Genomic DNA, 111,890 nt, shown 5'->3' with positions numbered 1-111,890 from the left:
CCACGTCCCACGGGCCCCGTACCGGAGACGTGCTCGACCGCTGGCGCCCGAGGGCCGCCGCGGCCTCCGTCTGGTACCTGCGGCTCATCGCGCTGCTGAACGTGGCGACGGTGCTGCTGGTTCCCTTCCGCGACCAGGTCTACGAGCACAACGAGGGTGAGTACTTCACCCCGTACCTGATGACCGCCGGCCTGGGCAGCGCGGTGCTGTCGGTGTTCCTCGCGATCGCGATGCGGCGGCGCAAGCGCGCCGCGTGGATCTTCAACACGGCGCTCGGCGGGATGTTCGCGCTGCTGTACCTGGCGGCCATGCTGGTGCCGTCCGAGCGCTTCGACACCCACCCGCTCAACTACATCTCCACCGTCCTGACCTGCCTGTTCGTGCTGGCGCTGCTGATCGGGCGCAGGGAGTTCACCTCCAAGGGGGACAGCTCCAACCCGAAGACGGCGGCGGCCACCTTCATCGGCGGCCTGGCGTTCGGCGGCGGTGTGGGCGCGCTGCTGGTCTGGCTGACCAACGAGCTCTCCGGCGCCGGCTTCTGGGACCTGTTCCGGTACTCGGTCGGCCGGATGATCACGATCACCCCGTCCGAGCACCTGCGCTCGGTGATCGCCGCACCGACCTGGGTGAACGCCGCGATCAACGCCATGGGCGCGGTGCTCTTCCTGCTGGTGCTGTACGTGGCCTTCCGCAGCCCGCGCGGCAAGGAGCTGCTCACCGCCGAGGACGAGGCCAGGCTGCGCGGCCTGCTGGACAAGCAGGGCGAGCGGGACTCGCTCGGCTACTTCGCGCTGCGCCGGGACAAGGCGGTGATCTTCTCCCCCAGTGGCAAGGCGGCCGTCACCTACCGGGTGATCGGCGGCGTCTCGCTCGCCTCGGGCGACCCGATCGGCGACCCGGAGGCCTGGCCGGGCGCGATCGACGCCTGGCTGTCCGAGGCCCGCGAGCACGCCTGGGCGCCGGCCGTGATGGGCGCCTCCGAGGAGGCCGGGGTGATCTACGCCCGGCACGGGCTGGACGCGCTGGAGCTGGGTGACGAGGCGATCGTCGAGCTGGACGAGTTCTCGCTGGACGGCCGCGCGATGCGGGTGGTCCGGCAGGCCTACAACCGGGTCAAGCGGGCCGGGTACACGGTGCGCATCCGCCGCCACGAGTCCATCTCCGATGCGGAGATGGCCGAGCTGGTGGCGAAGGCAGACGAGTGGCGCGACGGGGCGACCGAACGCGGCTTCTCGATGGCGCTCGGCCGGCTCGGCGACCCGGGCGACGGCCGCTGCGTGATGCTGGAGTGCCACGACGGGGACGGCGAGCTCAAGGCGCTGCTGAGCTTCGTGCCGTGGGGCCCGGACGGGCTCTCGCTGGACCTGATGCGCCGGGCCCGGGACACCGAGAACGGCCTGATGGAGTTCATGGTCATCGAGCTGCTGCAGCGGGCCGACGAGGTCGGGCTGAAGCGGGTGTCGTTGAACTTCGCGATGTTCCGCTCCGTTTTCGAGCGCGGTTCCCGCCTCGGCGCCGGTCCGGTGCTGCGGCTGTGGCGTTCGACCCTGGGATTCTTCTCGCGCTGGTGGCAGATCGAGTCGCTGTACCGCGCCAATGCCAAGTACCGGCCGATCTGGGAACCGCGCTACCTGCTCTTCGAGAAGAGCAGCGAAATTCCCCGGATCGGCATCGCGAGCGCGCGCGCCGAGGGATTCATCGTCGCGCCGAGCCTGCCCGCCCTGTTCCGCCGCCGGCACGCCCGGGCCGCCGTGGTGGCGCCCCGGGTCCCGGTGACGGCCCGGGACGGGAAGGGGTAGCCCTCCGTCGGGGGGCGGAGGGAACCGGTCGGTCGAAATGGGGGGCCGATGGGGGTATTGCCTCCCCCCAGAGGATGACGCGGCTCCCCATCCGTGCCGATGTGGCTTTGTCAGCGGGCTTCTAATGTTGGAGTAGTCGAGAGTCCGGGGATTCGGAGAAACGGTTGTGATTCACAGGACCCACGCGGGGGGCGTGCGAAAGGGGCCGCTGGCAATCGTCAGATCGGCCGCTGTCGCCGAGTGGGGAACGTTGTTCGTGACGGTCAGGGACGCGGTGGTGCGAAGGAAGTTCGCCGCCGCCCCGCTGGCCACGGTGGCGACGTTTCTGATCCTGCTGTTCAGCATCGTCCAGCACCTGCCGGGCGGCGAGCGTTTCGTCAACAACATCGGGGTGGTGCGGGCGGCGCTGCCGCTGGAGGTCTCGCTGCTGCGGACCCCGCTCTCCCTGTACGTGCCGGCGCTGGACCTTCCGGTCTGGGGGGCGCTGGCCCAGGTGTTCGTGGTCTTCGCGATCGCCGAGATCGTGCTCGGCCGGCGGATGACGCTGGTGGTCGCCTACACCTGCACCCTGGCGGGCACGCTGTTCGCCCGGGTCGGCGTGGCGATCGGCCCGCACCACCTGTTCGGCTTCCCGAAGTGGGTCGCCTACGTGCGGGACACCGGGCCCTCGGCCGCGGTGGTGGCACTGGCGATCTGCGTCGCGTTCCGCAGCCGGGCCTGGTGCACCGCCGGCCTGGTGGTCGCGGTGATGATCGGCGAGGCCGTCGTGCTGCCCAACCTGGCGGGGCTGGAGCACGTGGTCGCGGTGATCACCGCGCTGCTGATCGCCGTCTCGGTCGAGGTCTTCGGGGACTTCTGGCCGAGGGTGCTGGCCGGGGTCGGCGCCGCCACCTCGGTGGCCGCGGCCGCCTCCCGGGAGGTCGCGGTGGAGGCCCGGCGGCGCCGCTCGGCGGGGGCCGTCATCCCCTGACGGGCGTTGATCGCGCTTCGCCGGCCGCGTACGGGTCCCGTACGCGGCCGTTCGGCGTTCCGGACGGGCCCCGCCGCTCCTAGGCGTGGGGGAGCGGTAGTTCGAACCAGACGACCTTGCCCACCGCCTTGCGGGCGGTGCCCCAGCGTTCGGCGAGCTTGGTGACCAGGGTGAGGCCGCGGCCGGTCTCGCCGAGCTGCTCGGCCGGTTCCAGGGAGGGCAGGTTGTGGTTGTCGTCGCTGACCTCGACCAGCAGCTTGTCCACCCGGATCAGCTGGAGCTTCACGGTGTCCCGGGCGACCCGTACGGCGTTCGTCACCAGCTCGCTGACCAGCAGTTCGGTGGTGTCGCTGAGTGCCTCCAGGTGCCAGCCGGCCAGCTGTTCGCGGACCAGCGAGCGGGCCCGGCCGACCTCGCGGTGGTCCACGGTGAGGTCCCAGGTGGCCACCTCGGACGGGGCGACCCCGTCGAAGCGGGCCACCAGCAGGGCGACGTCGTCCTTGCGGTCGTCCGAGTGCAGCCGTCGCAGCACCTCGTCGCAGGCCTGCTCGGGGCTCTGCTGCGGGTCGATCAGGTTGCCGCAGAGCGCGGCCAGGCCGGCTCCTATGTCCCCGCCCCGCACCTCGACCAGGCCGTCGGTGCAGAGCACCAGCATCGAGCCGTCCGAGACGTCGATGGTCTTGGCGACGAACGGCACCCCGCCGACGCCGATCGGCGCGCCGGCCGGGATCTCCAGTAGCTCGCCGGTGCCGTCCGGGTGCACCAGGACGGGTGGGACGTGGCCTGCGCTGGCCAGTTCGCAGGTCCGGTTGATGGGGTCGTAGACCGCGTACAGGCAGGTCGCGAGGTGGTCGTCGCCGAGCTTGTGGGCCAGGTTGTCCAGGTGGCGCAGCAGCTGGCCGGGTGGGAGGTCCAGGGCGGCGAGGGTCTGCATGGCGGTGCGGAAGCGGCCCATCGCGGCCGCCGAGTGCAGGCCGTGGCCCATCACGTCGCCGACCACCAGGGCGACCCGGCTGCCGGGCAGCTGGATCGCGTCGAACCAGTCGCCGCCGACCTCGGCTTTCGGATCGCCGGGCAGGTAGCGGTGGGCGACCTGCACGCCGGGGATCTGCGGCGGGCGGGTCGGGATCATGGAGCGCTGCAGGGTGGTGGCGACCCGGGCCTCGGCGCGGTGCAGCCGGGCGTTGTCCAGTGACAGCGCGGCGCGGACGGCCAGTTCCTTGAGGGTCGCGGCGTCGCTCTCGTCGAAGGGGGCGCGGTCCGGCAGCCGGAGCAGCTTGAGGATGCCCAGCACGGTGCCGCGGGCGGAGAGCGGGACGACCAGCATCGACCGGCCGGTCACCACCGGCGCCAGCCGGGCGCCGCCGAGGGCGATCGCGTAGTCGACCGCGACGTCCGGGCTGACCACAGGGACCAGCACCGGCTGGTTCAGCTGCAGGGCCATCCCGGGCGGGGTGCGGCGGGGCATGCTGACCAGCGAGCCCTCGGAGAGCACGTGGTCCCAGGCGCCGCCGGTCTCGTTGTAGACCAGGGCGACCCGGCGCAGCATGGTGTCGTCGTCCGGGCGGGCGGCCGGCAGTTCGGAGTCCGAGATCAGCCCGTCCACCAGGTCCACGCAGGCGAAGTCGGCGACCCGGGGGACCAGCACCTGGCACAGCTCGTGGGCGGTGAAGCCGAGGTCCAGGGTGGTGCCGACCTTGCCACCGACCTCGTTCAGCAGGGCCAGCTGCTCGCCGGCCTGCCCGTTGGTGAGGAAGGGGCCGAGCCGGCCGCCGGGCGGGCCCTCGCCGGTGGCGGGGGCGGGGACCGGGACGGTGGCGGGCGGGCGGCCGTCGGTGGTGGACGGCTCGACGGCGGTGTACTCGATGGCGACGGCTCCTGCGGTGGGCGGTGGCACCTCCCGGCCGGTGGCGGGGGGAGGGACGGTCGGGCCGCCGCCCGCCGCGCCGGCGACGGCGGGCACCGGCCGGACGGCGGACTGGGCGGCGGGGCGTTCGGCGGCCTCGCGCTGGACGGGCAGCGGGCCGGTCGGCCGGCGGCCGGGGGCGCCCTGCTCGGGCTGCGGCGGCGGTCCGACCCGGGCGGCGCGCTGCTGCGGCGTCGGGTAGCGGCGACCGAGACCGGCGGCCGCGTGCGCCGTACCGGTCTGCGCGTCGGCGGGCAGCACCGGCAGCACGGTGGCCGGGTCCAGCCGCAGGGCGGGCAGCCCGCCCCGCTCCAGCGCGGTCAGCAGCGCCGTGCGGTGGGCGGCGGGCAGCAGCCGGGCCAGGTGCTCCGGCACCGGCCGGCCCGCCGGGGTGAGCGCCGCGGCCAGGGTGTGGAAGCCGCCCCGGGCGCCGGGTGCGGCGGTGAAGGGGAGCAGCCGCTCGCCGAGCGCCAGCCGTGGCCCGGTGGAGCGCAGCGGGCGGGCGTCGGCGGCCAGCGCCAGCAGTCCGCCGGCCGGGCCGGGCAGCGGGTAGGCCCACCAGAGCACGTCGCGCTGGTGTTCCTCGCGGTCGGTGACGGTCAGCCGGCCGGTCCAGGGGCGGCCGTCGGCGGTCCGTTCGGCGAGGGTGGCGAAGGTGTCGCAGTGGCGGCGTACGGAGCAGCGTTCGCGCACCCGGGACTCCAGGGCGGGCAGCAGGCCGCAGGCCGGGCGGTCGTGGGCGACGTCGGCACGATGGCCGAACAGCTCCTCGGCGGCCCTCCCCCACTGGGTGATCCGGCCGGACCGGTCGACCAGGACGGGGGCCAGCCTGACCAGGGCGGCCACACCCGTCGGGTGGTCGCCCGGCGCGGTTCCGTCGCCCGCCGGCCGCGGTGTGGAGTTGGACTCGGCCACCATGGATTCGCTCTGCTCCCGCCTGGCCGCCGCGCCCGGGGGCGGCCGTATCTCCGGAGGAAGGCACGCTGTGCGGATACCAGCGAAGCACGGACCGGGCCGGGCTCGACACCGAAACGGGGAGATTCCTCAGGATCGGTTGCGTGTCGCGTGCCGCGCGCCGGTCCGCGCCTCCGGTTCATCCGGACGAGGCCCGCGAACACGGCGGTAGGGTGGCAGGCCGGACCGCCCGTACGAGTGGTCCGCAGGACGCATCCGCCCGGACGAGACAGAGGCGAGAAGTGAGCGCGCAGAGCCCCGCCCGCTGGACGGACCCGGAGCAGCAGGCACTCGAGGAGCGGGTCGCCGCCGCCGAGCTGGCCTGGCTCAGCATGGACGTGGACGTGCAGACGCTGCGGGTCGAGATCGACAACTTCGCGCTGATCCACCACCAGCTGCTCGGCCCGCTCTATGCCCGGCTGGACGAGCTGGACGCGCTGGTCGCCGAGGCCGTGGCGGCCCGCACCGGCCGGCCGGAGGACCTGCGCCGGGCCGCCGAGGCGCGTCGGCAGGTCGAGGAACTGCCCGACCTGGACGCGCTGTTCGACTCGGTGCGGGAGCAGTCGGGCCAGGAGGGCGAGGCGGCCCCGCCGCCCGCCGCGCCCGAGCGGGTGCGGCCCGGCAAGGAGGCCCAGCGGATCTACCGTGAGCTGGTCCGCCGCGCCCACCCCGACCTGACCACCGACCCGGACGAGCAGCAGCGCCGGGCCGCCTTCCTGGCCCGGGTCAACGAGGCCTACGCGTACGGGGACGCGACCGCGCTGGGCGCCCTGGCCGCCGAGTGGTCCACCGCGCCGGAGGCCGCGCCCGCCGTCGACGCCCCCGACCGCGCGGACTGGCTGCGCCGCCGGCTGGACTGGCTGACGGCCAAGATCGCCGAGACCGCCGCCGAGCAGGTCCGGCTGGAGCAGACCCCGATGGGCGAACTGCTCGCCCTCGCCCCGCAGGACCCGGACCGGCTGCTGGAGCAGCTCGCCGAGGAGCTGCTGGCCAAGGCCGCCGAACGGCAGGCCGAGCTGGAACGGCTGCTCGGCGGCCCGGCCTCCGGCGGCCACGGTGCGGCGCCGGTGGGCGACAATGGCACGCACCCCGCCGAACCCCAGGAGAGCCACACGATGTTCCCGCAGATCCCCTCCTCCGACGCCGCCTCCGTGCCCGCCGACGCCGCCCTGCTGGACGTGCGCGAGCAGGACGAGTGGGACGCCGGCCACGTGGACGGCGCGCTGCACATCCCGATCGGCGAGGTGATCGCCCGCCTCGGCGAGCTGCCGGACGAGAAGCTCTACGTGCTCTGCCGGGTCGGCGGCCGCTCCGCGCAGGTCGTCCAGTACCTGGTGCAGCAGGGCCGGGACGCGGTGAACGTGGACGGCGGGATGTACGCCTGGCAGAGCGCGGGCCGTCCCATGGTGAGCAGCACCGGCCAGGAGGCCTTCGTCCTCTGACGGCTCCCCGGCGGCCCGGCGCCCGCCGCCCGCGCCGTGCGGCAGGATGGGCGCGCGAGCGCGCCGGCACCGGGCCGGCGGCGCCCGCCGACCGGGCGGGGAGGCCATGACCGAGACGACGGGCCGGCCGGCTGCCGGGCGGGCCTGGTCCGGGCCCGCGCAGCTGGTCCTCGGCTTCGCCGGGGTGGTGCTGGCCGGCGGCACCGGGCTGTTCCTCGCCGCGGTGTTCCTGCACGTCGCGCCCGCCAACTCGGTGTCCCGGCAGTACCGGGACGAGGTCGACGGCGTGGTGTACCCGGAGTTCGAGCAGAACTGGAAGCTGTTCGCGCCCAACCCCCTCCAGCAGAACGTGGCCGTGGACGCCCGGGTCCGTACCGTCGGGCCCGACGGGGCCACCCGTACCGGGGACTGGATCGGGCTGACCGCGCAGGACGTCGCCGCGATACGGGGCAACCCGGCGCCCAGCCACGTCGAGCAGAACCTGCTGCGCCGGGCCTGGGACTTCTACGACGGCACCCACAACCCGCAGGACGAGACCCCGGCCTCCCCGCGCGGCCGGCTCGCCGAGCAGTACCTCAAACGGATCGCCCTGCAGCGGATCGGCCGGGAGACGGACGGCGGGCGGATCGTGGAGATCCGGTTCCGGTCGACCGCGGCCACCGTCCCGCCGCCGTCCTGGAGCGGCGAGCCCGCGCCGCCGGCGCCCCGGGTGCGGGAGCTGCCGTGGTGGTCGGTGTCGGACGAGGACTACCGGGGGCTGCTCGGATGAACGAGGCGACGGTGCGGGCCGACCGGGCGGACGGGGCCGTGGCGTCCGGCGGGGCGGGGCCGGCCGCCGGTGTGCCGCGGCAGGCCGGGGCGGTGCCGGAGGCGCGCGGGCCGCGGGCGCCGCTGGGGCGGGCGATGGCGGCCTTCACCGGGCGGCCGCTCGGCCGGCACCAGGCCGCGGTGGTGCGGATCGGCTTCGGGCTGGTCTGGCTGGCCCACCTGCTGCGCGAGTGGCCCCACCGCCGGGTGCTGTACGGCGACCGCTCCCCCTGGTCGATGGAGCTGGCCGAGCGGCTGCTGACCGACAACGGGGCGTTCACCGTGCTGCCCTGGTTCGGCGGACGGCTCTGGTTCGAGCTGGTCTACCACCTGGCGGTGCTGGCGGCGCTGGCCGTGCTGCTGGGCTGGCGGACCAGGGCGAGCACGGTGCTGTTCCTGGTCACCGTGCTGTCCCTGCAGAACCGGGACGTCTTCCTCGGCGACGGCGGCGACAACGTCGTCCACCTGATGGCGGTCTACCTGGTCTTCACCCGCTGCGCCGAGGTCTGGTCGCTGGACGCCCGCGGGACCGGGCCCGGGCGGACCGGGGTGGTGCTCTGGGCGGTGCTCGGGGCCGCCCTGGCGGCCTGTCAGTTCGGCGGCTTCGCGGGCGACAGCCTGACCTGGACCGACCGGGCCTTCCCGTACCTCGGCTGGTCGCCGCTGTTCTGGGGGCTCTGGGCGGTGGCCGGGCTGTGGTGGACGCTCGGCCGGCTGCGGCCGGACGGCGAACCGCGGGCGGTGCTCGACGCGCTGGCGAACATGGTGCACAACTGCGCGATGCTGGTGATCGCCGTCGAGGTGGTGCTGATCTACGCCACGGCCGGCTGGTACAAGGTGCAGGGCTCGCGCTGGCAGGACGGCACCGCGCTGTACTACCCGCTGCACCTGGACTACTTCACCCCCTGGCCGGGGCTGTCCGCGCTGGTCGGCTCGGCGCTCCTGCCGGTCTTCCTGATCTCCTACGGCACCGTGATCCTCCAGGTGGCGTTCCCGTTCACGCTGGTCAACCGGCGGGTCAAGAACGTCCTGCTGGCCGTCATGATGCTGGAGCACGCGGGGATCGCGGTGGTGCTCGGGCTGCCGGTCTTCTCGCTCGCGATGATCGCGGCGGACGCGGTGTTCCTGCCGACCGGGGCGCTGCTGTGGGCGGCGGCGCGGCTGAGTCGGATCCGGCGGAGGTCTCCCGCCTAGGATGTCGCTATGTCCTGGTTCGCCGCACTTCGTGACACCGCGCGGACCGGGCTCACCCTGGACCGGGCGCTGACCGACCCCAAGCGGGCGCTGCGCGGGGCGGTCGCGGTGGCACTGGTGCTCTTCCCGACCCTCGCGCTCGGTGGGGTCGCGCTCGCCACCTCGGCCGCGATGGGCGCGTTCATCGCCGGCTCGGCCACCTTCCAGCGCAGCTTCCGGCCCCGGGCCAGCCTCGCCGTCGCGGCCGGGGCCGGACTCGGCATCAGCACCTTCCTCGGCTACCTGGCCGCCGGCGTCCCCGGGCTGTTCCCGGTGCTGCTCGCCGTGTGGGCCTTCGGCGCCGGGCTGGCCTGGGCGATCGGGCCCACCGCCGGGGTGGTCGCCACCAACACCGTCTCCGTGATGCTGATCGTCGTGCAACTCCCGGTCAGCGTGGGGACCGCGCTCGGCCACGGGCTGGTCGCCGCCCTCGGCGGGGTCGTCCAGGCCACCGTCATCACCGTCTGGCCGATCGGCAGCTGGACCGCCCAGCGCGAGGCCCTCGCCGACACCTACGCCGAACTCGCCGACTACGCGAGGAGGTTGCGGCAGGACCCGACCGCGCACGTGGACCCGGAGCCGTTCATGACGGCCCGCCACGCGGCCGCCCTCACCCCCTGGCAGGACCGCCACCGGCCGCCCGAGCTGCGCGGCCTGCGCGGCATCGCCGAGCGCATCCGGCCCACGCTCGCCGCCCTCGCCGACCCCAAGGTGGGAGCCCCCGAGGAGGGGCCGGGGCGGGACCGGGCCCGGGAGGTACTGGCGGCCGCCGCCGAGGTCATGGACGCCCTCGCCCGGGCGATCCGCACCGGCGACCCGGTCCGGCTGCCCCGCTCCGCGCCCTCGCTCACCCTGGTCGACCCGGACGACGAGGGACCGCGGCTCCAGGGGGCACCCCGGCGCTCCGCCCGACGGCTCGGCGGGCTGCTGCGCAAGGCCGCGGACACCCTGGACCGCAACGACGAGGACACCGTCACCACCCCCGTGGTCGGGGCGGGGGGAGCTCTGCACAGGCCGACCATCGCCCGGATGCTGCCGGTCGCGGCGCGGGCCGTACGGCGGCAGCTGCACCCGCGTTCGGCGATCTTCCAGCACGCCGTCCGGCTCGCCGGGGTCGTCACCGTCGCCTACCTGTTGGCCCGGCTCATCGGGTTCCACCACGGGTACTGGGCGCCGATGACCGCCGCGATGGTGATGCGGCCGGACTTCGCCCAGACCTACAGCCGGGGTGTCGCCCGGCTGGCCGGGACGGTGGTCGGGGTCGCCGTCTCGACGCTGGTCGTGCAACTCACCCACCCCGGGGAGTGGGTGCTGGCCGCGCTGGCGGTGGTCTGCATCGGCGGGTCGTACCTGGCGTTCCGGACCGGGTACGCGCTCACCACCGTCGGCATCTCCACGTACGTGGTGTTCCTGCTCGGGCTGCAGGAGGGCAACCCGCTGGTGACGGCGGTCGAACGGGTCGGGCTCACCCTTCTCGGCGGATCGATCGCGCTCGTCACGTACGCGCTGTTCCCGACCTGGCAGACCGCCCGGCTGGGCGAACGGCTCGCCGAGTGGCTGGCGGCGGCCGGACGGTACGCGGGGGCGGTGATCGCCTGCTACGAGAAGCCGGCGGCGCCGCGCGGGCGGGTGGTGCGGAGCGCGCTGCTGGACTCGCGGGAGGCGCGCTCGGAGCTGTACCAGGCGATGCAGCGGGCCGACGCCGAGCCGGGGCGGCACGAGTCCGGACTGGAGGGGGTGAGCCGGCGCCAGATCGACCGGGCCCGGGCGGCGGTGGGGGCCCTCGGGCGGGCGGCGGTGCTGCTGGAGGCCCACCTGCCGGCGGCGGACGCGGAGCCCGTCCCGGGGACGGCGGCGTACGCGGAGGAGCTGCGGCTGGCGACGGCGCTCGCGGCGGCGGCGATGCTGACGGGGCAGCCGGTGGAGTTCCGGGCGGTGCGGGATGCGCAGGTGTGGCTGGAGGAGGGGTTGGCGGTGGCTCCGGCGGGGGTGCAGCGGGATGTGGTGAGGGCGGGGACTCGGTTGGTGGGGCAGGCGCTTCGGGATCTGGAGCGGGCTCTGCGGGGGTCGGCTGGGGAGGGGGGCTTTCGGGAGGGTGGGGGGCCGGGGGCGGCTCCGGGGGTGGGCGCTCCGGGGGCTGGATGATTTTCAGACTGCCAACCCTGGCGGTGGGGTGTTGAGACCGTTGGCAGTCTGAAAATCACCCGCCACGCCCCTCTCCGCACCCACCCCCTCCGCCGCCCCCTCCCGCAGCGCGTCCCTCTCGCTGGGGTGGGGTGGTGGGTGGTTGCTGTGGGTGGGTGGTGTCGTCGACCTCGGGTTGGACGGGTTGGCCCGCGATGTGGGCGGGCCGTTGGGGCGGCCCGGGGAGCAGGTGGGAGAGTGAACGGCATGGACGAGCTGGTGCGTGGGTGGCGGGCGGCCGAGCGGGAGCCGGGGGCGGTGCTGCTGGACGGGTTCCACGCGCTGAAGCACGCGCTGCGGTTCGGCGGCGAGGTGCGGTGGGTGCTGACCGTCGACCAAAAGGCCTTGGCGGCGTTGGCGGGTGAGTTGGCGCCGGATGTCGCTCCGGCGTTGGAGGGGCTCGCGGTGGAGGTGCCGGAGCCGGTGCTGCGGGGGCTGGTGCCGCGGTTGCATCCGACGGGGGTGGCGGCGCTGGCGGTGCGGCCCGGTGCGGAGGCGAACCGGGAGGTGCTGGGGCGGCGGCCGCGGAAGGCGCCGGTGGTGCTGCTGGAGAACCCGCGCAACCTGGGGAACGTCGGGGCGGTGATCCGGCTGGCGGCCGGGTTCGGCGCCACCGGGGTGGTGACCACGGGGGACCTGGATCCGTGGCATCCGAGCGTGCTGCGCGGGAGTGCGGGGCTGCACTTCGCGACCGCGGTCGAGCGGTTGAGCCTGCCGGAGCTTCCGGACGGGCCGTTGTTCGTGCTGGATCCGGAGGGCGAGGACATCCGGGACCTGCCCTTCCCGGACGACGCGCTGCTGGCCTTCGGTACGGAGCGGCACGGTGTGTCGGACGAACTCAAGGCGCGCGCCGACCGGTTGGTGGCGGTGCCGATGCAGCCGGGGGTGTCCAGCTTCAACCTGGCGACCAGTGTCGCGATGGGCCTCTTCCACTGGATGTCGGGGAAGCGCTGAGGCGCGGCGCCCGGGTGGGCACCGCGCCTCGGCGGGGTGTCAGGAGAAGAGCCGGCGCCAGGTGTCGGGGCCCGGGTAGCCGTCGGCCTCGCTGCCGCGCCAGCCCTGGGCCTGCTGGAAGGCCTGGACGGCCCGGCGGTCGCTGTCCGTCCACCGCGGGCCGGGGCCGACGCTGTACGAGCCGCCGAAGCCCTTGCGGACGAGTTGTTCGCCGAGGCGCCGGACGTGGTCGTTGATCTGGCCGGGGCCGAAGTACTGGGCGCCGGGGAAGCCCTCGGCGGTGGGCGGCGGGGGCGGCAGTGGGGTGCCGCCGTTGATGTCGCGGCCCTTGCCGTTGACCAGGTAGTCCCAGGTGTCCTTGCCGGGGATGCCGTCGGCCTCGCCGCCGCGCCAGCCCTGGACCTGCTGGAAGGCCTGGACGGCCCGGCGGTCGCTGTCCGTCCAGCGGGGGCCGGGGCCCGTGGAGTAGAACGCGGCGCCGCCGCGCTGCACCAGCATCTGGCCGAGCCTGGTGACGTACGTGTTGTCGGCGCCGGGGCCGAACCTGTCCGTGCCGGGGAAGGCGGTGGAGGAGGTGCCGCCGCCGTTGCCGTTGCCGCCGGCGGACAGGCCGGTGTAGCGGTACGGGACGTACGCGCCGGAGTTGTTCCAGTACCCGTACGGGGTGGAGCGCTTCTTGGTGGAGGGCCCGGTCTGCTCGTAGGCGACGTACTTGGTGCGGGAGGAGTCGGTCCAGCCGCCGAAGATCGTCACGTGCGAGCCGGCCTGGGGGCTGGCCGGGTTGTTGTAGAGGAGGATGTCGCCGGGCTGGAGGTCGTTCTTGCCGATCCGCTCGGCGAAGCCGGGCAGCGTCCAGGTGGTCTGGCTGCTGTTCAGGCCCCAGGCCATCGAGACGAAGCCGGAGCAGTCCTGGCGGTAGCCGTCCGACCAGTAGCGGCTCATGCTGTACGGCACGCCCTGGTCGACCCAGCTCTGGGCGCGCTGGATGATCTGGGCCCGGGTGAGCGGCGTCGCGGCGGCGCGCGGGGCGGCGAGGGAACGGGCCCCTGGCGCCTGGCCGTAGAGGCCGCTGATCTCGCCCTGGGGGTTCTGCGAGCGGGGGGCGCTGCTGTCGCCCGGCGCGGGGGCGGGCGCCGCGGTGGCGGCGGCCGTCCCGCCGCCGATCGCGGTGCCCATGGCGGCCATCAGCACGGCGGCCCGGCGGCGGACGCTGCGGGCGGCGGCGTGTCCGTCCTCGTGGACCGGCGCGGCGTGCAGCCGGGCGCGTCTGCGGGCGTTGCAGCCCCCGCATATGCAGTCCTCCGCCGGTTCGACGTCGTCGAACTCCATGAGCGGGGACAGGTCGGTCAGGGTCATGCTCCGCCTCTTTCCTGCGGTCTGTCCGGTCACCGCCTGACGGCGGGACAGGAGTGGCCTTCCCTGGCCGATTCCGCGTGTTACCGGGACCAAAGTCCCAAAGCGGGCGGGGTACGTCACGGCGGGTTGAGCCGAACGGGTGAGACTCGTGGGACTCCCGGGCGTGGCGGGGCGTTCGGGGCGGGCCTCGCCCGTGACAAGCGGAGCCCCGCCGGATCCTGACGGTCCGACGGGGCTTCGGGACTTCGGGCTTCCGGCCCGGGAAGGACTACGCCCACTCCCAGCGGATGCCGATGTGGCCCGGCTGCTGGTCCGGGGCGAGGACGTGGGCGCTCGCCGAGGCGCCGATCCAGAGCTGCTCGCGGCGGTGGTCGACGTCGGCGCCCGGCTCGCGGTCGTAGCGCTCGCAGTGCGCCGGGACGGCGGCCGGGTCGAAGTGCACCTGGAGCACGTACTCGCGCACCGGGGTGGCGAAGCGACGGCTGTACTCCGTGGTCGGGCCGCCGGGCGGGATCTCCACCTCGTACTCGAAGACCGTGCTGTCGCCGAGGCCGAGCGGGCGGTCCAGCATCAGCTCGGCGACGATCAGCCCGGCCTCCGGGCGGCGGCGCACCCGGCCCAGCCGGCCGTGCCGCACCGAGGTGATCTCCGGGCAGCCGGCGGCCTCCTCGTCGGCCATGTGCACCACCAGGCAGCGGCCGACGCCGCCGACCGTGGCGCGCACCACCTGGCGCATCCGCAGCAGGTTGCCGCGGCGCTCGGCGTCCACGTAGTAGGAGTCGTGGATGCTCAGCCGCTCCAGCTCGCCGGCCGGCGGGGCGTTCAGCTCGGCGAAGATGTCGGCGATCTGCTGTTCGCCCGGCCAGACGTCCTCCAGTCCGAGGTGGCAGGTGTTGGCCGCGGCGGCCCAGCGGCCGCGCGGGCGCGGCGGCCCGAGCAGCGAGGAGAGCGCGCTGTGCGGCAGGCCGAGCAGCTCCTCCAGCAGGTGGACGGCGCGCAGCGAGCTGGCCCGTTCGGGCTGGCTGCGGCCGCGCCGCCAGTAGCTGAGGGTCGTGACGCTGACCCGGACGCCGCGCCCGGCGAGGGCGGCGCGGATGCGGTCCAGGCTGAGGCCGCTGGCCTCGATGGCCAGGTGCAGGGTGTCCGCGAAGCCGCCGACCGGGGTGAGCCGGCTGGGCGCAGGGACGGGGGCGGCGGCGGGGGGCGGTCCCGGATGCTCCGTATGCGATCCGACCAGCCGCAGCCGCGCGGCGTCCTGAGGTTGCTGTGCGGCCATGCGGTGACCCTCCCCACCAGGTGAGTTCGGCGGGACCGGGTCGGCGCCGGGGCGCGCCGCCAGCGGCTTCACCGAGCTTTGGGGAACCCTATGCACGGTCGAGAGGCTACGTCATCAGTCGTGCGTATGACAGTGGTCACGGCAGGTGGACCGAAGGGTTAGCGATCTTGAAACAGTCCGGAAACACGGGCCGCCGCTCCGGGCCCGCGCACCCCTGCGGCGGGCCGGGACGGACACCGCCGGGGCGGGCCATGACGGCGGCCGCCCCGGCGGGGGTTCGGTGGTGCTACCTGCCGGTGATCAGTTGACGTTCAGCGCGACGTCGTCGATCACGAAGCTGGTCTGCAGCGAGGAGTCCTCGGTGCCGGTGAACTTGACGGTCACGGTCTGGCCGGCGAAGGAGGTCAGGTCCAGGGTGCGCTGGACGTAACCGGCGGCGGCGTTCGCGTTGGAGTAGGTCGCCAGCGTGGTGCTGTTGGCCTGGACGGTCAGCTTGTCGTACGCGGTGGTGCCGGTCTCCGCGGTGTCGATGTGCAGCCAGAAGGTCAGCTTGGCGGAGGTGCAGCCGGCCGGGATCGAGACGGTCTGCGACATGGTGTCGGTGTGGGCCGAGCCGTAGCCGTTCATCCAGGCCTTCCAGCTGCCCGAGTGGGCGGCCTGGGAGGAGCTGTTGTCGACCACGCCGCTGGAGGTGGTCCACGGGGAGGCGGTGCCGGTCTCGAAGCCGCCGTTGGTGATCAGCTGGGCGGCGGTGCAGCCGCCGGACGGCGGGGTGGTCCCGCCGCCGAGCAGGGCGGTGGTCAGCGCGTCGGCGACCGGGGAGCCCCAGCCGGTGACCTGGTCGTAGCCGGCCTTCGCGGAGAAGTCCTGGTTGGCGCCGGTGGTCACGTCGTGGAAGGTGCTGCCGTAGCCGCTGCTGTTCGCGACCGAGTACAGCCGCGGGCTCGCCTCGCCGAGGACCGGCTGCCCGACGGCCTTGGCCTTCTGGTTGAACTGGGCCGCGTAGCCGGACCAGAGCGGCGCGGCCGCGCTGGTGCCGCCGTAGACCTGCCAGGCGCCGGCCGTGTAGATCGCGAAGCCGCTGGCCGGGTCGGCGTTGGAGGAGACGTCCGGGACGGTGCGCATGGTGCCGCTGACGCCGGTGCCGGTCTGCCAGCTCGGCTTGGCGAACACGGTGGAGACGCCGCCGCCGGCAGTGCTCCAGGCGCTCTCCGAGGAGTAGGCGTTGCCGCCGGACACCTTGAGGTTGGTGCCGCCGACGCCGGTCTGGTGCGGGCTGGAGGCTGGGAAGTCGACCGCCTTGACGGAGGAGCCGCTGGTGGAGCGGGTGCAGTCGCGGGAGCCGTCGTCGCCGGAGGCGGAGAAGATCGAGATGCCCTGGGCGGCGGCCTGCTTGAAGGCGTTGTCGACCGCCGTCATCGAGGAGGCGGTGGTGTCCGGCTCGCAGGAGCCCCAGGAGATCGAGATCACCGAGACCCTGTTGTCGGTCACGATCTTGTTGGCCATGTCGATCTCGCCCTGGTCGCTGTTGGGCGCCTCGTAGACCAGCTGGGTGGCCTTGGGCGCCGCGCCGCGGACGATCTCGCTGTCCAGCTCGACCTCGCCCTGGCCCTGGCCGGGGGCGGAGTCGTAGTTGGCGCCGTCCACCGAGACGGTGGAGACGGCCGGGCCGGACAGGCCGTACTGGGAGTCGTAGGTGGTCAGGTTCGAGGACTGGTAGCCGTCGAACTCCCACAGCGCGACCGTGGTGCCGGTGCCGTCCGCGCCGGTCTTGTTGAGGTTGTACGCACCGGTGTACTGGGCCGGGGCCATGCCGCTCGGGGTGGCGCTCGCGGTGTTCGGGGTGACGGCCTTCGGCGTGGCCAGGCGGTTCTTGCGCACCGCGTGGTTGTCCAGGCCGCTGACGCCCTGGACCACGGCGGCGAGGTCGGAGGGGATCGAGGCGGCGGCGTCGTTGGCGAAGAAGGCGCGCTGGAGCTGCGGGTCCAGGTACGAGCTCTCGTGGGTGCCGAAGGCCTGGGAGACCTGGGCGGCGGTGCCGTGGGCGTTGACGACCTGGCGGTTGGCGCTCACGTCGGTGACGGTCAGGCCCTGCTGGGCCAGGTACGTCCTGACCTGGTCGACGGCGGCCTGGGTCGGGCCGAACCGCGCGGTGAACTGCTCCGGCGTCAGGTAGTGGCCGTACTCCGGGGTGCCCGGGGTGGCGACGGCGGTGAGGAAGCGGTCCAGGCCGTCGGCGTCGCGCAGCTTCAGGCTGACGGACACCGCGATCTGCTGCGCGGCCGGGACGTCGCCCTTCTTCTCCGAGTGGGCCACCGCCGGGTTCACGGTGTTCGGCAGGGCGACGCGCGGGGTGGCGTTGGGAGTGGCGGCCTGCGCGGTGGAGACACCGAGCGAGACGGCGGTCAGCGGCAGCACGGCTATCGCCGCGGCGAGGGCAAGGAAGCGGGGGCGCAACGGATCCTCCTCTGGCCGGCTGTGGGGGCCGGCAAGGGACCAGGCGTTCAGGGGGTCGAGAACGCTGGCTCGAACATGACAGAACCCGTGTGCGAAGTGGCTCATGATCGAGCAATTCGTTGCTAAAAAACAGTCAACTGTGGAAGGTGGGGAACTCGGCGGTTCCATACAGTGAATGACGGTGATTCCGGAGCCGGTCCGGGCCGGTTCGGGCTGCTGGGAGCGGGCGTGGAATCGGACCGAGCCGAGGGGGAGCGCTGACTGGCGCGCGGCAGGACCCGCGGGGCCGGCGGCCGCTGACCGGCGGGAAGGCTCGGCCGACGGGCCTGCGGCGGGCCGGAGTTGGGGCGAGGCGCCTCGGCGGGCCGGAATTGCGGCGAGGGGCCCTCGGCGGGCGGGCGCGCGGTGGACCGGGCGCCCGCCCCGGGGACGGTCAGGCCGGGGTGCCGAGCCAGTCGGTGAGGGCGGTGCGCAGTTCGCCCTGGCCCGGGTCGACGGCGGCCCAGGCGACGTAGCCGTCCGGGCGGATCAGCAGGACGGTGTCGCGCAGCTTGCCGTGCGGGTCGGCGGGGGCGGCGGAGACCATCCGGTCGGCCCAGGGTTCGGCGGCGGCCAGCTCGTCATTGCTGACCAGGACGAACTTCCCGGCGCGCAGCGCCTCGTAGAGCCGGTCGGGGCCGGCCGGGGCGCCCTCGGCGGGCTTGCTCAGCGCGGTCAGCCGCAGGTCCGGGACGCGCTTGCCCACCTGCGGGTGGCTGTCCTTGGGCGCGGGGTAGGAGATGCCGATGCCGGAGACCAGCCTGGCGCCGCGCTCGGTGACCGGGTCGAGGTGGCCGCCCAGCGCGGTGAGCGCCCCGCGCAGGACGCGGGTGGGGGCGGACTCGGCGAGCGCCAGCCGGATCAGCGCGCCGGAGGTGCGCAGCACCGTCTTGCCGACCGGGTGCCGCTCGGTCTGGTAGGTGTCCAGCAGGGCGTCGGTGGCGTGGCCCCGGACCGCCGCGGCGAGCTTCCAGGAGAGGTTGGCGGCGTCCTGGAGGCCGGTGTTCATGCCCTGGCCGCCGGCCGGGGAGTGGCAGTGCGCGGCGTCGCCGGCCAGGAAGACCCGGCCGGAGCGGTAGTTGGGGGCCTGCCGTTCGTCGCTGTGGAAGGTGGAGCTCCAGCGCACCTCGTGCAGGCCGTAGTCCTCGCCGAGGATGGCCCGGACGAGGGCGGTGAGCTGCTCGGCCGAGGGGGTGGTGCCGTCCGGGTACCGCTCCTCGCGGTCCCAGGCGATGACCCGGAACCAGCCGTCGCCGAACGGGGCGATGAAGGCGAAGCCGGCCTGGTTGGCGCCGACGGTGATCGCCTGGGCGGGCTCGCGGTCCAGCCGGACGTCGGCCAGCACCACCGAGTCGACGACCGACTCCCCGGGGAACGGGATGCCCAGCAGGTCGCGGACGGTGGAGTGGACGCCGTCGGTGGCGACCGCGTAGGCGGCGCGGTGGCTCTGCCCGTCGCGGGTCTCCAGGGTCACGCCCTCGGCGTCCTGGCGCAGTCCGGTGACCTCGGCGCCGCGCAGCACGGTGGCGCCGGCCTGCTCCGCGCGTTCCAGCAGCAGCCGTTCGACGTTGTACTGCGGGGTGATCAGGACGAACGGGAAGCGGGTGGGCAGCGAACCGAGGTCGATCCCGAAGCGGTCGAACATCCGCAGCTCGGAGAGCGGCCGGCCGGTGGCGATCAGTTCCTCCGCCAGGCCCCGGGCGTCCAGCAGCTCCAGGCTGCGGGCGTGCACGGCGAAGGCCCGGGTGAGGTTGGACTCGGCGGCCCGCTTCTCCAGTACGGTGACGCCGACTCCGGCGGCGGCGAGATCGCCGGCCAGCAGCAGTCCGGTCGGTCCGGCGCCGACGATCAGGACGTCGGTTTCGCTCGTCGGCTTCACGGCCATGTATCAGCTCCCGTTGTTCGGAGGGCGGTCGTACGCCGTTCCCGGCGTTCTCCCAGCCTCCATCATCGCGGGCGCCGTCGGGGCCGTGAACCGCCGGGCCCCGGCGGTGGGTGACCGCCGGGGCCCGGGAGGTGCCGCCACGGGGCTCAGGAGTGCCGGCGGATCTCCACCGTGCGGAACCGGTTGGCGACGAACGCGCCGTCGCAGTAGGCCGAGTTGGCGGCCGGGTTGGCGCCGGTGCCGTGCAGGTCGGAGAAGGCGGCGGTCTGGTTGGGGTAGACCCCGCCGGTCAGGTTGAGCGAGAGCGAGACGCCGGAGTCCAGGGCGGCCTCGACCAGCAGCGCCTCCACCTCGGGCGAGGTGGTGTAGCCGGAGGCCGTCATGGCGCCCTTCTCGCGGACCGTGGTGCGCAGCAACTCGACCGCGGCGGGGGTGGATTCGACGGCGACGGCGAAGGAGACCGGGCCGAAGCACTCGCTGCGGAAGAGCGCGCGGTCGTCCGGCTTGTCGGCGTCCAGCCTGACCAGCGCGGGAGTGCGGACGGTCGCGCCGGGGAAGTCCGGCGAGGTCACCGCGCGGGGGGCGAGGGCGAGTTCGCCGTACTCGCCGCCTGCGGCGGCGGCCGAGCGCTGGAGCACCCCGGGGTTGACCACGGCGCCGAGGATCGCCGCGGCGCGGGTGTCGTCGGAGAGCAGGCCCTCGATGGCGCCGGCCAGGTCGTTGACCACCTGGTCGTAGGACTTGTCGCCCTGGTCGGTGGCGATGCCGCCGCGCGGGATCAGCACGTTCTGCGGGGTGGTGCACATCTGGCCGCTGTAGAGGGACAGCGCGAAGGCGAGGTTGCCCAGCATGCCCTTGTAGTCGTCGGTGGAGTCGATCACCACCGTGTTGACGCCGGCCTTCTCGGTGTACACCTGCGCCTGCTTGGCGTGCTCCTCGAGCCAGTCGCCGAAGGCGGTGGAGCCGGTGTAGTCGATCAGCTTGATCTCGGGGCGGACCGCGAGGGTCGCGGCGACGGTGCCGCCGTCGTGCTCGGCGGCCAGGCAGACCAGGTTGGGGTCGAAGCCGGCCTCGGCGAGCACCTCGCGGGCGATCCGTACCGTCAGCGCGAGCGGCAGCACGGCCCTCGGGTGCGGCTTGACCAGCACCGGGTTGCCGGTGGCCAGCGAGGCGAACAGGCCCGGGTAGCCGTTCCAGGTGGGGAAGGTGTTGCAGCCGATCAGCAGCGCGAGGCCGCGCGGGACGACGGTGAAGTCCTTGGTCATCACCAGCGGGTCGCGCTTGCCCTGCGGCTTGGTCCAGCCGGCCTGCCGGGGCAGCCGGGTCTGCTCGGCGTACGCGTAGGTGACGGCCTCCAGCCCGCGGTCCTGGGCGTGCGGGCCGCCGGCCTGGAAGGCCATGCCGTAGGCCTGGCCGGTGGTGTGCATGACGGCCTGGGCGAACTCGTGGGAGCGGGCGTTGATCCGGTGCAGGATCTCCAGGCAGACGGCGGCGCGCTCCAGCGGGGTGGCGGCGGCCCAGCCGGGGCGGGCGGCGGTGAGCGCGGCGATCAGCGCGTCCGGGCCGGCGTGCGGGTAGGTGATGCCGAGCTCGACGCCGTACGGGGAGGCCTCGCCGCCGACCTGGTCGCCGTCGGTGGGGTGGCCGTCGAGGGTGAAGGGCTTGCCGAGCAGGGCGTCGAAGGCGGCCTTGCCGTCCGCCGGCCCGCTCTCGCCGTACGCCTTCGGGAACTCGGGGTAGGGCGACCAGTAGTCGCGCTTGGCGGCGGCGGCGAGCGCGGCGTCCAGGGTGGCCTGGTGGCGCTCGACCAGCTCGCTGACGAGGGGGTGGGTGACCGCTGCGGACATCTTGTGCGCTCCTGGGAGGGCCTCGAAAAGCAGGACGGGACACGTCACAGGGTAACCGAACGATCGGTCGGCTCAAGAGGGTGTGGCGAGGGGAATCCGGGGAGACGGAACGGGGGCGCGTCCGGGTCGGACGCGCCCCCGCGGGCTCGGGTGGTCCGGGGTTACGGCACGCCCAGTTCGAAGATCACGTACCCGGCGTACCAGCCGGAGGCGATGGCGCCGGTGCCCAGGACGGTGGCCAGCACCGGCAGGCTCAGCTTGCGCATTCCCACCGCCAGCGCGATGAACAGCGGGAACGCGGGCAGCAGGTAGCGGGAGACGTTGCCGAAGATGCCGAGGCTGCCGAGCACCGAGACGATCGTCGCCACCGTGTAGGCGGTCAGCACCAGCGGCGGGCGCAGCCGGACCAGCAGCACGATCAGCATCGGCAGGCTGAGCACGATCAGGGTGGCGAACAGGTCCGGCAGCGGGAAGGCGAAGGGGTAGTCGCTGCGGCCCAGCAGGACCCCGCGGATCGCGTGCCAGGTGCCCTGTCCCCAGTCGAAGTAGTGCAGCCAGGCGTCGTGCTGGAGCCGGAAGTAGCCGTCCCACTCGCCCGTCCGCCAGCCCACCCAGCCGACGTAGCCGAGCAGGCCGAGCGGGGCCAGCAGCATCGCGGCCAGCGGGCGCAGGACACCGCTCTCCCGGCGGTACAGCTCGACCAGCGCGGCCAGGCCGACGGCGCCTATCAGCGCCGCCGAGGTCGGCCGGTTGAGCCCGGCGACCAGGGTGACCACCCCGGCCGCGATCCACTGCTTGGTCATCACGCAGTAGCAGGCCCAGGCGGCCAGCGCGACGAAGAGGGAGTCCGAGTAGACGGCCCACTCGGCGCCGGAACCCGGGGCGATCGCCCAGATGCCGGCCGCGATCACGCCCGAGCGCACGTCGCCGGTCAGCTTCTCCACCACGGCGTAGATGCCGGCCGCGGCGAACAGCGAGGCCACCACCGAGACCAGCATCCCGGCGCCGTACAGGCCGAGGCCGGTGACGTCCGAGGTCAGCCGCATCAGGCCCGGGTAGAGCGGGAAGAAGGCGGCCGAGTTCTGCTCGATGCTGAAGCCGACCGGGCCGTTCGGGATCGGGACGAGTGCCGGGTGGTAGCCGTACTGGGCCACCTGCTGGTACCACCAGCCGTCCCAGCTGGCCACCACGTCCCAGGGGTTGGCGCCGCCTCCGAACCGGGCCGGCTTCTTGGCGTACTCCCCGGCGAAGGACAGCAGCTTCATGAAGACGGTGAAGCCCACCAGCTTCAGCACGGCGTAGCACCACACGGCCGGTCCGAACCGGACCACCAGGGCGCGGCCGCGCTCCTGCCAGGTGCGTGAGGTCCCCTCCGGATCCTCGCTGCGCTGCTCTGGCACGTCGGAGGCGACTGCCGGTATTGCGTTCATCAGCCGTGGACCCCAGTGCTCTGGACGTGGACGGATCGTCCGGAGATTCTAGGGCCTGCCCCCGCCCGGCACCCCTGGTTGGTCCGGACCAGTCGGACCCGACCGCGTACCGCCGCGTACGGCCGGGGATACTCGGAGGATGGCCGATCACACCACGCGCACCGCCTACACCGTGGAGTCACTGCTCGCGGTGACCGTCGACGTCTTCAACGAGCGCGGCTACGACGGCACCTCCATGGAGGACCTGTCCCGGGCGGCCGGGATCTCCAAGTCCTCCATCTACCACCACGTGCGCGGCAAGGAGGAGTTGCTGCGGCTGGCGGTCGGGCGGGCGCTGGACGGGCTGTTCGGGATCCTGGCCGAGCCGGCCGCGGTCGAGGGCCCGGCGGTGGAGCGGCTGGAGCACGTGGTGCGGCGAACCGCCGAGGTGCTGCTGGACGAGCTGCCGTACGTGACGCTGCTGCTGCGGGTGCGCGGCAACACGGCCACCGAGCAGTGGGCGCTGGAGCGCCGGCGGGACTTCGACCACCAGGTCGCCGAGCTGCTGCGGGCGGCGGTCGCGGACGGGGCGCTGCGCGCGGACGTGGAGCCGCGGCTGGCCACCAGGCTGCTGTTCGGGATGATCAACTCGATCGTGGAGTGGTACCGGCCGGGGCTCAAGGCCGCCGACGGGGTCGCGGACGCGGTCGTCCACCTGGCCTTCGACGGGCTGCGGGCGCGCTGAGCCGGCTCTAGAGCGGCGGCACCTGGTCCGTCTCCTCGAAGACCAGCATCGTCCGGGTGCCGAGCACCTGGGGGATGGACTGGATGCTGCCCAGCACCAGCTCCCGCAGCGCCTGGTTGTCGGCGGTGTGCACCAGCAGCAGGACGTCGAAGTCCCCGCCGACCAGCGCGATGTGCGCCACCCCGGGCAGCGCCAGCAGCTGCTCGCGCACCGTCCGCCAGGAGTTCTGGACGATTTTCAGGGTGACGTACGCGGACGCGGTCTGGCCCGCCCGTTCGTGGTCCACCCTGGCAGTGAAGCCGCGGATGACACCGTCCTCGACCATCCTGGAGATCCGGGCGTACGCGTTCGCCCGGGACACGTGCACCCGCTCGGCCACCGAGCGGATGGAGGCGCGACCGTCCTGCTGCAGCAGCCGCAGGATCGACCGGTCGACCCGGTCGAGTCTGGACATCTGTTCAGCCGACATGACCCCCCACCCCCACCGATTGGACGCACTGCCACCAGTCGACCGCCGAACGGGCCGAATGTCCACCACCTTGTCACGCTTCTGGTCAAGATGAACAGACGACCGAACAATCGGTAGGGAGCCCCCGCCACCCCTGGAGGTGCCCCGAGATGACCGTTCTCGACCACAGACACCACACGGGCGTGCCCGGTTGGATGCCCGGGGCCACCGCCCCGCGCACCGACCCGGCACCCCTCCTCCCGGACCCCTCCCCGGTCCGGACGTTCGGCACCCCCGCGCTGGAGAAGTACGATCCGTCCCTGCTGCGCGAGCTGTACCGCCGCCTGGTCGTCGGCCGCCGGTACAACCAGCAGGCCACCACCCTGACCAAGCAGGGCAGACTCGCCGTCTACCCGGCGTCCACCGGCCAGGAGGCCTGCCAGGTCGCCGCCGCGCTGGTGCTCGACGAGCACGACTGGCTCTTCCCCAGCTACCGCGACACCCTCGCGGTGGTCTCCCGGGGCGTCGACCCGCTGGAGGCGCTGACCCTGCTGCGCGGCAGCGCCCACACCGGCTACGACCCGCGGGCCAGCCGCACCGCCCCGCTCTGCACCCCGCTCGCCACCCAGGCCCCGCACGCCGTCGGGCTGGCGCACGCCGCCCGGCTGCGCGGCGAGCCGGTGGTCGCGCTGGCGATGCTCGGCGACGGCGGCACCAGCGAGGGCGACTTCCACGAGGCGCTGAACTTCGCGGCCGTGCTGAGCGCCCCGGTGGTCTTCCTGGTGCAGAACAACGGCTACGCGATCTCCGTCCCGCTCAGCGCCCAGTCCGCCGCCCCGAGCCTGGCCCACAAGGCCGTCGGCTACGGCATGCCGGGCCGGCTGGTGGACGGCAACGACGCGCCCGCCGTGCACTCGGTGCTCACCGAGGCGGTCGAGCGGGCCCGGGCCGGCGAGGGCCCGACCCTGGTCGAGGCGCTGACCTACCGGATCGACGCCCACACCAACGCCGACGACGCCACCCGCTACCGCACCGAACCCGAGGTGGCCGCCTGGCGCGAGCACGACCCGATCCTGCTGATGGAGCGGGCGCTGCGCGGACTCGGCGTGCTGGACGACGGGCTGGTGCGGGACGCGGCCGAGGAGGCGGAGGCGCTGGCCGCCCGGATGCGGGCCGAGTTCCACGCCGACCCGGACCTGGACCCGATGTCGCTGTTCGCCCACGTCTTCGCCGAGCCGACCCCGCAACTGCGGGAGCAGGCCGCCCAGTTGGCCGCCGAGCTGGCCGCCGAGGCGGAGGTGGCGGACCGGTGAGCCCCGCAGTTCTGTCGAACACCGCCTCCATGGCGCAGGCGCTCAACTCCGCGCTGCGGGACGCGATGCGCGAGGACCCGTCGGTGCACGTGCTGGGCGAGGACGTCGGCGCGCTCGGCGGTGTCTTCCGGATCACCGACGGGCTCACCGCCGAGTTCGGCCCGGAGCGCTGCCTGGACACCCCGCTGGCCGAGGCGGGCATCCTCGGCACCGCGATCGGCATGGCGATGTACGGGCTGCGCCCGGTGGTCGAGATGCAGTTCGACGCCTTCGCCTACCCGGCGCTGGAGCAGCTGTTCTCGCACGTCGCCAAGATGCGCAACCGCACGGCGGGCCGGCTCCCGCTGCCGATCACCGTCCGCATCCCGTACGGCGGCGGCATCGGCGGCGTCGAGCACCACAGCGACGCCTCCGAGGCGTACTACACCAGCACCCCCGGCCTGCACGTGGTCACCCCGGGGACGGTGGCCGACGCGTACGGGCTGCTGCGCGCCTCGATCGCCTCCGACGACCCGGTGGTCTTCCTGGAGCCCAAGCGGCTCTACTGGGGCAAGGCCGACTTCGACCCGGCGGCGCCGGTCGAGCCGATCGGCCGGGCGGTGCTGCGGCGCACCGGCACCTCCGCCGTGCTGATCACCTACGGCCCGTCGCTGCCGGTCTGCCTGCAGGCGGCGGAGGCGGCGCGGGCCGAGGGCTGGGACCTCGCGGTGCTGGACCTGCGCACCCTGGTGCCGTTCGACGACGAGACGGTCTGCCGGGTGGTGCGCTCGCTCGGCCGGGCCGTGGTGGTGCACGAGGCGAGCGGTTTCGGCGGCACCGGCGCGGAGATCGCGGCCCGGGTCACCGAGCGCTGCTTCCACCACCTGGCCGCGCCCGTGCTGCGGGTCACCGGCTTCGACGTCCCGTACCCGCCGCCGATGCTGGAGCACCACCACCTGCCCGGGGTGGACCGGATCCTGGACGCGGTCGCCCGGCTCCAGTGGGAGGACCGAGGATGATGCCCGTCGTGCGGGAGTTCCGGCTGCCCGACCTCGGTGAGGGACTCACCGGGGCGGAGGTGGTGCGCTGGATGGTCGAGGTCGGCGAGGTGATCGCGGTCGACCAACCGGTGGTGGAGGTGGAGACCGCCAAGGCCGTGGTGGAGGTGCCCTGCCCGTACGGCGGGGTGGTCACCGCGCGGTACGGCGAGGAGGGCGAGGAGATCGCCGTCGGCGCTCCGCTGGTGACGGTCGCGGTGGCGCCGGCGGAGGGGAGCACCGAGCAGGCTCCGGCCGAGCCGGGCGTCGTGACCGCCGAGGTGGAGCGGCCGCTGGTCGGGTTCGGGGTCGCCGAACCGGGCCGGGGCGGGCGGCGTCGCCGGGTCGGGGTGCCGGCCTCGGCTGCGGCTGCGGAGCCGGCCTCGGCGGGGGCCGGTGCGGTTGGCGGTGCCGTGGCCGTGCAGGCTCCGACGGTGCCGGCTCCGGCGGTGGTGCCGGTGATCTCGCCGCTGGTGCGGCGGCTGGCCCGGGAGCAGGGGGTCGACCTGTCCTCGCTCACCGGGAGCGGGCCGGACGGGCTGATCATGCGCGCGGACGTCGAACGGGCGGTCGCGGCCAAGGTGGCGGCTCCGGCGCCCGCCGGGCCCGCCGGGCAGGACGGTGTCGTCCCGCTGCGCGGGCTGCGCAGGGCGGTGGCCGAGAAGCTGAGCCGCAGCCACCGGGAGATCCCGGCGGCGACCTGCTGGGTGGATGCGGACGCCACCGAACTCATGGCCCTGCGAAGGCAGTTGAACGCGACGCCGGGGCCGAAGGTGAGCGTGCTGGCGCTGCTGGCGCGGATCTGTACGGTCGCGCTGGCCCGCTTCCCCGAGCTCAACTCCTCGGTGACCGAGGACGGTTCGGGAATCGTCCGGCACGCGTCGGTGCACCTGGGCTTCGCCGCGCAGGGCGAGCGCGGGCTGGTCGTCCCGGTGGTGCGGGACGCGCAGAGCCGTAGCACCGAACAACTCGGCGAGGAGCTGGGCCGGTTGACCGAGGCGGCGCGCAGCGGTGCGCTCACTCCGGCCGAACTGACCGGCGGCACCTTCACATTGAACAACTACGGCGTGTTCGGCGTGGACGGATCCACCCCGATCCTCAACCACCCGGAGGCGGCGATGCTCGGGGTCGGCCGGATCGTCGCCAAACCCTGGGTCCACCAGGGGGAGTTGGCGGTGCGCGAGGTGACCCAGCTGTCCTTTACCTTCGACCACCGGGTCTGCGACGGCGGGACGGCCGGCGGTTTCCTGCGGTTCGTCGCGGACTGCGTGGAGCAGCCGGGGATGCTGCTGCGGCAGCTCTGAGCCCGGCCGTCGACCCGCGGGGCCATGGTCGCCCTGGGTGCGCGGAGAGGCGCCCAGGGCGACCGCGGCCGGGGAGAGTAGCGCGTTCCGGGCCCGGCTGTCAGGGCTTCGCGTGATTCGTCGGACGGGCGGTCCGGCCGTGCCACGCTGCCCTGGCGCCAACAGGGACAAGCCAGGTGGTGGCGCAGCCGGCCGGAGGCGAAACGATTCACTTGGGTACTCGAAACGTAGCGGTGAAGTCCCGCGGGACAGTCCTGGTCCGCACCGGGCACGGCTCGGCGGGGGTCACCTCCGTCCCGGGCCTGTCGACGGCCGCACCCGAGGCGGACGCGCCGACGGCGGTGCTGCCTCCGGTGGCGTCGGTGCCCCCGGTGCTCCTGGCGTCGCTGCTGGAGCCGGTCCGTCCGGTGATCCCGGCCCGGCCGACCCAGCCGCCGACCGTCCCGGTCCACTCGCCCGTCCCCGCTCCCGTTCCTCTCCCCGGCCATGCCTTCCGCCCGCCGTTCGCGGACACGCCCGGCCGCAACTGGGCCGGCCCGGGCGACCGGTGGAGCGAGGCCTGGGGCGTGCGGACCCCGGTCGGGCAGCTCCCGGCGACGCCCCCGTCCGCCGCGCTGCCGACCGCCCGGCCGGGTCGGGCCGTCGAGCAGGCGCCGCTCACCGCCCGGGAGGTCGAGCTGGTCCGGGCCGGCGTCGCCGCTCTGCAGCCGGTCGCGGACCGGGCCACCGCGCACTTCTACGCGCTGCTCTTCCTGCGCCACCCCGAGCTCCGCGCGCTCTTCCCCGCCGCCATGGACGTCCACCGCGACCGGCTGTTCCGCACCCTGCTGGCCGTCGTGCGCGAGCTGGACCGGCCGGCGGCCCTGCGCGCCACGCTGGCCGAACTCGGCCGCGGCCAACGCCGGTACGGCCCGCCGGCCGGCCACTGCGCCGCGGTGGAGGAGTGCCTGGTGCGGACGCTGGCCCGGTACGCGGCCGGCTGCTGGGACGCCGAGGCCGAGTCGGCCTGGCTCCGCGCCTGCCGGATGATCTCCTCGGTCATGATCGAGGCCGCCGAGGAGGACGCCCGCACCTCGCCGCCCTGGTGGCAGGGCGAGATCGTCCGGCACGAGCGCCGGACCCGGGACGTCGCGGCGATCACCGTCCGCCCGGACCAGGCGTACCCGTTCCGGGCCGGGCAGTACGCCGCCCTGGAGACGCCCTGGTGGCCGCGGGTCTGGCGGCACTACTCCTTCGCCGGGGCGCCCCGCCCGGACGGGCTGCTCACCTTCCACGTCAAGGCCGTCCAGGCGGGCTGGGTGAGCAACGCGCTGGTCCACCGGGCCGTGCCGGGGGACGTGCTGCGGCTGGGCCCGGCGGCCGGCTCGATGACCGTCGACCACGCCGCCGGCCCCGACCTGCTCTGCCTGGGCGGCGGTACCGGCATCGCGCCGATCCGCGCCCTGGTCGAGGAGGCCGTCGCATACGGTGCGTCCGGCCGCCGGGTCGAGGTGTTCTACGGGGCCCGCCGGGCCGAGGAGCTCTACGAGCTGGACGGGCTGCGCGAACTGGCCCTTCGGCACCCGTGGCTGACGGTCCGTCCGGTGCTGTCCGGTGTCGCCCTCGGTCCGACCGGGGGCCTGCTGACGGGTGAACTGCCCGAGGTGGTGGGCCGGTTCGGCCCGTGGGGCGGCCGCGAGGCGGTGCTCAGCGGGCCGCCCGCGATGGTGCGCCGGGGCGTGGGCGTGCTGTTGCGCGCCGGGCTGCCGGCCGGGCGGATCCGGCACGACCCGGTCGGCGAGCCGGCCGTCGGCTGATCACCCGAGGTCGGGGGCGAGGAGCGCGCGGATGCCCTCGATGTTGGCCGCCAGGTACGCCCGCAGCCGGGGCGGGACAAGGTTGACCGACGTGACCCCCTCGCGCGTGAACGGCAGCCGGACCACCTCGTACTCGCCGTTGGGGTCGGTCACCTCGGGTCCGTGCCGCCGGCTGAGGTCCATCGAGGCGAGCCGGCAGACGAAGAAGTGCTGCACCTTGACGCCGTGCGGGTGCGGCGGGGTGCCGTCGTCATGGTCGGTGTGGCTGATGGTGTCGACGAAGGCGGGCACCACGTCCACGACCTTGCCGCCGAGCTCCTCGTCCACCTCGCGGTGCAGCGCCTCGACCACCGTGCGGTCCTCGCGCTCGACGCCGCCGCCGGGGGTGATCCAGTACGGGTGCGGCGCGCCCGGCCGGACCCGCCGGATCAGCACGATCGAGGCCGGACCGTACGGATCGTCCGGATCCAGTTCCAGCAGGATCGCCCGCGCGGTGCGCTTCACGACCGGGCGCGGCGACGGGGTGTGCTTCGGCGGCGGTGTGTGCTTCTCGGGGCCCATGGCGACCTCCGGGGCTGGCGCGTTGTGCGTGAGTCTCCCGCGCCGGGGAGCGGGCGAAACCAGGGGAACGGGGCGAAACGCGCCGGGATCGGGTCGAAACGCCGATCCGGGCAGGTGCATCCGTTCGGGGGTCCGCTGTGCTGCAATGAGCAGCCATCGGGCAAATGGGAGGTTTCGTTCCGCGTGCCCGCTCTGGGCACGGACCTGCACGAGGGACTCGGGCTGCTGGGGGTCGGGTGACATGGATCGGATCGCACAACAGTTCGAGATCACGCGGGAGGCCGTGCCACAGCGGCCGGCGGCGGAGCGCGGACCCACCCTGATCGGTTCCGTCCGGCGGGCGCTGCGGCTGCTGGAGGCCGTCGGGGACTTCCGGCAGGGCGCCACCGCCAAGCAGCTGGCCCGCGCCGCCGAGCTGCCCCTCGGCACCGCCTACCACCTGCTGCGCACCCTGGCCCACGAGGGCTACTTGCGGCGCTCCGAAGGGCGCTTCTTCCACGGCGAAAAAGCGCTCGACGGCATCGCCGGCCCCCGCGCCCGGTCCGGCGATCCCGACCTCCGGGCCCGGATGCAGTGCTTACGGGACGAACTCGGCGCCGCCGTCTACTTCGCGCTCTACCGGGACGGCGAGGTCCAGGTGGTGGACGTGGCCGAGGACCCGAACCGCCCCGCCGTCGAGCCCTGGGCCGACTTCCGGGCCACCGCCCACGCCCATGCCATCGGCCAGTGCCTGCTCGGCCAGCTGCCCGAGGAGGCCCGCCGTGACCACCTCGCCCGCCACCCGCCGGCCGGGCTCACCCCGTCCACCCTCACCGGCGAGAGCGCCGTGCTGCGCCGGCTCGCCTCGCTGCGGCCGACCATGCCCGTGCTGGAGCGGCAGGAGTACGCGCTCGGCACGGTCTGCGCGGCGGTCCCGATCACCATCGGCCCGGTGGTCGCCACCATGGCCCTGTCGCTGCCGGTCGAACAGGCCGACCGATTGGGTCCGGCGGCCCGTCAACTTCGCTGCGGTGTGGGGGCGATGAGCCCGACATTCATCTTCTGACGCCACTTGGTCTGGACCTGCTGCGGCTCGTTCACCATTTGAAAAAGCACGCCTTGTCCACTACATCCCCAAACGGGGACGATGATGATCGAACGTGGATTGGTTGCATAAACCGTCACAAAAACCGTCGAAAGGATGTCCGGCCGCCATCGGACCAGGGACCGACGGCGCGGGCAGAACGAGAGGTACCGGCGCCATGCAGCACAGCACAGTCCAGGGTCACCTGGTGATGAACCTCGTGGTCTCGCACGAGCTCTCCTTCCGTCTCCCGGTGGACCTGGCGTACGAGGCCGACGACCCGTACGCCGTCCGGCTCACCTTTCACCTGCCCGGCGACGCCCCGGTCACCTGGTACTTCGCGAGGGAGCTGCTGCTCGACGGGATCAGCGGACCGGCCGGCGAGGGCGACGTGCACGTCCGCCCGGTCGGCGAGGAGCTCTCGGAGGTCTCCATCGTGCTGCGCTCCCCCGACGGCGACGCCCTTCTGCGGGCCCCGTCCGCGCCGCTGATCGCCTTCCTGGCGCGCACCGACCGGCTGGTGCCGATGGGGCAGGAGTTCTCCGGGCGGGACATCGACGCCCAGCTCGCGGACCTGCTCAGAGGGCGTGAGAACGCGGGTTGAACGCTGCGCGGGAACGTCGAAGGGGCCCGTGCCCGGTGGAACACCCGGGTGCGGGCCCCTTCCTGTCGTCCTCACGACACCGGTCAGTCGTCGTCCAGGGCCAGGTGCAGACCCCACGCGACCAGGCTGATGATCAGTGAACCCACCAGCGCGGCACCGAAGTTGACCACGTGGAAGTCCAGGTTCAGCTTCCCGGAGGCCCAGGAGGTGAGCATCAGCATCAGGGCGTTGATCACGAAAGTGATCAGGCCCAGCGTGAGGATGAACAGCGGGAACGAGAACAGCTTGACCACCGGCTTGATCAGCCAGTTCACCACGCCGAAGACGACGGCGACGCCGAGCACCGTCAGCGTCTTGTGCTGCCAGTCGGCGTCCCCCTGGGCGAGTCGGATGCCGCTGACGATCCAGGCGGCGACCCAAATGGCCGCCGCGTTGATCAGTGTCTTGATGACGAAACCCTTCATGCCGCCCAAGCCTGACAGGGACCACGGTCCCGGCGGAACCACCGGACGGCGGGGTGATGTTGAATGCCCCTGGTCCGCGAGGTGGACGGACGGCTCCGAGGACGAGGGAGGACGGCGGCGGTGAAGCTCTTCCGGCTGGACGAACTGGACGCCGAACGGGCGGCCAACGACGGTGCCTACCTGCGGTTCCTGCGCGAACCCCGGATGTCCGCCGGGCTGTACGCGCTCGCCCCCGGCGACACCGACACCCAGACCGCGCACGACCAGGACGAGATCTACCAGGTGATCAGCGGCCGGGCCGAGCTGACCGTCGGCGCCGAGACCGCGACGGTCGGGCGCGGCACCGTGGTGTACGTGCCGGCCGGCACCCCGCACCGGTTCCACCACGTCACCGAGGAACTGCGGGTCCTGGTGGTCTTCTCCCCGCCCGAGGACTGAGGACTCCGGCGCTCGCCGAGAACCCCGGCGGTTAGGGTCGCGTCATGAGCACCAAGACGCTGACCGAAGAACTCTGGGCGGCCATCGAGCCGGTGTACGCCGAGATCCTCGCCCACCCCTTCCTGGCCGGGCTCACCGACGGCACCCTGCCGCGCGAGGCCTTCCGCCACTTCGTCGTCCAGGACTCGCACTACCTGCGCGACTACGCCCGCGCCCTCGCCGTCTGCGCCGCCAAGGCACCCGGCGAGGAGGACGTCCGGGCCTTCGCCGACGACGCGGTCGGCGCGCTGGCCGCCGAGCAGGGCATGCACGCCGAGTTCCTCACCGCCTTCGGCGGCAGCGCCGAGCAGGCCGCCGCCGAGCCGGTGCTGCCCACCACCCGGGCGTACACCAGCTACCTGCTGGCCACCGTCTACGGCGGCTCCTTCGCCGAGGCGGTCGGCGCGGTGCTGCCCTGCTACTGGATCTACGCCCGGGTCGGCGAGACGCTGCTCGCCCAGGGTTCGCCCGAACCGCTGTATGCCAAGTGGATCGCCACCTACGGGGACGAGGCCTTCCAGGCGGTGGTCCGCCGGGTGCTGGCGCTCACCGACCGGCTGGGCGAGGAGCTGTCCGCGGCCGAACGCCGCAAGGTGGTCGAGCACTTCGTGACCACCTCGCGCTACGAGTGGATGTTCTGGGACGCCGCCTGGCGCGGTGAGCGCTGGCCGGTCTGAACGGCACGGGAGCCCCGTCGTCCCGGCCGTCCGGGGTGGGTCGGGCCGCGGGCCGGGCGGGTTCTCGGGGGTCACCCGGGGGTTCGGGCTCGGGGTGATCTCGGGGTTCTCTCCGGGCCGTCGGGCCTCGTTCCGGCACTCGCGCCACCGTACGATCGGAGTACGAAAGCAAGCGGGATGCGGCACCGGACGGCGGCCGACCCGAGGGGAGAAGAGGAACCGACATGGCTGAGCTCTGGAAGTCGCTGCCCTCCTGGGTGCGCAACATCGTCATCCCGGTGCTGGTCCTGGTGCTGGCCTGGAACATCGTCGCCTTCGTGTTCGGCGTCGTCGGCGCACTGCTCTCGATCGTGATCAAGCTGCTGGTGGTGGTCGGCATCGCGGCCGCCGTGGTGGTCCTGGTGAAGAAGGCCGCCAAGAGCTGACCGTTCGCCCCGTACCGCCGCCCTGAGGCCCGGCCCCCCGCGAGACGGGGGAGCCGGGCCTCGGCCGTTTCCCGCATATCGCGGGGGTCCGATCCCCCGGGGAGGCCGGCCGGCCCGGCCGTTGCGCTCTGGACCTGCGGCGATCGGCTCGCTACGGTGTTGGGCGTCGTGTGCAGGCAACACCGCCTGCGACGCGGGAGCTCGGAGCACCGGGCTGAGAGGACGCTGACCGGGACGTCGACGGACGGACCGACGGCTGCGTCGACCGCAGGAACCTGACCGGGTAATGCCGGCGTAGGGAGTAGAGGTCAGATGACCACGTTCGAAGCACAGCCGCAGTCTGCCCAGGGCGCCCCCAGCAGCGAGCGCACCGGCTACCCGACTCCGGCCTGGCGCAAGGCGTACCGCGAGGGATCGCGCCCCGACCTGCGCGTCCCGTACCGCGAGGTGCGGCTCACCAACGGCAAGTCCGTCCCGCTGTACGACACCTCCGGTCCGTACACCGACCCGTCCTACGAGCCCGACGTGCGGCGCGGCCTGCCCGCGCTGCGGGACGCCTGGATCCGCCAGCGCGGCGACGTCGAGGAGTACGACGGCCGCGAGTCGCGCCCCGAGGACGACGGGATCAAGCACACCTCGCCGCGCGGCGGGAACCTGCGCAACCTGGACGCCGTCTTCCCCGGCCGTCCGCGCCGCCCGCTGCGCGCCCGCGGTGGCGCAGCCGTCACCCAACTCGCCTACGCCAAGCGGGGCGTGGTGACGCCGGAGATGGAGTTCACGGCGCTGCGCGAGGGCCTGGCACCCGAGTTCGTGCGCGCCGAGGTGGCCCGCGGCCGGGCCGTCATCCCGGTCAACGTGAACCACCCGGAGGTGGAGCCGGCGATCATCGGCACCAACTTCCTGGTGAAGATCAACGCCAACATCGGTAACTCGGCCGTCACCTCCTCGATCGAGGAGGAGGTGGAGAAGATGACCTGGGCCACCCGCTGGGGCGCCGACACCGTCATGGACCTCTCCACCGGCCGCAACATCCACACCACCCGTGAGTGGATCCTGCGCAACTCGCCGGTGCCGATCGGCACCGTGCCGCTCTACCAGGCGCTGGAGAAGGTGGACGGCAAGGCCGAGGAGCTGAGCTGGGAGGTCTACCGGGACACCATCGTCGAGCAGTGCGAGCAGGGCGTCGACTACATGACCGTCCACGCCGGCGTGCTGCTGCGCTACGTCCCGCTCACCGCCCGCCGCAAGACCGGCATCGTCTCCCGCGGCGGCTCGATCATGGCGGCCTGGTGCCTGGCCCACCACCAGGAGAACTTCCTCTACACCAACTTCGAGGAGCTCTGCGACATCCTCGCCTCCTACGATGTCACCTTCTCCCTGGGTGACGGTCTGCGGCCCGGCTCGATCGCGGACGCCAACGACGAGGCGCAGTTCGCCGAGCTGCAGACCCTCGGCGAACTCGGCCGGATCGCCCGCGAGCGGGACGTCCAGGTGATGATCGAGGGCCCGGGGCACGTCCCGATGAACAAGATCAGGGAGAACATGGATCTCCAGAAGGAGATCTGCGACGAGGCGCCGTTCTACACCCTCGGCCCCCTCACCACGGACGTCGCGCCCGGCTACGACCACATCACCTCGGGCATCGGCGCCGCGATGATCGCCTGGTGGGGCACCGCGATGCTCTGCTACGTGACTCCCAAGGAGCACCTGGGCCTGCCCAACCGCGACGACGTCAAGACCGGCGTGATCACCTACAAGATCGCCGCCCACGCCGCCGACCTCGCCAAGGGCCACCCCGGGGCCCAGGCCTGGGACGACGCCCTCTCCGACGCCCGCTTCGAGTTCCGCTGGGAGGACCAGTTCAACCTGGCCCTCGACCCGGAGACCGCCCGCGAGTTCCACGACGAGACCCTCCCCGCCGAGCCCGCCAAGACCGCCCACTTCTGCTCGATGTGCGGTCCGAAGTTCTGCTCGATGAAGATCTCCCAGAAGATCCGCGACGAGCACGGCGCCGGATCCACCGCCGTGAACACCGAGTTCGACGCCGAGGCCCTGGCCGGCATGGCCGAGAAGTCGGCCGAGTTCGCCGCCCAGGGCAACCGGGTGTACCTCCCGCTCGCCGACTGACGCAGGACATCTGACACCGAGCGCCGCCCCGGGAGCTTCCGCTTCTCGGGGCGGCGCTTCGTTGCCGGCGCGTAGTATTACGTAGTAGGGGTAATACGGGATACCAAGAGGAGCCGGAGATGCGACTCAACAGCAAAGGTCAGGTCACGATCCCTGCAGAACTTCGACAGAAGTGCGGTCTCCGCCCCGGGGACGAGGTGGACGTGATCGAGGAGGACGGCGTTTTGCGGATAGTGCGCCGGATCGGGACGGGCACTCGGGGCCAGCGACTGGCGCGGCGGATGAGAGGAACCGCTGCGGGCGGCATGTCGACCGACGAGATCATGGGGCTGTTGCGTGGCGAGTAGCCGGTTGAGGCTTGTGGAACAGGAGCGGACTCAGCCGGTGACCCTGGTCGACTCGTGCGTGCTGCTGGACCTCATGACGAACGACCCCACCTGGGCCGACTGGTCCGAAGTCGAGCTCGCCAAGGCCCAGGACGAGGGACAGGTGGTGATCAACCCGATCGTCTACGCCGAGGTCTCAGTGGCCTACGCGGCGATCGAGGAACTCGACGCGGTCCTCCCCGCTGAGGCCTTCGCCCGAGAGCCGCTCCCGTACGAGGCCGGGTTCCTGGCCGGCAAGGCCTTCCTGCAGTACCGCAAACGTGGAGGTCAGAAAACCGCTCCGCTTCCGGACTTCTACATAGGCGCGCACGCGGCTGTCCGGAACCACCGCCTGCTCACTCGGGATGCCACGCGCTACCGCACCTACTTCCCGACCCTTCAGTTGATCTGCCCTTGACGGCTGTTCGGCTCATGGCGGTTTTGCTCAAGTCCTGCTCGATGAAGATCTCCCAGAAGATCCGCGACGAGCACGGCGCCCGATCCACCGCCATGAACACCGAGTTCGACGCCTCGGTGCATTGCCGAGTCTTTGCATCTCACTTGGGTCACGCGCGGGTTGGTATCACCGTGAATGCCGGAAACGCGCAGGTCGGGCGCCGATAGGGTGCGGCGTCCCCATCAGCTACCTTGCGCACATCAGAGGATTTCATGACCACCCCGCAGACCCCCCAGGCCCCGTCGTCCCCCGAGGCGGTTGCCGCGGCTCCGTCCCCGTACGCCGAGGCCGCGCAGGCGCCGGCGCCCGCGCCCACGAAGAGCAAGCGCAAGAAGGTGCTCTCCGTGCTCGGCACGCTCGTGGTGATCGTCATCGTGGCGATCGTCAAGGTCGCCGTCCTCGACGCGGCCGACGGGCCGGTGCGCGCCAAGGTCGGCGACTGCGTGCAGGTCACCGGGAGCGAGAACCACCCGAAGGTCGACACGGTCGGCTGCGGTGACAGCAAGGCCACCCACACGGTGTCGAAGGTCGTCGACGACACCTTCGACGTGAACGCCTGCGGCGGCGACTTCGACGCGCTCGCCCAGCAGATGGACAGCGAGAAGTTCGTGCTCTGCCTGACCCCGAAGAAGTGACCTGACGCCGAGAGGCCCGCCCGGGGTCGCCCCGGGCGGGCCTCCCGGAGCGGGTCGTCGAAAAAAGTTTCGCGGGGAGCGATGAGTTCTCGGCGCCGTCCCGGTCTACCCCTGTGCAAGCGATCACCCGACACGCAGGAGACAGCGAGATGACCGAGAACCTGGGCGAGCTGACCATCACCCGCGAGCTGCCCGGCACCCCGGCGGACGCGTTCGAGGCGTACTTCGAGCCGGAGCGGTTCGTCCGCTTCTGGGGTCCGGTCGGTACCCACGTGCCGCTGGAGAGCGTGACCGTCGAGGCCAGGGTGGGCGGTCGCTACGACAGCACCATGGTGGTCGACGAGACCGGCGAGCAGTACCCGGTGAAGGCGGAGATCGCCGAGTTCCGGGCCGGCGAGTCCTTCACGATGGTGGAGGAGGGCTCGGGCATGCGCTCCACGCTCACCTTCACCGAGCTCGCTGGGGGCCGCACCCAGGTGGTGCTGCACCAGACCGAGGTGCCGGAGATGTTCCGCGGCCCGGAGGCCGAGGCGGGGCTCAACTCCAGCTTCGACCGGCTGGTCGAGCACCTCGCCGGCCGGAACTGACCGGCGGGCAGGGCGTTTCGGTGCCGTCCCGGTCCACCCCCGTGGGTCCGGGACGGCACCCGTTCAGGCGGTGGCGTCCTGCGGGTACCAGCGGAGCTCGACCGTGTTGCCGTCTGGGTCCCGGACGTAGACGGAGGTGGCGGTGCCGCGGGCGCCGAAGCGGGGGACCGGGCCTTCGAGGACGTCGAAGGTGCCCGCGTCGATGACCTCCTGCCAGTCGAGGGGCTCGACCGTGAGGCAGATGTGGTCGACGTTGGACGCGTGCCGGGGGCCGTGGACCAGGTCGATGATCGTCTCGGGGGTGATCCGGACGGACGGGAACGACACCTGTCCGGCCCGCCACTCGTCGACCCGCACGGGGGCCAGGCCGAGGAGGCCGGAGTAGAAGGCCAGCGAACGCTCGACGTCGGCGACGTTCAGGACGAGGTGGTCGAAGGCTACGACGCGCATGGGTGACCGGCTCCGCTCGGGTGCGACTGCTGGGGACGGGTTCCACGATCCTCCGGGCCGCACGCGTGATCAATGCCGGATCGCCGTACGATCGTTGAGCCGGATTCAACGATCGAGGGGCGGGGCCGGGATGCTGGAACGGCTGGAGGCCGAGGTCTTCCTCGCGCTCGCCGAGGAGCTGCACTTCGGTCGGACGGCCGAGCGGCTGCACCTGACCACCGGACGGGTCAGCCAGGTGGTGCGGAAGCTGGAGCGCAGGATCGGCGGCAAGCTGTTCGACCGCACCAGCCGCTCGGTCCGACTCACCGCGGTGGGACGGCAGTTGGCCGACGACCTGGTCCCGCTGGTGGCGGCGATGGAGGCGGCGCTGCGCCGGGCGGAGGACGCCGGCCGGGGCGTCACCGGGGAGCTCCGGGTGGCGTTCCTCGGCGAGTGGACGGCGCCGGTGCTGCTCAGGGCGGTCGCGCTGTTCGGCGAGCGGCACCCGGAGTGCCGGGTGGACGTGCGCGAGGTGCAGCTCGCCAACTCCCGTTCGAGCCTGGAGGACGGCTCGGTCGACGTCCTGATCGCCTCCTACCCGTTCGACGGCATGGCCCGCGGCCCGGTGTTGCTGACCGAGCGGCGGGTCCTCGCGGTGGCCGCCGGGCATCCGCTGGCCGCGGAGCGGTCGGTGTCGCTCGAAGTGCTGGGCGACCACCCGGTGGTGCAGTACCCGGCCGTCACCTCGGCGGCCTTCAAGCGCGACCGCACGCCCGAGCGCACTCCGTCCGGCCGTCCGGTGCCCAAGGGGCCGTCCGGCGCGACCTTCTCCGAGCTGCTGAGCCTGGTGGCGCTGGGCCGCGGCGTCCTCCCGGTCGGCGAGCACTCCCGCCGCTACTATCCGCGCCCGGACGTCGCGTACGTGCCGATCCACGACGCGCCGCCGATCGAGCGCGGCCCGGTCTGGCTGGAGAGCAACACCACCGCCCGGGTCCGTGCCTTCGTCCGGGCGGCGGCGGACGTGGTCCCGGAGGCGACCGCCGAGGCGGCGCCGCTGTGCGTGGTGGCGGCGACGGACTGACCGGAAGGCTCCCGGGGAAGCGGCTCAACTCGCCCTGCGGCGACGGTAGTAGTGCACGGTGAGTACGGCGAGCAGCGGGCCCCAGGCGGCCAGCGGCAGGTAGCCGGCCCAGAACGCGACGGTCTGCCAGCCGTGGGTGATCAGCCCCGAGGCCCGGTCGCCCCGGAGGGTCAGGCCGAACGCGAACATCACCATCGAGTACGGGAAGACCATCAGCGCCGCCGAGCCCAGCCCGGCCGGGAGCACGGCGGCCAGCACCGGGACCGGCCTGCCGCCGAGGACGGGGATCCAGCGCGGCCACACCTCGCCCCAGCGGGCGACCAGGCCGAAGCAGAGGAGGGCCAGCGCCTCGCTGACCACGCTGAGCGCGAGGATGTACGCCCAGCCGCCGTCGAAGGAGGTCGGGTCCTGCTCCGGGGGCGTCGGGCCGGGTTCGAACAGCGGCAGTCCGAGGATGAAGCCGCCGATCCGCCAGAGGCAGGAGGGCAGGACGGCCAGGGTGATCGCGTACCCGGTCCGGACCGCCCAGCGGGGCACGCCCGGGGCGGGTGTGCCGTGCAGTCGTGCCCCGATCGTCCGTGCGCCCATGGTTCCGCCTCCCGCCCCGGGCGGACGCCGTCCGTCCGCCACCGGCTCCGACGTTCCCGGAATCCGCCGGCGGGGGCGTCCTCACCCGGGCTGAACCCGCTCCCCCGGGCGGGGGAGCGGGACGCCCCCCTTGCGGGAGAAGGCTCAGCCGACCTCGTCGGGCCCGGTGAAGTCGGGCGGCGTGTACCCGGGCCCGGTGAAGTCGGGCGGGGTGAAGGCGGCAGGGCGGGGCGTACGGCCGTGGGGGTCGGTCAGCCCCTCGGGGCCGGGGCTGGTGAACCCGGGGGAGCTGTAGCCGGGCCTGCTGAAGTCGGGGCTGCTGAAGTCGGGCCCGGTGCCCGCCGCGGTCCGGGCCGCCGAGCCGGGCACCGGCGGCAGCGCGTCGAGCAGGTACGGGACGAGTCCGCGCTCGCGCAGCGCGGTGCGCCACTCGCGGTGGGCGTCGCCGAGTTCGGCGGCGAGTTCCGGGTCGGTGCCGGCCGGGGCGGTCGCGGCGCCCTCGCGCAGGGCGGTGAGCAGCAGCCCGACGATGCCGATGGCCATCGCGGCGACGCCGGCGGCGAGCGCCACCCAGCCGGCCGTGACCAGGGAGTGGGCGAGCGCGAGGTTCGGGCTGGTGGCGCGCAGCAGGTAGCCGATCAGCAGCAGGAACAGGGCGGCGGCCCAGGCCAGGATCGGGGTGAGCACGGTGAGGGCGGGGAACAGTCCGGCGCCGCCCCCGGAGCGCAGTTGGCTGAGCAGCCCGGGTGCCGCGCTGTCGCTGCCGGGCGTGGGCGGGGGCGCGCTGTGCAGGCTCTCGCGCAGCCGGGTGTAGTGGGTGTACTCGGTGGCGGCCGCGGCGTTGATCCGGTCGGCGTCGCGCAGGGCGCTGATGCGCAGCTGGTCGGTGGTGAGCGCGCCGGGCGCGCGCAGGGCGGTGAGGACGGTGCGGTCGCGCAGGGCTTCCGTGAGGAGGCGCTCGTACTCCGCGCGGTCCTCGGCGAGCAGTGGCGGGGGGTTGGACATGGGGACCCCGTTCGTGCGGACCCCGTTCGCCGCGCCCCGGGGGCGCGCGGCCCTCAGGGCGCCGGAACGGGCGCGGAGGCGGGCCGCCGGACGGGCGGCCGGGTGTGGTGTGCCTCATGGTAGGGGCGGGCGCGCCCGGGCTGACAGTCGGTTTCCGGAATTTCGCGCCCCGGGACGCGCGCGTGCGACGGCCCGAGCGCCGGGAACAACTGTTCTGCGACGATGGTGGGTTGACGACCGGTCGGCGGACGCGTCCGGTTCGGCGGCCGCCCGGCCCACTCGCCGCCGCTCAGCCGATCGGCAGCCGGGCGACCAGCAGCCGCCCCTCCATGGTGACGCCGCCGTCCATCGCCACCGCGAGGTCGTCCGCGTACACGTACGGCCCGGGGATGTGCGGCGGCTGGCCGTCGTCGTTGTGCACCGCGCCGGTGAGGTACGGGATCGGGCTGTGCCCGTGCACGATCCGGGTGCCGCCGTAGGTGTCCAGCAGCTCGTGGACGGCCATCGGCCCGGCGTCGCCGCGGAAGGCGAAGCGCTTGGTGAAACGGCGGAAGCAGTCCCACCAGTCGTCCACGCTGCCGTCGGCGAGCAGGCCGTGCACGGCGTCGTTGACGTCGGGGATGGACTCGCCGTACTCCAGGTACGCGGTGGTGTCGGAGTGCAGCAGCAGGTGGCCGTCCTCCAGCGCGATCGCGGGCAGCCGGGAGAGCCAGCTGATGTGGTGCGCCTCCAGCCGGTCCAGGTCGTTCTGCTGGCCGCCGTTGAGCCGCCAGGCGGCGAGGAAGGAGGCGGTGCCGGCGGTGGACTGGACGGGCTCGTCGCCGTACTTGGCGGCGCCCAGGAAGAGCAGTTCGTGGTTGCCCATCAGGGCGCGGCAGTAGCCGCCGGCCGCGGCGGCCTCGGCGGCGAGCTGCATGACCAGGTCGATGACGCCGATGCCGTCGGGGCCGCGGTCGGTGAAGTCGCCGAGGAACCAGATCCGGGCGCGGCCGGCGGACCAGTGGCCGTCGTCGTCGATCAGGCCCTGGTGGCGCAGTTCGGCGCGCAGCTCCTCCAGGTAGCCGTGCACGTCGCCGACGACGTAGACCGGGCCGGGCGGCTCGCCGGGGCCGGGGGCCGGGTACGGGTAGGTCGGTGCGGCGGGGTCGGGCAGCGGCGGGCCGAGTTCGATGGTCGGCGGGTCGTCGCGGCCGGCGAGCTGGAGCGCCGGGGAGGGCTGGTCGGGCAGGGTGGGCTCGTAGCCGCCCTGCTCGCGGCCGTCGTACCCGCTCGGCTCCTGGCCTTCGTAGCCGCTCTGGTCCTGGCTGTCGTACTCCTGGCCTTCGTAGCCGCTCTGGTCCTGGCCGTCGTACCCGCCCTGTTCCCGCCCCTCGTACCCGCTGCCCGGGTGCGAGAAGCTCGGGTTGTGGTCCATGCCGATCCCCTGGGCGTGCACGGTGTGCCCCTGGCCGTCGGCGGGCCAGTGCTGCTCCAGGTAGCGGGCTCCGCCGTAGCCGCTGTAGGTCTCCCCGTCGTAGCCCTCCCCTTCATAGGGGGTGGCCTGGTAGCCCGGGGCGGGGTCGGGTTCGTAATAGGTGCCGTACGGCAGCACGTCGAGGTCCGGCTGGTGGCGGGGGCCCGGGTGGGGGTGCTCGGGCCCGGGGAAGCGGTCCTCGGGTGTCATTCGCCCATCATAGGAAGACCACTCTCCCGGCGTCGTCACCTGGTGGGTATCCAATCCTCCGGAGCGTCAGCCGGGCGGACCCGCAGGGTCCGTTTTGTCCCGGCTCGGTACGGTCTCGTCAGCCCCGGCCGGGTACCGTGCTCCGGCGTCGGGGCTGCTGCTGCGCGGTGGTCTAAACCTCGCCCGGGGGGCGGGGCGGGCTGACGGTGGTGCGCGGACTCCGGCGCTGGGAGGACGCGCGGACGATCAGCTCGGTCGGCATCAGGGTGCCCGGCGGCGGCCCGGTGCCGGCGGTGCGGAACCGCGGTGGGAAGAGCCTGGCGATGTCGACGCCCGTCCCGGAGTCCACGCCCTCGATCGCGTCGATGAGCAGGTTGACCACGGTGGTGCCGATCTTGCGCGGCTTGAGCGAGAGCGTGGTGATCGGCGGTTCGGTGGTCGCGTAGACGTCGCTCTCGCTGCAACAGACCAGCAGCAGGTCGTCCGGCACCCGCAGGCCGTAGCGGCGGGCGGCGGCCAGCAGGTCGGTGCCGTTGGGGTCGAACAGTCCGTAGACCGCGTCCGGCCGGTCGGGGCGGGCGAGCAGCCGGTCGGCGGCGACGGCGCCGGCGGCCGGGTCGTGCGCAGGGTAGGTCTCGTACACCGGCTCCTGCCCGACCTTGGCGCACCAGCCGAGGTAGGCCTCGGTGGACAGCCGGGTGTAGGTGTCGGTGCTGGTGCCGGTGAGCAGGCCGATCCGGCGGGCGCCGGCTTCGGAGAGGTGGTCGAGGATGCCGAGCACGGCGGCCTCGTGGTCGTTGTCGACCCAGGCGGTGACCGGGCAGTTGCCGGGTTTGCCGTCGCTGACCACCGGGACGCCGGACCGGTACAGCTCGCTCACCAGGGGGTCCTGGTCGGGCGGGTCGATCACCACGGTGCCGTCCAGGGCGATGTTGCCCCAGACGTCGTGGCGGGAGGAGGCGGGCAGCACCACCAGCGCGTAACCGCGGCCCAGGGCGGCGCTGGTGGCGGCCCTGGCCATCTCGGCGAAGTACGCGAACTCGGTGAAGGTGAACGGCTCCTCACCGTAGGTCGTGACGGTCAGCCCGATCAGGCCGGACCGGCCGGTGCGCAGGGTGCGGGCGGCCGCGGAGGGGCGGTAGCCGAGGCGCTCGGCGACCTCGCGCACCCGGCTGCGGGTCTCGTCGGGCAGGCGGCCCTTTCCGTTCAGCGCGTCGGAGACAGTGGTGATCGACACTCCGGCGGCTGCTGCCACATCCCGGATGCCGGCCCGCTCCAGACGCCGCGAGGTGGTGGGTCGCCGACCGCTCTGGTTGGCTGCTGCTGTCATGGCGGACCGATCGTATGGCTCCTGACAAGGGTCTGTGACCGGCGCATCGGGAGCCCTCGGAGATACGTTTCTCCAAGAGTGAGCCGGGGTTCGCCCCTTCGATACCCACCCGGAACCGGTCCTCTTACCTCTGACATGTGCCAAAGGAACGGGGCAGAATGGCTGAACTGCGCCTGTAACCCGACCGGGCATCTCACTCCTATGGGTGAGGGGCGATCGGTATCGTGCAAGACACCCGACCGGGGTGGTCCGCGTGCGACACGAGGTCCCGGGCACGGAGGCGAACCCGTCCGTGGCGGGCGAGCGCACCGGAGAGTTCCGCAACTGGAAACGGAGTACGACCGTGAGCAGTGGTACGTCAGCGCAGGGCCCGCGGCTGCGGCCGACCCTCGACGGCATCCCCACCTACAAGCCCGGCAAGCCGGCCGGCGCCGACGCCTACAAGCTGTCCTCGAACGAGAACCCCTACGAGCCGCTGCCCGGCGTGCTGGAGACGGCCGTCCAGGCGGCCGGTTCGTTCAACCGCTACCCCGACATGGGCGTCACCGAGCTGACCTCGGCGCTGGCCGAGCGCTTCGGCGTGCCCGCCGAGCACATCGCCACCGGCACCGGCTCGGTCGGCATCGCCCAGTCCCTGGTGCTCGTCACGGCCGGCCCGGGCGACGAGGTGGTCTTCGCCTGGCGCTCCTTCGAGGCGTACCCGATCGTCGCCACCGTCTCCGGTGCCACCCCCGTCCCGGTGCCGCTCAAGGCGAACGGCGACCACGACCTGGACGCGATGCTCGCCGCGATCACCCCGAACACCCGGCTGGTCTTCGTCTGCAACCCCAACAACCCCACCGGCAACGTGATCCACCGCGCCGAGCTGGAGACCTTCCTGGACGCCGTCCCGAGCGACGTCCTGGTCGTGGTGGACGAGGCCTACATCGAGTTCATCCGCGACCCCGAGGTGCCCAACGGCATCGACCTCTACCGGGACCGCCCGAACGTCTGCGTGCTGCGCACCTTCTCCAAGGCGTACGGACTGGCGGGCCTGCGGGTCGGCTTCGCGATCGCGCACGAGCCGGTGGCCGCCGCGCTGCGCAAGGTCGCCACCCCGTTCGGCGTGAGCCAGCTCGCCCAGAACGCCGCCGTCGCCTCGCTGCGCGCCGAGGAGGCGCTGCTGGAGCGGGTGGAGGCGCTGGTCGCGGAGCGCACCCGGGTGGTGGCCGGGCTGCGCGCCCAGGGCTGGGAGATCCCGGACTCGCAGGCCAACTTCGTCTGGCTCTGGCTCGGTGAGCGCTCGTTCGAGTTCGCCGCCGCGTGCGCCGAGGCCGGCGTGGTCGTGCGGCCGTTCCCGGAGGGCGTGCGGGTGTCGATCGGCGAGGCCGAGGGCAACTCGATCTTCCTGTCGGTGGCGGAGGCCTTCCGCAAGTCGCTCTGACGTTCCTGACGTCTCTGATGTCTCTGATGTCTCTGACGTCCTGCTGTTGATCGCAGGGGCGCGCCGGTTCTCCGGCGCGCCCCTGCGGCGTTCCGCCCGGATCGTCGAGGCCCTTCGAGGCCCTTCGGCGTCCTTCGGCGTGTCCTTCGACGCCCGGCCGAGTCTCCTCCCGGAAGGCTGTGGGTCGCTGGGAGCCCGCTGGGAGTTCGGCCAACGGCTGGCCAGGGAGCGGCCAAGGCGCCGACGGAGGCCGGGGCATCTGTCCGGAATGCCCGGATCCGGTCGGTCAGTCTTCTCCCAGCCGGTGCCCAGGGCAGCGCAAGAGCGCACCGGGAAGCTGTCCGGCATGAAGGTGCTCCCACGGCGGCGAGGCGCCGTCCTCGTCAACTCCGCGCTCGGCGTGGCCCTGCTGGGCGGGGCCGCCCTGGTGTACGCCACGGTCAGCGGCAGCTCAGGCCCGGCCTCCGCCAAGCCCGCGGCCCGTACCGCGACGGTGTCCAAGGGCACCGTCCTGGCCACCGTGTCCGGAACCGGCACCCTGGTCTCACCGACCGACGCCGCCCAGGACTTCACCACCGGCGGCCGGCTCACCGCGCTGAAGGTGGCGGTGGGGGACGCAGTGAAGAAGGGGCAGGTGCTCGCCACCGTCGACACCACGGCGGCCCAGCAGCAGGTGGACGCCGCCCAGGCGTCCCTCACCACGGCCCAGGCCAACCTCGCCAAGGCTCAGGCGGGTGTCACCACCACGACCACCGAGCCGCTGCCGGGTGCCACCTCCGACGCCTCTCCCGGCGCCGGGGCCGGCGGCGGTGGCGGCGGCCGCGGGGCGGGCGGGAGCAGTACGCCCGCCCCGCAGACCACCACCATCACCACCACCAAGGTCGACGACGCGGCCGTGGCCCAGGCCCAGCAGCAGGTCACCACCGCCCAGACCAACCTCGCCAACGCCCGGGCGGCGCTGGCCGGGACCACCCTGACCGCCTCGGTGGACGGCACCGTCGCCTCGATCTCCGGCAAGGTCGGCGACACCGTCGGGGCCACCGGCTCCGGCTCCGGGACCTCCTCCTCCGGCAAGTCCACGGGGACGGGCGCGAGTTCGACGGCCGCCCCGAGCGGCTTCATCGTGCTCACCAACCCGACCGGGATGCAGGTCACCGCCAACTTCTCCGAGCTGGACTCGCTCAAGCTGAAGAAGGGCGAGGCGGCCACCGTCACCCTGAACGCCCAGTCCGACACCAAGCTCAACGCGACCGTCCTGTCGGTCAGTTCGCTGCCCAGCAGCAGCGGCTCCGGCGGTGCGGCGGGCTCCGCCGCCGTCCAGTACGCGGCCACGCTCCAGCTCTCCGGCGACACCAGCACGCTGCGCACCGGCCTCAGCGCCACCGTCCAGGTGATCACCGGCGAGGCCGACAACGCGCTCTCGCTGCCCACCTCCGCGCTCTCTGGCACCGGCGCGTCGCGCACCGCGACCCTGGTGCGGCCGGACGGCGCCTCCGAGCGGGTCACCGTCACCGTCGGGGTCGAGGGCGACAGCACGGTGCAGGTGGTCTCCGGGCTGAAGGAGGGCGACAAGGTCGAACTCCCCACCACCAGCGGCGGGAACGGCTTCCCGAACGCCTCCTTCCCTGGGGTCGGCGGCAACCGCGGCGGCAGTGGCGGCCAGGTCTTCCCGGGCGGCGGGTCCGGCGGCGCCGGTGGGGCCGGTGGGGGCACCGGCCGCGGCGGCAGGGGCTGAGACCAGGTCATGCGTCACGTCATCGACAAGCGCGTCCCGGCCCACCCCGTCCCGGTGATCCGGCTCCGCCGGCTCACCAAGGCGTACGGGCACGGCGACGCCACCGTGCACGCGCTGCGCGGCCCGTCCGACCCGCGGAGCGGCGAACCGCAGGGCGTCAGCCTGGACATCGAGCAGGGCGACTACGTCGCCGTGATGGGCAGCTCCGGCTCCGGCAAGTCCACCCTGATGAACATCCTCGGCTGCCTGGACGTCCCGACCTCCGGCCAGTACCTGCTGGACGGCACCGACGTCGGCCACCTGGACGAACACCAGCTCGCGCTGGTGCGCAACCGCAAGATCGGCTTCGTCTTCCAGTCCTTCAACCTGGTGCCCCGCACCACCGCCCTCGCCCAGGTCGAGCTGCCGCTCGCCTACGCGGGCGTCCGCACCGCCGAACGGCGCCGCCGGGCGATGGCCGCGCTCTCCCTGGTCGGGCTCGCCGAGCGGGCCGGCCACAAGCCCAACGAGCTGTCCGGCGGCCAGCAGCAGCGCGTCGCGGTGGCGCGGGCGCTGGTGACCGCGCCCGCGATGCTGCTCGCCGACGAGCCGACCGGCAACCTCGACAGCCGTTCGACGGAGGAGGTGCTGGCCCTGATCGACGGGCTCAACGCCACCGGCCGCACGGTCGTGCTGATCACCCACGAGGACGAGGTCGCGCGGCACGCCAAGCGGGTGCTGCGGCTGGTGGACGGGCAGATCGTGAGCGACCTCCGGCAGGCCCCGGTCGAGGGCCCGCCGCCCTTCCTCGACGAGGCAGGGATGTCGTACGAGGCGGGGGTGTCGGCGTGATCCTCTGGCAGACGCTCCGCTTCGCGGTCGGCGGCCTGGCCGCCAACAAGGTGCGCTCGGCGCTCACCATGCTCGGGGTGCTGATCGGCGTGGCCTCGGTGATCCTGCTGCTGGCCGTCGGCAACGGCTCGTCGGTGGCGGTGAAGGAGTCGATCACCTCGCTCGGCACCAACGCGCTGACGGTCAGCTCCGGTTCGGCGAACGGCGGCTCCCGGGCCACCTCCTCGGTCAAGAAGCTCACGGTCGCCGACGCCAAGGCGCTGGCGAGCGACTCCTCCAGCGGGGCGATCAGGTCCGTCGCCCCGGTGGTCACCACCAGCGCGACGGCGCTCTACGGGAACATCTCGTACAGCCCGGGCTCGGTCGTCGGCACCTACCCGTCGTACTTCGAGACCGCCAACCAGAAGGTCGCGCACGGCGAGTACTTCACCGACGACGACGTCCTCGCCTCGCGCAAGGTCGCGGTGCTCGGCGCGACGACGGCCAAGCAGCTGTTCGACACCGAGGACCCTGTCGGCAAGTCGGTGGTCCTGGGCGGCACGCCGTTCACCGTGGTCGGCGTGCTCCAGGCCAAGGGCGGCAGCGGCTTCACCGACCCGGACGACGTGGTGATCGCCCCCCTGCCGACGGTGCAGAACGCCTTCACCGGCTTCGGCTCCGTCAACCAGATCCTGGTCCAGGCCTCGTCCGCGGACAGCACCACGGCGGCCCAGTCGGAGATCACCCGGGTCCTGCTCGGGACGCACGCGATCGCCGACCCGGCCAAGGCGGACTTCCGGATCACCAGCCAGGCCTCGCTGCTCACGGCGAGGGAGAGCACGACGAAGACCTTCACCGTGCTGCTCGGCGCGGTGGCGGCGATCTCGCTGCTGGTCGGCGGGATCGGGATCACCAACATCATGCTGGTGACGGTCACCGAACGGACGCGCGAGATCGGCATCCGCAAGGCGCTCGGCGCGCCGCGTGCGGTGATCCTGGGGCAGTTCCTCACCGAGTCGACGCTGCTGTCGGTGATCGGCGCGGGGCTGGGGGTGGCGGCCGGGATCGCCGGCTCGCACTTCAGCATCGTCGGCATCAAGCCGGTGGTGATCCCCGAGAGCGTGCTGGGCGCGTTCGCCATCGCCGTCGCCATCGGGCTGTTCTTCGGCAGCTACCCCGCCAACCGGGCCGCCTCGCTGCGGCCGATCGACGCCCTCCGGCACGAGTAGGACTCCATCCATGAGCAGCAAAGAGATCGCCACGGTCGCCACGACCGAGGCCGGTACGCCGGCCGAGCAGGTCGCCCTGCTGGCCACCCCGCCGGACGCGCGGGACGTGAGCGCCGAACTGGCCGCGCCGCCGAGGAGGAAGCTGCCCTGGCTCAGCCTGGTGCTGGCGGGTGGCGTGATCGCCACCGGCGCGTTCGCGGGCGGGGTCTGGTTCCAGCAGAACCAGGGGTCCTCCTCGGGGGGTGGGAAGTCCTCCGCCTCCCGGCCGGCTGCGGCCTCCGCGGCGGGGGGATACGGGGCGGGCGGCTACGGGCAGAGCGGCTCCGGCCGTAGGGGCCAGGGGCAGGGCGGCCAGGGCCAGGGCCAGGGCCAGGGTGGTTTCGCTCGTGGCACGGTCAAGGCCGTGGACGGCAACACCGTCTACCTGACGGACTCCAACGGCAACACCATCAAGGTCACCACCGGCGACGCGACGAAGGTCCAGCTCAACAAGGAGGGCAAGGTCGCCGACCTCCAGCCCGGCCAGAGCGTGACCGTCGTCGGCACCCCCGACGCCAACGGTGGCTACACCGCCAGCCAGCTCGTCGAAGGGGCTGCCGGTGCGGGCGGCTTCGGTGGCGGGGGCTTCGGTGGCGGTGGCGCGCCCAGGAACCCGTCCGGCGGCTGACCCGGAGCCGACGGACGACCGCGAGGCCCTCGCCCCTTCCCCGGGCGAGGGCCTCCGCATGTGCTCAGCGCGGTTCGAGGCGTCTCACCGCTCCCACGCCGCCTCCCGGTCCAGCTCCCGGAGCAGGTGGAGGAGGTTGAGGAGGGTGGAGACGGGCGCGTTGCCGAAGTCGACCAGGAGGCGCCCGTCGAGGATGGTCTCGCCGGCCGAGGCGGAGCCCCAGAGGAGTCCGTACGGGAGACCTCGCCGGTGGAGTTCGCCGAGGAGGGCGGTGATGTGGGAGGGGGTGAAGTCCCGCATCCGGGGGTCGTCCGGCGCGATCGGCTCGCGGGTCACGCGGCCGAGTCCAGCTCGTACCAGACCGTTTTGCCACGCTTCTGGGGGTCGACGCCCCAGCGGTGGGTGAGCCCGGCGACGAGCTGGAGACCCCGGCCGGACTCGGCGAGGAGGTTGCGGGACTGCTCGTCGGGGAGCATGGAGCTCTCGTCCGCGACGCAGACCCGGAGGGTGCGGCCGAGGAGGGAGAAGTAGACGACGGGCGAGGCGGTGTCGGCGTGCCGCCAGGCGTTGACGATCAGCTCGTCGAGGGCCAACTCGGCGGCGATGATGGTCTCGGGGTCCCAGGCGGCGCGGATCAGGACGTCCCGCAGGGCCTGCCGGGTGAGGGTGATCGAGGGGGTGATACGGGTGCACACGGGAACCTCCGCGAGGCTGTGGTGTGGGGAGGAGAAGGGAGCCGTGAGCCAGGCCGGGATGCGGTTGCTCTTCGGCAGGAGGGCAGCAGGCGCCTACTGCCCGGAAATCATGGGATGCTGACGATCCGTCGGATCGATCTGGGAATGACGATAGCGCGGATCGCCACAAACTTGTGGCGATCCGCAAGAAGTTCACCCGGACGTGGCTACCGCTCTGAGGCAGACTGATCCCATGGCCCTACGATCGAACCCGACCCTCCGTCAGCTGCGGTTGGGCGCAGAGCTGCGCAGGATGCGGGAGCAGGCCGGTCTCGGCGGCAGCCAACTCGCTCGCGCTCTTGGTATCAACCCCGCCCACGTGACCCAGATGGAGAGCGGGAAGACCGGCATCAGCGTCGAACGCCTGCGGACGATCGCCGCGTTGTGCATGTGCGTGAACGAGCCCTTGATCGATGCGCTGACGGACATCATCACGGACCGTGACAGGGGCGGTTGGTGGGAGGAGTACCGCGGGCGCCTCTCGCAGCACTTCCTGGAGATGGCCGAGATGGAGAGCCGTGCCCGCGCGCTCTCGACCTACACCATGGCCTTCATCCCCGGGTTGCTCCAAACCACGAATTACGCTTCTGCAGTCTTTGCCCGAGGAGTCCCGCACCTTCCCCAGCACGAGGTTGACCTGCGGGCCGCCTTCCGCATGCAGCGGCAGAACGTGGTCCGTTCTGGCGAGACTCCGTACTCAGCCTTCATCCATGAGGCGGCGCTGCGCATGCAGTTCAGCGGCCCCAAGGTCCAAGCCGAGCAGCTTGGCGGCCTCATCGAGGACTCCGAACAGTCGACCGTATCGATCCGAGTCGTCCTGTTCGACGTGGACACGCTCCCGGTCAACTACGAGAACTTCACGTACGTTGAAGGCCCGATCCCCGAGCTCGACACGGTGCAGATGGACTCAGGCCTCGACAGCGTGATCTTCGACGCTCCGGCCCAAATCGCTCAGTTCCGCTCCCGGCTCGACCGGCTCGATTCGGCGGCCCTCTCGGAGGAAGAGTCTCGGGATTTCATTCAAACCATCAAGAAGGATATGGAAAGCAAACATGTCTGACTCCACCTGGCAGAAGTCCAGTTACTCGGCCGCCAACTCCGAATGTGTTGAGGTCCGTGCGGCTGATGGCGTGATCGAACTTCGGGAGTCCGACGAGGGCGACGTCATCGTCCGCACGACCACCCCCAGGTTCGCCGCCTTCCTCCAGGGCGCGAAGGCCGGCGACTTCGACCACCTGACCACCACCGCCTAGCGACCCGTCCTCTGGCCTGTCGCTCCTGCGCGACAGGCCAGAGCGTGAGGCTCACTGGCTCGGGACCCTCGTGTACTTCTAGGCCCGTAGCGCCGTGGCCCCGTCGAGCTGTTGCTCGACGGGGCCACGACGTTCGAGGTGTCCGCTACCCTGCCAGCTCCACCAGCCACGGATGCCCGGGGTGGATCTGCTCCAGCCACCCGCCGAGGGCTTCCCGCCTCGCCCGACTCAGCAGCGGCAGCACGGTGTCGAAGTCCGCCCGGTCCTTGGGCCGTGCCGCCTTCGCCTTGAACAGCAGCACCAACTCCGGCGCCAGGTAAGGAATCCCGTCGGGCGTCCGCTCGATGACGTCCTCGTACGGCAGCCGCAACCGCTCGTCCCGTCGGCAGACCCAGGTCCTGCCGTCGTGCGGCTCGCGGAAGACGTCGAGCAGGAACCGCCCGCTGTCCGGCTCCCGCAGCCAGGTCTGGTGGGTGGCCGCCAGGGCCTCCGCACCGGCCGCCGGCCAGACCCGTCCCGAACCGGCCGCGTCGAACACGTGGTCCGGGAAGCGGCCCCGGACCTCCGGGAATCCCGCCGTGGGCACCGCGATCTCCAGGTCGCCGTGCGGCCGCGACTGTCGCCCGAGGAACAGGTCGAGCGCCCACCCCGCCGCGACGCACCAGCTGGTGCTCACGCCGGCCAGCCGCTCCGCGACCTGTTCCGGCCGCCACGGGTCCGCCCACCGGGCTGCCAGTTCGTCCGCATCGAGCACGACGCCGCCGGGCGGCAATGAGTCGGTCACCATGCCAACCTACGTGCCGCACCAGCCGAAGCGCGCCGGCCCGGCCGCCACGGCTCAGGGCCGCTCCGAAGGCTCCCCGCGCGGGAAGTCGGCCCGGCCGACTCCCCGCGCCGCCATGCCTGGACACCGGCGCGGTGCGTTCCGGCGGCCCCTTTCTCTCCGCAAGGGGCCGCCGAAAGATCGGACGCGGTCTATTCGATTTTCGGGGCCGTATGGTTCACGGACCCGCTGAAGCCGTTCCCCCTCATCGCTTCCCGTCAGCGCCGGCGCACCGGGTTACTCGTTCGGATGAACACGGTGCACGTCAGCAGTGGTTCGTCCTCGATCGCTGCTATCACTTTCCTTGCGCTCGGGCCCGAGCAGGGAAAGAACCCTCATGGTTGTGCGCGAACCGCACGGCCGCCAGCGAGAACGGAATCCGCCTCATGGCCATCGCACTCCGCAAGACGCTCGCCGTCGCCACGCTGGCCCTGACGGCCTCCTTCCTGCCGGCCGGCGGGGCCGGGGCCGCCGACACCACCCACCGCGCCCCGCGCACCCCCGGGCTCTACTGCCTCGCCAACGCCTGGGGCACCCCGAACGTCTCCACGAAGCCGTGCGACGCCAACGACAACGGCCAGCACTGGAAGCTCTCGGGCGAGCAGATCTCCCTCGCCAAGGCGCCGGCCTACTGTTTCGCCAACACCTGGAACGCCCCGGACGTCTCCACGAAGGCCTGCAACCCCAAAGACCAGGGGCAGTACTGGACGGTCAACGGCCAGCAGATCTCGCTGACCTTCGCCCCGGCCTACTGCCTGGCCAACGCCTGGGGCACCCCGAACGTCTCCACCAAGCCGTGCGACGCCAAGGACCCGGGCCAGCACTGGGTGGTCTTCAACGAGCAGATCAGCCTGGCGCTCGCCTGATACCCGCCGGCCCTCCCGACCCGCCGCTCCCGATCGTCCCCCCGTAGCAGTGGACGCCGTTACGGGGTGCTCCGGGCGCGAAGCCACCTCCCCCGAAAGGAAGATCATGACCAGCGAAGCCGAGAAGAAGGCCGCATTCGACCAGATCGACACCGACGGCGACGGATTCATCAGCGCCGCCGAGCTCAAGGCCCACGTCCAGCAGGACCCCAAGGTGAGCGACGCCAACGCCGAGGCGATCTTCAAGTGGGCGGACGACAACAGCGACGGCCAGATCAGCTTCAAGGAATACGCCGAGTTCGTCCGGTAGTCGGCTCCATCCGGCTTCAGCGGCCGGGCGCCCCGCTGCATCGGGGCGCCCGGCTTTCCCGTGGGGCGGTCAGGCGGCTCCGCCCTCGGTGTCCAGGACCGCCTCGACATCGACCTCGACGTCGACCATGTCGCCGACCACCACACCGCCCCGGTCCACCACGTCGTTCCAACTCACGCCGAAGTCCTGCCGGTTGATCCGGGTGGTCGCGGTGAAGCCGGCGCGCCGCCGCGGGCCCAGGTCGCGCCCGTCCTCCCACCACGGGGTGTCCCACTGCCCGAGGTACGTCACGTCGAAGGTGACCGGGCGGGTCACACCGCGGATGGTGAGCTCCCCCGTGACCTCGAAGCAGCTCGCGCTCACCTGGTGGACCTTCGACCCGACGAACGTCCAGGTCGGGTGGCGCTCGACGTCGAAGAAGTCGGCGCTGCGCAGGTGCGCGTCCCGCTCGGGCGCGCCCGTGTACACCTGGGTCGCGTCGATGGTCGCCTCGACCCGGGCCTTCTCCGGGGCGTCCGGATCGACCTCCAGGAAGCCCTGCACGTTCTTCAGCTGGCCCCGCACGTAGGTGACCATCATGTGCCGGGCGCGGAACTCCGCGCCGGTGTGGCTGGGCTCGAAGAACCATTTCGTGGTGGCCATGGCGACTCCGTGAGGTGGTGCCGGTTGATGCCGGTTGCCGGTGATGCCGGTGGTGCCCCGATCCCCCTCAGCCAGCGTAGGACCACGCCGGACTGGCAGCACCACCACGGCGGGGCCACGCTGGTGGGGACGGACCGCTCAGCCGAGGAGGCAGGCATGACCGGCGACCCGATCCCCGGAATCGACCCCACCGCGGTGCCCAGCGGCGACGGCTGCGAGGAGTGCCTGGCCGACGACGGCTGGTGGTTCCACCTGCGCCGCTGCGCGGCCTGCGGCCACATCGGCTGCTGCGACTCCTCCCCCGCCCAGCACGCGACCAAGCACGCCCGCCAGGCCGGCCACCCCTTCCTGGTCAGCTTCGAGCCCGGCGAGGACTGGTTCTGGAACCTCGACACCGGCGCCTACTACGAAGGCCCGCCCCTGGCACCCCCGACCGCCCACCCCACCACCCAACCCACCCCGGGCCCCGCCGGCAAGGTCCCCGCCGACTGGCAGTCCCAGCTCCACTGACGCCCCGTGTCCGCGTTCGGAAGGCACCCGCGGTGCTCTCGATTTCCCTGAGAAGGAAATGGGCGAGGGCACGTGCTATCCGTTTTCGCGAGCGCCTTTTCAGGGGTGCTAATCCTCTGTGCGATGGTGCAGGATGAGCGAGAACCAAGCGACCAAGAAGAGCGGCCTGTCAGGGAAGATAGGATGGCTGGCCGGAATCGTGGCGGCGATCGCGGCGGCCCTGACCCTCTATTTCACGCTGTGGCCGAAACCGCCTTCGATCGGTGAATGGACGTCAAAGGCTACAAGTGTGTGCAACGTGGACGCCAGAGACGTCAACAAGGACCTGAGAAGTACGCAGGAAGCGATCGCAGTGGTGGCTCAGGACGCCCAAACGGGATCGGTCCCGCAAGGCGATTTCAACAACCTCACAGACGCGGTCAACTCCCTTGCGGGGGACCAGCAGAAGCTCGTGGGCGACCTCCAGGCGATACCTCGCCCGGGAAGTGACAAGTCGAATGTGGATGCGATCATCAATGCGCAGGCGGCTGGCTCGCAGAGCGTTTACAAGGCCTCTGCGGACCTCGGCTCCGCCAATGTGGCCGATCTGGACAGCGTGATTCTGGCGGTTGCGGCAGCGAATTCCGACCTCGGCGGCGCCGTTTCCCACTGGCAGGACGCCCAGCAGGCCGCCGGCCGGCTCGGCGTCAGCTGTTCCGTTTGACCCGGCCGAGGGCGGGGCTTCCGCCCTGTGAACTGGCCGCCGGCGCGTCCGTGTGGCGCTACGTTTTCCAGCAGGTGTTCGAAGCTGGCCCAGTTTCCAGAACCGGCAACGTGAACGTCTTGCCCGCACCGGGCTCACTTCGGGAGCATCGTCCGGAGACCGGAACGAGCAAGGAGGCACTGTGAAGCCGACCCGGCTTGTAGGTTCCTGCGAGAGGGCGAGTGCCCGACCCTGTACCTCACGGATCGCGGCACCATCGCCGTCCAGGGTGAGCACATGACTGAACACGGTCTCCGGATCCCGGCGCATGAGTCCGTGGTCGAAATTCCTGTCGAACTCATTCGAAAGGCCGTCCGTGACAACCTCATCCAGGACCCTCGGGGACTGGTTCTCGGCGTTCGAGCGGGAGGCCTTCCGGCTGGAAACGCTCGACGACTACAGCCAGTCCGGTGGAGTCGACGCCTATCGTGCCTTCCTCGCGGGCGAGGAGCAGCCGGACGACTACAGGAACGCCGGGTGGAGTATCTGGGTGACGTGCGATCTTCCTCGTGAGCTCCGACGTCGAGCTGAACCGGCGTGGAACTCCCGTCTTCCGGACGGACACGGCGTGGTTCCCGTCGAGGCCGGCCGTGGCGGCCGGCCTCGACGGGACGGGGGCCGTCTGGGCCGGGACGCTGACCACCGATCGGCGCACGCTCGACCTCTCGGCGGTTCGGTCGGTCTACTACCGCCGGCCCACGGCACCGGAGTTCCCGGAAGAGATGCCTGTTGAGGCCCGCAGTGTGGCCGCCGCCGAGGCGCGCCGAGGGTTCGGGGGCCTGCTGTCGGCGCTGCCCTGCCGGTGGCTGCCGCCACCGGGCCGAGCGGCCGACGCCGAGTACAAGCCGTTCCAGCTCCGGGTGGCGGCCGAGTCAGGGCTCCGGGTCCCGCGAACGATGATCACCAACAGCCCGGAAGCCGCAAGGGAGTTCGCGAAGAGCATCGGGGCTCCCGTGATCTACAAGCCCTTCACCCCCGTCCGCGGGACCGTCGGCGGCCGGTCGGTTGCCGTGTACGCGAGCGTGCTGCAAGGGGATGAGGTCGAGCATCCGTCGATCTCCACCACGGCACATCTGTTCCAGGAATGGATTCCCAAAGCTCACGAAGTGCGCCTCACGGCCGTGGGAGGACGGCTGTTTGCCGCCGAGATCCACGCGAACTCCGAAGCAGCAGAGGTGGATTGGCGCAGCGACTACGACAGCCTGACGTACCGGGTGTGCGATCCGCCGCCCGAGGTGGCGAAGGCGGTCCTCCGGATGCTCGGCAAGCTGGAACTCCCTTACGGGGCCTTCGACTTCGTCGTGTCCACCTCGGGGGACTGGACGTTCCTGGAGGTGAACCCCAACGGGCAGTACGGGTTCGTCGAGCAGGCGACCGGTCTGCCCATCACTGCCGCCATCTGCGACTACCTGGAAGGGACCGACCTGGCATGACGACGACCACCCGCTACGGCGAAGACCAACTCCTGCGAGCGCGCATCGCGTTGGCCTCGGAGGTCGAGCGCGGGAACGCCGTGCTGACCTCGCGGGTGGTCGAGGCGTTCCTGAACGTGCCCCGGCATCCGTTCGTGCCGGTGTTCTACCGCGAGGAATCCGGCGTCCACCGGCCGTGGCGGGACGACGAGGCCTGGTTGCGGGAGGTGTACGCGGACCGGGTGCTGGTCACCGAGGTCGACGGCGTGCACGCGGAGAACGCCGGGCCGGAGGGTGTGAGTGGGCCGGCGACCTCCTCGTCCACGCTGCCGAGCCTGATGGCCGACATGCTCGACGCGCTGGACGTCCGGCCCGGGGACCGGGTGTTGGAGATCGGTACCGGCACCGGCTACAACGCCGCTCTGCTCTGCCACCTCGCCGGTGCGGCGCACGTCACCACCATCGATCGCACCGAGCAACTGGTGGCCACCGCTCGAACCCGGCTGCGCGAGGCCGGGTTCGAGCCCACCGTGGTCCAAGCCGACGGGGCCGACGGGTACCTGGCCGCCGCGCCGTATGACCGGATCATCGCCACCTGCGCCGTCCGCCGCATCCCCCGCAGCTGGCTGGACCAGTGCGCGCCCGGGGGCCTCATCGTCGCCCCGGTCGGCGGCGCGGTGGCCAGGCTGACCAAGCTGCCGGACGGCCGTGCGGTCGGGCGCTTCCTGCACCGTCCGGTCGGCTTCATGCCGTTGCGCGACGGAACGGACGCCGCGCGGACGGGGCCCGGGCCGCAGGCGAACCGCAGGGCCACGGAGACCGACTCGCATGTCCTGGACGACCCGGGGTTCGCGTTCTGGGCCGATCTCCACCTCGGCCCCACCGTCGTCCGCGACGGCCATGCCCTGCGCGACAGTGCGGACGGCTCGACCGCCCACGGGCAGGGCCGGACGGTCGTTCTCGGCGGCCCCCGGGACCTCTGGCGGACGGTCGAGGCCGCCCACCGGACCTGGCTCGACCGGAACCGGCCCCGCCGGGAGTGGTTCACCGTCGAGGCCGGGCCGGAGGGCCAGTTCGTCGGCTACACGGCGCCCGACGGCACGCGGAGCAGGTGGGATCTCTGACACACGGGGGAAAAACGGGGCGACTCGTACGGGCTTGATCCCCTACGGTGATCTCGCCCAGGGCGGCCGTTTACCGCCCGTCGACGTGGCGCGACCAACGCGCCCGCAAACCCAGGGAGTTCCCTGTCATGACGCGCACCCTTGTCGCCGAGCTGCCCGAGCACCTCCAGGAGACGGTCACCGTCTACGGGTGGGTCAACACGCTCCGGCTCCAGCGGCGCATCCAGTTCGTACTGGTCCGGGACCACACCGGGCTCGTGCAGGTCACCCACCTCCGTGGTGGGGAGGGCGACGCCGTCGAGGCGGCCTTCGAGGGCGTGACGGTCGAGTCCGCCGTGAAGATCACCGGGAAGGTGGTCGCCAACCCGCAGGTGAAGCTGGGCGGCCTGGAGATCGTTCCGTCCCGGTTGGAGATCGTCTCGCCGGCCGAGCCGAAGCTGCCGATCGACGAGAAGACCGGCATCGACCAGCGCCTGGACTGGCGGTTCCTCGACATCCGGCGCCCCTCCCAGCACCTGGTCTTCGACGTCCAGACCACCGTCGAGCGCGCGATGCGCGAGGTGGCGGCTGAGGAGGGGTTCACCGAGCTGCACACGCCCAAGCTGATGGGGACGGCCTCCGAGTCGGGCGCCGAGGTGTTCGAGGTGGGCTACTTCGGCCGGACCGCCTACCTGGCCCAGTCCCCGCAGTTCTACAAGCAGATGGCCATCGCCGGCGGCATCGACAAGGTCTTCGAGATCGGGCCGGTGTTCCGCGCCGAGCCGTCGTTCACCTCGCGGCACGCCACCGAGTTCACCGGGGTCGACGCCGAGATCGCCTGGATCGACGGGGTCGAGGACGTGATGGCCTTCGAGGAGCGGATGCTGCACCGCGTCCTCGCCGCCGTGGCCGAGCGGCACGGCTCGGCGATCGCCGAGCACTTCGGCACCCCGGTGACGGTTCCCGAACTGCCGTTCCCCCGGATCACGATGGCCGACGCGCTGGCCCGGCTCCGCGCCACCGGCTGGGACCCGGAGGGCGTCAAGGACGACCTCGACCCCGAGGGCGAGCGCAGGCTGTGCGCCCTGATCGCCGAGGAGACCGGGCACGAGTTCGTCTTCGTCACCCGCTTCCCGGCCGCCGTGCGGCCGTTCTACCACCTGCGGCCGGAGGACGACCCGACCGTCACGGAGTCCTTCGACCTGCTGTGGAAGGGCGTGGAGATCACCACCGGCGCCCAGCGCGAGCACCGGTACGACCGCCTCGTCGCCCAGGCCGGGGAGAAGGGCATGGACACCGCGCCGCTCTCCGGGTACCTCGACTGCTTCCGCTACGGGACTCCGCCGCACGGCGGTTTCGGGCTCGGACTCGGCCGGCTGCTGATGCTCGCCCTCGGCCTGCCGTCGATCCGCGAGGCGACTTTCCTCTTCCGGGGCCCGCACCGCCTCGAACCGTAGGAGGAACGGACGGCCGAGAAGACGGAAAGGGCCGCGTGCGAGGAGATCGGATCCTCGGACGCGGCCCTTTCCGTCGTGCTCCGTCAAGCCGGGTTCCGTCAGCTGCGGCGGAGGGCCTCGGTGAGCCGGTTGGCGGCTTCGATGATGGCCTGGGCGTGCAGCCGGCCCGGGTGGCGGGTCAGTCGCTCGATGGGGCCGGAGACGGAGACGGCGGCCACCACGCGGTTGGAGGGCCCGCGGACGGGGGCGGAGACGGACGCGACGCCCGGCTCGCGTTCCCCGATGGACTGGGCCCAGCCGCGGCGGCGGACGCCGCTGAGTGCGGTGGCGGTGAAGCGGGCGCCCTGGAGGCCTCGGTGGAGGCGCTCGGGTTCTTCCCAGGCGAGGAGGACCTGGGCGGCGGAGCCGGCCTTCATCGGCAGGGTGCTGCCGACGGGGACGGTGTCGCGCAGGCCGGAGAGTCGTTCGGCCGCGGCGACGCAGATGCGCATCTCGCCTTGGCGGCGGTAGAGCTGCGCGCTTTCTCCGGTGACGTCGCGCAGGTGGGTGAGGACGGGGCCCGCGGTGGCGAGCAGTCGGTCCTCGCCGGCGGCGGCGGAGAGTTCGGACAGGCGGGGGCCGAGGATGAACCGGCCCTGCATGTCACGGGTGACCAGGCGGTGGTGTTCGAGTGCGACGGCGAGTCTGTGGGCGGTGGGGCGCGCCAGACCGGTGGCGGCGACCAGCCCCGCCAGCGTGGCGGGGCCCGACTCCAGTGCGCTGAGCACCAGAGCGGCCTTGTCGAGAACGCCGACGCCGCTAGTGTTGTCCATACCATGATATTGCAGTCTCAGTTGGCGAGACGCAAGTCTGTTTCGATGTTCGCCATCCTCTCAGATCCCCGCAAAGCGGCTCTTCCGGGACCCGACGTCTCACATGCCGGATGCGCCGGAGCGTGCGCCGCGGCGCGCGGGGCAGCGGGAAAGCGAAATGGCGGAGGAAATGCCGGGAAATGAAAAAGCCCCTGCCGTGTCTCTGTCGGACACGGCAGGGGCCGTAAGAAGAATTCGGCGGCGTCCTACTCTCCCACAGGGTCCCCCCTGCAGTACCATCGGCGCTGTAAGGCTTAGCTTCCGGGTTCGGAATGTGACCGGGCGTTTCCCTCACGCTATGACCACCGAAATGATCGGGCCGGGCAATTGCTCGAAAGCACTGCCTTCGCCTCGACGCAAATCATAGCAGGGGGGAACGGAGGGATTCCGCCCCTCAGAAGCCGACGGCCTCGCGCAGCAGCAGCACGGTCCCCGGGGTGAGCCGGGCCGGGGCGTTGAGCACCAGGAGCTGGTTCACGGCGCTCGGCCCGCCGTACGCGGCGCGGGCGCGGTCGGACTCCAGCGGGAGGACGTGGTGCTCCAGGCGGCGCAGGGCGGCGGGGAGGTCCGGGACGACCTTCTGGGCCCCGACGACCCAGATCGCCCGCCCGGCGCCACCGGCGTAGCCGGGCAGCTGGCTGCCGGTGGCCGAGGCGACGACCAGCGCGCCGGTCTCGGTGACGGCGGCGACGCTGCCGAGCGCGACATCGGGAGTGGCGACCGTCCGACGGATGTCGTCGCCCTCGGTGGCCCGGTCCATGGCCAGCGCGCGGGGCTTCACGGCCCGGTAGCGGTCGCCGCCGTTGACGTCCTCCTCGATGCCGGAGAGCCGGAGGGTCTCGCTGGCCCCGGTGAAGACGGCGGCGCCGGCCGGGATCAGCTCCGCGACCCGGGTGCGCGCGGCGGCGGCGTCGTCCAGCAGCTCGACGGTGAAGCCGTTCGCCGCCAGCGCGGCGGCCGCCCGCTCCAGGCGGTCGGCGGGCGCCGGGTCGGTGTGCGTCGGGTCGATGTGCGCGGCCGGACGGGTCGGGCCGGACGAGTCCGGTGCCGAGCCGGTCAGCGGGCTGCGGTCCAGGTACCGGGTCTCGTAGACCCGCTCGGTGAACCGCCAGCCGTCCGCCGTACGCCGGTAACGGTCATGGTAGACGGCGTAGTTGAGCCCCTGGAAGCCGTTCTTCAGGCGGGCGATCTCATGCATGTGGGCGCGGCCGGTCGCGGTGTCGCCGTCGATCCGGATCGCGCCCGGGTGGGTGTTCTGGATGAAGAAGTCCCACTGCTCCTGGAGCTTCTCGCCGCCGACGCGGATCTGCTCCGGGCCGGTCAGCTCGACGGGGACGTCGGGCATCCGCAGCACGCCGTCCGGGGTGAACAGCGCGGCGAGGCGGGCGCGGTCGCGCATCATCACCGCGTCGGTGAACTCGGCCTGCAGGGCCGTGATCTCGACGCGGTCGGCGATCGCCTGGAAGTCGTTCATCGGGTTCTCCGTTCCGCGTGACCGGTGCGTCCGTGCGACCGGTGCGACCGGTACGACAGGACAGCCGCTCGGATTGTGAGGTGGCGGGGAAAGGGCGTGGGGGAGGTGTCACATTCCGGGCCGCCGCCCTGTCATAAGGGGAGCGGGGAACCGTCGAGTCGAACGAGTCGAACGAGGCGAAGGGGTGGGACACGGTGCGGGAAGCAGAGGGCGGCACCACGACCGGGCCGGGCCCGGGCGCGATCCTGGGCGAGCAGCGCCGGCTGACCAACCTGGCGTACCGGATGCTCGGTTCACTGGCCGACGCTGAGGACGTGGTGCAGGAGACCTACGCCCGCTGGTACGCGCTGCCCAGGCGCGAGCGGGAGGCGATCGTTTCGCCCGGCGGCTGGCTGACCACGGTGGCCAGCCGGATCTGCCTCAACCTGCTCGGCTCGGCCCGGGTGCGGCGGGAGCGCTACGTGGGCGAGTGGATCCCCGAGCCGCTGCCGGACAGCCGGGAGTGGACGGATCCCGCCGGCGGCCCGGGGACGGATCCGGCGGACCGGATCACCCTGGACGAGTCGGTCAGCATGGCGTTCCTGGTGGTCCTGGAGGCCATGACCCCGGCCGAGCGCGTCGCCTTCGTCCTCCACGACGTCTTCCGCTACCCCTTCGCCGAGGTGGCCGCGATCGTCGGCCGAACCCCGGCGGCCTGCCGTCAGCTGGCCACCTCCGCCCGCCGCCGGATCCGGGCCGGGCGGGCCCCGGCGGCGCCGACGGGCGCGCAGGCCGGCGTCGTCCGGGAGTTCAAGCGGGCCTGGGAGGCGAAGGACCTCAGGTCGCTGATGGGCGTCCTGGACCCGGAGGCCACCGTGATCGCCGACGGTGGCGGTCTGGTCGGTGCGCTGCCGCACCCGCTGACCGGGCGGGAGCGGATCGCCGCCGCCCACCTGGACTCCGACCGCTTCGCGCCCGGGATCACGCTGCTGGAGTGCACCGTCAACGGCGGGCCCGGCCTGGTCGCCCAGGTGGACGGCGTCACCGTCACGGTGTTCGCGTTCCGGATCGCCGAGGGGCTGATCACCCACATCTGGGCGGTGCGCAACCCGGAGAAGCTCCGGCCCTGGACGGAGGGGCGTTCGCGCAGGAGCGGGCTGCGGCCGAGCGCGAGCGGGCTGGGGCCGAGCGGGAGCGGGGCGCAGAAGTGAGGCGCGTCATGCCCGGCACGCGCCCGCTGGGCGTGTTCACGCCCGTACGCACACCACCGAGCCCACCCCTGCGCGCCTCTCGCCCAAAAACCGACCGATAAGGTGTTAATCCAACATTCATCCATGCCGCATAGCCTCCGGGGGCTAGCCTCATGCTGAACGTCATCGTCCGACCGGGAGGCGAAAGCCCCGTGCAAGGCACTGTCACCACACCAGGCGGCTCCACGGTGGCCGGGGGCCAGGGCGAAGCGTTCCTGCTCGTCGTGGACGACGAGCCCAACATCCGCGAACTGCTCTCCGCCTCGCTGCGCTTCTCCGGCTTCCGCGTCGCCTCCGCCGCCAGCGGCACCGAGGCGCTGGAACTGGTCGCCGCCGAGCGCCCCGACCTGGTCGTCCTCGACGTGATGCTCCCCGACCTCGACGGCTTCACCGTCGTCGAGAAGCTGCGCGAGCGCACCAGCCGCGGACAGATAGCCGGACCGGCCCACGGGCACCCCGGCGACCACCTGCCGGTGCTCTTCCTCACCGCCAAGGACGGCGTCGGCGACAAGGTGCAGGGCCTGGCCGCCGGTGCGGACGACTACGTCACCAAGCCGTTCAGCCTGGAGGAGCTGATCGCCCGGATCCGCGCCATCCTGCGCCGGGCCGGCGGGCCCGCCGAGGACGGCCGGCTGGTCGTCGCCGACCTCAGCCTCGACCCGATCGCCCACGAGGTCACCCGGGGCGGCACCCCCGTCTCGCTCTCCCCGACCGAGTTCAAGCTGCTGCACTACCTGATGGCCAACGTCGGCCGGGTGGTCTCCAAGTCGCAGATCCTCGACCACGTCTGGGCCTACGACTTCGGCGGGGACCTCTCCATCGTCGAGTCGTACATCTCCTACCTGCGCCGCAAGCTCGACTCCGGCCCGGCGCACGGCCCCAAGCTGATCCACACCGTGCGCGGCATCGGCTACGCCCTGCGCCGCCCCCCGCAGGGCTGACCGGCCCGCCCGTGCTCGCCCGGTTCTCCTCCCGGCTGTCGCTGCGCGCCCGGCTGCTGGTGCTGGCGCTCGCGCTGGTCACCACCGGGCTCGTGGTCAGCGACACCTTCGTGCTCGGCACCGTACGGAGCCAGCTGGTGCAGCAGCTGGACGAGCAGCTCCAGCGGTACGGGCCGCCGCTCTCCCGCAAGCCACCGGGCCAGCTGACCGCGCCGGCCGCCGGAAAGCCAGCCGTCGCCGGCCGGCGGGTCAGCCTGCCCAGCCAGTACCTGGTGCAGTACCTCTCCTCGGACGGCAAGGTCCAGGCGCTGATGCGCCAGCCCGTCTCGGACAGCGACCCGGCGCCCCAGCTGGCCGGGCTGGACCCGGCCAGGACCGCCCCCGACGTCCCCTTCGACCTGCCCGACCAGCGCGGCCACCACCGCTGGCGGGTGCTGGTGCTGCCGCTCCAGCCGCCCCGCGGGCAGGCCGCCGCCCCCAGCGCGTACGCCGCGCCGGCGGTCACCCCGACGCACGTCATGGTGGCCGTCTCCCGCGAGGACATCGACGCCACCCTCGACAAGCTGAACACCTCCTTCCTGGCCATCGGCGGCGGCGTCCTGGTGCTGATCGCCGCGCTCGGCTTCTTCGCGGTGCGGGCCGGACTGCGGCCGCTGCGCCGGATCGAGGAGGGCGCCGAACGGATCGCGGCCGGCGAGCTGTCGCACCGGATGCCGGAGCTCTCCCCGGGCACCGAGGTCGGCCGGCTGGCGATCGCGCTCAACGGGATGCTCACCCAGATCGAGGCGGCCTTCGCGGCCCGCGCCGAATCCGAGGCCCGGATGCGGCGCTTCGTCGCGGACGCCTCGCACGAGCTGCGCACCCCGCTGGCCGGGATCCGCGGCTTCGCCGAGCTCTACCGGATGGGCGCGCTGCCCACCGAGGCCGACGTCAAGCGGACCATGACCCGGATCGAGAGCGAGGCCGACCGGATGGGCGCCCTGGTCGAGGACCTGCTGGTGCTCGCCCGGCTGGACGAGGAGCGCCCGCTCGACCTCGCCCCGATGGACCTGCGCACCCTCGCCGCCGACGCGCTGCACGACCTCACCGCCCTCGACCCCAGCCGCCCGGTCGCGCTCACCGGCCCGGCCGGCACCGGCGCACCCGGCGCCGCGCCCGTCATCGGTGACGAGGCGCGGCTGCGGCAGGTGGTCACCAACCTGGTCGGCAACGCGGTCAAGCACACCCCGGCCGGCACCCCGGTCCGGATCGGGGTGGGCGCGGGCCCCGGCGGCATCTGCCTGCTGGAGGTCGCGGACTCCGGGCCTGGCCTCACCGAGGAGCAGGCCCAGCGGGTCTTCGACCGCTTCTTCCGGGTCGACCCCTCCCGCAGCCGCGACAACGGCGGCGGCGCCGGCCTCGGCCTCGCCATCGCCACCGCCCTCACCCGCGCCCACGGCGGCACCCTCACCCTGCACACCGCCCCGGGGGAGGGCGCCACCTTCCGCGTCGAACTCCCCCGCCAGCGCTGATCGGATTTCCGTCCGTTCCGCCCGAATTCCGGGAATCCGGGCGGAACGGACGCGTAGCCGGCCTCGGTTTTGTCGACTCGTCAATTCTCCCGAGAACCGGGAAGGTTCGGTGCCCGATCATTGCCGGAATCCGGCATGGAGCGTCAAGAATGCGCATGCCTAAGATCGGCGCTGCCCGGACATCGGAAATCCTCCGGGTCAAGGCTTTTGCCTTCCTTTGGACCCGAAAGGGGTCATCGTGAACCTCCGCCGTTCGCTGGTCTCGGCCGCCCTCGTCGTCGCCGTCGTCTCGCCCGCCGCCGTGCTCTGCGCCACCCCCGCCCTCGCCGCGTCGGCGTCGGAGGCGCAGACCGGGAGTGACAACGGCTCGATCGCCGAACTGGAGCGGGCCGCCGCCGAGGCCGCCAAGGCCTACACGGCCGCCATCGCCAACGAGGCCAAGGTGCAGGCCGAGGCCGCCGCCTTCCTCGAGGACTCGCAGCCCTACCTGGGCGAGTACCAGGCGGCGAAGGCCGCCGCGGCGAAGGCCGCCTCCGCCGATGGGGCCGCACGGAAGGAGGCCGAGGCGGCCTCCGAGGCGTACCGCCTCGCCACCGACGAGGAGCTGCCCGCGGCCAGGGAGCGGCTGACCAAGGCGTACGCCGCCGCCAACGCGGCCTCCGAGGCGAACGAGAAGGCCAAGGCCGTCGTGACCGCCGCGGGGAACGCCATGGACGACGCCAGGGTCGCGGCGTTCCGGCGGATCCACGAGTCGCAGCAGGCCACCAAGGCCGCGGCCGCCGCCAAGGCCGCCGCGGAAAAGGCGCTCGCCGACGCCAAGGCGACCCCCGAGCAGCCGACCGAGCAGCCGGCCGAGCAGCCGGCGGAGAAGCCCGCCGCCGTCACCCCGGTCTCGGACAGGACCACCGGCACGAACAAGACCTCCTCCACCACCAGCACCGGGAACAGGTCGGCCGCCTCGACCACCACCCGGGCCACCACCGGCTCGGCCATCGAACTCGCCGACACCGGCTCCGACCCGGCCACCCCGTACCTCGCCCTCGGCTCCGGCCTCGCCCTCAGCCTCGGCGCCGCCGCCCTCTACGTCTCCCGCCGCAAGCCGGCCACCCGGACCACCTCCTGACCCACCCGTTCGCGCCCGCTCGGGAGGAGGGCGCGACCACCCCGGAACCGCAGGACAGGCCCCGGCCCGTCCTGCGGTTCCGCCGTTCCCGGCCCCCGAACTCCCCGATCGAGTGAACCCGCCCGTTCACCCGGCGCCGTCGTCCCCCGCCTCCCGGACCGGTTGCGCTACCGCTTCCCGGAGCCGTCCCGGCCGAAGCGCCGCCGCCCGCACCGGGACGGCCGCGGGCCCCGGCTGGACCGCTTCTTCCGCGAGGTGCTGGACCAGACCGGCGACGGCTCGATCACCGTGCACGACCTGCGGGCGATGGCGCACAACGTGTGCTGGCAGCTGGAACTGGACGAGGCCGGCGAGGCCCGGGTGTACGAGGCCTTCGACAGCTGGTGGGAGCAGCTGCGCGCGGTGATGGACGCCGACGGGGACGGGCGGATCACCCGCGAGGAGTTCCTGGCCGGTTTCACCGGCTTCTTCACCGCATGCGCCGACTCAGTCCCGGGCACCGAGCTCCTCGGCCGGGCGTAGGGCGTAGGGCGTCAAACGCCGGGGCGTAGAGCGCTGGAACGGAGAGCGCTGCGGCCGGCGCGCGGGCCTAGCACGCAGATCGAGCCGGCGCGACCGGCTCGGGAGCCTGTCAAGCGCCGGTTCGGCCAACAACTTCCGGCCATCCGCCCGGTCGTTCGTTGCCCCGGCCCGCGGTCGGTCCGCAGACTGGGCGGACCGCACCGCGGGCCGTGACGCACCGCACGGGGCCGTCAACCGGCTGTCAACCCCACCCCACCTGCAGTTCCTCCGTAAGGATGATGGATACTGGTCCTTGTGAACGTGTTCACGTTCACAAGCGGACAAGCTTGCGTGGTTGCGCAACGGTCTACGGCTTTAGATGAAGTTTGTCCGGAAGATGCCCGTCATCACGCGGGCAGGTTGGGAGAGAGGGCGACGTGGAACTGGCAATCGCTCACGAGACCATCGCGCGATGGCAATTCGGCATCACCACCGTCTACCACTTCCTCTTCGTCCCGCTCACGATCAGCCTGGCCGCGATCGTGGCCGGTCTGGAGACCGCCTGGGTCCGGACGAACAAGGAGAAGTACTTCCACGCGACCAAGTTCTGGGGAAAGCTCTTCCTCATCAACATCGCGATGGGCGTGGTCACCGGCATCGTCCAGGAATTCCAGTTCGGCATGAACTGGTCCGACTACTCCCGCTTCGTCGGTGACGTCTTCGGCGCCCCGCTCGCGATGGAGGCGTTGATCGCCTTCTTCTTCGAGTCCACCTTCATCGGCCTGTGGATCTTCGGCTGGGACAAGCTGCCCAGGAAGATCCACTGCGCCTGCATGTGGATGGTGTCGCTGGGCACCGTGCTCTCGGGCTACTTCATCCTGGCCGCCAATTCCTGGATGCAGCACCCGGTCGGCTACGCGATCGACCCGGTCACCGGCAAGGCCCAGCTCACCGACGTCGTCCGCGTGCTGTTCCAGAACACCACCCTCGTGGTCGTCTTCCACACCCTGACCGCCGCCTTCCTCACCGGCGCGGCCTTCGTCGTCGGCATCGCCTCCTTCCACCTCTGGAAGGCCAAGCGCAAGCCCGAGACCGCCGACCCGAAGCGGACCGCCGCGATGCGCACCTCGCTGCGGCTCGGCCTGGTGCTCGCGGTGGTCTTCGGCCTCGGCACCGCGCTCAGCGGCGACACCCTGGGCAAGGTCATGTTCGAGCAGCAGCCGATGAAGATGGCCGCCGCCGAGGCGCTGTGGGAGACCCAGTCGCCGGCGCCGTTCTCGGTCTTCGCGGTCGGCGACGTCAGCAAGGGCCACAACTCGGTCGCCCTGGAGGTCCCCGGGGTACTGTCCTTCCTCGCCCACAACGACTTCAGCTCCACCGTCCCCGGCATCAACGACACCGCCGCGGCCGAGGCCGCCCAGCACGGCGGCAACCCCAGGGACTACATCCCGAGCATCTTCGTCACGTACTGGGGCTTCCGCCTCATGATCGGCTTCGGGATGACCTCCTTCCTGGCCGGCCTGATCGGCCTGTGGACCACCCGGAAGAGGCTCTTCCTGCACCCCGACTTCCGCACCGGCGAGACCGAGGTGCCCCGGCTGATGCTCACCCCCAGTCGCGAGCTGGGGCCGACGCTGACCAAGTGGAGCTGGCGGATCGGCATCCTGACCATGGGCTTCCCGCTGATCGCCAACAGCTTCGGCTGGATCTTCACCGAGATGGGCCGCCAGCCCTGGGCGGTCTTCGGCCTGATGACCACGGCCAGCGCGGTCTCCCCCACCGTCGGCATCGGCACCCAGATCGGGGCGCTGGCCACGTTCACCACGCTGTACGCGATCCTCGCCGTCGTCGAGGTCAAGCTGCTGGTCAAGTACGCCAAGGCCGGCCCGGTGGTGACCGAACAGCCGCCCACCAAGGACCCGTCGCTGCGCGGGCCGTCCTCGGACGAGGACGCCGACAAGCCGCTCGCCTTCGCCTACTGAGGCGCCGGGACCACCGGGGAACTGAGGATCTGACATGCAACTCCACGACGTCTGGTTCGTGCTGATCGCGGTCCTGTGGATCGGCTACTTCTTCCTGGAGGGCTTCGACTTCGGGATCGGCGTACTGCTCAAGCCGCTGGCCCGCAACACCGCCGAGCGGCGGGTGCTGATCAACACCATCGGCCCGGTCTGGGACGGCAACGAGGTCTGGTTGCTGACCGCCGGCGGCGCCACCTTCGCGGCCTTCCCGGACTGGTACGCGACGCTCTTCAGCGGCTTCTACATCCCGCTGCTGGTCATCCTGGTCTGCCTGATCATCCGCGGCGTGGCCTTCGAGTACCGGCACAAGCACGACGGCGCCCGCTGGCAGCGGAACTGGGAGGAGGCCCTCTTCTGGACCTCCCTCCTCCCGGCCTTCCTCTGGGGCGTGGCCTTCGCCAACATCGTGCGCGGCGTGGACATCGACGCGCAGAAGAACTACGCCGGCACCCTCTGGGACCTGCTGAACCCGTACGCGCTGCTCGGCGGCCTGGTGACGCTCGCCCTGTTCACCTTCCACGGCTCGGTGTTCGCGGTGCTCAAGACGGTCGGCGAGATCCGGGAGCGGGCCCGCAAGGCCGCGCTGCTGTCCGGGCTGGCCACCGCCGTGCTGGCGCTGGTCTTCCTGATCTGGACCCAGGCCGACCACGGCAACGGCCGCAGCCTCGCCGCGATGATCGTCGCGGTGGTCGCCCTGGTCGGTGCCCTCGCGGCCAACCAACTGCGGCGCGAGGGCTGGGCGTTCTCGCTCTCCGGGGTGACCGTCGTGGCCGCGGTCGCGATGCTCTTCCTGGCGCTCTTCCCGGACGTCATGCCCTCAACCCTGAACCCGGAGTGGAGCCTGACCGTCAGCAACGCGTCGTCCTCGGCGTACACGCTGAAGGTGATGACCGTCGTCGCGGCGGTCTTCACCCCGCTGGTGCTGCTCTACCAGGGCTGGACGTACTGGGTGTTCCGCAAGCGGATCGGCGTCCAGCACATCCCCGGGCACGACCCGGCCGCCCGGCTCGACCAGGGCTGACGCCGTGAAGCCCGTCGACCCCCGACTCCTCGGGTACGCCCGCACCACCAGGGCCTTCCTCGCCGGATCCGTGCTGCTCGGCGCGGTCGGCGCGGCCCTGGTGGTCGCCCAGGCGAGTCTGATCGCCGAGATCGTCGTCCGCGCCTTCCAGCGCGGGGCCACGCTCGGCGAGCTGACCACGCCGCTGCTGCTGCTCGTCCTGACGGCGGTCGGGCGCGGGCTGGTCGGCTGGCTCACCGAACTCACCGCGCACCGGACCGTCGCCCGGGTGAAGTCCACCCTGCGGCGCCGGCTGCTCGACCACGCCACCGCGCTCGGCCCGTCCTACCTGGCGGGCCGGCGCACCGGCGAACTCACCACCCTCGCCACCCGCGGCATCGACGCGCTGGACGACTACTTCGCCCGCTACCTGCCGCAGCTGGCGCTGGCCGTGGTCGTCCCGGTGATCGTGCTGCTGCGGATCGTCGGCGCCGACTTCACCTCGGCCGCGATCATCGCCGGGACGCTGCCGCTGATCCCGCTGTTCATGGTGCTGATCGGGATGGCCACCCAGTCCCGGATGGACCGGCAGTGGAACACCCTGTCCCGGCTGTCCCACCACTTCCTCGACGTGGTCGCCGGACTGCCCACCCTCAAGGTGTTCAACCGGGCCCGCACCCAGGCCGCCACCATCGCCCGGATCACCGCCGACTACCGCCGGGCCACCCTGCGCACCCTGCGGATCGCCTTCGTCTCCTCCTTCACCCTGGAGCTGCTCTCCACCCTGTCCGTCGCGCTGGTCGCCGTCACCGTCGGGTTCCGGCTGGTGGACGGCACGCTCGCGCTGGAAACCGGGCTGCTGATCCTGGTGCTCGCCCCCGAGGTGTACTTCCCGATCCGCCAGGTCGGCGCGCTCTACCACTCCAGCGTCGAGGGGCTGACCGCCGCCGACGAACTGTTCCGGGTGCTGGAGACCCCGCTGCCCGCCGCCGGCACCACCCCGGCGCCGGACCTCGCCGGCGCCGTGATCGCCGCCGACGGCCTGGTCGTCCGGCACGCCGGGCGCACCGAGCCCGCCCTGGACGGCGCCGCCCTGACCCTGCGCCCGGGCTCCAGCACGGCGCTCACCGGCCCCAGCGGCGCCGGCAAGTCCACCCTGCTGGCCGTACTGCTCGGCCTGACCGCCCCCACCGCCGGCACCGTCCGGATCACCGCCGCCGACGGCCGTCCGTACGACCTGGCCGAACTGGAGCCGGAGAGCTGGCGGCGGCAGATCGCCTGGGTTCCGCAGCACCCGCACCTGTTCGCCGGCACGGTCGCCGAGAACCTGCGGCTCTACCGGCCCGACGCCACCGACGAGCAGCTGTGGACGGCGCTGCGGGCCGCGCACGCGCTCGACTTCGTGACCGACCTGGCGGCCGTCCTGGGCGAGGACGGCGCCGGGCTCTCCGCCGGACAGCGCCAGCGCCTCGCCCTCGCCCGGGTGCTGCTCGCCGACGACCGGCCGCTGGTGCTGCTGGACGAGCCGACCGCCAACCTGGACGGCGCCTCCGAGGAGGCCGTGGTGGACGCCGTCCGGGCGCTCGCCGCCGATCCGGCGCGCACCGTGCTGGTGGTCGCGCACCGACCGGCGCTGCTGGCCGTCGCGGACCGGCGGGTACGGCTGGCGGGGCCCCCGTCCGCACCCGCGGAGCCGGTCACCCCGCTCGCCCACAGCGGCCGCCCGACCCCCGCCCCCGCCGCCGCGGAGGAGACCGGGGCCGAGGGCGGCAGCACCCCCCGACTGGCACTCTCGATCCTGCTCGGCGCGCTCGCCCTCGGCTGCGCCGTCGCGCTGATGGCCACCTCCGGCTACCTGATCTCCCGGGCCTCCGAGATGCCGCCGGTGCTCTACCTGATGATGGCCGTCACCTCCGTCCGGGCCTTCGGCATCGGCCGCAGCGTCTTCCGCTACGCCGAGCGGCTGGTCTCGCACGACGCGGTGCTGCGCACCCTCGGCACCCTGCGGGCCGCCGTCTACCGGCGGCTGAGCGCGCTCGCCCCGGCCGGGCTGCCCGCCTTCCGGCGCGGTGACCTGCTCTCCCGACTGGTCGCCGACGTGGACGCGATCCAGGACCACTACCTGCGCTGGCGGCTGCCAGCCGCGGTGGCCGGGGTGGTCGCCCTGGCCTCGACGGTGGCGATGGCCGCCTTCCTGCCCGCCGCCGGGCTGGTGCTCGGCCTCGGGCTGCTGCTCGCGGGCGTGCTGGTGCCCGCGCTGGCCGCCCGCTGGTCGGCCGGCGCCGAGCGGCGCCAGGCCCCGGCGCGCGGACGGCTGGCCACCACCGTGGTGGACGCCTTCACCGGCACCGCCGAGCTGACCGTGGCCGGCGCGCTGCCCGGCCGGCTGGCCGCCGTCCGCACCGCCGACGCCGCGCTGACCCGGCTGGCCGCCCGCTCGGCCGCCACCACGGCGCTCGGCACCGGACTGGTCGCCCTGCTCACCGGGCTGACCGTGGCCGCCGCGGCCGCCGTCGGCGTCCAGGGGGTGCGCGACGGGGCGCTGGCGCCGGTCTGCCTGGCGGTGGTGGTGCTGACTCCGCTGGCCGCCTTCGAGGCCGTCACCGGGATGCCGCTCGCCGTCCAGGCCCGCCAGCGCAGCCGCGCCGCCCGGGCCCGGCTGGACGAGGTGCTGAACGCACCGGAGCCGGTCACCGAGCCCGCCGAGCCGGCGGCGCTGCCCGAGCAGCCGCTGCCCGTCGCGGTGCGCGGACTGACCGTCCGGCACCCCGGGCAGTCGGTGGACGCGCTCACCGGGGTCGACCTCGACCTCACGGCCGGGCGGCGGATCGCCGTGGTCGGCCCGTCCGGCTCCGGCAAGACCACCCTTGCCCAGGCGCTGCTGCGCTTCCTGGAGCCGAGCGCGGGGAAGGTGCGGTTCGCCGACGGCGGCCCCCGGGCCGTGGACGCCCGAGCGCTGGCGGGCGAGTCCGTCCGCCGGGTGATCGGGCTCTGCGCCCAGGACGCCCACGTCTTCGACAGCTCGCTGCGGGAGAACCTGCGGCTCGCCCGGCCGCAGGCGCGGGAGGAGGAACTGCGCGCCGCGCTGGCCGCCGCCCGGCTGCTGGAGTGGACCGAGAGCCTGCCCGACGGCCTGGACACCATGGTCGGCGAACACGGCGCCCGGCTCTCCGGGGGCCAGCGCCAGCGGCTGGCGCTCGCGCGAGCGCTGCTCGCGGACTTCCCCGTACTGGTCCTGGACGAGCCGGCCGAGCACCTCGACCTGCCCACCGCCGACGCGCTCACCGCCGACCTGCTGGCCGCCACCGCGGGCCGCACCACGGTGCTGATCACCCACCGGCTGGCCGGGCTGGACGACGCCACGGTGGACGAGGTGCTGGTGCTGGACGGGGGACGGGTGGCCGAGCGGGGCCGCTGGTCGGAGCTGGTCGCCGACCCGCACGGGCGGCTGCACGCGATGTGGCGGCGGGAGCGGGAGGCGGACGGGCTGCTGGAGGCCGTCCCCTCGTACCGCTAGTCGGGCCGCTGGTCGGGTCGGTCGTCGCGCCGCCCGTCGGCCCGCCCGTCGCACCGCTCGTCCGCCCGGCCCTCACGCCGTCCTTCGGCTGAAAAGCGTACAAACTAGGCTTTCTCCATGGACCCCACGCCGGACCTTCCCGAGGCCGCTGCCGAGCCGACGCCCCATCGGGTGCCCGAGATCGCCTCGCTCGGGCTGGACACCCTGGTCACCGAGGTCGCCGAGCGCCTGCAGTCGGCCGCCGCGGTCACCGACCGGATGCAGCGGCTGCTGGAGGCGGTGGTCTCCATCGGGGCCGGGCTGGACCTGCACGCCACCCTGCACCGGATCGCCATGGGGGCGGCCGAACTGGTCGACGCCCGGTACGCGGCGCTCGGAGTGATCGCCCCCGGCGGCACCGGCCTGGCCGACTTCATCCACGTCGGGGTCGACGACGAGACCGCCACCGAGATCGGCGAACTGCCCACCGGCCGGGGCGTCCTCGGCGCGCTCATCGACCGTCCCGAGCCGCTGCGGCTGACCGACCTCGGCGCCGACCCGCGCTCCTCCGGGTTCCCTCCGCGACACCCGCAGATGAGGACCTTCCTGGGCGTGCCGATCCGGGTCCGCGCGGAGGTGTTCGGCAACCTCTACCTCACCGAGAAGAAGGGCGGCGGCGCCTTCACCCCCGAGGACGAGCAGGTGGTGCACGCCCTCGCCGCCGCGGCCGGCGTGGCCATCGAGAACTCCCGGCTGTACGAGGAGGGCCGCCGCCGGGAACGCTGGATCGCCGGCGCCGCCGCCGTCACCACCGCCCTGCTCTCCGCCGAGCAGGCGGAGACCGCGCTGACCGTCGCGGCCGAGCAGGTGCGGGAGCTGGCGGACGCCGCGCTCGGCATGATCCTGCTGCCCACCGGCCCCGAGGACGGCGGCGAGGACGACGGGCAGATGCGGGTCGCGCACGCCTCCGGCGAGCTGGCCGAGTACGTCCGCGGCGAACTGCTGCCCAGGGAGAGCTTCGCGGCCCGGCTGCTCGCGGGGGAGAGCGTCTACCTGGACGACATGTCCAGCGACCCGACCGTGGTGATCCGGCTCGCCCGCCGCTTCGGCCCGTCCATGGCCGTACCCATGGTCGCCGCGGGCCGGGTGCTCGGCGGGCTCTGCGTCTGGCGCCCCTGCGGCGCGGCGCCGTTCACCGACAGCGAGAAGCAGCTCGCCGAGACCTTCGCCTCGCAGGCCGCGCTGGCCCTGCGGCTCGCCGAGGGGCAGCGCGACCAGCAGCGACTGGCCGTCTTCCAGGACCGCGACCGGATCGCCCGCGACCTGCACGACCTGGTGATCCAAAGGCTGTTCGCCACCGGGATGATGCTGGAGAGCGCCGCCCGCCGGGCGGTCGTCCCCGAGGTGAGGGTCGGCATCGGCAAGGCGGTGGACGAGCTGGACGCCACCATCCAGGAGGTCCGCACCACCATCTACGCCCTCCAGCACGACAACCACGGCGACGCCCCGGACACCCTGCGCACCCGGGTGCTGCGGGAGGCCAGCCAGGCCTCGGCGGCGCTCGGCTTCAAACCCTCGGTGAGCTTCGTCGGGCCGGTGGAGAGCCTGGTGGGGGAGAAGACCGGACGCCAACTGCTGGCCGCCCTGCGCGAGATGCTCTCCAACACGGCCCGGCACGCACGCGCCTCCCGGGTCGGCGTGGAGATCGACGCGACCGCCCACCTGGACGAGGACGGCCGCCCGATGGGCGGCGACCCGGAGTCGCTGGACCGGGGCGGGCGGCCCGGTGTGCTGCTCACGGTGACCGACGACGGGGTGGGCATCCCGAAGGGCGGGCGGCGCAGCGGCCTGCTCAACCTCACCCGGCGCGCCGAGGCGCTCGGCGGTGACGCGTGGCACGAGAGCGGGCCGTACCGGAAGGGGACGATGGTGCGCTGGACGGCCCGGCTCTGACGGTTCCAGGCCGCTTTCCGACCGACTCCCGGACCGCTTCCGAGCGGAACAAGTGAAAGTTAAACGAGGGAGAACTTCCCGGCCAACAGCGCAAGTTGTGAACGTTCTGGGCTTTCGGGGCCTCCGTGTGCACACATAGCTTTGCTCCCGCTCGGAGGGGAATCCGGAGGGCAACCGGACGGAGGGGGCAGTGGACGCTGCCGGCCGCGGTCACACCGCAGCAGGGGCAAGTCGAGGGGGGTTCCGCGCCGAACGGGCGGCGGACGGGCGCTACCGCTGGCAACTGAAGGCGCCCAACGGGCGGGTGGTCGCGATCACCCCGGCCGCGTTCGAGACGGCGGGGGAGGCCGAGCGGGGCTTCGACGGCCTGCGCGCCACAGCGGCCGGGCTCACCGCGCGGATCACCCACGTACGGGAGGGCATCGGCTGGATCTGGGTCGTCCCGGGTTCGCGCGCTCTCCCCGAGGTGCGGTCCAGCCGCGCGTACGAGCGGTACGCGACCTGCCAGAACGCCTTCCGGAGGTTCGTGGTGCTGCTCTCCAAGCAGCCGCCGAGCGAACTGCCGGAGCCCGCCGTGACGTCGAGACGCACCGATGGCCGCTGAGCGGCGCGGTCCGCGGCTGCTGATCGTGCCGGCGGGTGACCGCTGCCTCGGCTGGGCGTTGCGGGCCGCCAACGGGCGGCCGCTCGGGGTCGGCGTGCGGACCTATCGCAGCGAGGAGGAACTCGCCGATTCCGTACGGGAGTTGCTGATCGAACGGGCCGCGCTTCGATGTTCGGTCGGCCAGTCCGAAGGGCGCCAGTGGGTCTGGGCTGCCTACCTGCCGGTGCGCAGCACCCGGCCGGGGGCGGCCGACGCCGTTCCGGTCGCCCGCAGCGCGCGCGGGTACCTGCGGCGGGACCAGTGCCAGGCGGGGATCGACGGGTTCCTGGCCGGACTGCAGTGGGTGGGGCAGGAGTTGCGGCGCTCCGGACGGGACGGCCGCCGGCCGCTGTAGGTGACCGGCTCCATGACGGTCGGTCGTTCGACGGACCGTCATGTCAGTGTTCCCGGAGGCGTTCCCGGAAGCGCCCCGGAGGCGTTGCCTGAAGCGTTCCCGGAGGCGGCCGCCGGGCGGCGCGGTGCCGGAAGCGATTCCCCCGCATCGGATCTCCCCGCGTGCTGTTCCGGTGAAGGGGAGGTTTCCGGCAACACCCCGAGCAGCCTCCTGCAGAAGAACGTCGACCGGGTTTCGAGGCCAGGTGGTGCCCCTGTCACGTGCGCGCTGACCAGTGACTAAACCTCGCCGAACCGATGAGTCGACATTCCCCGGCCGGAGTCGACCTCTCTTCCGGCGGAACCTCCCCGCCGGACAGGATCGGCACTGCCGGCGAGGCCGCAGCGGACGCGGCCACACGGCCCCGAACTCCCGGACGGAGTACGGGTTCACGCGATGTACGTCTCTCCCCCGGAGGAAGAGGAACATGCGCAAGACCGCTGCCAAGCTGCTCACCGTCGCCGCGCTGGCGACCTCCGTCGCGACCGTCGCCGGCGGCACCGCCGTCGCCGACCCGGCCGCCGGTGTCACCCCCCGCGCCATCGACTTCGTCGGTGTCGGCTCCGACACGACCCAGGCGCTCCTGAACCAGCTCGCCACCGACTACAACGCGTCGCTGACCAGCTCCACCGCCCCGCGCGTCTACAGCTGGGACGCGATCCCCACCGGCACCATCACCACCAAGACCGGTGCCACCGCGATCACCCGCCCGAACGGCTCCGGCGCCGGCATCAACGCGCTGAACGCCAACACCAACGCCACCGTGGACTTCGCCCGCTCCTCCCGCGGCCCGGTCGCGACCGACCCGACCACCGACAACTTCGTCGCCCTGGCGAAGGACGCGGTGGCCTGGGCCGCCAAGAGCGGTGGCAACGCGCCGGCGAACCTCACCACGGCGAACCTGAAGGACATCTACACCTGCACCGTCACCAAGTGGAACCAGATCAACGCGTCCCTCCCGAACGCCACGATCAAGCCCTTCCTGCCGCAGACCGGTTCCGGCACCCGCTCCTTCTTCCTGACCGCCATCAACGGTGGCGTCACCGCCCTGACCCCGGGCGCCTGCGTCAACAGCAGCGTCCAGGAGAACCAGGGCAGCGACGCCCTGCTGAACGACGTCAACGCGGTGGTCCCCTACTCCGTCGCCCACTACATCGGCCAGGTGTACTTCGGCAAGGGCAGCGGCGCCGACGTCCAGGGCCCGCTGACCATCCGCAACATCGACGGCGTCGTCGGCGGCCCGGTGGACACCACCAACAAGGTCATCAACAGCAACTACGCCGACACCCTGTACGGCCGCGTGGTCTACAACGTCTTCCGCAAGGACGACTGGGCCCCCGCGGTCGACACCACCCGCGCCGCCACCCTGCGCGGCATCTTCGGTGACGGTGGCTGGTTCTGCACCAACGGCACCGCCGACATCAAGAGCTTCGGCTTCCTGCCGCTCGACTTCGGCTGCGGCAGCGTCACCACCTCCTGACCCACCCCGCACCATCCCGGCGGCCGCAGGGGCCCTCCGCCCCCTGCGGCCGCCGGCCGCCCGAGCCCGCGTCCGGCCGGCCGTGCCCGCCTGCGGCGGTGTCACCCACGCATGAGCTTCTTCGAACCGCACGACCCCTCTCCCTCTCCCTCTCCCAAGGAGTTCGGCATGTCCCGCATCAGTGCCCGCCTGGCCTCGACCGGTGCCGCCGTCGTCCTCGCCGTGACCGCCGCGAGCGGGGCGGCCGTCGCCGACACCACCCCCACCCCCGCCGGCGGCCAGGCCGTGATCACCGCCGACCTGGACTTCCTGACGAACGCCGCGCTGAACGGCGTCCTGGTCATCCCGCTGCAGCCGGCCGACCCGAACGCCGACCCGGCCACCGGTCTCACCGTGACGCTCCCGGTCACCGGTGGCGCCGCGAACATCCCGTCCTTCTACGGCCACGTGCAGTTCGGCGGCGGCCTGCTGTTCCTGAACCTCAAGACCGGCAAGAGCGTGACCTTCAAGCAGATCGACTTCTCGGTCTCCAAGGGCTACTTCACCGGCGTCCCGAACGGCTCGGACACCCCGGTGCCGCTGCTGGACCCGCGCAGCAACGTGATCAACCGCAACGGTGCCGTCCAGAACCTGAAGTCCGACAGCTTCCAGGTGGACCCGGCCGGTGCGAACTACCTGGACACCACCCTCGGCACCACGTACTTCACGGGTGGCCAGAAGGTGGGCTCGCTGGCGCTGACCTTCACCCCGGCCGCCTGATCGGGGCACCGCGTCGCCGCAGTCCGGCGGGCCCGCGCCTCGGCGCGGGCCCGCCCGCATGCGGACCTTCCAACTCCGGTACGGAGTCGCCGCGTTGTGGTCTCGTACACCTGGCCGACCGGATCCCGCCATGTCCGGCTGGCCGAATAGTACGCACGGAATCGTCCGTCCCCAGCGCGATCCGACGCCCTCGCGCCGCCTCCCTCGGCGGCCCGCATCTCCCGGAGGCCCCGCATGAGAACCCGCGTACCCGACCGAAGAGGTCGGGGAAGGTGGCGCCGTCGACTGCCGGCCCTGGCCCTCGCCAAGGCGGTGGTGGCGGCGCTCGCCGTCATTCCGATCGGGTTGGGCGCGGCGCCGCAGGCTCACGCCGACTCCTCGACGACCGTGACCGGTCCGAAGGTCTGGATCCCGGCCGGCGGGACGTACGGCGACGAGGGCAGTGTGACGGTCTCCCAGACGACCAACCTGACCAACCAGGTCCTCCAGGTCTCCTGGAGCGGCTTCACGCCGAGCATCACCCAGACCGGTGGTCCGGTGACGAGCACGCCCGTGAACTCGACCTTCAACCTGTACACGGTGCGGGTCTACCAGTGCCGCGGGCTCGACCCCGCCGTGACGGACTGCTACGGCAGCACCCTCTACGGCGGTGACCGCGGTCTGGGATTCGAGCAGCCGGCCCGGCCCGTGCACACCGAGACGCCGGACTTCCCCACCAACATGGTGCTGGCGCCGACCGGACCGGACGGGTCCGGAACCGCCGCCATCGAGGTGTGGAGCTCCAAGGAGAGCCCGTCGCTCGGCTGCGACGCCACCCACCCCTGCTCGATCGTGGTCGAGCCGAACTACGGCGGCGACCCGACGGACCTCTACAACATCCGGGGCGGCAAGGCGGACTGCAACGACCACCGGATGGACCGGGACCGCTTCTACAACGCCGCCTCCGACGGCGTCATGAAGCCCGGCCGGATCAACTCGAAGACCAAGAACCGCACCAGTGAGCAGTGCGCCTGGCTCCACCGCACGGTGGTCCCGCTCTCCTTCGCGCCCACCCCGGACTCCTGCGTCGCGAGCGCCCAGGACTTCGGTGTCGCGGGCCTCGAAATGGCCAACCGGGCGATGCAGCAGTGGCGTTCGGGCCTGTGCCTGGGCGAGTCCCCGATGACCGTGGGCTACATCCCGGCCGGCGGTGAGCCGCAGGCCCGGGCGGCCTTCCTGGGCGGCGCCGCCAGCACCGACGTGGCGCTGACGGCACGGTCGGACACGTCACCGCCGCCGCGCCCCTACGTCTACGCCCCGCTGGCGACGACCGGCATCTCCGTCACGTTCCTGGTCGACGACCCGACGAACGGCCGGCAGATCAGGGACATGCGGCTGAACGCGCGGCTGGTCGCCAAGCTGCTGACCCAGTCCTACGCGTCGCCCGGTGCCGACATCGCCTCCGTGGACGGCAACCCGGTCTGCCTCTTCACCGACCCCGAGTTCAAGCAGCTGAACCCGGAGACGGCCGAGAACGGGGTCCACTGGCCCATTAACTGCGGCGGCGCCCTGACGATCTTCCCCGGCGTCCCCGGCGGCACGACGGACTTCACCTACCTGCTGACCTCGTGGGTCGCGGCCGACCCGGACGCCGCCCGGTTCCTCGACGGCGAGCCGGACCAGTGGGGCATGCACGTCGACAGCTTCTATCTGAAGCCCAGGTTCAGCGGCTACCCGTCCGAGGCCTTCCAGCCGCAGGACCAGTCCGGGTCGAGCACGCCGCAGGAGGGCGCGGACACGGCGCACTGGAAGCAGTACGAGTGGGTGCCCTCCACCGAGGGCCTCTCCCGGGTCGCCCGCAACCAGGTGCAGAACCGGCCGAACTGCCAGCTGCCGACCTTCAACGCCAATGGCGGCCACGACGCCTGCGCCGTGCAGCAGCCCGGCCAGCGCATGATGCTCGCCATCATGGACACGGCCCAGGCCAAGGCGTTCTCGCTGCCCGAGGCCGCGCTGCTCAACCCGGCCGGCTCCTACGTGACGCCCTCCACGGCCGGCTTCCAGGCGGCCGTCGCCGACATGCCGACGGACCCCACGACCGGGGTCCAGCAGCTGCCGTACGGCACGCCCGACACCGCGTTCACCCGTGACCAGCGGGCGTACCCGCTGAGCTACGTCCAGTACGCGATGGTCCCGACCGGCGGCGTCCCCGCCGCGAAGGCGGCCGTGATCGCCCGGTTCCTCAAGACCGTCACCACCACCGGACAGACCTACGGCATCGCGCCCGGCCGGCTCGCCCAGGGCTTCCTCGCGCTGAACAACGCCCAGCGGCAGCAGGCCGAGCAGGCCGTGCAGCACGTCGAGGCCCAGGACGGCAAGCTGCCCGGCAACCAGACCGCCCCACCGGCCGGGAAGCCCGAGCCGGGCACCCCGGAGAGCGGCAACGGCGGCTCGGGCTCCGGAACTGGCGAGGGCAGTAGCCCGGTGAGCGCCTCCGGCACCGGCGGCACCTCCGCGGACGGCAACTCCGGTGGCACCGGCTTCGGTTCCACCGGCGGCTCGACCGGCACCGGTGGCACCGGCACCGGTGCGGCCGGCACCACCGGTACCGGTGCGGCCGGCGGCAAGCCCGGCGCGACCGCCGCCCCCTCCGGCAACGCGATCGCCGCGGCCCCCGTCGGCACCCCGGTGCCCGACCGCCCCGGCACCGCCCGGCTGCTGCTGCCCGTCGCGCTGATCGCCGGCCTGGTGCTGCTGGTCGGCGGACCGGCCGCGCTGTTCCTCGGCGGCACCCCGGCCGGGGCGAAGGCCCTGGCGGGCGTCCGCACCCAGTGGTCGCGGCTGCGCCGCAAGTAGGAAACCGCGTTCGGCGGGGCCGCCGTTCCGGCCCCGCCGAGCGCTTCCCCGACCACCGAGGCAGCGCCCCGGACCCTCACCGAGCACGCCCGTTCCCGAGTACGGAGAGCACACATGACATCCGCCGCCGAGCCTGCGGCACCGTACGCCGGGTCGCCAGGCCGACCCGAGCACGGGCCCGACCAGGACAGCCCCCGCGCCATCACCGCCCCCGCGACCCCCGGCGACCGGGTGTTCCGCGGCGTGCTGCGGCTGGCCGGCCTCTCGGTCTTCGCGATCATGGGGCTGATCGCCTTCTTCCTGATCCTCCGCGGCACCGACGCGCTGCGCGCGGTCGGCTGGTCCTTCCTGACCGAGCAGAAGTGGCAGACCGCCGCCCACAACTTCGGCATCGCCGCCGTCCTGCCCAACGGCCTGCTGATCGCGGTCATCGCGCTGGTCATCGCCGTCCCGGTGGCCCTCGGCACCGCGATCTTCATCTCCGAGTACGCGCCGGTGCGCCTGCGGGCCGCGCTGATCTCGCTGGTCGACCTGATGGCGGCGATCCCCAGCATCGTCTACGGCCTGTGGGGCCTGTTCTTCCTCCAGCCGCGGATCATCGGGTTCGTCCGCTGGATGGCCAACCACCTGGGGGAGTACATCCCCTTCCTCAAGGTGCGGATCGGTGACATCGGCACCTCCTACACCTCCTCGACCTTCATCGCCGGCGTGGTGGTCTCCCTGATGATCATCCCGATCGTCACCTCGCTCAGCCGGGAGGTCTTCTCCCAGGCCCCGCAGGGCGAGCGGGAGGGCGCGTACGCGCTCGGCTCCACCCGCTGGGGAATGGTCCGCACCGTGGTGCTGCCCTTCGGCAAGGGCGGCGTCATCGGCGCGGTGATGCTGGGCTTCGGCCGGGCGATGGGCGAGACCATCGCCGTCGCGCTGATCATCTCGCCGAGCTTCAAGGCCATCACCCACATCCTGGAGAACGGCGCCAACTCGATCTCCGCGCTGATCGCGCTGCGCTTCGGCGAGTCGGACGCGCTGTCGCTCTCCGCGCTGATGGCCGCGGGCCTGGTGCTGTTCGCGCTCACCCTGCTGGTCAACGTGCTGGCCGGGGTCGTCATCAACCGCTCGCGCTCCGGCGCCTCGACGGCGGACTGAGCATGACGGACCCCAGAGCCGCCCGCAGGGCACGCCGCCACCCGAACCGTGAAGGGACCAACCGATGACCACGCTCGACCTGCCCCCGGTCGCGGTGCCCGGGCCCGCCGGTGAGCCCGCGCCCGCGGAGGCCGCCGCGACCGGGGCCCCGGGCCCCGAGAAGAAGCTCCGGATCGGCGGCGTCACCCGCGACGACGTCCTCACCGTGGCGGGCGCGACGGCCGGCTCGCTCGCGCTGGACTGGGTGCTGTATGAGCGGGTGCTGCCGTTCAGCGGGGCCTTCGGCTTCCTGATCTGCTGGTACCTGCTCTTCCTGGCCGGCTACTACCTGCTCGGCCGGCTCCAGTGGCACCCGATGATGGTGCGGGACCGGCTGGTCTCCGTGGTCGCCTGGAGCTCCGGGCTGCTGGTGGTCGCACTGATCGCCGACCAGATCGGCTACGTCGCCGGCCGCGGCTGGGAGGCGGCCCAGCACCTCAACTTCTTCACCGAGTCGATGGAGCACACCGGTCCGCTCGACGGGCTGACCTCCGGCGGCGCGCTCAACGCGATCGTCGGTTCGCTCGAACAGCTCGGCCTGGCAACGCTGTTCGCCGTTCCGCTGGGCATCGCGGCGGCCGTCTTCATGTCCGAGGTCGGCGGCCGGATGGCCCGCCCGGTGCGCACCCTGGTCGAGGCGATGACGGCGCTGCCGTCCATCGTGGCCGGCCTGTTCATCCTCGGCGTCGTGATCATCACCTTCGGCTTCGAGAAGAGCGGCTTCGCCGCCTCGCTCGCGCTCACGGTCATGATGATGCCGATCGTCACCCGGGCCGCCGAGGTGGTCATCCGCCTGGTGCCCGGCACCCTGCGCGAGGCCTCGTACGCGCTCGGCGGCAGCCAGTGGCGCACGGTGTGGAACGTGGTGCTGCCCACCGCCCGGCCCGGTCTGGTGACCGCGGTGGTCCTCGGCATGGCGCGCGGCGTCGGCGAGACCTCGCCGGTGCTGCTCACCTCCGGCTTCACCTCGCAGTTCAACGGCAACCCCTTCGAGGGCCACCAGGTCTCGCTGCCGCTCTACATCTGGAACTACGTCAAGCAGCCGTACGACGGCATGATCGCGCGCGGCTTCGCGGCCGGCCTGACCCTGATGGGCGTCGTGCTGATCCTCTTCGTGACCGCCCGCGTGCTCGGCGGCCGTCGGCCCGGGCAGCTGACCCGGGCCCAGAAGCGCCGGATCAGCCGGGAGGCCCGCCGCACGGAGGCGGCCGCCCTGGGCGCCGTCGCCCGCCCGTACGCCCTCCAGCCGCGGGAACGGCAGTGATGACCAGACCAACCACCCTCCGTACCAGAGGAGTTCACATGTCCAGGGGCCTCAGTCGCTCCGTGGCCCGGCTGCTGGCGGGGACGATGTCCCTGATGCTCGCCGCCGCCTCCCCGCTGCTGGGGCAGACCCCGGCATCCGCGGCCTCCGTCTCGCTGAGCGCGGACGGCTCCAGCTGGGCCGGCCCTGCCATCGACCAGTGGCGGCAGGACGTCTCCCCACAGGGCATCCAGATCAACTTCAACCCGGTCGGCTCGGCCGCCGGCCGCACCCAGTGGGCGATCGGGCAGGACGACTTCACGGCCTCCGACGTGCCGTTCCGCTCCTCGCCGGACACCGGCCTCGGGCAGGCCGGCCACGCCAACGGCGGCGGTGACCGGGAGAACCCGGTCTACGGCTACTCCTACGTGCCGATCACCGCGGGCGGCACCACCTTCATGTACAACCTGGTGGTCGGTGGCAAGCAGGTCCGCGACCTGCGGCTCTCCCCGCAGACCATCGTGGACATCTTCACCGGCAAGATCACCAACTGGAACGACCCGAAGGTCACCAACGACTACGGCAAGGCGCTGCCCAGCCTGCCGATCACCCCGGTGATCCGCTCCGACGGCTCCGGCGCCACCGCGCAGTTCACCCGCTGGATGGAGCACACCCACAAGGACCAGTGGGACGCCTACTGCTCCTCCGTCAACGGGGTGAGCTGCGGCGACTACACCGAGTTCTTCCCGCCGTCCGGCCGGATGGTCGCGCAGAACGGCTCCGACGTGGTGGCCGGCTACATCAAGTCCCCGGGCAACGTCGGCACCATCGGCTACGACGAGTACGCCTTCGCCAAGCGCAGCAACTGGCCGGTCGTGAAGGTGCTCAACGCGGCCGGCTACTACTCGCTGCCGACCGCCTCCAACGTCGCCGTCGCGCTCACCGCCGCCAGGATCCGCGGCGTGGACGACGGCACCCCGGCGAACGACCCGAACTACCTGCAGCAGAACCTCGACGGCGTCTACACCATGAACGACCCGCGCGCCTACCCGATCTCCAGCTACAGCTACCTGATCGTGCCGCGCGCCGGAGCCTCGGCGCCCCCGCCGCCGCGCTTCAACAACGACAAGGGCTCCGCGCTCAGCCGGTTCCTCGCCTACGTGCTCTGCGACGGCCAGGGCAAGGCGGACGACCTGGGCTACTCGCCGATCCCGCGCGGCCTGGTCAAGGGCGGTCTGCTGCAGACCAAGTCCATCCCCGGCAACGCCAGCCCGGTCGACCCGGACACCCTCTCCAACTGCGCCAACCCGACCTTCAACTCGGCCGGCGAGCTGACCGTCCTCAAGAACGCCCCGATGCCGAGCCCCTGCGACAAGGCCGGCGCCCCGATCGACTGCACCGTGCAGAACGGCCAGCCGGTCAAGACCGGTTCGGGCGCGGGCGGCTCCGGCGGCGCGGCCGGCGGCACCGGTGGTGCGGCGGGCGGTTCCGGCGGCACCGGCGGGTCCGGTGGCGCCGGGGGCGGTACGGGCGGAGCCGGGGCCGGCGGCGCCGGTGACCCGAACGCGGCCGGCGGTGCCGGCGACCCGAACGCGGCCGGCGGTGCCGGTGACCCGAACGCGCCCGGCGCCGGCGACGGCACCGGGGACGTGGTCGACCCGCAGACCGGCCAGGTGGTCGCCCGCGGCCGCGGCGGCTCCGCCACCGAGGTGGCGGCCACCGTGGTCGAGGTCAGCGGCAAGCCCGAGGACTGGATGCTGACCTCCCTCACCGCGCTGGAACTGCTCGCCGTGGTGCTCGTCCCGCCGCTGCTCGGCCGCCGGCTGCTGCGCCGCCGCAACGGCTCGGGCGGTGCCTCGTGACGGCCCCGGTGCTGGAGAAGGCGGCGGCCGAGCAGGGCACCCCGGCGCGGCCGGCCGTGCCCGCCGCGCCCGCCGCTCCCGCCGGGACCGTCGTCCCGGACCGGACCGCCGTCTCCCCGGGGCGGCGGCGGTTCCTCCAGGGCGCCTGGGCGGTCAGCCTGGCCGCCGCGCTGGTGCTCGGCTTCGTCGGGTACCTGTTCACGCTGTCGCACATCCAGGAGAAGCACTACCAGGCCGCCGCGTACAAGACCTTCCGCGATCAGCTGGCCCGGGCGGTCGCCCCGACCGGCGCGGCCGCCGACGGCGCCCCGGTGGCGCTGCTGGACATCCCGGCGATCGGCCTGCATCAGGCCGTGGTGGTCGAGGGCACCACCGGCCGGGACCTGATGCGCGGCCCCGGCCACCGCCGGGACACCGCGCTGCCCGGCCAGCGCGGGGTCGCCGTGGTCTTCGGCCGCGGCGCCACCTTCGGCGCACCGTTCGCCGCGCTGTCCAGGCTGCGGGTCGGCGACAAGATCGAAGCCACCACCGGCCAGGGCAGGTTCACCTACACCGTCAACGCGTACGGCGACGGCGACCACCCGGTCGTCGACCAGGCCCGCAACCGGCTGGTGCTGGTCACCGGCGACTCCGACTGGATCCCCGGCTCCACCGTGCTGATCGGCGCCCGGCTCGACGGCGACCCGCAGCAGAACCCCGGCGGCCGGCCCGCGACCGTCCCGTACGACAAGGCGCTGGCCGCGGACAAGGGCGCGCTGGCCACGCTCCAGCTGTGGTCGCTCGGCCTGCTCGGCGCGCTGGCCGGTGCCCTGGTGCTGGCCCGGTACTGGCGGCGCTCGGCCGCGTACCTGAGCTTCGCGCCGGTGGTCGGCGCGCTGCTCTGGGCGGTCTACGAGAACGCCGCCGCCCTGCTGCCCAACCTCTACTGACGCGCGCCCGGAGGACCGTTCCGATGACCGACGCACCACTGACCGACACCCAGGCGACCGACCCGGTCGCCGACACCATCACCCTCCCCCCGGTCGCCCCCGCCCCGCACGCCGGCCGGGAGCACGCCGGGGCCCACGCCGGGGCCCACGCCGACGGGGAGCCGCTCGCCGGGCTGGAGACCAGGGACGTCTCCGCCTGGTTCGGCAGCCGCAAGGTGCTGGAGCGGGTCTCGCTGGCGATGCCGGCCGGCGAGGTCACCGCGCTGATCGGCCCGTCCGGCTGCGGCAAGTCCACCTACCTGCGGATCCTCAACCGGATGCACGAGATGGTGCGCGGCGCCGCCCTCTCCGGCGAGGTGCTGCTGGAGGGCGACGACGTCTACCGGCCCGGCCGCCGGCCCGCCGAGGTGCGGCGCCGGATCGGCATGGTGTTCCAGCGGCCCAACCCGTTCCCGGCGATGTCCATCCAGGACAACGTCTCCAGCGGGCTCAAGCTGGCCGGGATCAAGGTGTCCAAGGAGGAGCGCCGGCACCTGGTGGAGACCAGCCTGCGCCGGGCCGGGCTCTGGGACGAGGTGTCCACCCGGCTGCACACCCCGGGCGGGGCGCTCTCCGGCGGCCAGCAGCAACGCCTGTGCATCGCGCGGTCGTTGGCCGTCTCGCCGGACATCCTGCTGATGGACGAGCCGTGCTCCGCGCTCGACCCGACCTCCACCCGGCGGGTCGAGGAGACCATCGCGGAGCTGCGCGGGCGGCTCACCATCGTGATCGTCACCCACAACATGCAGCAGGCCCAGCGCGTTTCGCAGACCTGCGCGTTCTTCCTGGCCACCCACGACACCCCGGGGCGGATCGTCGAGGCCGGGCCGACCGGGCAGATCTTCGGCAGCCCGGCCGACCAGCGGACCTCGGACTACGTCAACGGCCGCTTCGGCTAGGCCGGTTCGGCCGGGCCGCTTCGGCTGGGGTGCTTCGGCTGGGGCGGCTCCTACTGGCCGAGGAGCTGCTCCAGCACCGCCGCGACGCCGTCCTGCTCGTTGCTCACGGTGTGCAGCGGCACCGCCGCCAGCACCTGCGGGTGCGCGTTGGCGACGGCGTACGCGGTGCCGGCCCAGGCCAGCATCTCCAGGTCGTTCGGCATGTCGCCGAAGGCCACCACCTCGCTCCGGTCGATCCCGCGCCCGGCGCACCAGCGGGCCAGCGTGCTGGCCTTGGTGACGCCGGGCGCGCTGATCTCCAGCAGCGGGATCGCCGCGGAGCGGGTGATCTCGGCCAGGTGCCCGGCCGCGTCCCTGGCCTCGGCGAGGAACTTGTCCGGCTCGAGGTCCGGGTGCTTGGCCAGTAGCTTGAACAGGCCCCGGACCGGCCCGCCGGCCCCCAGCAGCTCCTCCGCCGTCCCGACCTCGAGCTCCAGCTGGTCTCCCCACATCGGCACCGCGTACCCGGCCTCGCGGGCCCAGCCGCCCGGGTACTCGAAGGCGAACGCGGTGCCCGGCAGCTTGGCCCGCAGCGCCTCGATCACCGCCAGGGTGGTCTCCACCGGCAGCGGGAAGGTCTCCAGCAGCTCGCCGCGCCGCACGTCCACCACCGCGCCGCCGTTCGAGCAGATCGCCACCCCGTGGCCGCCGATGTGCGGGCTCACCTGCTGCATCCAGCGCGGCGGCCGCCCGGTCACGAACACCACCTGCACCCCGGCCGCCTCGGCCGCCGCCAGGGCCGCGGCGGTGCGGTCGGTGACGGTGCCACCGGCGCAGAGCAGGGTGCCGTCCAGGTCGGTGGCGATGAGGCGGGGTGCGGTACGGGGTGCGGTCACCGGTCCATCTTCGCCCATCGGCGCGGACGGGTCATCGGCCCGTGCCCGCGGCCGCCGCCCGCCCCGACCGTGATCAAGCCCTTCATGCGCCGTTTCCGGCCGATCCGCCCGCCCCCGGGTGCCCGTCCGGCCACGGTGGGCATGACTGCCCACGGCCCCCCCGTCGGCAGGAAGAGCCATGCCCGCACGCCAGCTCCGCGACCAGCCGCCCCCGACCGCCCGCCCTGACGCCCAGGACCGGCGGGCCCCCGACGCCTCGCGCGACCCGGTCCTGCTCGGCGACGTCCTCTTCCACACCCTCGCCGAACTCGCCCGGCACACCTCGGCCCCGTCCCTCCCCGCCCAGCGCACCCGCCCGCACCCGTAGTGCCGTACCGCGCCGATTCCCGTGTTCACCGGGCCTCCACCGCGCGCACGCTCCGCCGCCTCACCGCTGTGGCGCGGCTGTGACAGTCGAGGCATGGAGCTGTGGATCTCCGACCGATACAACTGGTGTGGAAGGTTTACGAATACGAGTGACACGGATACGGCAGGGAAGCCCTGCCCTGGGGGGAAACACACATGCGCACCGCAGCACGCCTGATCGCCACCGCCGCCGTTGCCCTGACCGCCGGCCTCGCGCTGACCGCCTGCGACGGGCCCGGCACCGGTTCGGAGGCGGCGGGCTCCGCGCCCTCGGTGGCGGGCTCCGCGCCCTCGGCGCCGGCCCCGGTCGCGTCCGGAAAGACGGCCGCGGCGAGTTCGGGCGCCGGCGCGACCTCGGGCGCGGGGAGTTCGACGACGGGAAGCGGTTCCGGCGCTTCCGGCGGTTCCGGCACCGCCGCGGGCTCCAAGAGCTGCACCGCCGCCGACGTGAAGCTCAGCGTGACCGGCCCCACCGCCCGCGCCTCCGAGCAGCAGCCCGCCACGGCGATCATCCGGGCGGTCAACACCTCCGGGCGCAGCTGCACCCTCAGCGGCTTCCCCGGCGTTCAACTCGCCGACGACCAGGGCAAGTCCTCCCCGATCGACGCCGTGCGTCACGACGGCGGCCCGAACACCCCGGTGACGCTCGCCCCGGGAGCCCAGGCCACCGCGGATCTTCTCTACAGCGACGTGAACGGCCAGGCCACCTCCGCCGGCCGTCACGTGTGCTCGGTGACCGGCTCCAAGGTCTCGATCATCCTGCCGAACACCACCCAGCAGGTGCAGGTGGCCGTGACCGGCGGCGTCGACAACGGCACCCTCAACGTCTGCGGCGACCTCAACGTCGACCCCTTCGCGAGCGGCCGGGGCTGACCGGGGTGCCAAGCGCGTCCGCGCGTGGACACCACGGACCCGCCCGCCCTCCGTCGTTCCGGCGGACCGGGGCCCGGGGGACCCGGGCGGGTGAGCGGCTTCGATGTTCGGGCCCCGCTCCGCCCGCCGGCGCGGGCGGAGCGGGGCCGCCGTTCAGGAGTTGAGGCGGTTCAGTGCCGCGGTGACGATGCCCTCGACGTAGGCCGGGGCGTCGGTGGGCCGGCCGGTGAGATCGACGACGGCGACCCTGGTGCCGCTGCGCAGGACGGCGGCCCCGCCGCTGACGGTGCCGTCGCCGTTGTAGGCCATGTACCAGTGGGCGTTGCCGCCGGTGACGGTCAGGGTGTGGGCCGCGCCGTAGTACCAGTGGCCGGCGGGCTCGTCCTGGCAGTCCTGGACGAGCGCGACGAGCTGGTTCTCCCAGGTGGCGGCCGCGGTCCCGGTGGGGGCGCTCGCGGCCGACTCGGTCAGTCGGCCGGGGGTGTCGAAGGTCCAGGCCACGGAGGCGTACCCGGTGGCCGTGCCCTTGGTCAGGTCGCGCATCGTCTCCTCGCCGGAGCACGCGGACAGCCCCTCGCGTCCGGTCAGCGAAACGGTCGCGGCGACCGGGTTCAGGCCCTGCCGGAAGTCCTCGCTCTGGACGAGGGCGGCGGAGCCGAGTCCGGGCGCGGCGACCGCGACCGCGGCCGGGTGGGCGGGCTTGTGCGCGGCCCCGTCGGCGGTGGCCGACTGGGTGCCGACGACGCTGACCGTGATCAGTGCGGCGGCGAAGCAGGCCGCGGCGGTGACCCGGTTGCGGCGAACGGACTTCTGCTGGACGGTCTGGTTCTCGGTCATCTGGTCCCCCCTGCTGGTCGGGACGCCTGCTGCGTCCTCGTACAACCGGGGAGATGCCGCCGGGGAAGGGAAAGTTGGAGCCCCGACCCGCTGTTTCACAGCTGTGACAGAGCGGTCCTGACCACGCGGTCCATCGCGGCCGTCCCCAGGCAGGCGTGGACCTCCAGCACCGCGTAGTGGTTGCCGCTGCGCAGCACGGCGATGCCGCCGCAGGGCTCCTTGCCCTCGGGCGCCGTACCGGTGGTGTTGAGGTCTCCCTGGTAGCTGCCCATCCAGCTCGCGGTGACGTCCGGGGCGAGCCGCACCGTCGTGGTCCTTCCGTAGACCCAGTGCCCTGGCGTCGCCTCCTGGCAGGGCACCTCCTCCAGCAGCAGGCGGTCGGCGGCGTTCTGCGCCAGGGAAGGGCTCCGGGCCTCGGCGGCGACCTCGCGGGCGACCTGGTCGGCGATGCCGGCGGCGGTCCACGTGGGGTCGTCCGGCGAGGTACGGGTGCTGGTCATCAGTCCGCGGAAGTGGGCACCGGGCCCGCCCAGGGTCTGCGTGAGGGTCTTCTCGCCGGAGCAGGCCGCGTTGGCGTAGGACCCGTCGCCGTACCGGTCGGTGACGTGGATCCGCCCGGGGTCGACGTCCGGGCCGAACGCCGCCGGTCCCAGCAGGTTCGCGGTCGTCACCGGCCCGGTCGCACCGGTCGGCGAGGCGGGGCCGGAGCCGGAGGCCGAGGACTCGGGCGTCGGGACGGACGTGCCGGGCGTCGGGAGAGCGGACGCGCCCTGGGACGCCCCGCCGGGCGGCGGTGGCAGGACGAAGTGGCCGGTCGCCAGCCCGAGCGCGGCGGCCGCCACCAGGGCGGCGACGGCGGACCGGGGCCGGACGACGACGCGGCCGCCGCCCGCCGGAGGACCGCCGTTCACAGACCGGTGACCAGGCGCTCGCGCATGAAGCGGCGGGCCTGGTGGATACGGTCCTTGACCGTGCCCAACGGAACGCCCAGCGCCTCGGCCACCTGGACGTAGGTCAGGTCGCCCAGGTCGCGCAGCACGAAGGCCTCCACCAGGGTGGGGTGCTGCCGCTCCAGTGCGGCCAGCGCCTCCATCAGGTCGAGCCGGGTCCCGGCGATGACGCTGGTGGTGCGCGGGTCGACGGACTCGGGGAGGTCGGCGTGGCTGTCCTCGGCGCGCCGACGCATCGAGCGGTAGGTGGACCGGGCGGCGTTGGAGGCGATCACCGTCACCCAGCCCAGGAAGGAGCCGCGACCGCCGTACTCGTGCAGGTGCGTGCTGATGGACAGCAGCGCGTCCTGCGCGGCCTCCTCCGCGTCGGCGTGGTGGGGCAGGAAGCGCGAGCAGCGGCGCAGCACCACCGGCCGCAGCTTGGCCAGCAGGTACTCCGTCGCCCCCGGCTCCCCCGCCTGAGCAGCCGTCACGAGCCGTTCCAGCTCGCCTTCCTCCAACACCCGGATCCCCCCGTCCCGTCCCGCCCGGCATCCCGCCCGTCGAACGGAAGTTCCACACTCCCCCCGACTCCGGCAGAATGCTGCCACATGCGCAAGCTCGGCCGTTACCTCCTCCTGGAGCGGCTCGGAGCCGGCTCCTTCGCGACGGTCTGGAAGGCCTACGATCCGGAGCTCGACACCGAGGTCGCGGTGAAGGTGCTGGCCGAGAACTGGGCCGCCAACGCCGATGTGCGCGAGCGGTTCCTGGCGGAGGCGAGGCTGCTGCGCCGGATCGCCAGCCCGCGGGTGGTCCGGGTGCACGACATCGGGGTGCAGGAGGACCGGCCCTACTTCGTCATGGACTACGTACGCGGCGGCACCCTGGAGGACCGGGTCGGGCGGTGCGACCCGCAGGAGGCGCTGCGGCTGGCCGCGGAGGCGGGCTACGCGGTCCAGGTCCTGCACGACGCGGGCGTGGTGCACCGCGACGTCAAGCCGTCCAACCTGCTGCTCGCCGACGGCCCCGCGCCCGCCGCGGTGCTGGTGGCCGATCTGGGCAGCGCGAAGAACCTGGCCGACGCGTCCGGGTTGACGGTGACCACGGGCACGCCCGCGTACATGGCACCGGAACAGGCCTTCCAGACCGGCGGGTTCGACGGGAGGGCCGACGTGTACGCGTTGGCCGTCGTGGCCTACGAGCTGCTGACCGGGCAGAAGCCGTTCGGCCCGGGCGGACGCGCCACAGCCCTGATGGCCGACCAGCCGACCGCCTCGACGCTGCCGGCGCTCCCGGCCGGAGCGGAGATCCCGCCGAACGTCGCCCTGTTGCTACGGACCGCGATGTCCGTCGAGCCGGCGGACCGACCGCAGACCGCCCAGGCCTTCGCAGACGCGCTCCTGGCTCCGGTCCCGCAGCCCCGGCCCCCGGAAGGCCCCGGGTGGCTGACCCCGCGCGCGGTCTGTCTGGCGTCGGGCACGGTGTTCACGGCGACGACCCTGCTGAGCTGGCTGTGGCGTTGAATCCGCGTCGACGCTGACGACGGTCCACTCGTCGGGCTCACCGACCGTGCGCCGGCAGCGCACCCTCACTACTTCATGGTCTCCTACAGTCGGCACGCCCGCCAGGAGTTCACTCGAACGGGGACGCGCCAGAGACAGGAGCTCCGCCGGTCATTCCCGAGGCGGTCAGGGGAGATCTGCCGAAAGCACAGGCGATCACCGAGCCGGCGGAGAAGGCCATGCCGAACACGGGGCGCTACTGATCACCGAAAGCCCGCGTTCGCGACTATGGATGGTCGGGTCGACGCGGTACACGCCGCGCCCTGGTGAACTTCTGCCGTCCGGTGCCGGCGGCGAGCTCGCTGAGGCGCTCGCCGATCACGGAGACGCCCGGGCGGGGCTCCTGCTCGTAATACCAGGCCTTGCGTCGGCGGAGTAGCTCCTCACCGTGCTCGCTCCAGGTGAATCCGGGCTTCCGCAGCAACTTCCGGAACACCGCGTCGACCGTCTCCGGGTGGGCGTCGGCCAAGCGGTGGATCGGCAGTGGCGCGATCGACTCCTCGCGCAAGTACATGCGCAGCACGTCCTGGTAATGCCTGCGGCCCGCGAGGGCCCGATCGGCGAAGAGGTCCCGCAGCATCCCGTAGTCCGGGTAGAAGTTGAGCCCGTCGACTTCGTCGTAGATGACGCCGACTGTGTCCGATTCCGCGAGTCCTCGCGGTAGTGCGAAGGCTGGGAAGTCCAGGCCGGGCAGCCGCCTGCCCCGGGCCCGGTCGGGATGCTCGGCGACGGCGGCTTCCTGCCGGTGCCGGTAGTAGGCGTTGAGCCGGTCCTCGACTTCGGCAGGGGGAAGGACCAGTTCGTCGCTGCCGCAGAACTCGATGAACGCGGCCCGGTCCTCCCGCATCGATTCCCATCCCTGCTCGATCTTCTCGGGGTTGCGGAAGACCAACGATGGGTGACTGGTGGCCAGTTGGAGTGCGGCCCGGGCGATCTCGGTGGCGCTGGACTTCGGGTAGGACGACATCATTCCGGAGATCAGCCACGCCCCGTCGACCGAATGGACGGGCACCAGGCAGGTGTGCAGGAATCCCCCCTTGGACACTCCGCGGAAGGCCGCCCGCCCGACGTTCGAGTACGTGCGGTACTCGAGGTCGTCGATCAGGTTCAGCAGGACGACGGCCTCCCCGTCCTTGCGCCGGATCTCGAAGAGGCCCTCGACCGGGTCACGCCAGCCGAGCAACATCTCCCGATCCGCCTCGGTCAAGCCCCGTCGTCCGGCGACGAACCGGTCCACCACGGTCGAACCGTCCGGCAGGCGGTACCGCAGGATGAAGTCGTCGATGATCCGGATCGCATGGCCTTCCTCCAACTGCCGCTGGAGCCCGGCGGCCTCCTGGAGGAGGGGCGTCAACCACCGGTCGAAGCGCGCGCTCTGGGCGAAGGCGACGAGTTCACCCTTCAGTTCGGAGCTTCGCTCGATCAGGTCTCGCAACGACGCCTCATCCTCGTTCCGTACCACGACAGCCATGCAGGCCCTCTCGATCTTGAAGGTTCCGACGCTCACTGCGCCCAGTAGTAGCGGTACGCCTCGACCCATTCCGCTCCGTCCGGCGCCGGGTCCGGCAACGGAAGGTCCAGGAGCCCGATCGCCTGCCGGAACTTGCCGCGGGTGCACAGGGCGACGATCCTTCCGTCCGGTGAGAGGTCGATGCCGCGTACGGTCACCTCGACGCCCAGCGCCGAGGTGCTGAACGGCACCGCCAGGTTCTCCTCGACGGCGGTGAACAGAGCCGACCATTCCTCGTGCTCGTCGTAGGTGTCGACCGTCGCTTCCTCGACCAGCGCGGCCAGTTCTCGCCTGCTCAACGTGCCCATGGCGCCACGCTAGCGGACCTGCTCGTGCCGACTTGTGGGCGGTTCGAAGTCCCGCCGATCCGCCCGCGTATCGTCACCGCGTGCGCTTGAGTGCCGTTATCCTGCCCATCCACCGGTGGGGCGAGGGCAGAAGATCTGGCGACGGGCCGAGGAGCTCGTCTTCCACACGCGTACACCTACGACCACCTGAGCCGGCGTTCCTTCCAGGACGAGCCGTGGTTCGGCTCGCTGCCGACGCTGACGGCGGCGGCCTGGACCTCCGAGCAGAACGCGGACCTCCTCGCCAAGTGGGCTGAGTCGCCAGTCGGTGCGACGCTCGACGGAACGGATCTCGTGGTCACTCGGGGACGTGACGGCTGAGTCGACACCTGTCCGCCAGTGGCCGATCGGCCACTGGCGGACAGATTGCTCCGCGTGGGTCGGCGGCGCGAACCACGGGGAGCGGGGTCTGGCTCAGCCGAGTTGGGCGAGGCCCTCGGTGGCGATCCTCTCGAAGACGGCGAGGTTGTTGGCGAAGATCGAGTCCGGGACGGGCCAGTGGATCACCAACTCGGTGATCCCCAGCTGCCGGTACGTGCCCGCCCAGTCGACGAAGGCGTCCACCGACTCCAGCGGCTTCTCCGCCGTCGAGCCCTGGAGCAGCATCTTCTCCAGCGTCGCGACGTCCCGGCCCTTCGCCTCGCAGGCCGCCGCCAGCTTCTCGATCTGCGCGGCGATCACCCCGGGCGCCTGCTCCACCGGTACGTCCGCGGGCCCCTTCGGGTCCCCGTATGTCACCCAGCCCTGTCCGTACTCGGCGGCCAGCCGCATCCCGCGCGGCCCGGCGGCCGCGACGTAGAACGGCACCCGCGGGGCCTGCACGCAGCCGGGGATGTTCCGCGCCTCGACGGCCGAGTAGTGCGTTCCCTCACGCGTGGTGGCGTCGTTCCTCAGCAGCTCGTCCAGCAGCGGCAGGAACTCCCCGAACCGGTCGGCCCGCTCCTTCGGCGACCACGCCTCCTGCCCCATCGCCGTCGCGTCGAAGCCCGTCCCACCGGCCCCGATCCCCAGCGTGACCCGCCCGCCGGACACGTCGTCCAGCGTGATCAGCTCCTTCGCCAGCGTCACGGGGTGGCGAAAGTTCGGCGACGTTACGAGGGTGCCCAGGCGGAGCCGCTCGGTGGCCGTGGCCGCTGCGGTCAGCGTCGGAATCGATCCGAACCACGGCTCGTCCCGGAACGACCGCCAGGAGAGGTGGTCGTAGGTGTAGGCGGCGTGGAAGCCGAGTTCCTCGGCCCGTCGCCAGATCTTCTGTCCCTCGGCCCATCGGTGAATGGGAAGGATCACGGTACTCAGACGCATGTCACCGACCCTAGTCGGACGCGCTGGCGGTGCGCCGGGCACGTGTGCGTCAGGTAGCGACGTGTGCACGCCCCCGTCCGGTCATCGCGGAGCGCAGGGCAGCTCGGACACGTGCGGCACCTGCGGTCGCTACGTCCGCTCCCCCGCCGACCGTGATGGTTCGGGCTGTGAGGCCCGCACAGGGGCGGCAGATGCCGGTCTGGGGTATCGGGTCGTGGCACTTGGCGCATTCGGCGTACCGGGCCGCTGCGGGCCGTACGGCGGGCTGGACGGGTGGCATCTTGTGCTCCAGGCGGTAGCGGAGCACCGCGACCGCCGAGTGCATCGGGACGGGCAACCCGGGCAGCAGGGCCTGGGCGAGGTCGGCTTGGGTCGCGCCGCGCTCCAGCCACTGGGCGACGAGGGGTGCGAGTTCCTCGGCTTCGGCTTGGCCGACCCGCAGGCGCGGCTCGGGGCGGATCACCCGGAAGAGCGTGGCGACCGCCTCGCTGACCTGCTCGTCCGGGACCGCCGGGGGCTCCCGATCGACGTCCTTGTTGGGGTACTCCTCCCGCCCTTCCACCCTCGCCTGCGGCTCGGCAGCATCGACCGGCTCTTCGGCCTGCTCGGCGGGGAGGGAGGTTCCTTTGTGCCGGTCCTTTATAAGGGCGTCAGCACCGCCGGTGGTCGCTTCACCGGAGACCGGACGGGTGACACCCGGCAGCGCCAGCTGCGGGGTGTCGTAGACGTGGGTCTCGGTGATGATCGTGCCGTCCGGCATGCGGATCTTCTCGACCCGGTAGTACCCGGCGACGGTCAGCTCCTTCAGGGCCTTGCGGATCGCGCTGCGGCCCTGCGGGCTGGTGTCGGCCATGTGCCGACCGTCCTCGCGCCAGCCGTCGGGGCGGGAGAGGAGGTCCGCGAGCAGGCCGCGGGCCGTGTAGGACAGCTGCCGGTACTGCAGCATGCAGTTGGGCAGCACGGTGAAGTTACGTACGTGTTCGGTACGATGGACGCGCATCGGGAGTTGCTTCTCCTGGTGCCGGACCCCGGGATGTTTGCCGCATCGCCGGGGTCGCCTATTTTCTGTTGGACCACGGAACGTACCACAACGACCAGGTACACAAGCCGTGTTGACGCCAGCGGCCTTGATCACATTCATGGTCTGTCGTTTTTCGATGGAGCCGTGCTCGGTGGCCGTCGTGGGTTGCGCGTGGATGTCGGGTGGCCGAGCCGCTCTGGCCACTCTCATGGTCGCTGAGCGTGGATACCTCCGGGCCCCGGGGCGCACTGGCCGGTAGAAACCTGCCGGCCGACGCTGCGGCGGATGACGCGATCACTGGTGTGGAGCGCGGCCGTGAGGTGGTAGCCCAGGTCGGTGGGGAGCGTCCCGGCTCCGAGGGAGCAGGCGCGGAGGAGAGCCCGGCAGTCCTGCGTCTGCCGGTCGGTGGTCAAGGCGGTGAACAGCGGGTGGGCAAGGGCTTCCCGAGCCGCATAGCCGTCGGTGGCCTTCATCGTCCGGCGGTGCAGCTCCGTGACAACCTGGCGTGCGATCGGGTCGTTGTCCGAAGCGGCCACGTCCAGGAGGACGAGCCCCAGCCTCGTGTCGAAAAGGGCCATTCCGTCTTCGTCGGGGCGTTCGAGGTAGGTGGTCGCCAGGCCCTGCAGGGCGCGGCGCCAGGGCTGGCCCGACACGCGGCGACACAGTAGGACCAGGCACTCTGCGACGGCTTCCTCCCATGGCTCTTCGGGGGTAGCCTCGGCCAGGAGCGTGCTGGCGTGGAGGCTGTTTCCGCTGGTGAGGGCCGCGAGGACGGCGACCTGTCGGCCGTCGAGCATGCGTTGTCCGATGCCGTGGTGCGTCTGGACGTGGGTGAGTGCTTCCGCCCAGCGGCCGACTGCGGTCAGGGCGCGGGTGCCGTCCGCGAGTACGACGGTCCACAACCACGCGCGGACGGTGTGGCGGTCGGCCGCGTCTGCGACGAGGTCTGCGGGGACGGCGATTCCCTCGACCTCGGTGGGGGCGGCGCTGGAGACGGCGTCGAACAGCGCCAGGAGGTGCTGGCGGCCTTGATCGGCTTGGCCGGCGCGGAGTTGGAGGCGCGCGAGGTTGACGAGGGGTTCGAGGGCTCGGATCGCAGCGCTGGCGGGCAGCGGGGCGGCATGCAGGTAGGCAGCGGCGTGTCGGCGGCACATCGCGCGGGCAGTAGCGGCGTCACCGATGTCGGAGGCGACCAAGGCAGCTCGATTGAAGACGGTCGAGGCGGTGCTCGGATCGCCCTGCTCGGCTGCGGCGTTTGCGAGTTGGGTCAGGGCCTGGACACGTTGGAGCAGGGGGAGGCAGGCCGGTCGCGGACGGGCGACGAGGGGAAAGCGCTGGGCGATGGTGTCAGGGAGTCTCCACACGGTCTGCGGCGCTCCTCTCGGGCTCGGTGGTGGGGTCCGGGCCGAAGATGACGGTCTTGGCTGCGGCGGTGAGCGCGGCCTGGGCCGCGTAGGGCAGGCCGATCCGGTTCCAGGCGAAGATCACGTGGTGGGCCAGGACGTCGCGCAGACCGCGGTGGAGCTGCCCGGTGGCTTGGAGCTCGGCCACCTCCTCCCCGGCGTCGATGTAGGCGCGCGCCCACCCGGCGGCGCCGGCGAGCGGCCCATTTGGTCGCAGAGCGTAGTGCGGGTCCACCGAGAGCAGGCGGTGAACAGCGGTCTGCAGCTGGTCGTGGCCGCCCGCTGCGGTGCCGGCGGGCTGGGCACGGTGGGCGGCGACTCGGGCCCACACGTCGCCCTGCTCGTACCAGTCCAGCCCGGCGGAGCGCAGCATGAGGTTGCAGAGGAGGAGGGAGGTCTCGCGGCGGTGGGTGGCGGCCCGGCTCGCCAGAAAGTCGGTGAGGCCGCAGCTGTCGCGGTGGAAGAGCCGGTGTGCGATGTCCATGGCTTCGGTGCCGCCGAAGGCGTGGACCTCGGGCTCGTAGACACTCTGCGTCCAGCCCGTGATGTGCCTGGCGGCCGTCATCTGGTCGAGCCCGTGTGCGACGTGGTCGCGCCCGTCTGCGCCAGGCCGGTAGCGCACGCGCCAGCAGGGCCTCTTGCGGATGACGAACCACGCGGTGATGGCACCTTCGTTCTCGGCGATGCGAAGGAGCGGGGCAAGGTGGTCCAGGGCGGTGGTTTCGGCGGATTCCCAGTCGCGGAAGGTGACGTTGGCCTGGCGCCAAGGGAGTTGATCCATGCGTGTGCCTCCGGGGTTCATGCGAGGGCGAGGAAGGTGTCCCAGTGGGGTGCGGGCGTACTGCCCATGCCGAGGGTGTGCAGGGCGAGCACCACCCCGGCGGCTCCGTCGAGGAGTTCCGGATCGTGGCAGTTCCGGTGGAGCGCGGTGACCAGGCGGTCGGCCAGGTGCGGCAGTTCCGCGGCGATGGCCCGGTTCCCGGTGGTGGTGGCCATCCGCCAGGAGGAGTGCAGCAGGCCGGCCGTGCCGTGGCACAAGCCGATCTCGGGGAGCTTGGCCAGCTGCAGTGGGTCACGCAAAGCCGCGAGGACCGCGTTCTCGGCGTCGCTCACGCGCTTCGGGTCGCCGAGTGCGAGCCCGGCCAGCTGTTGTGCGCGGGCGGTTCCGCTGACGCCGTAGCACCAGGACGGCCGGGGGCGAAGCGCCAGGTCAAGATGGTTGTCCACTGTCTGCTCGATGGCGAGCTGGCCCGGCCACCAGGGGCCCGTCTCGCCGCCTTGGCGCCAGTGGTCGGTCCAGGAGCAGATCCGCTCGACCGCGTCGGCCGTGCCGGGCACGGTCAGGCCGTGGAGCAGTGCCTTGGACAGCACGGCCAGGGTGGAGCTGATGCCGTGGGCGGTGCCGAAGTTGCCGTGGCCGCCGGGGTAGTCGGAGTGGGGTATGCCGGTCGGGGCTACGTCCATCCACCAAGGTGGCAGCCCGCTCGGGTCGGGCATCGGCCGGGTCAGGCGGACGAGGTAGGCGAGCACGTCTCGGGTGATCTCGTGGTCGGGGTGTCGGCTGAGGTGGTAGGCGCCCAGCCCGGAGAGGCCCTGGATCAGGTCGAACTCTTCCATGGGGGGCCGCTGGGCGTGGTCGATTCGATGGTGGGCTGCGGCCAGGCGATTGCGGGTGACCGCCACAGTCGCTGCGTCCAGGCGTTCCAGGACACGCTGGTACCGGCTCGATGCGCTTGCCGCGAGGGACGTGATGAAGGCAAGTGCCGGCGCGCCGAAGTACAGGCTGGCGTTGGCCGCCGCGCTGATGTCGCCGTCAAGGGCGGCGAGGATCCAGGTGTGCGCAGTGTCCCAGTCTCCGTGGCCGGTGCGGGCGCGCTCGATGTGCAGCAGGGCGATGCCCGCGGCCCCTCCGGCCAGCGATTGCGGCCAGGACCGGCCGCCGTCTGGCCGGCCGAGCGGCCACACGGTGCTCGGGTCGGCCAGCGACCGGGCGAGCCGGTCGGCTGCCGCCAGCGCGGTGGAAGCGACCGAAGCTGTCGTGGTCACGGTGTCCTCCGTGGTTGTGCCGTCCAGCTCAGGGCGGCAGCCCTGGCCAGGTGCAAGTGCCTTCGTTCCTCGGCCAGGTCCGGCCCGCGCATCCGGGTCTGGTGGAGGTGAAGCAGGTCAGGCAGCAGGTCCTCGGGGCGCGTGTCCCCAGCCAGGAGCGCGCGCCGGTAGGCGGTCACTGCTTCGCGTCGCGCGGACCAGGCCGTGGCGACCTGTTCACCCAGGGCCGTCTGCCGGCTGTTCACCAGGTCGACGGCTTGGCGGTAGACGGCGCGGTCCGGGGCGATGGGGCTGGTGCGGGTGTACTCGATGAGCCAGTGCATCGCTGCGGCGCTGTCACCGAGCAGGCCCGTGGCGATGTCGACCATGCTCGCGGCGGTCACCGCACCCGCGTCGACCGTGCCTACGGCGGCGAGTTGGGCGACAACGGCGACGGAGTCGGCGGCGAAGAACCGCTCAGCTGCCTCGATCGCGGCGGGGCCGCCGAACCGCGCGGTCTCCGGGAGGTAGGTCTCCACGCTGGCATGGGTGATCAGGCTCAGGCGGCGCAGGTGCCGGGCCCACTCGCCGAGGGACTCGAAGACGATGCCGAGCGCCCCGGGCTCACAGACCAGGCGGAGGCGGAGGTGGTCGTCGGAGTCGTGGTAGCGGACGAACCACCAACGGGGGGAGCCCAGTTCGTCCAGCAGGGCTGGCAGGTGCCGCGTCAGGATCGGATCCTGACGCTCGCGGTGCCCGTGCAAATGAAGCTGGATGCGGTTGTCGCACCCGGGCAGGTGGCCGTGCTCCCGGCTCACGACGTGGCCTCGCGTTCGGACCGGGGCTTTGTTCTGGTCGACAGCCAGGGGGATGACCACTTCGTGCGCCCGCCCGCCGGTCCAGCCCAGGTCTTCGGGTTCGGGAGCGGGGTGTAGCACTACCGTGCCGTTGCGCTCCAGGTGCGCGCGCAGCACGGCCCGGTGCGAGGACTCGGCGAGGTCCAGGGCGATGCGCTGGTCGGCTTCGCTCAGGTACACCCGCTCAGGCAGGTGTACGTCACGGCGCCACCGGGTCAGAGCCTCGTCCCACTGCGGCCACGATGCCTGCGTGGCAAGGAAGTTGTCGCGGGTGAGGAGCCAGCGGGCCGGGGACAGGATCGTGCGCCGGTAGCGGAGGGCCGGCAGGAACGGCAGATGGGAGGCGGCGGTGCCCCACAGGAACCCGGTACAGGGGACGGCCAGCGCGACGGGCGCCTCCGCCAGGAAACGGGCCAGTGGATGGGAGTGGTGGACCAGGTCCACGGCGTTGAGGAGCAAAGTGTGCACCGGCCGGTTGCGGGAGAGCGAGACCAGGTGCAGTTGTTCGGCATCGGCGGTGACCGCAAGGTCCGTCACGGGAACCAGATTGGCCCCCGGGCGGTGGTAGTCGCCAAGCGAGATGACCAGATCGGCTGCCTGCGGGGCGCGGGCGACGTTCTCGGCGCGGGCGGACAGCGGCGGGGAGCTGATCTGTGCGAGGAGCGCGCCCTGGTGTACTGCGGGCAGATCTGCGTATGCCTTGGTCATGCGGTCGCGGTCGGCGTCGTCCAGCAGGCCCAGGAAGCGGCCGGCAGTGGCGCCGGCCGAGCGCGCCACCCCGACGACGTGCAGAGTGAACTCGCCGCCCTGGACGGCAGGAAGGCTGGTTGCGTGGATGCGCACCGTCAGTTCGGTGCTCGGCTGCACCGGGTGGTCGGGGTGTGCGGTGGCGAGCTCCTCCAGCGCGGCGTCGTCGAGCTCGACCTCCAGGCGGCGCTGCATGCCTGCGGCGTGGGCGAGTTTGATGAGTCGGCCGTCGCGCTCGGGCAGCGGGGAGGGCGTCGGCGCGGTGGTGGCGCCGAGGAAGCCGGGCGGGTACCCGAGTGCGTCGATGGCGTCCAGAACGGGGACGGTCGCCTGCGGCCCGTACCGCTCCAGGAAGCGGCCGTGCCATTCGGCCCAGCCGGTCAGGGCCGCTCGGGGAGCGAGGCGGGTAAGCGCCCGCGCCGCCGCAGCCGCCTCGGCGGCCACCACCTCGGGGATGGTCAACTCCCAGTCCACCCGCAGGTCGACCACGCGCCTGGGCGTCTGACGTATCTCGTCCGCCTCGCCGGGAGCGAGGTGCGGCAGGTGGCTGTAGAGGGCAGCGAGGGGGTCGGCGACCGTCATCGCGGGGCGCAGGCTGGTTACCAGGATCCGCTGCTCGACCAGGCCCGAGATGAGCTTGTCAATCGCGGCGGACGGCGCGTTCGGGAAGGCGGCGGCCAGTTTCGTGGCGAGGTCGCTCTGCCGGATCGGCGTTCGTGCGCTCTTGAGTGCTTCGCGGACCGGCGCGGTCAGGCGCACGCGCACGTGCTGTGGTCCCACCTCGGCGGTTCCGCTCGGGCGGTGCTCGATCACCACGTGACCGTCGCGCTCCACGGCGAGGGTGGAGATGGTCAGCATCAGGTGGGCCCTCAGCATCGGATGCTGTTCGAACCGGTCGATCAGGGCCGTGCTGCACGCCGAATCGGCTCTGGCGGTGGCGTGGTGCTCGGTGCCCACGCGCAGTGTGGTCGTGGTGTCGATGCGCGCGGGGGCGATGCCGGCGAACAAGCCGAACGGGGTGGCGCGGGTGCGGGCGCGCAGCAGGTAGCGCAGAATCGCGAGCACCGTCCGCCGAACGTCGGCGGTCGGGACCGGTCGATCGGTGCAGATCTGCTCCACCCGGCGCGCGAGGTCCGCGCTGGCAGCCGTGACGGCGACCGCGAAGTTCGGGATCTTCCACACCTGTTGCAGCCACGCCCGCCACGATGCCGTGTCCGCTCGCTCGCTGACGAGGTCCGGCCAGGGCATCTGGTGATCGAGGTGCCAGGCGGCCGCCCTGACCAGTGCCGCATCGATGTGGCGGTACATGAGCCCCCTCCTGTCGCCGTGCGGTGCCCGGCCGCGCTCGGGGCGCGGCCGGGCACCTCGATGGACTGCCCGATTACGGGCAGCTGACGCACGCGGTCGCGCACGTCGAGTTGCAGCCGTCGTTCGTCAGGCGGATGAGCTGGTCCGCGGCGGGGCCGCCCTCGACGATGGTGATGTCGAGGTCGAAGCCGCTCAGGTCGTGCTGCTCGTCGGCCGCCTGCGAGGGCGCGATGGGGCCCTCCAACTGCACGGTCATGCATGCCTCCTTGGCAGATCGGTTGATGGCGCACCCGGGCCCCGGGTCGGGGCCCGGGAGTCTCAGTGCCAGGTCGCCGTGACGACACCGTGGCGTCGCAGGACGGCGTTGCCGGGCAGGGGGGCGGGCGCGGGGCCGGGCAGGTAGCGGAACGTCGCAGCCCCCCGGCGGCGGTGGTCACGAGCCCAGCGGCGAAGCAGCGTGACGTACTCGTCGGCGAGCGCTTCGGCGCCGGGCCCGTGGGCGACCACTCCGCTCTCGAAGCCGCCGGTGTCCGCGTTCTCGCGGCGGGTGCGGTAGGCGAAGCTGTCCTCGCTCACCAGGGCGGGCACCCCGAACAGCGCGGACGCCTCCACCAGGCCGCGCTCCACCACGTCGTTGGCGGCGTGCAGGCGGGCCGGGCTCGACAGGTTGATGGTGAGGTAGAGCTCCAGCTCGTCGGGCAGGTCGTACGCCTCCCCGGACCAGCGCTCCAGGCGGGGCGTGTCCAGCGCGCGGTTCAGCGCCTGGGCGTCGAGCGGTACCCGCGCGTCGTCGCTCTGCACGGCGACGCCCTCGCGCAGCATCACCTTGCGTTCCTCGGCGACCCCTTCGCCCTGCATGGGCACGAACCGGGCCAGGCTGTAGGAGCGGCTGACCAGGCCGGTGCCGTCGCGGTCGAAGGCGATCGAGCGGGTCGTGCCGCAGACCGTCAGCGGGACGACGAGGCGCCCGGCCGGCGTCAGGCCGTCGATCCACGACGGGGGGATGTCCCAGGCTGCCGCGGTCACGATGATCACGTCGTAGGGGGCGCCCTCGGGGACTCCGCCCTCGCCGTCCGCGAGGACCGTACGCACCTGCGGGTATCCGGCGTCGTCCAGGCACCGCCGGGCCTGGTCGATCACGTCGCGGTCGATGTCGACGGTGGTGACCTCGCCCTGCTTGCCGACGAGTTCCTGCAGGTAGGCGGCGTTGACGCCGCCGGAGCCGACTTCCAGCGCCTTCATGCCAGGCTCGACGCCGGCCTGCTCCAACATCACAGCCTGCAGGTGGGCTGCAGACATGACGCTGAGCTCCAGGCCGTTCTCATCCTTCTTGACCGGTACGGTGCGGTGCAGGTCGTAGGCGATCTCCACCGGCGCGTCCGGCGCGAACAGGTGACGGGGCACCGCGGCGAAGGCGGCGGCGACCGGCTCGCTCCTGATGCCGTCCTGGTCGCGCAGCGCGCGGACCATGTCCGCTCGCAGCACGTCGGGGTCGCGGACCGGCGAGTCGTCAATGGAAGTCATCCGATTACCTGTTTCTGTCGGAAGGGGTGCGTGCGGCGCCGACTCGGCGCCCGCCCGGGACGCTAGTCAGGGCTGCTCGTCGTAGTTTTCGGGATGCCGTTGGGCAGGGTGGTAGCGCGCGGTCGGTGGCCGGTTCCGGGAGCTGGTCCGGGGGATCGCGCGTCAGGCGGCGGTGGAGATCGCGCGCACGGCGCTCTGGCGAGTGTGCTCGTCCGGCGGGTAGGGCAGCAGGCACCGGATTTGCTTGCCGACCGGTGTCAGGATGGCGTCCCAGCCCGGGGCGAGCGCGGAGACGAGGAAGAGTCCGCGTCCACTCTCGGCCATCACGTCGACGAGGCCGCCAGCGGGGCGGCCGGGCAGTTCGCCCGGCTCCGGGTCGTGAACCCGGAGCCGCACCCCATCGGCGCCCGCGTCGACCTCGACAACCAGTGGAACCCCGTCCCCGTACAACCGCACCGCGTTCCCGGTCAGTTCGCTGACCAGCAGTTCCGCGTCTTCGGCCAAGCCGAGGGCGACCCCGGCGGCCACCAGTTCCGTGACCGTCAGACGCCGTATCCGCGCCAGGCTCGCCTGGCCGGCGACCAGGTGGACCGTGACACCAGACTCACGGCTCTGGACGTAGAACCCGTGCTCGCTATGCATCAGCTCGTCGGCTGCCGAGAGCATGGCTCCTCCTATCTGCGGGCTTGCGTCCGCGCAGCATCGGAACAAGTAACGCTGAGCTGGCATCACTTGACAGCCAGTTAGCGCCTGCCCTCAAGAGGATGGACCTTTCCGTGATTGGGCGCAAGATTTCTACCCAAGTTGGTGTCGCGCGGGGGCGCGAGGGGTCGTCTTGCGCGCGCGGGTAGTGCGACACTCTGGCTATGCCGAACTCGCCGCTGGTTCCCACCGTCCGACGCCGCCAGCTGGGCAAAGCCCTGCGGCGTCTGCGCAACACGGCCGGCCTCACGCTCGACGGCGCGGCCGAGGCCATGGGGTGGAAGGGCCCGAAGCTGTCGAAGATCGAGAACGCCACCCAGTCGATCCGTCCCGCGGAGCTGTCCGCCCTGCTGACGGTCTACGGCGTGAGCGACCCCGAGGTGTTCACCGCGCTGGAGAGCTTGGCCAAGGACGCCGGCAAGCGCGGCTGGTGGCAGACGTACAGCGGAGTGCTGTCACCCGCATACGCGGACTACATCTCGCTGGAGTCGGACGCGGAGAGCATCCGGATCTACTCGCCCGGCCTGGTCCCCGGGCTTCTGCAGACCGCGGCCTACGCGCGCGAAACGATCGCGGTGAACGCGATGACCCGCACCCCTGACGAAGTCACTGCCCTGGCTGAGGTCCGACAGGCGCGTCAGGCGGTTCTCAGCCGTACCGGCCGCCCGCCGCTGGAGCTGTGGGCGATCATCCCCGAAGCGGTTCTCCACCAGAGGTTCGCGGTGAGGCCGGCCATCATGCGCGAGCAGTTGCGACGGCTCCTGGACGCTGCCGAACTGCCCAACGTGACGGTCCAGATCATGCCGTTGAATGCCACGCTCCACCCCGGCACCATCGGCGGCTTCAACCTGATCAGTTTCCCAGGTCCGCTGCCCGATGTCGTGCAGTTGGAGAACCTCCTGGGCTCGTCCTACGTTGAGGACGCCGCCGGCGTGAAGCTCCACGCCGCAGCCTACGAGCGGATCCTGGCGGCCGCCCTCCCGCCGGATGACTCGCTGGCACTGATCGCACGCATGGAAGAAGGAACCGCACGTGAACGCACCAAAGGCTGATCTCTACGCCTACGACCTCACCGGCGCCGTCTGGCGCAAGTCCTCCGCCAGCGGAGGAGAGGGCGAGTGCCTTGAGGTCACCGACCTGCCCGGTGGGGGCCGGGCCGTCCGCGACTCCAAGAACCCCGACCGCGCGCCTTTGTGCTTCACCGCCCGCGAGTGGGAAGCCGCCAGGGCAGGCATCCTCGCCGGCGAACTCTGATCCACCCGCAGTCTTCGCCGGCCGCGGGGCGCTCCCCGGCGACCGGGGTGGGTCAGTTGTGCTGGTGTGCCATCTTGTGCGGGGCTTCGAGCACGATGAGGTGGCCGGAGAGGGCGCGTGCGTCAGGGGCGAGTCCGTCGAGGACGTCGGTGGCATAGGCGTTGTCGGGGCAGCGGGCGAGGTTGCGCAGAGAGGTCCAGTTGTCGGCGATGGTGGCCAGGTACTGCTGGTCGCGGCTGATGGCGGCATTTCGCTGGGTGAGATAGTCCTCGGCGCGCTGGTGGGCCTGGTGCCAGTCGAGGTCGCCGTGGTCGGCGAGCCCTGCGAGGGCCGGTCCCGGGTCGCGGTCGGCTCGGCGGATCGCGTCGATCTCCTCGACCCTTGCGCGCAGCCGCTGCTCTTCGAGCCGCTTGCCGAGGGCGGCGCTTGCGGCGTCGCGGGTCAGGCGGCCCTCGGTGACCTGGGCGGCGAGGTCGGGGGCGTGCCGGAGCAGGTGGTCGTGCTGGGCCTGGATGGCGTCGGCCTCGGCCTTGCGCCGACGCATCGTGTCGTGAGCGGCGTCGAGGCCGAGCACGCCGAGTCGGACCTGTTCGGCGAGGTCGGAGGGGGAGAAGGTGCTGCTCCAGGGCTCGACGGCGGAGAAGCCGCTGCAGTCGGTGGACGCCTTCGTCGACTGGGCGGGCACCTACCGGGAGCTGGGCGTCACCGAGCTGGTGATCCACTGGCCGATCCCCGGCTCGATCTTCGAGAACGACCTCGCGGTCTTCGAGCGGATCGCCACCGAGGGGCTGGCCCAGCTGGGCTGAGCGCTGCCGTCGGGGGCGGTGTCGGGCCGGGGCGCTAGTCTGTCCGCCGCACGGTGCAACTGATCATGCGTCACAACGGGGGTTCTTCGTCATGCCTTCTTCCAGCTCCGGGAAACTGCTCGCCACCGCCCTGGTCGCCGCCGCGGCGTTCGGACTGGCCGCCTGCGGCCCGGACAACTCGGACCAGGGCGCGGCAGGCGGGTCGACCGCGGTGACCACCGCCCCGGCCACCACGGCCCCGACCGGCGCCGGCTCCGCCCCGGCGGCGAGCGGCAAGCCCGCCCCGACGGGAAAGCCCGCGCAGGGCGCGAAGCCCTCCGACGAGCCGGAGGGCTTCTGCACCCACGAGCCGCTGCCCGCCGGGCAGAAGTGGGTGTACCCGGTGAAGGGCACCAACGCGACGACCCTGGTCTACAAGGAGACCAAGGACGCCTGCGGCGTGAACGACGTCGTCTTCGAGCCGGTGGGCGCGGACAAGAGCGCCCCGATCGCGCCCACCGCCAAGGGCCACCTGAGCTCGGTGCTGGCCCCGCCGAAGGACGTCGCCGTGGCCGACCTGGTGAAGCACGTCAACGAGTGCCTCGCCGATCCGACCAACGTCAAGGGCTCCTACCCCTGCTCGGGCGTCGGCGACTACAAGGTGGCGCTCGACGCCTCCGGCAAGGTCACCGAGCTGTGGGAGCGCGCCCACAGCTGACACGAGCTGTGGGAGCGCGCCCACAGCTGACGCGGCGCCAGGGGCGCTGCCGGGTGGCTCACATCACCTGGAGCCGCTCGGCGCCACCCGCGCAGCCGAGCTGCTTCCCGGCGGCGCGCTCGGCGAAGCCACCGGCGATCCTGCCCATCCGCTCCCGGCCCGGCCCGTCCGCGACGGCCTTGCCGTCCTTGCCGGTGAGCGTGACGACGGCCCGGTAGCCCGTGCGCTTGCCGTCCAGCGTGCATTCGAAGTCGACCGCCCCGGCGCTGTCGCCGCCGGGCAGCACGACGCCGAACGACGCTTCGGCGGTCAGCAGCCGTCCGTCCTCGCCGTTGACCGAGCACCGTACGGAGGCCGGGTTGGTCTCGTCCGCCGTCCGGTAGTCCGTCCGCACGTAGACCCGGGGCGCGCCGCCCAGCACCCTGGCGACGTCCGGGTCGTCGAGCAGGCCCCGGCACTCGCCGTGCGACAGGGTGACGGCCGGAGGCCGGTAGGACGTGTGGTCGAGGTACAGGTGCCAGCCGAGCAGGCCGCCGCCGAGCAGCAGCGCGGCCCCGCCGGCGGTCAGGGCCCGGGGGTGCCTCATGAGCACTGTTCCTTCCTCGTCTCCACCAGCGCGGCCCGGGCGAGCTGTTCGAGGTCGGCCCGGACGCCGTCGGCGGAGCCGCCGGGGTTGCGGACGGCCTCCCCGGCGACGATCTCCAGCTCGAAGTAGTCGTACCGGTCGTGCTTCCCGGTCAGGCAGCCCGCGGCCGCGGCGGCGCCGCCCGGCCACGAGGCGCCGAGGCCGGCGACCTCGAAGGTGCGCGCGTCCGGCCGCTTGGCGGCCTCGGTGCCCAGGGCGAGCTCGCCCCGGCGGCCGACCGACGTCAGGGTGAGCAGGGTGCGCCCGTCGATCCGGATGACGCAGGTCCGCGGGTCGTCGCCGACGACGGACTTCGTCCGCTCCTCGGAGTCCTGGTCGCCGTCCGGCAGCAGCCGCCCGAGCGGGGTGTCGGGGCCGGTGGGCAGGTGGCAGAGCTGGGCCGACCGGCCGGCGGACTCGGCCGGGCGGTGGCCCTGCCAGTCCCGGTAGCCGACGAAGCCGGCGGCCGCCACCGCCACGACCAGCACGGCGGGCAGCAGCAGCGGATCGTGCAGGCGCCCGGCCCACCGGCCAGGGAGCCCGCTCACGCGTCGCCCTTCGCGTTGGTGCTGCTGTTGTTCGCCGTCCCGCGCGCCATGCCCTGGAGCGCGCTGTCCCGGGCGCTGTTGGCGAGCCGGTCGAGGTCCTGGCGGGAGATCCCGGTGCCGTCGCCGGCGTCCCGGACCGCCTGGTCGGCCCCCTTGGCCACCCGGCCCTCGGCGTCGGCGGTGTGGTCGCGGCTCTCCTGGCGGCCGTCCTCGGTGGTGTCGTGCTTGTTGGCCTCGATCACGCTGTCGGCGATCTCGTCGACCAGTGCGCCGGCGATCTCGCCGCCGAGCGGGATCTTTTCGGTCACGGTGCCGATGACGGCGTTGAAGGCGTCCTTGCCGTAGCCGACGTTCTTCTCCAGCGCGTCGTTGAACTCCTTGTCGGAGACGGCGTGCTGGTTCTGCACCTCGTCGATCCGGGCCTGGTTGAGGTAGCCGCTGACGACGCCGCCGGACTCCGCGTTGTGCTTGATGTCCGACTCCAGCCGGGCGAAGTCGGTCTCCCCGCTGTCCAGGTGGCCGCGGATGAGCGCGGTGGTGTACGCCTGGTTGGCGTTCGCCACCGCGCCGTAGGCGTCCGGGTCGCGCCCGAGGGCGTCGAGCAGGCCGGCCACGGACGAGGCGTTGAGGGTGGCCGGGGAGCCGTTGACCGGCAGGTCGTGCCCGTGGGAGAGCGAGTTCTGCACGTCCCCGATGTACTCGGCGGTCATGTGCCCGAGGCTGCCGCGCATCGCGGCGAGCTTGCCGTCGCCCTTGATGTCGTCCAGCGCGCCGTCGCCGCCGTGCCGGCCGAAGGTGTCCACGACCCGGTTCATCAGGTCGGCCTGCTCGGAGGTGTGCTTGGCCGGCGGGACCGGGCCCGGCTCGTCGTACGGGTGGCCGGTGGTGGCGGCCTCCAGGGCGCGGCCGAAGGCGGCCGGGCCGGCCTGCTTGCTCGCGTCCCACACCTTGGAGTCCCGCGAGGTGGTGTCCGGGATCCAGTCCTTGTCGTGGGAGTAGTAGGTGAAGTAGTCGGCGGGCTTGGGCTTGCCGCCCTGGTTCACCGTGCCGTCCTGGTTGTACGCGGTCGGCTGCTCGGTGAAGAACTTGGTGGCCGCCTCCGGGCTGTGCGCGAGCGCCTCCAGGACGGCCGTGGTGGGGCGGAAGCCGGAGCCGGCCTCGTCGCCGCCGGTCAGGTTGAAGCCGTGGATCTTGGAACCGGGCATCGGGGCCGGCCAGTACCGGTCCTGGGTGTCCAGCTGGGTGACGTGCTCGGCGATCGGGTTGATGAAGTGGGCGTCGTAGTTCCCGTTCATCAGGATGCCGGAGAGCACCTGGTAGCCGTACGGCACGTAGTCCAGGCCGGAGGCCCGGTACGGCTTGTCCCAGACCGGCTGGGAGCCGGCCTTGCGCAGGGCGGCGGCCCACTCGTCGGACAGGTGCGGCTCGTTGGTGGTGCGGGTGGCGGTGGCCAGGCTGAGCCCGAGGTTCTTCTGGAGCTGCTCGTAGGCCTTCCAGCGCGGGTCCTTGGCGTCCCAGGGGTGCGCCGGGTCGCCGACCATGCCGTTCCAGGACTTGATCAGGCCGTCCGGGCCGAGGTCCTGGTAGAACTTGGTGGCGAACTTCGGGTCGTTGCCATGCGAGGCCAACAGCGAGTTCAGCTCGGTGAGTTCGGGCTCGGTGATGTCCCCGCCCCGGGCAGCGAGCTGGGCGGCGCGCTTGCCGTCCGCCTCGGGGCCACCGCCGATGGCCTTGCCGTTGAAGGACTTCTGCTGGTCGGTCATGCTGTCGGCGCGCAGCGCGTAGGCGATCCGCTCGTCGGCGGCGGTGGCCTCGGCGACGGCGGCGTCGATCTCCTTGCGGGCGGCTTCGGCCTTGTCGCCCCATTCCCGCTGGTAGTCCCGCATGGCCTCGTAGTCGTGGCGGGTGGCGTTGTCGGCCGGGGGCCAGCTCACGGTGCCGTTGTCGGTGACGGTCAGGCCGGCCGTCCGG

General features: G+C 72.5%; 103 protein-coding genes, 1 rRNA gene and 4 pseudogenes (1 of these 108 only partly in view). 67 read left to right on the top strand and 41 right to left on the bottom strand.

The genetic code is table 11. The features are described from left to right. Positions 1–29 precede the first annotated feature (29 nt). A complete protein-coding gene (locus ACWDBE_RS12985) occupies positions 30–1,799 on the top strand; it encodes a phosphatidylglycerol lysyltransferase domain-containing protein (RefSeq protein ID WP_449807981.1) in 1,770 nt (589 codons plus the stop codon). Between the two features lie 256 nt (positions 1,800–2,055). Further along, complete coding sequence (locus ACWDBE_RS12980; protein WP_392868717.1) at positions 2,056–2,769, top strand: hypothetical protein; 714 nt, start codon at positions 2,056–2,058, stop codon at positions 2,767–2,769. Positions 2,770–2,848: 79 nt separating this feature from the next. On the opposite strand, the gene ACWDBE_RS12975 is transcribed toward ACWDBE_RS12980, so the two are convergent. Next, positions 2,849–5,593 (bottom strand): SpoIIE family protein phosphatase, encoded by a 2,745-nt coding sequence (locus tag ACWDBE_RS12975; RefSeq protein WP_449787906.1) that lies wholly within the window; start codon positions 5,591–5,593, stop codon positions 2,849–2,851. A gap of 278 nt (positions 5,594–5,871) precedes the next feature. On the opposite strand from ACWDBE_RS12975, the gene ACWDBE_RS12970 reads away from it, so the two are divergent. The 5 genes from ACWDBE_RS12970 to ACWDBE_RS12950 all read left to right on the top strand — a co-directional run bounded on the left by ACWDBE_RS12970 (position 5,872) and on the right by ACWDBE_RS12950 (position 12,249). After that, the gene (locus ACWDBE_RS12970) at positions 5,872–7,071 is read left to right on the top strand and encodes a rhodanese-like domain-containing protein (protein WP_449807963.1); all 1,200 of its coding nucleotides are present in this window, start codon (positions 5,872–5,874) and stop codon (positions 7,069–7,071) included. 106 nt (positions 7,072–7,177) lie between these two features. Continuing rightward, positions 7,178–7,840: a DUF5819 family protein gene (locus ACWDBE_RS12965; RefSeq protein ID WP_449807962.1), complete on the top strand. Its 663-nt coding sequence runs from the start codon at positions 7,178–7,180 to the stop codon at positions 7,838–7,840. Then, positions 7,837–9,072: an HTTM domain-containing protein gene (locus tag ACWDBE_RS12960; RefSeq protein WP_449807961.1), complete on the top strand. Its 1,236-nt coding sequence runs from the start codon at positions 7,837–7,839 to the stop codon at positions 9,070–9,072. The genes ACWDBE_RS12965 and ACWDBE_RS12960 overlap by 4 nt, the downstream gene beginning before the upstream one ends. Positions 9,073–9,081: 9 nt before the next feature. Continuing rightward, positions 9,082–11,256 carry an FUSC family protein gene (locus ACWDBE_RS12955; protein ID WP_449807960.1) on the top strand — a complete coding sequence of 725 codons (2,175 nt, stop codon included), beginning with the start codon at positions 9,082–9,084 and terminating at the stop codon, positions 11,254–11,256. 246 nt (positions 11,257–11,502) lie between these two features. Then, positions 11,503–12,249, top strand: coding sequence for a TrmH family RNA methyltransferase (locus tag ACWDBE_RS12950; RefSeq protein WP_449787911.1), 747 nt, complete (start codon positions 11,503–11,505; stop codon positions 12,247–12,249). 39 nt (positions 12,250–12,288) lie between these two features. Here ACWDBE_RS12950 and ACWDBE_RS12945 read toward each other — a convergent pair whose 3' ends face one another. The 6 genes from ACWDBE_RS12945 to ACWDBE_RS12920 all read right to left on the bottom strand — a co-directional run bounded on the left by ACWDBE_RS12945 (position 12,289) and on the right by ACWDBE_RS12920 (position 22,539). After that, entirely contained in the window at positions 12,289–13,605 is a 1,317-nt protein-coding gene (locus tag ACWDBE_RS12945) for a peptidoglycan-binding protein (RefSeq protein ID WP_449807959.1), read from the bottom strand. Positions 13,606–13,873: 268 nt separating this feature from the next. Continuing rightward, positions 13,874–14,881, bottom strand: a complete 1,008-nt coding sequence (locus tag ACWDBE_RS12940) for an XRE family transcriptional regulator (RefSeq protein WP_449807958.1) — start codon at positions 14,879–14,881, stop codon at positions 13,874–13,876. 300 nt (positions 14,882–15,181) lie between these two features. Then, entirely contained in the window at positions 15,182–17,338 is a 2,157-nt protein-coding gene (locus tag ACWDBE_RS12935) for a protease pro-enzyme activation domain-containing protein (protein WP_449807957.1), read from the bottom strand. Between the two features lie 433 nt (positions 17,339–17,771). Beyond that, a complete protein-coding gene (locus ACWDBE_RS12930; RefSeq protein ID WP_449807956.1) occupies positions 17,772–19,262 on the bottom strand; it encodes an FAD-dependent monooxygenase in 1,491 nt (496 codons plus the stop codon). A gap of 146 nt (positions 19,263–19,408) precedes the next feature. Next, positions 19,409–21,109, bottom strand: a complete 1,701-nt coding sequence (gene paaN, locus ACWDBE_RS12925; protein ID WP_449807955.1) for a phenylacetic acid degradation protein PaaN — start codon at positions 21,107–21,109, stop codon at positions 19,409–19,411. Positions 21,110–21,270: 161 nt separating this feature from the next. Then, positions 21,271–22,539 (bottom strand): hypothetical protein, encoded by a 1,269-nt coding sequence (locus ACWDBE_RS12920; protein WP_449807954.1) that lies wholly within the window; start codon positions 22,537–22,539, stop codon positions 21,271–21,273. A 139-nt stretch (positions 22,540–22,678) separates the two neighbouring features. On the opposite strand from ACWDBE_RS12920, the gene ACWDBE_RS12915 reads away from it, so the two are divergent. Beyond that, positions 22,679–23,263: a TetR/AcrR family transcriptional regulator gene (locus ACWDBE_RS12915; RefSeq protein WP_359823956.1), complete on the top strand. Its 585-nt coding sequence runs from the start codon at positions 22,679–22,681 to the stop codon at positions 23,261–23,263. A gap of 7 nt (positions 23,264–23,270) precedes the next feature. Here the strand turns inward: ACWDBE_RS12915 and ACWDBE_RS12910 are convergent, their stop codons facing one another. Continuing rightward, positions 23,271–23,717 carry an Lrp/AsnC family transcriptional regulator gene (locus tag ACWDBE_RS12910; protein ID WP_449787918.1) on the bottom strand — a complete coding sequence of 149 codons (447 nt, stop codon included), beginning with the start codon at positions 23,715–23,717 and terminating at the stop codon, positions 23,271–23,273. 164 nt (positions 23,718–23,881) lie between these two features. Between ACWDBE_RS12910 and pdhA the strand changes: the two genes are divergently transcribed. From pdhA to ACWDBE_RS12890, 4 genes are all read left to right on the top strand, one after another. Continuing rightward, entirely contained in the window at positions 23,882–25,024 is a 1,143-nt protein-coding gene (pdhA, locus tag ACWDBE_RS12905) for a pyruvate dehydrogenase (acetyl-transferring) E1 component subunit alpha (RefSeq protein WP_449807953.1), read from the top strand. A gap of 29 nt (positions 25,025–25,053) precedes the next feature. Then, positions 25,054–26,022, top strand: a complete 969-nt coding sequence (locus tag ACWDBE_RS12900) for an alpha-ketoacid dehydrogenase subunit beta (protein ID WP_392881923.1) — start codon at positions 25,054–25,056, stop codon at positions 26,020–26,022. Then, a complete protein-coding gene (locus tag ACWDBE_RS12895; protein ID WP_449807980.1) occupies positions 26,022–27,344 on the top strand; it encodes a dihydrolipoamide acetyltransferase family protein in 1,323 nt (440 codons plus the stop codon). Before ACWDBE_RS12900 ends, ACWDBE_RS12895 begins: the two co-directional genes overlap by 1 nt. A 233-nt stretch (positions 27,345–27,577) precedes the next feature. Continuing rightward, positions 27,578–29,140 carry a globin domain-containing protein gene (locus ACWDBE_RS12890; RefSeq protein ID WP_449807952.1) on the top strand — a complete coding sequence of 521 codons (1,563 nt, stop codon included), beginning with the start codon at positions 27,578–27,580 and terminating at the stop codon, positions 29,138–29,140. Here ACWDBE_RS12890 and ACWDBE_RS12885 read toward each other — a convergent pair whose 3' ends face one another. Continuing rightward, complete coding sequence (locus ACWDBE_RS12885; protein WP_449787921.1) at positions 29,141–29,701, bottom strand: NUDIX domain-containing protein; 561 nt, start codon at positions 29,699–29,701, stop codon at positions 29,141–29,143. It abuts the gene before it with no gap. 241 nt (positions 29,702–29,942) lie between these two features. Here ACWDBE_RS12885 and ACWDBE_RS12880 point away from each other — a divergent pair, with 241 nt between their 5' ends. Both ACWDBE_RS12880 and ACWDBE_RS12875 read left to right on the top strand, forming a co-directional pair. Beyond that, on the top strand, positions 29,943–30,746 hold the full coding sequence (locus tag ACWDBE_RS12880) for an IclR family transcriptional regulator (protein ID WP_449787922.1): 804 nt from the start codon (positions 29,943–29,945) through the stop codon (positions 30,744–30,746). A gap of 196 nt (positions 30,747–30,942) precedes the next feature. Beyond that, positions 30,943–31,368, top strand: coding sequence for an SsgA family sporulation/cell division regulator (locus ACWDBE_RS12875; protein WP_449787923.1), 426 nt, complete (start codon positions 30,943–30,945; stop codon positions 31,366–31,368). A gap of 83 nt (positions 31,369–31,451) precedes the next feature. Here the strand turns inward: ACWDBE_RS12875 and ACWDBE_RS12870 are convergent, their stop codons facing one another. Continuing rightward, the gene (locus tag ACWDBE_RS12870; protein ID WP_449787924.1) at positions 31,452–31,832 is read right to left on the bottom strand and encodes a phage holin family protein; all 381 of its coding nucleotides are present in this window, start codon (positions 31,830–31,832) and stop codon (positions 31,452–31,454) included. A gap of 120 nt (positions 31,833–31,952) precedes the next feature. Here ACWDBE_RS12870 and ACWDBE_RS12865 point away from each other — a divergent pair, with 120 nt between their 5' ends. From ACWDBE_RS12865 to ACWDBE_RS12825, 9 genes are all read left to right on the top strand, one after another. Beyond that, a complete protein-coding gene (locus ACWDBE_RS12865) occupies positions 31,953–32,270 on the top strand; it encodes a cupin domain-containing protein (protein WP_392881927.1) in 318 nt (105 codons plus the stop codon). A gap of 44 nt (positions 32,271–32,314) precedes the next feature. Continuing rightward, a complete protein-coding gene (gene tenA / locus ACWDBE_RS12860; protein WP_449807951.1) occupies positions 32,315–32,986 on the top strand; it encodes a thiaminase II in 672 nt (223 codons plus the stop codon). A gap of 224 nt (positions 32,987–33,210) precedes the next feature. Continuing rightward, positions 33,211–33,411 carry a DUF5326 family protein gene (locus ACWDBE_RS12855; RefSeq protein WP_049653234.1) on the top strand — a complete coding sequence of 67 codons (201 nt, stop codon included), beginning with the start codon at positions 33,211–33,213 and terminating at the stop codon, positions 33,409–33,411. A 312-nt stretch (positions 33,412–33,723) separates the two neighbouring features. Beyond that, entirely contained in the window at positions 33,724–35,538 is a 1,815-nt protein-coding gene (gene thiC, locus ACWDBE_RS12850) for a phosphomethylpyrimidine synthase ThiC (RefSeq protein WP_449787925.1), read from the top strand. Between the two features lie 119 nt (positions 35,539–35,657). Beyond that, positions 35,658–35,885: an AbrB/MazE/SpoVT family DNA-binding domain-containing protein gene (locus ACWDBE_RS12845; RefSeq protein WP_449787926.1), complete on the top strand. Its 228-nt coding sequence runs from the start codon at positions 35,658–35,660 to the stop codon at positions 35,883–35,885. A gap of 37 nt (positions 35,886–35,922) precedes the next feature. Beyond that, complete coding sequence (locus ACWDBE_RS12840; RefSeq protein WP_449787927.1) at positions 35,923–36,321, top strand: type II toxin-antitoxin system VapC family toxin; 399 nt, start codon at positions 35,923–35,925, stop codon at positions 36,319–36,321. Between the two features lie 41 nt (positions 36,322–36,362). Continuing rightward, positions 36,363–36,527 (top strand): hypothetical protein, encoded by a 165-nt coding sequence (locus ACWDBE_RS12835; protein WP_449807950.1) that lies wholly within the window; start codon positions 36,363–36,365, stop codon positions 36,525–36,527. Between the two features lie 45 nt (positions 36,528–36,572). Next, complete coding sequence (locus ACWDBE_RS12830; RefSeq protein ID WP_449787928.1) at positions 36,573–36,995, top strand: LppU/SCO3897 family protein; 423 nt, start codon at positions 36,573–36,575, stop codon at positions 36,993–36,995. Between the two features lie 149 nt (positions 36,996–37,144). Then, positions 37,145–37,582: an SRPBCC family protein gene (locus ACWDBE_RS12825; protein WP_449787929.1), complete on the top strand. Its 438-nt coding sequence runs from the start codon at positions 37,145–37,147 to the stop codon at positions 37,580–37,582. 63 nt (positions 37,583–37,645) lie between these two features. On the opposite strand, the gene ACWDBE_RS12820 is transcribed toward ACWDBE_RS12825, so the two are convergent. Further along, positions 37,646–38,032 (bottom strand): VOC family protein, encoded by a 387-nt coding sequence (locus ACWDBE_RS12820; RefSeq protein ID WP_449787930.1) that lies wholly within the window; start codon positions 38,030–38,032, stop codon positions 37,646–37,648. Between the two features lie 130 nt (positions 38,033–38,162). Here ACWDBE_RS12820 and ACWDBE_RS12815 point away from each other — a divergent pair, with 130 nt between their 5' ends. Further along, on the top strand, positions 38,163–39,092 hold the full coding sequence (locus tag ACWDBE_RS12815) for a LysR family transcriptional regulator (protein WP_449787931.1): 930 nt from the start codon (positions 38,163–38,165) through the stop codon (positions 39,090–39,092). Positions 39,093–39,116: 24 nt separating this feature from the next. On the opposite strand, the gene ACWDBE_RS12810 is transcribed toward ACWDBE_RS12815, so the two are convergent. The 4 genes from ACWDBE_RS12810 to ACWDBE_RS12795 all read right to left on the bottom strand — a co-directional run bounded on the left by ACWDBE_RS12810 (position 39,117) and on the right by ACWDBE_RS12795 (position 43,678). Continuing rightward, complete coding sequence (locus ACWDBE_RS12810; RefSeq protein WP_449787932.1) at positions 39,117–39,680, bottom strand: hypothetical protein; 564 nt, start codon at positions 39,678–39,680, stop codon at positions 39,117–39,119. Between the two features lie 144 nt (positions 39,681–39,824). Next, positions 39,825–40,685, bottom strand: a complete 861-nt coding sequence (locus ACWDBE_RS12805; RefSeq protein WP_449807949.1) for a hypothetical protein — start codon at positions 40,683–40,685, stop codon at positions 39,825–39,827. Between the two features lie 289 nt (positions 40,686–40,974). Further along, positions 40,975–42,348 (bottom strand): metallophosphoesterase, encoded by a 1,374-nt coding sequence (locus ACWDBE_RS12800; protein WP_449807948.1) that lies wholly within the window; start codon positions 42,346–42,348, stop codon positions 40,975–40,977. 172 nt (positions 42,349–42,520) lie between these two features. Beyond that, positions 42,521–43,678 carry a LacI family DNA-binding transcriptional regulator gene (locus tag ACWDBE_RS12795; RefSeq protein ID WP_188296553.1) on the bottom strand — a complete coding sequence of 386 codons (1,158 nt, stop codon included), beginning with the start codon at positions 43,676–43,678 and terminating at the stop codon, positions 42,521–42,523. Positions 43,679–44,021: 343 nt separating this feature from the next. Here ACWDBE_RS12795 and hisC point away from each other — a divergent pair, with 343 nt between their 5' ends. The 5 genes from hisC to ACWDBE_RS12770 all read left to right on the top strand — a co-directional run bounded on the left by hisC (position 44,022) and on the right by ACWDBE_RS12770 (position 49,542). Further along, positions 44,022–45,101 carry a histidinol-phosphate transaminase gene (gene hisC / locus ACWDBE_RS12790; protein ID WP_449787934.1) on the top strand — a complete coding sequence of 360 codons (1,080 nt, stop codon included), beginning with the start codon at positions 44,022–44,024 and terminating at the stop codon, positions 45,099–45,101. Between the two features lie 346 nt (positions 45,102–45,447). Beyond that, positions 45,448–46,836 (top strand): efflux RND transporter periplasmic adaptor subunit, encoded by a 1,389-nt coding sequence (locus ACWDBE_RS12785; RefSeq protein ID WP_449787935.1) that lies wholly within the window; start codon positions 45,448–45,450, stop codon positions 46,834–46,836. Between the two features lie 9 nt (positions 46,837–46,845). Continuing rightward, entirely contained in the window at positions 46,846–47,667 is an 822-nt protein-coding gene (locus ACWDBE_RS12780; RefSeq protein ID WP_449807947.1) for an ABC transporter ATP-binding protein, read from the top strand. Further along, the gene (locus ACWDBE_RS12775) at positions 47,664–48,875 is read left to right on the top strand and encodes an ABC transporter permease (RefSeq protein ID WP_449787937.1); all 1,212 of its coding nucleotides are present in this window, start codon (positions 47,664–47,666) and stop codon (positions 48,873–48,875) included. The genes ACWDBE_RS12780 and ACWDBE_RS12775 overlap by 4 nt, the downstream gene beginning before the upstream one ends. 10 nt (positions 48,876–48,885) lie before the next feature. Then, positions 48,886–49,542, top strand: a complete 657-nt coding sequence (locus tag ACWDBE_RS12770) for a DUF5666 domain-containing protein (protein WP_449807946.1) — start codon at positions 48,886–48,888, stop codon at positions 49,540–49,542. 84 nt (positions 49,543–49,626) lie between these two features. On the opposite strand, the gene ACWDBE_RS12765 is transcribed toward ACWDBE_RS12770, so the two are convergent. Both ACWDBE_RS12765 and ACWDBE_RS12760 read right to left on the bottom strand, forming a co-directional pair. Continuing rightward, entirely contained in the window at positions 49,627–49,878 is a 252-nt protein-coding gene (locus ACWDBE_RS12765) for a hypothetical protein (protein WP_449787939.1), read from the bottom strand. Further along, positions 49,875–50,237 carry an ATP-binding protein gene (locus ACWDBE_RS12760; protein WP_449787940.1) on the bottom strand — a complete coding sequence of 121 codons (363 nt, stop codon included), beginning with the start codon at positions 50,235–50,237 and terminating at the stop codon, positions 49,875–49,877. Before ACWDBE_RS12760 ends, ACWDBE_RS12765 begins: the two co-directional genes overlap by 4 nt. Before the next feature lie 232 nt (positions 50,238–50,469). Between ACWDBE_RS12760 and ACWDBE_RS12755 the strand changes: the two genes are divergently transcribed. Together ACWDBE_RS12755 and ACWDBE_RS12750 are read left to right on the top strand one after the other, a co-directional pair. Continuing rightward, the gene (locus tag ACWDBE_RS12755; protein ID WP_449787941.1) at positions 50,470–51,336 is read left to right on the top strand and encodes a helix-turn-helix domain-containing protein; all 867 of its coding nucleotides are present in this window, start codon (positions 50,470–50,472) and stop codon (positions 51,334–51,336) included. Beyond that, positions 51,329–51,529, top strand: a complete 201-nt coding sequence (locus ACWDBE_RS12750; RefSeq protein WP_449807945.1) for a DUF397 domain-containing protein — start codon at positions 51,329–51,331, stop codon at positions 51,527–51,529. The genes ACWDBE_RS12755 and ACWDBE_RS12750 overlap by 8 nt, the downstream gene beginning before the upstream one ends. A gap of 145 nt (positions 51,530–51,674) precedes the next feature. On the opposite strand, the gene ACWDBE_RS12745 is transcribed toward ACWDBE_RS12750, so the two are convergent. After that, positions 51,675–52,313, bottom strand: a complete 639-nt coding sequence (locus tag ACWDBE_RS12745) for a nucleotidyltransferase domain-containing protein (protein ID WP_449787943.1) — start codon at positions 52,311–52,313, stop codon at positions 51,675–51,677. A gap of 425 nt (positions 52,314–52,738) precedes the next feature. On the opposite strand from ACWDBE_RS12745, the gene ACWDBE_RS12740 reads away from it, so the two are divergent. Next, a complete protein-coding gene (locus tag ACWDBE_RS12740) occupies positions 52,739–53,218 on the top strand; it encodes a ricin-type beta-trefoil lectin domain protein (protein ID WP_449807944.1) in 480 nt (159 codons plus the stop codon). A 106-nt stretch (positions 53,219–53,324) separates the two neighbouring features. Beyond that, complete coding sequence (locus tag ACWDBE_RS12735) at positions 53,325–53,528, top strand: EF-hand domain-containing protein (protein WP_449787945.1); 204 nt, start codon at positions 53,325–53,327, stop codon at positions 53,526–53,528. A gap of 69 nt (positions 53,529–53,597) precedes the next feature. On the opposite strand, the gene ACWDBE_RS12730 is transcribed toward ACWDBE_RS12735, so the two are convergent. Next, entirely contained in the window at positions 53,598–54,170 is a 573-nt protein-coding gene (locus tag ACWDBE_RS12730) for a YceI family protein (protein WP_449787946.1), read from the bottom strand. Between the two features lie 156 nt (positions 54,171–54,326). On the opposite strand from ACWDBE_RS12730, the gene ACWDBE_RS12725 reads away from it, so the two are divergent. From ACWDBE_RS12725 to aspS, 7 genes and pseudogenes are all read left to right on the top strand, one after another. Further along, on the top strand, positions 54,327–54,680 hold the full coding sequence (locus ACWDBE_RS12725; RefSeq protein ID WP_449807943.1) for a UBP-type zinc finger domain-containing protein: 354 nt from the start codon (positions 54,327–54,329) through the stop codon (positions 54,678–54,680). 133 nt (positions 54,681–54,813) lie between these two features. Continuing rightward, the gene (locus tag ACWDBE_RS12720) at positions 54,814–55,383 is read left to right on the top strand and encodes a hypothetical protein (protein ID WP_449787948.1); all 570 of its coding nucleotides are present in this window, start codon (positions 54,814–54,816) and stop codon (positions 55,381–55,383) included. 181 nt (positions 55,384–55,564) lie between these two features. Next, positions 55,565–55,752: pseudogene (locus ACWDBE_RS12715) on the top strand (hypothetical protein); the annotation flags it as partial. Then, positions 55,739–55,903: pseudogene (locus ACWDBE_RS12710) on the top strand (DUF6879 family protein); the annotation flags it as partial. The pseudogenes ACWDBE_RS12715 and ACWDBE_RS12710, both read left to right, overlap by 14 nt. A 28-nt stretch (positions 55,904–55,931) precedes the next feature. Then, the gene (gene tgmB, locus ACWDBE_RS12705; protein ID WP_449807942.1) at positions 55,932–56,855 is read left to right on the top strand and encodes an ATP-grasp ribosomal peptide maturase; all 924 of its coding nucleotides are present in this window, start codon (positions 55,932–55,934) and stop codon (positions 56,853–56,855) included. Further along, positions 56,852–57,958, top strand: a complete 1,107-nt coding sequence (locus ACWDBE_RS12700; protein WP_449807941.1) for a methyltransferase domain-containing protein — start codon at positions 56,852–56,854, stop codon at positions 57,956–57,958. The genes tgmB and ACWDBE_RS12700 overlap by 4 nt, the downstream gene beginning before the upstream one ends. A 128-nt stretch (positions 57,959–58,086) precedes the next feature. Continuing rightward, on the top strand, positions 58,087–59,394 hold the full coding sequence (aspS, locus tag ACWDBE_RS12695) for an aspartate--tRNA(Asn) ligase (RefSeq protein WP_449807940.1): 1,308 nt from the start codon (positions 58,087–58,089) through the stop codon (positions 59,392–59,394). A gap of 98 nt (positions 59,395–59,492) precedes the next feature. Here aspS and ACWDBE_RS12690 read toward each other — a convergent pair whose 3' ends face one another. The 3 genes from ACWDBE_RS12690 to ACWDBE_RS12680 form a co-directional block, all read right to left on the bottom strand. Then, positions 59,493–60,206, bottom strand: a complete 714-nt coding sequence (locus tag ACWDBE_RS12690) for an IclR family transcriptional regulator (RefSeq protein WP_030246527.1) — start codon at positions 60,204–60,206, stop codon at positions 59,493–59,495. 232 nt (positions 60,207–60,438) lie between these two features. Then, positions 60,439–60,555 (bottom strand): 5S ribosomal RNA (rrf, locus tag ACWDBE_RS12685). 84 nt (positions 60,556–60,639) lie between these two features. After that, positions 60,640–61,719 (bottom strand): nuclear transport factor 2 family protein, encoded by a 1,080-nt coding sequence (locus ACWDBE_RS12680; RefSeq protein WP_449807939.1) that lies wholly within the window; start codon positions 61,717–61,719, stop codon positions 60,640–60,642. Between the two features lie 194 nt (positions 61,720–61,913). On the opposite strand from ACWDBE_RS12680, the gene sigJ reads away from it, so the two are divergent. From sigJ to ACWDBE_RS12585, 19 genes are all read left to right on the top strand, one after another. After that, a complete protein-coding gene (sigJ, locus tag ACWDBE_RS12675; RefSeq protein WP_449807938.1) occupies positions 61,914–62,909 on the top strand; it encodes an RNA polymerase sigma factor SigJ in 996 nt (331 codons plus the stop codon). 191 nt (positions 62,910–63,100) lie between these two features. Then, positions 63,101–63,889, top strand: a complete 789-nt coding sequence (locus tag ACWDBE_RS12670) for a response regulator transcription factor (protein WP_392881539.1) — start codon at positions 63,101–63,103, stop codon at positions 63,887–63,889. Between the two features lie 11 nt (positions 63,890–63,900). After that, complete coding sequence (locus ACWDBE_RS12665) at positions 63,901–65,400, top strand: sensor histidine kinase (RefSeq protein ID WP_449787955.1); 1,500 nt, start codon at positions 63,901–63,903, stop codon at positions 65,398–65,400. A 238-nt stretch (positions 65,401–65,638) separates the two neighbouring features. Beyond that, entirely contained in the window at positions 65,639–66,523 is an 885-nt protein-coding gene (locus tag ACWDBE_RS12660; protein WP_449807937.1) for an LAETG motif-containing sortase-dependent surface protein, read from the top strand. 162 nt (positions 66,524–66,685) lie between these two features. Further along, positions 66,686–67,045: an EF-hand domain-containing protein gene (locus ACWDBE_RS12655; protein WP_449807936.1), complete on the top strand. Its 360-nt coding sequence runs from the start codon at positions 66,686–66,688 to the stop codon at positions 67,043–67,045. Positions 67,046–67,461: 416 nt separating this feature from the next. Beyond that, on the top strand, positions 67,462–69,006 hold the full coding sequence (locus tag ACWDBE_RS12650; protein ID WP_449787958.1) for a cytochrome ubiquinol oxidase subunit I: 1,545 nt from the start codon (positions 67,462–67,464) through the stop codon (positions 69,004–69,006). A gap of 34 nt (positions 69,007–69,040) precedes the next feature. After that, positions 69,041–70,066 carry a cytochrome d ubiquinol oxidase subunit II gene (gene cydB / locus ACWDBE_RS12645; RefSeq protein WP_449787959.1) on the top strand — a complete coding sequence of 342 codons (1,026 nt, stop codon included), beginning with the start codon at positions 69,041–69,043 and terminating at the stop codon, positions 70,064–70,066. Between the two features lie 4 nt (positions 70,067–70,070). Beyond that, positions 70,071–73,562 (top strand): thiol reductant ABC exporter subunit CydD, encoded by a 3,492-nt coding sequence (cydD, locus tag ACWDBE_RS12640; protein WP_449807935.1) that lies wholly within the window; start codon positions 70,071–70,073, stop codon positions 73,560–73,562. A 258-nt stretch (positions 73,563–73,820) separates the two neighbouring features. Then, positions 73,821–75,494 (top strand): GAF domain-containing protein, encoded by a 1,674-nt coding sequence (locus ACWDBE_RS12635; protein ID WP_449807979.1) that lies wholly within the window; start codon positions 73,821–73,823, stop codon positions 75,492–75,494. Positions 75,495–75,684: 190 nt separating this feature from the next. Next, positions 75,685–76,098: a hypothetical protein gene (locus ACWDBE_RS12630; protein ID WP_449807934.1), complete on the top strand. Its 414-nt coding sequence runs from the start codon at positions 75,685–75,687 to the stop codon at positions 76,096–76,098. Then, on the top strand, positions 76,088–76,492 hold the full coding sequence (locus ACWDBE_RS12625) for a hypothetical protein (protein ID WP_392881564.1): 405 nt from the start codon (positions 76,088–76,090) through the stop codon (positions 76,490–76,492). Before ACWDBE_RS12630 ends, ACWDBE_RS12625 begins: the two co-directional genes overlap by 11 nt. A 466-nt stretch (positions 76,493–76,958) precedes the next feature. Continuing rightward, a complete protein-coding gene (locus tag ACWDBE_RS12620) occupies positions 76,959–78,011 on the top strand; it encodes a PstS family phosphate ABC transporter substrate-binding protein (protein ID WP_449787963.1) in 1,053 nt (350 codons plus the stop codon). A gap of 168 nt (positions 78,012–78,179) precedes the next feature. Then, positions 78,180–78,770: a hypothetical protein gene (locus tag ACWDBE_RS12615; RefSeq protein ID WP_449787964.1), complete on the top strand. Its 591-nt coding sequence runs from the start codon at positions 78,180–78,182 to the stop codon at positions 78,768–78,770. Positions 78,771–79,004: 234 nt separating this feature from the next. Next, on the top strand, positions 79,005–81,605 hold the full coding sequence (locus tag ACWDBE_RS12610; protein ID WP_449807933.1) for a hypothetical protein: 2,601 nt from the start codon (positions 79,005–79,007) through the stop codon (positions 81,603–81,605). Between the two features lie 114 nt (positions 81,606–81,719). Next, positions 81,720–82,751, top strand: a complete 1,032-nt coding sequence (pstC, locus tag ACWDBE_RS12605) for a phosphate ABC transporter permease subunit PstC (protein WP_449787966.1) — start codon at positions 81,720–81,722, stop codon at positions 82,749–82,751. 64 nt (positions 82,752–82,815) lie between these two features. After that, the gene (gene pstA, locus ACWDBE_RS12600) at positions 82,816–84,054 is read left to right on the top strand and encodes a phosphate ABC transporter permease PstA (RefSeq protein ID WP_449787967.1); all 1,239 of its coding nucleotides are present in this window, start codon (positions 82,816–82,818) and stop codon (positions 84,052–84,054) included. A 38-nt stretch (positions 84,055–84,092) separates the two neighbouring features. Then, a complete protein-coding gene (locus ACWDBE_RS12595) occupies positions 84,093–85,895 on the top strand; it encodes a substrate-binding domain-containing protein (RefSeq protein ID WP_449807932.1) in 1,803 nt (600 codons plus the stop codon). Beyond that, a complete protein-coding gene (locus ACWDBE_RS12590) occupies positions 85,892–86,824 on the top strand; it encodes a sortase (protein WP_449787969.1) in 933 nt (310 codons plus the stop codon). Before ACWDBE_RS12595 ends, ACWDBE_RS12590 begins: the two co-directional genes overlap by 4 nt. Positions 86,825–86,847: 23 nt before the next feature. Beyond that, complete coding sequence (locus tag ACWDBE_RS12585; RefSeq protein ID WP_449787970.1) at positions 86,848–87,762, top strand: phosphate ABC transporter ATP-binding protein; 915 nt, start codon at positions 86,848–86,850, stop codon at positions 87,760–87,762. 50 nt (positions 87,763–87,812) lie between these two features. Here the strand turns inward: ACWDBE_RS12585 and ACWDBE_RS12580 are convergent, their stop codons facing one another. After that, entirely contained in the window at positions 87,813–88,655 is an 843-nt protein-coding gene (locus ACWDBE_RS12580; RefSeq protein WP_449807931.1) for an HAD family hydrolase, read from the bottom strand. A 160-nt stretch (positions 88,656–88,815) separates the two neighbouring features. Here ACWDBE_RS12580 and ACWDBE_RS12575 point away from each other — a divergent pair, with 160 nt between their 5' ends. Both ACWDBE_RS12575 and ACWDBE_RS12570 read left to right on the top strand, forming a co-directional pair. Beyond that, the gene (locus ACWDBE_RS12575; protein ID WP_449807930.1) at positions 88,816–89,004 is read left to right on the top strand and encodes a hypothetical protein; all 189 of its coding nucleotides are present in this window, start codon (positions 88,816–88,818) and stop codon (positions 89,002–89,004) included. A gap of 194 nt (positions 89,005–89,198) precedes the next feature. Then, entirely contained in the window at positions 89,199–89,915 is a 717-nt protein-coding gene (locus tag ACWDBE_RS12570) for a DUF4232 domain-containing protein (protein WP_449787973.1), read from the top strand. 153 nt (positions 89,916–90,068) lie between these two features. Here the strand turns inward: ACWDBE_RS12570 and ACWDBE_RS12565 are convergent, their stop codons facing one another. The 3 genes from ACWDBE_RS12565 to ACWDBE_RS12555 form a co-directional block, all read right to left on the bottom strand. Then, positions 90,069–90,752, bottom strand: a complete 684-nt coding sequence (locus tag ACWDBE_RS12565) for a hypothetical protein (RefSeq protein ID WP_449787974.1) — start codon at positions 90,750–90,752, stop codon at positions 90,069–90,071. A 95-nt stretch (positions 90,753–90,847) separates the two neighbouring features. Then, entirely contained in the window at positions 90,848–91,663 is an 816-nt protein-coding gene (locus tag ACWDBE_RS12560) for a hypothetical protein (protein ID WP_449787975.1), read from the bottom strand. Next, entirely contained in the window at positions 91,660–92,175 is a 516-nt protein-coding gene (locus tag ACWDBE_RS12555; protein ID WP_449807929.1) for an RNA polymerase sigma factor, read from the bottom strand. Before ACWDBE_RS12555 ends, ACWDBE_RS12560 begins: the two co-directional genes overlap by 4 nt. A 117-nt stretch (positions 92,176–92,292) precedes the next feature. On the opposite strand from ACWDBE_RS12555, the gene ACWDBE_RS12550 reads away from it, so the two are divergent. Further along, positions 92,293–93,204, top strand: coding sequence for a serine/threonine-protein kinase (locus ACWDBE_RS12550; RefSeq protein ID WP_449807928.1), 912 nt, complete (start codon positions 92,293–92,295; stop codon positions 93,202–93,204). Between the two features lie 265 nt (positions 93,205–93,469). On the opposite strand, the gene ACWDBE_RS12545 is transcribed toward ACWDBE_RS12550, so the two are convergent. Both ACWDBE_RS12545 and ACWDBE_RS12540 read right to left on the bottom strand, forming a co-directional pair. Further along, on the bottom strand, positions 93,470–94,678 hold the full coding sequence (locus ACWDBE_RS12545) for a hypothetical protein (protein ID WP_449787978.1): 1,209 nt from the start codon (positions 94,676–94,678) through the stop codon (positions 93,470–93,472). Between the two features lie 68 nt (positions 94,679–94,746). Then, entirely contained in the window at positions 94,747–95,061 is a 315-nt protein-coding gene (locus tag ACWDBE_RS12540) for a hypothetical protein (RefSeq protein ID WP_449807927.1), read from the bottom strand. 80 nt (positions 95,062–95,141) lie between these two features. Here ACWDBE_RS12540 and ACWDBE_RS12535 point away from each other — a divergent pair. Continuing rightward, positions 95,142–95,328: pseudogene (locus ACWDBE_RS12535) on the top strand (LLM class flavin-dependent oxidoreductase); the annotation flags it as partial. Between the two features lie 186 nt (positions 95,329–95,514). On the opposite strand, the gene ACWDBE_RS12530 reads toward ACWDBE_RS12535, so the two are convergent. The 9 genes from ACWDBE_RS12530 to ACWDBE_RS12490 form a co-directional block, all read right to left on the bottom strand. Beyond that, positions 95,515–96,402, bottom strand: coding sequence for an LLM class flavin-dependent oxidoreductase (locus ACWDBE_RS12530; protein ID WP_449787980.1), 888 nt, complete (start codon positions 96,400–96,402; stop codon positions 95,515–95,517). 49 nt (positions 96,403–96,451) lie between these two features. Beyond that, positions 96,452–97,402, bottom strand: coding sequence for a hypothetical protein (locus ACWDBE_RS12525; protein ID WP_449787981.1), 951 nt, complete (start codon positions 97,400–97,402; stop codon positions 96,452–96,454). Positions 97,403–97,629: 227 nt separating this feature from the next. Continuing rightward, the gene (locus ACWDBE_RS12520; RefSeq protein ID WP_449807926.1) at positions 97,630–98,787 is read right to left on the bottom strand and encodes a hypothetical protein; all 1,158 of its coding nucleotides are present in this window, start codon (positions 98,785–98,787) and stop codon (positions 97,630–97,632) included. Beyond that, positions 98,771–99,607: a thiopeptide-type bacteriocin biosynthesis protein gene (locus ACWDBE_RS12515; RefSeq protein WP_449807925.1), complete on the bottom strand. Its 837-nt coding sequence runs from the start codon at positions 99,605–99,607 to the stop codon at positions 98,771–98,773. Before ACWDBE_RS12515 ends, ACWDBE_RS12520 begins: the two co-directional genes overlap by 17 nt. Before the next feature lie 17 nt (positions 99,608–99,624). After that, a complete protein-coding gene (locus ACWDBE_RS12510; protein WP_449787984.1) occupies positions 99,625–100,872 on the bottom strand; it encodes a lanthionine synthetase C family protein in 1,248 nt (415 codons plus the stop codon). Then, positions 100,869–103,763 (bottom strand): lantibiotic dehydratase, encoded by a 2,895-nt coding sequence (locus tag ACWDBE_RS12505; protein ID WP_449807924.1) that lies wholly within the window; start codon positions 103,761–103,763, stop codon positions 100,869–100,871. Before ACWDBE_RS12505 ends, ACWDBE_RS12510 begins: the two co-directional genes overlap by 4 nt. 73 nt (positions 103,764–103,836) lie before the next feature. Then, the gene (locus ACWDBE_RS12500) at positions 103,837–104,019 is read right to left on the bottom strand and encodes an FxLD family lanthipeptide (protein ID WP_402414273.1); all 183 of its coding nucleotides are present in this window, start codon (positions 104,017–104,019) and stop codon (positions 103,837–103,839) included. A 62-nt stretch (positions 104,020–104,081) separates the two neighbouring features. Further along, on the bottom strand, positions 104,082–105,287 hold the full coding sequence (fxlM, locus tag ACWDBE_RS12495) for a methyltransferase, FxLD system (RefSeq protein ID WP_449807923.1): 1,206 nt from the start codon (positions 105,285–105,287) through the stop codon (positions 104,082–104,084). Between the two features lie 162 nt (positions 105,288–105,449). Then, on the bottom strand, positions 105,450–105,953 hold the full coding sequence (locus tag ACWDBE_RS12490) for an ATP-binding protein (RefSeq protein ID WP_449807922.1): 504 nt from the start codon (positions 105,951–105,953) through the stop codon (positions 105,450–105,452). 200 nt (positions 105,954–106,153) lie between these two features. Here ACWDBE_RS12490 and ACWDBE_RS12485 point away from each other — a divergent pair, with 200 nt between their 5' ends. Then, on the top strand, positions 106,154–107,041 hold the full coding sequence (locus ACWDBE_RS12485; protein ID WP_402414266.1) for a helix-turn-helix domain-containing protein: 888 nt from the start codon (positions 106,154–106,156) through the stop codon (positions 107,039–107,041). Next, the gene (locus ACWDBE_RS12480) at positions 107,022–107,243 is read left to right on the top strand and encodes a DUF397 domain-containing protein (RefSeq protein ID WP_402414264.1); all 222 of its coding nucleotides are present in this window, start codon (positions 107,022–107,024) and stop codon (positions 107,241–107,243) included. Before ACWDBE_RS12485 ends, ACWDBE_RS12480 begins: the two co-directional genes overlap by 20 nt. 52 nt (positions 107,244–107,295) lie before the next feature. On the opposite strand, the gene ACWDBE_RS12475 is transcribed toward ACWDBE_RS12480, so the two are convergent. Beyond that, positions 107,296–107,817, bottom strand: a complete 522-nt coding sequence (locus tag ACWDBE_RS12475; protein ID WP_449787987.1) for a hypothetical protein — start codon at positions 107,815–107,817, stop codon at positions 107,296–107,298. Positions 107,818–107,845: 28 nt separating this feature from the next. On the opposite strand from ACWDBE_RS12475, the pseudogene ACWDBE_RS12470 reads away from it, so the two are divergent. Both ACWDBE_RS12470 and ACWDBE_RS12465 read left to right on the top strand, forming a co-directional pair. Next, positions 107,846–108,049 (top strand): annotated as a pseudogene (locus tag ACWDBE_RS12470) (LLM class flavin-dependent oxidoreductase); the annotation flags it as partial. Between the two features lie 91 nt (positions 108,050–108,140). Continuing rightward, positions 108,141–108,746, top strand: coding sequence for a hypothetical protein (locus tag ACWDBE_RS12465; RefSeq protein WP_449787988.1), 606 nt, complete (start codon positions 108,141–108,143; stop codon positions 108,744–108,746). A 58-nt stretch (positions 108,747–108,804) separates the two neighbouring features. Here the strand turns inward: ACWDBE_RS12465 and ACWDBE_RS12460 are convergent, their stop codons facing one another. The 3 genes in view from ACWDBE_RS12460 to ACWDBE_RS12450 are tightly spaced (each overlapping or abutting the next) and all read right to left on the bottom strand, a layout consistent with a single transcriptional unit that may run on beyond the window. Continuing rightward, positions 108,805–109,332 (bottom strand): hypothetical protein, encoded by a 528-nt coding sequence (locus ACWDBE_RS12460; protein WP_449787989.1) that lies wholly within the window; start codon positions 109,330–109,332, stop codon positions 108,805–108,807. Beyond that, the gene (locus ACWDBE_RS12455; RefSeq protein ID WP_449807921.1) at positions 109,329–109,919 is read right to left on the bottom strand and encodes a hypothetical protein; all 591 of its coding nucleotides are present in this window, start codon (positions 109,917–109,919) and stop codon (positions 109,329–109,331) included. The genes ACWDBE_RS12460 and ACWDBE_RS12455 overlap by 4 nt, the downstream gene beginning before the upstream one ends. Beyond that, positions 109,916–111,890 carry the 3' portion of a hypothetical protein gene (locus ACWDBE_RS12450; protein ID WP_449787991.1) on the bottom strand. The gene runs 308 nt beyond the window's last position, so the window shows 1,975 of its 2,283 coding nt (coding positions 309–2,283); its start codon lies off the right edge, out of view; the stop codon is at positions 109,916–109,918. Before ACWDBE_RS12450 ends, ACWDBE_RS12455 begins: the two co-directional genes overlap by 4 nt.

It is taken from the genome of Kitasatospora sp. NPDC001132 (genome assembly GCF_053598415.1).
Note: the sequence above shows the minus strand (reverse complement) of the source record. Positions and strands in the feature narration are given on the sequence as shown.

What these genes read in the sequence shown, in the direction of transcription:
- ACWDBE_RS12975 (WP_449787906.1), bottom strand. Translation starts at nt 5,593, where the DNA reads ATGGTGGCCGAGTCCAACTCCACACCGCGGCCGGCGGGCGACGGAACC.
- ACWDBE_RS12965 (WP_449807962.1), top strand. Translation starts at nt 7,178, where the DNA reads ATGACCGAGACGACGGGCCGGCCGGCTGCCGGGCGGGCCTGGTCCGGG.
- ACWDBE_RS12960 (WP_449807961.1), top strand. Translation starts at nt 7,837, where the DNA reads ATGAACGAGGCGACGGTGCGGGCCGACCGGGCGGACGGGGCCGTGGCG.
- ACWDBE_RS12955 (WP_449807960.1), top strand. Translation starts at nt 9,082, where the DNA reads ATGTCCTGGTTCGCCGCACTTCGTGACACCGCGCGGACCGGGCTCACC.
- ACWDBE_RS12950 (WP_449787911.1), top strand. Translation starts at nt 11,503, where the DNA reads ATGGACGAGCTGGTGCGTGGGTGGCGGGCGGCCGAGCGGGAGCCGGGG.
- ACWDBE_RS12945 (WP_449807959.1), bottom strand. Translation starts at nt 13,605, where the DNA reads ATGACCCTGACCGACCTGTCCCCGCTCATGGAGTTCGACGACGTCGAA.
- ACWDBE_RS12940 (WP_449807958.1), bottom strand. Translation starts at nt 14,881, where the DNA reads ATGGCCGCACAGCAACCTCAGGACGCCGCGCGGCTGCGGCTGGTCGGA.
- ACWDBE_RS12930 (WP_449807956.1), bottom strand. Translation starts at nt 19,262, where the DNA reads ATGGCCGTGAAGCCGACGAGCGAAACCGACGTCCTGATCGTCGGCGCC.
- paaN (WP_449807955.1), bottom strand. Translation starts at nt 21,109, where the DNA reads ATGTCCGCAGCGGTCACCCACCCCCTCGTCAGCGAGCTGGTCGAGCGC.
- ACWDBE_RS12920 (WP_449807954.1), bottom strand. Translation starts at nt 22,539, where the DNA reads ATGAACGCAATACCGGCAGTCGCCTCCGACGTGCCAGAGCAGCGCAGC.
- ACWDBE_RS12915 (WP_359823956.1), top strand. Translation starts at nt 22,679, where the DNA reads ATGGCCGATCACACCACGCGCACCGCCTACACCGTGGAGTCACTGCTC.
- ACWDBE_RS12910 (WP_449787918.1), bottom strand. Translation starts at nt 23,717, where the DNA reads ATGTCCAGACTCGACCGGGTCGACCGGTCGATCCTGCGGCTGCTGCAG.
- pdhA (WP_449807953.1), top strand. Translation starts at nt 23,882, where the DNA reads ATGACCGTTCTCGACCACAGACACCACACGGGCGTGCCCGGTTGGATG.
- ACWDBE_RS12900 (WP_392881923.1), top strand. Translation starts at nt 25,054, where the DNA reads ATGGCGCAGGCGCTCAACTCCGCGCTGCGGGACGCGATGCGCGAGGAC.
- ACWDBE_RS12895 (WP_449807980.1), top strand. Translation starts at nt 26,022, where the DNA reads ATGCCCGTCGTGCGGGAGTTCCGGCTGCCCGACCTCGGTGAGGGACTC.
- ACWDBE_RS12885 (WP_449787921.1), bottom strand. Translation starts at nt 29,701, where the DNA reads ATGGGCCCCGAGAAGCACACACCGCCGCCGAAGCACACCCCGTCGCCG.
- ACWDBE_RS12880 (WP_449787922.1), top strand. Translation starts at nt 29,943, where the DNA reads ATGGATCGGATCGCACAACAGTTCGAGATCACGCGGGAGGCCGTGCCA.
- ACWDBE_RS12875 (WP_449787923.1), top strand. Translation starts at nt 30,943, where the DNA reads ATGCAGCACAGCACAGTCCAGGGTCACCTGGTGATGAACCTCGTGGTC.
- ACWDBE_RS12870 (WP_449787924.1), bottom strand. Translation starts at nt 31,832, where the DNA reads ATGAAGGGTTTCGTCATCAAGACACTGATCAACGCGGCGGCCATTTGG.
- tenA (WP_449807951.1), top strand. Translation starts at nt 32,315, where the DNA reads ATGAGCACCAAGACGCTGACCGAAGAACTCTGGGCGGCCATCGAGCCG.
- ACWDBE_RS12855 (WP_049653234.1), top strand. Translation starts at nt 33,211, where the DNA reads ATGGCTGAGCTCTGGAAGTCGCTGCCCTCCTGGGTGCGCAACATCGTC.
- thiC (WP_449787925.1), top strand. Translation starts at nt 33,724, where the DNA reads ATGACCACGTTCGAAGCACAGCCGCAGTCTGCCCAGGGCGCCCCCAGC.
- ACWDBE_RS12845 (WP_449787926.1), top strand. Translation starts at nt 35,658, where the DNA reads ATGCGACTCAACAGCAAAGGTCAGGTCACGATCCCTGCAGAACTTCGA.
- ACWDBE_RS12835 (WP_449807950.1), top strand. Translation starts at nt 36,363, where the DNA reads ATGAAGATCTCCCAGAAGATCCGCGACGAGCACGGCGCCCGATCCACC.
- ACWDBE_RS12830 (WP_449787928.1), top strand. Translation starts at nt 36,573, where the DNA reads ATGACCACCCCGCAGACCCCCCAGGCCCCGTCGTCCCCCGAGGCGGTT.
- ACWDBE_RS12825 (WP_449787929.1), top strand. Translation starts at nt 37,145, where the DNA reads ATGACCGAGAACCTGGGCGAGCTGACCATCACCCGCGAGCTGCCCGGC.
- ACWDBE_RS12820 (WP_449787930.1), bottom strand. Translation starts at nt 38,032, where the DNA reads ATGCGCGTCGTAGCCTTCGACCACCTCGTCCTGAACGTCGCCGACGTC.
- ACWDBE_RS12815 (WP_449787931.1), top strand. Translation starts at nt 38,163, where the DNA reads ATGCTGGAACGGCTGGAGGCCGAGGTCTTCCTCGCGCTCGCCGAGGAG.
- ACWDBE_RS12810 (WP_449787932.1), bottom strand. Translation starts at nt 39,680, where the DNA reads ATGGGCGCACGGACGATCGGGGCACGACTGCACGGCACACCCGCCCCG.
- ACWDBE_RS12805 (WP_449807949.1), bottom strand. Translation starts at nt 40,685, where the DNA reads ATGTCCAACCCCCCGCCACTGCTCGCCGAGGACCGCGCGGAGTACGAG.
- ACWDBE_RS12800 (WP_449807948.1), bottom strand. Translation starts at nt 42,348, where the DNA reads ATGACACCCGAGGACCGCTTCCCCGGGCCCGAGCACCCCCACCCGGGC.
- ACWDBE_RS12795 (WP_188296553.1), bottom strand. Translation starts at nt 43,678, where the DNA reads ATGACAGCAGCAGCCAACCAGAGCGGTCGGCGACCCACCACCTCGCGG.
- ACWDBE_RS12785 (WP_449787935.1), top strand. Translation starts at nt 45,448, where the DNA reads ATGAAGGTGCTCCCACGGCGGCGAGGCGCCGTCCTCGTCAACTCCGCG.
- ACWDBE_RS12780 (WP_449807947.1), top strand. Translation starts at nt 46,846, where the DNA reads ATGCGTCACGTCATCGACAAGCGCGTCCCGGCCCACCCCGTCCCGGTG.
- ACWDBE_RS12770 (WP_449807946.1), top strand. Translation starts at nt 48,886, where the DNA reads ATGAGCAGCAAAGAGATCGCCACGGTCGCCACGACCGAGGCCGGTACG.
- ACWDBE_RS12755 (WP_449787941.1), top strand. Translation starts at nt 50,470, where the DNA reads ATGGCCCTACGATCGAACCCGACCCTCCGTCAGCTGCGGTTGGGCGCA.
- ACWDBE_RS12750 (WP_449807945.1), top strand. Translation starts at nt 51,329, where the DNA reads ATGTCTGACTCCACCTGGCAGAAGTCCAGTTACTCGGCCGCCAACTCC.
- ACWDBE_RS12740 (WP_449807944.1), top strand. Translation starts at nt 52,739, where the DNA reads ATGGCCATCGCACTCCGCAAGACGCTCGCCGTCGCCACGCTGGCCCTG.
- ACWDBE_RS12735 (WP_449787945.1), top strand. Translation starts at nt 53,325, where the DNA reads ATGACCAGCGAAGCCGAGAAGAAGGCCGCATTCGACCAGATCGACACC.
- ACWDBE_RS12730 (WP_449787946.1), bottom strand. Translation starts at nt 54,170, where the DNA reads ATGGCCACCACGAAATGGTTCTTCGAGCCCAGCCACACCGGCGCGGAG.
- ACWDBE_RS12725 (WP_449807943.1), top strand. Translation starts at nt 54,327, where the DNA reads ATGACCGGCGACCCGATCCCCGGAATCGACCCCACCGCGGTGCCCAGC.
- ACWDBE_RS12720 (WP_449787948.1), top strand. Translation starts at nt 54,814, where the DNA reads ATGAGCGAGAACCAAGCGACCAAGAAGAGCGGCCTGTCAGGGAAGATA.
- ACWDBE_RS12700 (WP_449807941.1), top strand. Translation starts at nt 56,852, where the DNA reads ATGACGACGACCACCCGCTACGGCGAAGACCAACTCCTGCGAGCGCGC.
- aspS (WP_449807940.1), top strand. Translation starts at nt 58,087, where the DNA reads ATGACGCGCACCCTTGTCGCCGAGCTGCCCGAGCACCTCCAGGAGACG.
- ACWDBE_RS12690 (WP_030246527.1), bottom strand. Translation starts at nt 60,206, where the DNA reads ATGGACAACACTAGCGGCGTCGGCGTTCTCGACAAGGCCGCTCTGGTG.
- ACWDBE_RS12680 (WP_449807939.1), bottom strand. Translation starts at nt 61,719, where the DNA reads ATGAACGACTTCCAGGCGATCGCCGACCGCGTCGAGATCACGGCCCTG.
- cydB (WP_449787959.1), top strand. Translation starts at nt 69,041, where the DNA reads ATGCAACTCCACGACGTCTGGTTCGTGCTGATCGCGGTCCTGTGGATC.
- ACWDBE_RS12635 (WP_449807979.1), top strand. Translation starts at nt 73,821, where the DNA reads ATGCAGCGGCTGCTGGAGGCGGTGGTCTCCATCGGGGCCGGGCTGGAC.
- ACWDBE_RS12625 (WP_392881564.1), top strand. Translation starts at nt 76,088, where the DNA reads ATGGCCGCTGAGCGGCGCGGTCCGCGGCTGCTGATCGTGCCGGCGGGT.
- ACWDBE_RS12620 (WP_449787963.1), top strand. Translation starts at nt 76,959, where the DNA reads ATGCGCAAGACCGCTGCCAAGCTGCTCACCGTCGCCGCGCTGGCGACC.
- ACWDBE_RS12615 (WP_449787964.1), top strand. Translation starts at nt 78,180, where the DNA reads ATGTCCCGCATCAGTGCCCGCCTGGCCTCGACCGGTGCCGCCGTCGTC.
- ACWDBE_RS12610 (WP_449807933.1), top strand. Translation starts at nt 79,005, where the DNA reads ATGAGAACCCGCGTACCCGACCGAAGAGGTCGGGGAAGGTGGCGCCGT.
- pstC (WP_449787966.1), top strand. Translation starts at nt 81,720, where the DNA reads ATGACATCCGCCGCCGAGCCTGCGGCACCGTACGCCGGGTCGCCAGGC.
- pstA (WP_449787967.1), top strand. Translation starts at nt 82,816, where the DNA reads ATGACCACGCTCGACCTGCCCCCGGTCGCGGTGCCCGGGCCCGCCGGT.
- ACWDBE_RS12595 (WP_449807932.1), top strand. Translation starts at nt 84,093, where the DNA reads ATGTCCAGGGGCCTCAGTCGCTCCGTGGCCCGGCTGCTGGCGGGGACG.
- ACWDBE_RS12585 (WP_449787970.1), top strand. Translation starts at nt 86,848, where the DNA reads ATGACCGACGCACCACTGACCGACACCCAGGCGACCGACCCGGTCGCC.
- ACWDBE_RS12580 (WP_449807931.1), bottom strand. Translation starts at nt 88,655, where the DNA reads ATGGGCGAAGATGGACCGGTGACCGCACCCCGTACCGCACCCCGCCTC.
- ACWDBE_RS12575 (WP_449807930.1), top strand. Translation starts at nt 88,816, where the DNA reads ATGCCCGCACGCCAGCTCCGCGACCAGCCGCCCCCGACCGCCCGCCCT.
- ACWDBE_RS12570 (WP_449787973.1), top strand. Translation starts at nt 89,199, where the DNA reads ATGCGCACCGCAGCACGCCTGATCGCCACCGCCGCCGTTGCCCTGACC.
- ACWDBE_RS12565 (WP_449787974.1), bottom strand. Translation starts at nt 90,752, where the DNA reads ATGACCGAGAACCAGACCGTCCAGCAGAAGTCCGTTCGCCGCAACCGG.
- ACWDBE_RS12550 (WP_449807928.1), top strand. Translation starts at nt 92,293, where the DNA reads ATGCGCAAGCTCGGCCGTTACCTCCTCCTGGAGCGGCTCGGAGCCGGC.
- ACWDBE_RS12540 (WP_449807927.1), bottom strand. Translation starts at nt 95,061, where the DNA reads ATGGGCACGTTGAGCAGGCGAGAACTGGCCGCGCTGGTCGAGGAAGCG.
- ACWDBE_RS12530 (WP_449787980.1), bottom strand. Translation starts at nt 96,402, where the DNA reads ATGCGTCTGAGTACCGTGATCCTTCCCATTCACCGATGGGCCGAGGGA.
- ACWDBE_RS12525 (WP_449787981.1), bottom strand. Translation starts at nt 97,402, where the DNA reads ATGCGCGTCCATCGTACCGAACACGTACGTAACTTCACCGTGCTGCCC.
- ACWDBE_RS12515 (WP_449807925.1), bottom strand. Translation starts at nt 99,607, where the DNA reads ATGGATCAACTCCCTTGGCGCCAGGCCAACGTCACCTTCCGCGACTGG.
- ACWDBE_RS12505 (WP_449807924.1), bottom strand. Translation starts at nt 103,763, where the DNA reads ATGTACCGCCACATCGATGCGGCACTGGTCAGGGCGGCCGCCTGGCAC.
- ACWDBE_RS12500 (WP_402414273.1), bottom strand. Translation starts at nt 104,019, where the DNA reads ATGACCGTGCAGTTGGAGGGCCCCATCGCGCCCTCGCAGGCGGCCGAC.
- fxlM (WP_449807923.1), bottom strand. Translation starts at nt 105,287, where the DNA reads ATGACTTCCATTGACGACTCGCCGGTCCGCGACCCCGACGTGCTGCGA.
- ACWDBE_RS12490 (WP_449807922.1), bottom strand. Translation starts at nt 105,953, where the DNA reads ATGCTCTCGGCAGCCGACGAGCTGATGCATAGCGAGCACGGGTTCTAC.
- ACWDBE_RS12485 (WP_402414266.1), top strand. Translation starts at nt 106,154, where the DNA reads ATGCCGAACTCGCCGCTGGTTCCCACCGTCCGACGCCGCCAGCTGGGC.
- ACWDBE_RS12465 (WP_449787988.1), top strand. Translation starts at nt 108,141, where the DNA reads ATGCCTTCTTCCAGCTCCGGGAAACTGCTCGCCACCGCCCTGGTCGCC.
- ACWDBE_RS12460 (WP_449787989.1), bottom strand. Translation starts at nt 109,332, where the DNA reads ATGAGGCACCCCCGGGCCCTGACCGCCGGCGGGGCCGCGCTGCTGCTC.